The following is a 115343-nucleotide window of genomic DNA, read 5'->3' as shown; positions in this document are numbered from 1 at the left end:
TGTACTCGTCGCCATCATTCTTGACCGCTTGTGTAAAGCACCAAACCAGAAGGAGGCTTAATCATGGACGCTATTACTATTCAAAATCTTGATGTGGTTTTTGGTCAGCAGCAGTCACAAGCGTTAGCACTACTAGACCAAGGCAAGTCTCGACAAGAAATCATCGACGACACTGGCCAAGTGGTTGGGGTTGATAATGTTTCGCTGAACGTGAAACAGGGTGAGATCTGTGTTTTGATGGGGCTTTCAGGCTCGGGTAAATCAAGTTTGCTGCGAACAGTTAACGGGTTGAACGAAATTTCTCGTGGCTCTCTGAAAATTAAAGACGGCGACGACATGGTTGAGCTCTCTAACTGTGACGAACAGAAGTTGCGCCACCTTCGTACTCACCGCGTATCCATGGTGTTTCAGAAGTTTGCATTGATGCCATGGTTAACGGTATTGGATAACGTTGCGTTTGGTCTAGAAATGCAAGGCATTGGCAAAGCAGAGCGCCGTAAAAAAGCGCGTGAACAGCTCGAAATGGTCGGTTTGTCTGAGTGGGAAACGAAATTCCCGCACGAGCTTTCTGGTGGTATGCAGCAGCGTGTTGGCCTAGCGCGAGCGTTTGCGATGGACACTGATATCTTGTTAATGGATGAGCCGTTTTCAGCGCTTGACCCATTGATTCGTGCTCAGCTTCAAGATGAATTGATTCTGCTTCAAGAAAAGCTAAACAAAACCATTCTTTTTGTGAGTCACGACTTGGATGAAGCGCTTAAAATCGGTAACAACATCGCCATTATGGAATCAGGAAAGTTGATTCAACACGGCAAGCCAGAACAGATCATTCTTGCTCCAGAAAACGATTATGTGGCTGACTTTGTTGCCCACACTAATCCATTGAACGTACTTAAGGGACGCTCTTTGATGCGTGACGACTTAGTTCGTGAAGATGAGCGTGTTCTGATTTGCCCTGACAAAGATATTTGGGTGACCCAAGAGAGCAAAGGCTTAAGCTTAGCGGATACAGATAAGTCGTTGGTTCAATGGAAGAGCGATTCTTCGAACCTTGATGAGGTAAACGAAAATTCTCTGGTTCAGGTTAGCCCGGAAATCAGTATGCGAGAAGCGATTGAGCTTAAGCAGCGCAGCAATCAGCCTCTGCTTATGGTGGAGGACAACCAGTTAGTTGGTGTGTTAAGCGACAACGAGCTTTACGATGCATTGCTTGGTAACTTTAAGTCTGAGCAAGTGGCATAAAGTTAGAGTAGAGTTGAAGCCTAGCTAAAAAAGAGCCGCACATTAGTGCGGCTCTTTTGGTTTTAAACAATGAGTTAAGTAGTTAAGCTAAGGAAACGGTCGACTATAGAGTCGTAATTACGTCATCCAATGCAAGGCGTGCTTTTGGAAGACCATGATTATAATCTTCCCCATCTTTATGGTAGCCAATCGCCAGTGCAACTTCACAAATATGGCCCTCGAGCTCTTCTTTAAACTCTTCTCCAATCAGAGCCGGATCGACACCTTCCATCGGTGTTGAGTCAATGCCTAGTCGTGCCAATGTGTGTAGTAGGTTGCCTAGTGCCAAATAGACTTGTGCTTTTGTCCAGTTTCCGTTGAAGCCATTTTCGTCCGTATTTGCATCGGCAAAAGCGTAGGCGCCCATAAAGTTGTTGTACATTTCCGCCGGTAGGTGGCCAGACGTTACTTCGGCATCCACACGTTTCGCGAACTTCTCTTTGGTGAAGTTTGGATCGTACGCAAACAGAATCGTATGTGACGCGGCTTTCGCGTGTGGCTGGTTAAATTGGTGCATATTTGCAAATGTATCGTGGAAGCGTTGCTTGGCCTCATCACTTTCAATCACGATGAATTTCCACGGTTGCGAATTAATTGAAGACGCTGAAAGACGGAGTGCTTCTTTGATGATTGCCATATCTTCTTGAGAAACGCGTTTGGTTTCGTCGTATTTTTTAGCAGTGTAGCGGCTGTTTAGATCAGTAATGATTTGATGAGACACGTTTGTATCCTTTTTATTTTTGTGACAAATGAGGATGCGCTTAGCATCGACAACCATGCGTACCTCGAATATGGATTCATAATACGGGATATTTTTTCATTGATAAGAGGGCGTTTATTTGAATCACTTTTTACTTTTTATTGAAAATTGGTGTGCTTCATAGGGTTAGGCATCATCATTTAGATGCTTTTGATGATTATTAAATTACACTCATATTAAGAGAGTAATGGAGAACAACATGAACGTGATTCAAGTTTTCAACGATAGTTATGAACGTTGTATCGCGAACCAAGGCTTTTTCGACTTGTTTTACAAGAATTTATGGTCAAAAAGTACAAGCTTCAGACAAAAGTTTGATGGTGTCGACATGCACCAACAGGTGCGAATGCTTAGAGGATCTATCGTGTTTTTTATGATGGCCGATACCTCTAACGAGGCGCACAAGATGGTGGAGAAATATGGTAAGAAGCATGCGAGTTCCGATATTGGCATTGAACCACAGGATATTGATGTTTGGTTTGAAAGCCTTATCGAAACGGTTCAAGAGTGTGATTTTGAATACGACGATGATGTCGAAACAGCGTGGAGAGCTTGTTTTAACACAGGTTTGTCGGTAATGAAGCGGGAGTGCTCCAAACACTAAAAGAGAAACTAAATGCTCTTCGAAAACAAGCAAGTTAAAGCAAGGAAGTAACGTGTAAACAGCTTACTTCCTTGAGTATGGCTTTTATTTGTCTTGTGTCTCTTTATTCTTTTTTACCGCTTCGGCGATATCACTGACGGCTTCGACAAGATTGATCGGCATTGGGAAGATAATAGTCGATGTTTTGTCTGTCGTGATTTCCGTGAGGGTTTGCATGTAACGCAATTGCAGCGCATTCGGCGCTTCGTTGAGCATTTGAGCTGCCTCTTTTAATTTATTAGAAGCTTCTAGCTCACCGGTAGCGTGAATGATTTTCGCACGACGGTTACGTTCTGCCTCAGCCTGACGCGCTAGCGCTCTGACCATGCTGTCATTTAAATCAACATGTTTGACTTCAACCGTGGCAATCTTGATGCCCCAGTCATCAGTCTGTTGATCGAGGATGGATTGTAAATCCTTATTGAGACGCTCGCGCTCTGATAGTAATTCATCCAGTTCATGTTGACCTAATACTGATCGCAGCGTGGTTTGCGCTAACTGGCTGGTGGCATCGCTGTAACTTTCGATGTTGTTAATTGCCATTTGAGGATCGACTACGCGGAAATAAACAACCGCATTGACGCGCACAGACACGTTATCTTTGGTTATCAAGTCTTGTGTAGGCACATCCAAAACGACAGTACGTAAATCCACCCGTACCATTTGTTGGATAAATGGGATAAGAATGATTAAGCCAGGGCCTTTTACTTCTTGAAAGCGACCAAGAAAGAATACAACCCCACGTTCATACTCTCTCAAAACCTTAAACATTTGGGTCGCAAGTGCGAACAACAGCACCACGATCACCGCAACAGTATAGAGCATCATAAAGCGCCTCCTATTTATTTTGGCGGTCATCAGGCATCACGGTTAAGGTCAGCCCTTTCACATTCACAATGGTGACATGATCACCTTGTTTAAGTTGTTGATGGTCTTTGGTTTTGGCTCGCCATAGCGCACCGTCAAGTTGAACGCGTCCTTCGCCATCGATAAAGTCATCGCTCACGACAGCGATTTTCCCAGGGTAAGTTTCTAAACCTGTTGTCACACGTCGTCGGCGTATTTTGAGCAGCAGGCCGACCGTCAACACGATCAGCGCGACAGAAAAGATGGAAATACCGAAAATTAAAGGAAGGGCGATCTGAAATCCTGGCAACTCACTGTCCATGAGGAAGATGGAACCGAGCACAAAGGCGACAACGCCACCTAAGCCCAAAATGCCAAAGCTCGGACTGAATGCTTCCGCGATCATCAGTGCAATTCCGAGTAACAGCAGACCAAGCCCAGCGTAGTTCACAGGCATCATTTGTAAGGCGTACATGGCGAGGAGCAAACAAATACCACCCAACACGCCGGGTAAGCCAATGCCTGGGTTGTAAAACTCAAGAAGCAAACCGTAGATACCAATGAGCATCAGGATGTAGGCGACGTTTGGGTTTGTGATAACGGCTAGCATTTCTGCTCGCCAATCGGGTGTTCTTTCAATCCATACGGGATTTTCCAGTGACAATGTCACATCGCGATTATTAACTTTAACAGTTTGTCCATCAATGGCTTTGACTAAATCCTCTGGTGAGTTGGCTATATAATCAATAACGTTTAATTCCAATGCCTCAGTGGCGTCCAAACTCGCTGCTTCGCTCACTGCTTTCTCTGCCCACTCTGCATTTCGGCCATGAAGCTTTGCTAAGCCTTTAATATAGGCTCTAGCATCATTAATCACCTTTTTCTCCATCGCGGTTTTCGCAGGAACTTTCTCTGAACTTTCGTTGGTTCCTTCTGACGTTTCTTCCGCGTTTTGATCTTTGCCATCATCCGATGAAGGGGGCTGAGGGGCACCACCTAACGCGACGGGCGTTGCCGCGCCAAGGTTAGTGGCTTCAGCCATGGCAGCAACGTGGCTTGCGAGTAAAATGTATGTCCCTGCGCTAGCCGCTCTAGATCCTGACGGGCCAACCCAAGTCGCAACTGGAGTGGAGGAGGTGGTAATCGCGTGAATAATATCTCTCATTGCGCTGTCTAAGCCACCAGGAGTGTCCATCTCTAAGATCACTAAACTGACACCGTTGAGTTGTGCCTCTTCTATCTCACGAGACAAATAGTCGCTGGTAGCAGGACCTATAGCGCCTTTGACGGGAACAATCCAGACAGTATTGGCCAGTGCTTGACTAGCAAACAATAGTAAAGGTAAGACCCATATCCATAGTCGTTTCATGCAGTCCTCCTTGTGCGGTCACAGGGACTTTTTGAAAACCTAATTCAAGTATATACGCAGTAATACTAGTGCAAATAAGTAATTGATCACTCGAATTAGTCATATCAGCATTTATCATGGCACATCTGGGGCTACGGGCCTTGATATGAATATCGGTAGCCACTAACCGTGGGGCGTCTGGTGTGAAGAGGCTCAACAAAAAGGCAAAGTGACGGGAAGCACTTTGCCTTCCTAATGTGTTTTAGAGGATAGAGACTAACTGTTTACGTGGCGAGAAAATTGAACAAGTGCTTGCTCGGCAGGCATCGGTTTGTGGAAGTAAAACCCTTGCAACTCATCAATATTCCAAACTTTAAGCTTGCGTACTTGGCTCGCGGTTTCAACACCTTCGGCGACAATAGTTAACCCTAGTTCTTGAGACATGTTAGCAATGTTTCTTACCAGTGTTTTTGCTCTGTCATTGGTTTCAATCTCGTCGATATAAGATTTATCCAGCTTCACAATATCCAATGGAAAATTACATACGCTACTGAATGATGCGTATCCAGTACCAAAATCATCCAAAGCGAGTCCAACACCAAGTCGCTTGATGTCTTGAATGCTTTGGATTGATTCTATTTCTCCGCCCATCAACATACTTTCGGTAATTTCAAGCACAAGCTGGCCCGCAGAGAGGTTGTATTGAGCCATCACTTTTTTTAGGTAGGGCATCAGTCCGGAATGATAAAAGTGCTGCGCACTTAAGTTCACATGCACGCTTAACATCGACAGACCTTGCGCATGACGAACTCCGTTGAGCCGACTGATAAATTCGCACGATTGTTTGAGAATGGACTCTCCCAATTCGACGATAAGTTTTCCTTGTTCTGCCATCGGAATAAATACTTCTGGTGAAATCATCCCTAATGTTGGATGTTGCCAACGAGCAAGTGCTTCAAAGCTAATGACTTCAGTGGTTTTAGCATCCACGATAGGCTGGAAAAAAGGTTTAATCGCATCTTGTCTAATGGCATTTTCTAAATCGCGATTGATCACCATAGACGTTTCCGCTTGCTCTGATAGTTCTTCATCAATGACTAATACTTCGTGAGAGTGACGACCCTTAGCGGATTGCGATGAGAAACGTGCTGCAAGCAGCAAATGCTCGACAGATTGGTGAGTAATGTTTAGGTCCATCATCACCGCTTTACTGTCTAATGACATCATGATCCCAGAGAGCTGGACCTTATGTGACAAATGATTCAGTAATCGATTGGTAGCATCTATCGCTTTTTGGTGGTGCTCGATATCTGGAATCAAAACGATAAATTCATGCTCACTAATTCGGCCTATTTGGAATGCCCCTAATTGCTCGCGTATTGCGGATGCGATGTATTGAATCACTTCATCAAAAATGAGGTGACCGTATACCCCTGCAATTTGCTTGAGAGTTTTACTGTTAATGTACACAAACGAAAAATGGTTTGGCCGTGTCTCTACGAGCTCGTGCAGTGCATTGAGAATGACAGGACGATTACAGAAACCGGATACCGGATCAAAGTCGGTGAGTTTTTGGATCATTTCTGCTTGCTGTTTTGTCTCTCTCATATCCTGAAGCAACAACATCAGCGCACTTTGACCATGATGTTGAATGAGCGTGGCTTCTATCAAACAGTCGATTTCTTCTGTATTGCTATCGAGCACTTGCGCTTCGAATTGTGTTTTACCGTTTTTCAGCTCTCTGAACATGGCGTCAACTCGACATTCATCGTCCTCCGATGGGCACAAGGTGTCTAGAGGACGATCTATCAATTGCGATTTGCTGTAGCTCAACAGATCTAACGCTCTTTGGTTTACATCGACAATTTTACGATCAATAACAATTAGCATGCCTAGTGAGGAGCTATGGTACAGAGCACCAAACTTTTCCATCGAGTCTTTCAATTGCAGTTGGGTTAACGATGTATTTTCAGAGAGCTTTTGTACCAGTTTTGTCGCTAACTCTAATTCGTCTACTTTTACAGAATGCAGCCCTTCAAGTTGGTATTGAGAGGCGATTTCGCTTATTCCTTCAGCAAAATGATTAAAGCGAGTGGCGACCTTATTTTTAAACGTGATGTAGGTGCCGGTAGCGATGATTGATGCTACAACGCCAACCGTTGCAAACAGATACATAAATAGCGTATTACCTTTCGCATAATGCTCTCGCTGTGTTTTCGTTTTTAGCCATGCGATCGGTTCACCAGATAAATCAGAGAGTGAGGCCCATTTTGTTATTGACCGCGAGGTCTTCTCTATATCCCGCATCTCACTACTGTCTGATCCACTTACCATCTGCGTCTCTAATGAGTTTTCCGCAGTTAAAATGGATTTAAAGTCTCCAGGAAAGCGCAAAGATAGGTTTCTTCCCCAAAGCATCCATCCGTTAGAAGGGCGGTCGCCTTCACTATTTCTAACTGGGCTGAGGCTAAGACCCCAAATAGTATCGTTGATTTTAAACAACCCTGAGATGCTCTCTCTATGGATATCAAGCTTGTGATTCATGGACTTGATGTAATCTTGAAGAGTAGGTTGATTCGCCATTTTAGCGGTGAGTTCTGAAGAAGTGTCGGGGTTATCCTCACGAGTTAAGGAGAGCAGGGTTTGCCCATTAGTCGTGATAAACGCCATCATATCGAGGTTTAACGCATCAATGCTCTCTGTGTAAAGGTTTCGCTCGGTATATTTCGCAATATCACGGTCAACAAACAGATCGTACGTTTCGTCCCAGTACGCCCAGTCGTATGAGGCGCTTTCTTGCTGGCTCACCATCATGTCTATGACAGCGAGTGCTTGCTGATTCGCATGGTTAATTTCCATGTCTTCGAGCTCATCTAAGCTATACAGGAAAAAATAACGGCTAATAAAAAGGAAGCTGATGACCATGCCCAGCAGTCCTAATGAAAAGTATAAGGCGGTTTTATAGCGAAGATTCAAGTTAAACAAGCGAAGTGTTTTCATTAAAAAATAGTTATAGATGTTAATTCACTGAAAGTGTACGACATGTTCTAACAGAAATTGTTGATATAGATTCAAATTATAGAGATAAAATGAAGGATTTGCTGAGCTGATATGGTAAGTGAAACGTTTGCTCTAATTACTAGATTTTAGTGTTTGCAATTAAAATGCTCAATAACGTACCGCGCATTCAAATTACGGTTTAATCGTGCAGCTAGTAAAGGTATAAATCTTTTTATAAAACAGTCTATTAGTGTAACTAGTGCTTTTCTTCTGTATCTAAACTTCTTTTGTAATAGTAAACTGCGAAAAAATGATGGGTAATTATGATGTTTATTGTTCAACGCTTGGTCAAACTGGCCATTATCTGTGCCATTTTCTTTACTATCTTCGATCTCATCTCCTATGGTGAGATTACTTGGGTTCAAAGGTTGCTGGCTTCTATAAGCTAAATCTAGAATTCAATATGCACGCATAACTCCACGAAGCAAGTCAATTCTTCGTTACTCGCCTTCGTCATTTGCTCCTTATGTGAGCTTTAAATAAAAGTCCCTCCACGTGCAGCTCTGGTAACCGTTTTCCATTAATGGAAAAAACCTAAAAATGCAACTAACTTTATACTAATGGCAAGTGTAAGGTATGCAGTTGATGAGGCAATTCAGCATAATCACATTAGTTGTTGTGGCACTCATTTTGAGCCAAGCAACAATCGCAAGAAATGCTAAGGTGCTAGGTGATATTTCGTTAGTTCAGCCGATAGAAGGTGACCCTGTCGTAGATATTAAGCTGGCGAGAATTGGCTGGCATCTCTTTCGTGATCCTCAGCTATCTTCAAACGGTAGCGTCAGTTGTGCGACGTGCCACAACTTGCAAACCAATGGCGCTGAAAATACACCAGTTTCTACAGGGGTGAAAGGTGATGGAACTCGAAACTCCATCACAGTGTTTAATGCAGCGTTAAATTATCGTTTTTTATGGGATGGTACCGAAAACACCTTAATGGCTCAGATTGATGGGCCAATCCACAATCCAATAGAAATGGACTCAAACTGGCAAACAATAGAGCAGTACGTGAAAGGAAGCGAACGTTATCAAGCACTATTTAGTCGTGATGGTGAGCTACCGATTAATATTAACAATATTAAGTCCGCCATTGTGGAGTTTGTCGAAGGGCTCCAAACTCCAGGTGCACCATTCGATGCCTACTTACTGGGTTACACCCATGTCCTCAGTGAGCAGCAAATTAGGGGGTGGAAAACATTTCAGTCTTCAGGTTGCGTACAGTGTCATCAGGGCAAAAATATTGGCGGAGCGATGATACAAAGGTTCGCCTATTTCAAAGATAAGCCAGTAGTAGAGGATTCGGGACGTCACCTGATTACGACGGAAAGTGAAGAACAATTCTATTTTAGAGTCGCCAGTTTACGTAATGTCGCCCTAACAAGTCCTTATTTTCATAACGGACGAGTTGACCAGTTATCCGAGGCGATACAGATTATGGCGAAAACGCAGCTCGGTATTACGATGAGCGATGAAAGTGTCGCTGATATTGAAGCGTTCTTACAGTCCTTGACAGCACCCAGACCCGTGATTTTAGAGGTGTTGGAAAATGAGTAAATTCAAACTGGTTAATCTCTGCTTTTTTATTGCCATGCTGACGTGTTGTGTATTGGCGTATATGTCACATGTGAATTCAAAAAGTGCACAAGAATTCCACGCGGAGTTGACGGATATTGGGCACAAGTTGATTGAAGAGCGCGATGTTATCGTGAATCGATATGCGGTTGAAGATAGGAAGAATTATGAACTGACGACATCTTTAGTAGATATAGAAGTCGCAGCTGAGAACTTGCTAAATTCATCAAGGGAGTCAGTTTGGTTCCCTGTGACGCCCAATCATAAAAAAGTTGAGGATACGCTCAATCTATTCAAAAACCGTGTGCTTGATACAACGCTGAAGCTCGATATGTTGATTGGCGTTCAGGTAGAGAATCAATACGCGTTATTAATGCTATTCAACTTATATCAGCAAGATATTTCTACCGATACCGGAAAGACGTTGAGTGGGCATCACTATTTTGAGTTTCTCAACCAACTGCTTTTGACACAAAACGTAGTTGAGAGTGAAAGTGAAGCCAATTTCTTAGATCGGCTTCAAGCGAGCGATAAAAGGATAGAACTACTCACGAATGAACTGCTTGATCATGGATACTTTGTTTTTATCGAGGATGCGGAGCATCGGCTACTCAATATTGCCCAAAGTGAAGCGCGTTTCACTTGGTTGTTTGTTTTTATTGCCGTGATGTTGTTAGTCAGTGCATTTTTGTATCAGTCGCAATATCGAATGTACAACTTGAAACAATTGAACCTCGAAATCGAGGAGGCTCGAAATAAAGCCGAGCGAGCAGCAAAAGCCAAATCAAGTTTTCTCGCCGCAATGAGTCACGAATTAAGAACGCCGATGAATGGTGTATTAGGCCTTTCTCAAATGATTGCAGAGGAAACCAAAGAGCCGACGACTAAAGAGTACGTGAAAGTCATTCTTGATTCTGGCCAACACTTGATGACGATTCTTAACGATATTTTGGATTTCTCTAAAGTTGAAGAAAACAAACTGGAATTTGAGCAGGCTAAGTTCAATTTAGACCAAGTCATTTCTCCTGTGTGTAGCGCAATAAAACCGCTCATCGATGAAAAAAATATCGAATTGATCGTGGAAAATGAAGTGCCTGGATACATTGAATTTACCGGAGACTGCGCACGTTTACGACAGATTTTGTTTAATCTTGCTGGCAACGCGGTGAAGTTTACCAGTGAAGGGCATGTGTTAATCAGAACGGAACTTGATAAGGTAAATCAGTGCTTGGTGATGATTGTGAGCGATACTGGTATTGGTATTGCGCTAGACAAGCAAGAACATGTTTTCAATTCGTTTGAGCAAGCCGATTCTTCAACTACCCGAAAATTTGGAGGCACAGGGCTTGGTTTGGCAATAGTTAAAAAATTAACTGGCTTGATGGATGGCAAGATTACATTGAAAAGTGTGGAGGGCGTCGGAAGTCAATTCATCGTCGAACTGCCCATTCCTTGGGTTGAATGCGAACTTCCAAAGGCACAAGAGCCACCAAAAACGCGCAAGAAAACACACAATTTGCAGATATTGCTTGCTGAAGATAACCGAGTGAACGCCATTGTGGCGAAAGGGTTTTGCGAAAAGTTGGGACATGAAGTGGATGTTGCTGAAAACGGATTGGTGGCGGTTAAAAAGGCGAGAGATAACGAATATGACCTGATTTTGATGGACAATCACATGCCTGAGATGAATGGTGTTGAAGCGACGCGTGTGATTCGACAAGAGTTAGGTATCAAAACATTACTCTTTGCGTATACGGCAGATGTATTTCGTGAGGCGCATGATAGCTTTATTGAAGCCGGAGCGGATCATGTGCTTACAAAACCGCTACAGCAAGAGAGCTTTTCGGACGCTCTTAAACAGTTTGCTGCGAGGCTCGAACCAAAAGAGAATTTACCATTAACGAATGACAACAACGTTCTCCAGTTGCAGCGCAAGCCAATAGAGAAGCTACGGCTGACAGAAGAAGAGTTATCCAGTTCAGAGATGCTCATTTCTTTGCAAGAAGCGCCGGAAGCGATAGATGAGCTACTAAAAAGTATTATTGTCGATTTTGAATCATCGGTTGATGAACTTATTGATTATTTTATGGCTGAAGATTTCGCGTCTCTAGAAGACACGTTGCATAAAACAAAAGGTATGGCATTGAACCTTGGTTTGCCGATTTTAGCTGGACAAACGGAGGCGCTAGAAAACACGCTCAAAGCGAAGCAAACTCCTGAAATTGAGCGGTTACAGATGCTAATCAACCGATTACAAGTTAACATCCATCAGGCTAATCGACTTCTGGATGACATACAGAAAAAAAACGTCGATCCTCAACAAATTTTGTAACCTCTCTGAGTTCATGCGTTCCTTACCTTGTTTCGTTATGGTTTACTATGACGTGAATGGATGTGTTGATTCGTCAATGAGAAAATCAGGGAGTTAGAATGAGTAAGCATTCCGCTTTAATCGAATGGCATCGCGAAGCTGACGAAGTATTCAGTGATAACCAGTATAGTCGGGCGCACATTTGGAAGTTTGATGGCGGGTTGCAAGTCCCTGCGTCACCATCTCCACACGTAGTGCCGTTGCCATTATCTGTAGAAGAAAACGTTGATCCGGAAGAAGCATTTGTTGCGGCACTTTCCAGTTGTCACATGCTTGTTTTTCTTTCTATTGCGGCGAAACGACGTTACGTTGTGGATCGCTACCTAGATGAAGCAGTAGGGGAGCTGAAAAAAGGTGAAAATGGAAAAGAATGGGTGTCTAAGGTAACACTAAACCCTAAGATAACATTTGCTGGTGATAATCAACCGACACGATCTCAATTAGAAAAAATGCACCACATGGCTCATGAGAATTGTTTTATCGCCCATTCGGTTAAAACTGAAGTGACGACGCTTATTGCGGATTAAATGAAACTCTGTGTCAAAGCGCAGTGTATCACCGAATAGTGTTAAGCCAGCAGTCCGGCTGCTGGCTATTGTGAACTAAACGATGCCTTGCTCGATCATCGCATCAGCGACTCTTCTAAAGCCGGCAATGTTTGCGCCTAAAACTAAATTACCAGGCTGACCAAACTCTCGACTGGTTTCGTTTGCGTTAATAAAGATGTTTTTCATGATGGCCTGCAACTGGCTATCGACTTGCTCAAAGGTCCAGTTTTGCATGCTGGCATTTTGTGCCATTTCAAGCTGGCTGGTTGCAACGCCGCCTGCATTGGCTGCTTTCGCTGGCCCATAAGCCATTTCGGAATCCACGATGATATTGGCCGCATCACGAGTGGTTGGCATGTTTGCGCCTTCACTAATCAAAACACACCCATTATCGATAAGAGCAAGAGCATCGTTTGACGTTAGTTCATTTTGGGTCGCGCAAGGGAATGCGGCGTCAGCTTGATATCGCCATACAGCATGCCCTTCATTAGGATAGTCACCCAACGGCGTATACTCTGCTTCAGGGTAAGTGTCTAAATACTCTTCTAAACTTGCTCTTTTCACTTCTTTAAGTTGCTTGAGGAGCTGCAGATCAATACCGTGCTCATGATAAATCGTGCCTCTAGAATCGCTGCATGTTACTGGGGTTGCTCCCATGTGGTATAGCTTTTCAATTGCATAGATAGCGACGTTACCTGCGCCAGAAACGAGGCAAGTTTTGCCTTTGAGTGAATCATTACGGTCATTGAGCATGCATTCCGCAAAATATACGGTTCCATATCCCGTTGCTTCTTTCCTAACAAGTGAGCCCCCCCAAAGAAGGCTCTTGCCTGTAAGTACCCCTTCGTAGCGGCCCGTCAATCGCTTATATTGACCAAACATATAACCAATTTCACGCGCACCGACGCCGATATCGCCAGCAGGAACATCGGTAACAGGACCAATGTGGCGGTATAACTCGTTCATAAATGATTGGCAAAATCGCATGATTTCACCGTCAGATTTTCCTTTAGGATCGAAATTTGAACCGCCTTTTCCGCCACCAATTGGAAGGCCAGTAAGCGCGTTTTTAAAAATCTGTTCAAAGCCGAGGAACTTTATGATGCTCGCGTTCACTGAATGATGGAACCTCAGTCCGCCTTTGTATGGACCTAACGCGGAGTTAAACTCGACGCGGTAGCCTTTGTTTACTTGCACATTCCCTGCGTCATCGACCCAAGGAACTCGAAACATGATTTGACGTTCTGGTTCTACGATTCTTTGGATAATCGCTTGTTCTTTATATTTATTATTGCTTTCTATGACTGGAGCGAGAGAAGTTAATACTTCTTCTACGGCTTGGTAAAACTCTTTTTGAGCCGGGCTACTGTGTTGCAACGCAACAATAGTATCGTGTATGTGTGACATAGATCTCTTCCTTGATGTGAATAAGCAATCAGTTTATATGAATTTATTCCCATTAAATAGTGATTTTGACCAATTCTCAATGGCTATAATGGTCTTTCCTGCGGATGAGAACGCTCAATTTCCAACTTCTGGTCGTATTGATGAGGAAGATTAAGTGAGTGACATGATTGGATGGTTGAGTGATCGGTTTCACATATAGCGAGCAGAAGCCAAATTAGTCGATATTGTTGTGCTGTCACGCAAACTGTTTTTGTTAACTCGATGTTAACATTTGAGCGTGTTGACTCGAAAAAGATAAAAATATGCATGAGCTTAAGACTCTGGACTCGTTTATGCAGCAAGACGGTCTACCAGTGTTTGGCCATCTTGATGGGATTCCCACATCTTTACAGTTAGATAAGTTTACCTACCTTGATGAGATGGATAAGCCAGCGTCTAAGTGGCGCCGTTACTGTGATTATAAGCAGTTTCAGTTCGTTAATTTGGTCACACCTAACTACGTGATTGGGGTTGCGATTGCGGATATTAGGTATTTAGCATCTGGTTTTTGCTATCTGTTTGACATTCAAAATAATGAGTTAGTGGAGCAGCAGTGGTTAAAGCCTTTTAATATTGATTATCAAACTCAGCCTTCCAGTTGGTCTAGTCATGCCCATCTTGCTGACAAAAGTATTCAGTTTTCTATTCAGAATGGTATTTGGCACGTCCACTTTGTGACAAAGTCTGTCAATGCTGATCTCTACTTACGTCCAGAAAGTATGAGTTTGCCATTAATGTTATGTACGCCAACCGGTTATGCGGGTTGGACTTATACGCAGAAGCACAATGCGTTAACGGTAGATGGCAATTTATTCATATTAGGAAAGGAACAAGATCTCTCAGAAGTGGCTGCTGGTTACGACTTTTCCGCTGGGTACATGCGACGGGAGACAAGCTGGCGGTGGGCGAGTATTAATTGCTTTGAAAGCGGCAGACGATTGGGGCTGAACTTAGCTGCAGGCGTCAATGAAACGGGCTACTGTGAAAATGTATTCTGGATTAATGGTGAACGGCATTTTTTACAGTCTGTTCAGTTTCAATTTTCACGAAATGATGAAGGACAAAGATGGCATATCACGTCGGAAGATAAACGGATTGACCTAGTGTTCACGCCTTTAAACCGACGTTCAGAAAAGAAGAACTTTTGGTTTCTCAAAAGCAATTTTCGTCAATATATCGGCTATTTCTCTGGCTACATCGTTGATGGGAATGGTATCAAACATCAGTTAGAAGAAGTCATAGGTCTTACTGAAGATCACTATGCAAAATGGTAGAAACACAATGGATTGGACACAGTTGATGGAACGCCCTGAATTACTTCTGATGATTTTGGCGCCAGTTTTCTTTTTATGTATGGTTGCAGAGTACTGGTTTGGACAACGAAGGGGACGTTTACCTGAAAGCGCGATGTATTATATTCCGGAAGTTGTATGTAATTTTGTGCTTGCGGGCTTACACCAAGCGACAGACATACTCACAGGTTTAATGATTGCTCAGTTATATTTGTGGTGGTTTGATTGGCGATTGTTTGATATCGAAATGAGCGTTTCAGCGTTTTTGTTACTTGTCGTCCTGCAAGATTTTTTCTATTACTGGTTTCATCGAGCTAGCCACCGTATTCGTTGGATGTGGGCTGCGCACGTGGTCCATCACAGCTCGGAGAGAATGAATTTCAGCACCGCGTTTCGTCAAAGCTTGATGTATCCGTTAGCGGGAATGTGGATTTTCTGGTTGCCTTTGGTGATTATTGGCTTTGATCCTAAGTGGGTCGTCTTCGTTGTGCTGTTTAATCTGGGCTTACAGTTTTTTGTTCATACTCAATCAATTCGCTCGCTTGGACCGCTAGAGTGGGTATTTAACACGCCATCTCATCATCGTGTTCATCATGGTATAAACCGTCAGTACATCGACAAAAATTACGCGGGAGTGTTGATTATCTGGGATCGGATGTTTGGAACGTTTGAACCAGAAGTGGAAACCGTTAGGTATGGAATTTCTAAACCGGTAAACAGCTTTAATCCCATTCGTGTGACGTTTGCAGAATGGAAAGATATGTTTTATGACGTAACACGACCAAATTTAACGTGGAAACAACGTTGGCGCTGTCTATTTGCTCCGCCATCGGATTCTTTTGAGTAGATTGAGATAAAAGAGATTGGAGCGGGCAGCGGGAATCGAACCCGCATCATCAGCTTGGAAGGCTGAGGTAATAGCCATTATACGATGCCCGCGCATCGATAGGACTCAGCTAATATGCCACACTGAACGAAAAAGAAAAGTCTTTTCTCATCAATTGTTTGTCAGGTGCCTAAAAAAGTAGCGTCTTGGTGTTAAAGTGTCCATTGTCTCTGTTTTTCAGGAGGGTCAGCGATTCCTCTTCTAAAATCGATGGCTGCTAATTAGGGGCAAACACACTGTCTACTAGCGTTTAGGCATTGATGATATTCAAGATTGTCAGTGTAAAGGTTAATCACGTTTATTGAACAGTCACGTTTCATGGTCAAGACTAGATATTGAAATGATTACTTTTTACTGCTGAAGCGTATGTATAGCACTAGCGTAATTCCGCTGAAACAGTCAGCTTAACCAAAGGAGATTTAACATGTGGAAAGGTTTGATATTAGGGGCGGTGATGATGCTCGTATCTGCTTGTACAACAGTAACGACGGATGTTGATAAGCAAGCCGATTTTTCAGCTTACAGAACGTTTGATTTCGGTGCCCAAGCAGAAGCCCCTACGAGTATTGATGGTCGACGTATTGAACAAGGATTGGCTGAACAGCTTGAAGACAAGGGCCTAATTAAAGTGAATAGTGGAGGGGACCTATACGTTCATCATGATATCGTCGAAGAGTCCGAGCTTGTCTCTTCTGGGTCTTCGGTGAGTTTCGGTTATGGTTGGAATAGCTTTGGCGTGATCACTTCAAGCCCGGAACGATACAAAGAGCGTAAGTATGGCAAACTGGTGGTAGAGCTTGTTGATGCAAAGGCTAATCAGGTTGTGTGGAAAGGTGTTTCAAGCAGGAAACTGTCTGAGTCTATGAGCTCTGAGAAAAGAGAGTCTCTGATTGAAGAAGAAATTGCGAAAATGTTTGAAAACTACCCTTACGGTGAAAAATAATTAGTATTCTTAACGATTAAGAATACTAATTGCCAATCGTTACGCACAGAGTTAAAAGAACTTATTATTTTGGTTTTGGTTACCTTTGTGCGTAAGACTCTGATTGCTTTACTCGGACTACTTTTCTGCTTGTTGGCTCCGAGCATGAGTCTGGCGCACTCATACCCAAATTTTCTTTCCTTTCATAACCAGAATATTGCTGTTGACGCTAAGTCGAAGTACTTTTCAGAACCCCCTGTCTCTCCAATACAACAAGACTATCCGAGTTTAAACAGCCGGAATATATTGAGGGTTAGCCATTCTAAGGAAACGAGCTCGAACGACGATGTAGAGCTCGAATGCTTTGAAACGCTTGCTGTAGTATGGTGGACACATCGTTCGGCATTTCACTCGATGGGGCTGCTAAAACGCATCGGCAATGAGGCTTTAGGTCGTTGTGTTGAAAGTATTTTTACTCATTCTAAATACAGAATCGGTGCGAGGAAAGAATCGAATCTCATATACCGCTTTATACATGCTCGCTAACACATTCCATGTTTTTACAATTTTTGGTTAGTTATGCTTAGGAGCGGTTTATGTTTGATTCGATAATTCAGGTCTTGAGTGCCTTTTGGCATCAAGATTTTACGGCGTTAATGGCGCCAGGCGGTGCAGGATTGGTTTATTTTGTTGTTGCTGCGCTTATCTTTTTGGAAAGTGGTTTTATTCCTGCTGCGCCATTCCCATGCGACAGTGTCGTCGTATTATCCGGTACGCTGGCGGCGGTTGGTGTCCTTGATCCAATAATGATCATGTTGGTGATAGCTGTTAGTGCGGGATTGGGAAGTTGGGCGGCTTACTTACAAGGCAAGTGGCTAAATCGCTTACCTAAGGTCCAAGGCTGGGTGAGCGCGGTTCCTCAAAAGCGTTTGGAACAGGTCGACGTATTACTCAGTAAACATGGATTGATCGCGCTTTTTTGTGCGCGGTTTATTCCGGTTGTTCGTTCCCTATTGCCATTAATGATGGGGTTGCGAGTGAAAGGTATTAGTAAATTCCATTACTTTGCGTGGCTGAGTGCGATTTTATGGACGCTGATATTATGCGGTTTTGGTTTATTACTTCCCTTGTTACCAGAGAATATAAGCAAAACGATCACAATGCTATTAATGGCGGCCCCAATAATTACTCTTGTGATTGGGGTGCTTAGTTTCTTGTTTGTTAAAGCACGTCGAGCGTTCTGTAAATCCAAGGATGTGTCAGAGTTTTCTCAGTAAGTTTACTTTGATTTGCACTTTTAAGCTTGTATACAGATTAGACATCTAATCGGCTGGTTTTTATCAGTAAAAAGAAAGGCGCAATGTATGCGCCTTTCTTTTTTAGTGTCGTTAGGGTTTCGAATTTAATAGCCAATGCTATATAGGTACTCGCCAACCTCTTTACACTGAGATTTGTAGATAGTTTCTACTTCGGATTCATTCTTATCTGCTGCTTTAAATTCAAGCTCAGCAGAAGATAACTGACTGAAACTGTAGTTTCTTTCAGACATTAGGTAGTGCCTGAACATCGCTCTGTGTTCAGGAACCGCAATACGTGCATTAGAAACATTGGCACACTCTAGCAGAGTCTCATTGCTCATTTCTTCTGGTTTTGCTTCCGTGTTAGCGAAGGCAGAGCTCGTTGCAAATAGTAATGCTAGTGCGATAGTCGTAGCGAATTTTGTCATTATATGGACCTCAAATTGGTTCTAGTAACAATGAGCGTATTGGTCCTCATCGTTACATTTCCGTGTTCTCTGTATGTCATAAAAAGTTAAACAACAGGGAAGGCGTTGCGACCATGAGTAAAGACGTACATTAAATTGGCTTCTTTTCTTCCTGAAAGTCGATAGAGAGAGCGTTTACTCATCAGCCCGCCATAACCATCAAGAGGTAAGCGAGATGCTTGTTTTGCCAGTTCCAATAGTGGTGGGGAAGAGAAAGCAACAAGTAAAAAATAATCAGGAGTAAAATCTGATGATAAAACACCATCAGTGGCGGATGTTCGGCGGCAGGAAACCAGTGCTAACAACTCGCGCTTTATGTGCAGATAATAACCTTCTGAACCCCAAGAACTTGGAGAGGCAAATGTATGGAATTCGCTGTGTGCTAGTTCAAAATCGTCTTGTTGCGCGAGTTTAAGCAAGCGTTCAGAGGTGTAATGTTTAGTGTGGTGATACGTATACACATATGAGGCAACGATGAACCCTGAAAATAGGGACAATGAAAGCATCAATAATATACGGTGTAGATAACGCAAGAAGTAACCCTAAACATATAACGTCATAGACTATCACTATGACTACGGAATCTAGTGACACTATGATAACAATGAAAATCGGTGTCTGACCAACTCAGCGTATACTAACGAGATGGAAGAGGGATGAACAGAGTTTTCTGATGTTATTTGGGTATAAGCTAATACCTAAATAATTTTAGCGTTGAAGCAAGCGAAAACTGGAGAAACAGGTAAAGAGAGTCATGAGACAAGGAAGCTTGAGCCAATCCGATTATTTGTTAGGGAAGAAATAGAGCATTCTTCCCCACATAATTTGCACCGTGTTATGCGCTTGCATAAATAACACTGCCGCCTTTTATGGTGTCAATGATCTCACGAGACAACTTCTTTGGCAGTGCAGGGCAACCCCAACTGCGCCCAAGGTAACCATTCTTCTTGATAAAAGAAGGGTTAGCATAGTCGGCACCGTGAACAACGATATAACGCTCGCGAGCTTTATCGTTCAACCCTGAGCTCAAACCATCAAGTCGAAGTGAATAGCCATTTGAGCCGTAGTAGGTGGTGTCAGTCAAAAACGTGCCCAGTGATGTTTTACGCGAGTTCACCACATTTGAAAACTGCGTCGCTGTTTTCTTTCCACTGTTCACACCGTGAGAAACATAAGTATTGTAGATAAGCTTCTTTTTATCTAAATCAACCACATAAAAGCGTTTTTCAGTCGATGGTTTACTATAGTCGATGATGGTTAGTACTGATTTCTTTCTATCGGGTGTTTTTTTGTACGCGATGTAAGCGTCACGAAACAATTTAAAGTCTACTACGCCATCTAACTTTGCTTGTTTGAACACTTGTTCAATTTGATTCTGTGGTATGTGACTTTTGACTTCGTTATCTGCTTGTTTTGCAAAGGCAAAAGGAGAGGCAGACAGAAATGTCCATATAAATAATAAAATTAACTTTTTCATCTTGGCTAAATAAAACTCTATGGTGTTACAAATTTACCGATTGCTTCATGCATTCGTTAAAACAACATGCACATCAATATAATTCTATTCCCAATGTTTCTTATTGTACGCTTAGGTACTTAATATTGGGTTAACGATAAGTTTTTAAGTTAAAAACTAACTGTTTGAAACTCAAATAAATTATGAAGTTAATCGATTGTTTCGATAAACTTCGGCATAAATAATATCTGATATGCGTAATTAATAAAACTGTGTTTAAGGATATTTGTGAGATGGCGAATTTATAAAAACGACGTTTTATTTTTTCTAGATTAGAAACTCTTTTTATTTCAATGTGTTTGTCTTTTGTGCGTCTATTCAGCCTGCGTTTAGATTTGTGATTTGACTCGTAACAAATCGTAACGTCAACTCGTTATGTGTGTTAGTGCATTTTAAGTGAGTGGGTAAACAACAAGATGGATAAGAAAGGTAGAGAAATACCGAGAAGAAGGGCATTTCCTGTTCACAAGTGATAAAGCTAAGTCTAAGTGGAGCCGACAAATGGGCTTCTACACGAATCATCTAAGCCGGTGATTAGCAGTACAAAAGTAAGTTTTGTCAGCTTTTACTTATTTCCTCATGTTTTCAATTAAATACATAAAAGTCTGAACTAAACTTACCAGAAATTAATTCTATCGTTTTGATTAAATATTTAAATAACTGAGAGCTTTCATCGAAAAATAATAATGCCAAAAATTAACGTACGAACTTGTATCAATTTTTATCTTGTTGAATCTAAGAGTGATTTTTTATGTTGGACCTTATGTTTGATTCATAGAGAAAAATCCCCTTTCTTAACTGAGTATCGAGTTTTTAATTTTGATCTTTAAACCTATTTTGTCATACCTGATAATGCAGTGACATTAACATACCAAGCATAATTGATATATTTAGCTAAGTAGGCGAAAATCTTGAGGGTGGAGAGTTCCCATTAAGAGAAGCTATTCAACCTGTTTAAGGATGGTTATGACAGCATTTAACAAAGTGTTTATTGTCACACCCAATGCGCATGATTTTGCAATCTTGCAAGAATCTGCATTGGAAATGTCCCTTCAAGTAACCACAAACGAACCTATCCAGCTGTATGGAGAATCTGTTAAAGACAGTTGGAGAAGTATTGATATTGAATGGTTAGATGTTGAAGGTGAAAACACATTACCTAGGCCTGATGTTGCTGCTTGGGGAGCGGTTACTTTCGCTGTGCCAGCTGCCATTGCTGATAAGCTTGGTGCGTTAAGCGAGAATGTCGAATTCTTGCCATTGAGTCTAAAAGGACAGCCTTGGCGAGCATTAAATATTATTACTCAAATCGATGCTATTGATAGCTCTGCTACCAAGTATAACCTTCGTAATGGGAAACCGAGTCGTACTAGGCCGTTTAAGAAACTCGTTTTGAATAGAGAAGCCATTAATGAAGCTGGCTTATTCAGAGTAAAAGGTGCGGGACTCAGAACGTTTTGCACGGACAAAAAAGGTGGATTGTACGATAGAGTCAAAGAACTAAATTTGACTGGATTGGATTTCAAAGAGGTGCTTGTTTAAGAGTAGATAAACGGTAATTTTATGCAACTGTATTATATCTATAGGTGTGTGATAGTAAGAGCTAGATTTTTTGTTCTCTCTATGAATCACACGTGACCAAGTACAGCAGCCACACACATGGCTTCTGTACTTAATCTTTAATAAGATGTCCCTTGAACAGTAATTGAACCAACTATGGAACCATCGAAGCGGCTATCGTCATTTGCGGATTGCCACCACAAATTCAGTTGTTCCTTACTCATTGGCTTACCAAATAAATAGCCTTGCATATAGTCACAGCGGTAGGACGATAACCATTCATGCATCACATTGTGCTCAATACCTTCTGCGGTGACCGTTTTATTTTGAGCGTGGCATAGATCGATGATGGGTTTGATCACATGACCGTTGTTGGTTTTCATCAATGTAACGAGGAACTCTCGGTCAAACTTGATCTTTTGAACTGGATATTGAACAAGTTGAGTCAGCGATGTATAGCCAGAGCCAAAGTCATCAATGGCGAGACGATAGCCACGCTTCGACAGCTCATCAAGTAATGCTGTACCTTGTTGTTCTGCGGCAAAGGTTTCTGTTATTTCTAATTCAATACATTCTGGTTTCACACCGTTTTTGCTTGCTTGGTCATGAATATAATTCGCCATTTCGATGGAGTTAAGCTCTGCTGAAGAGAGGTTGATCGAAAGGACAATGTCTTTGCCAAAAATATTTCTTAATTGGTGATATTCCGCTGTAGCGTTGGCGAAAACCCAGCGATCAATTTTATCAAATAAGCCCGCCTGTTCCGCGATTGGGATAAACTCTTTCGGAGGCACGGGACCAATGCCTTCCGCTTCCCAGCGCAATAATACCTCTAGTCCTTCAATCTCGTTGTCCCGATTATTCATATAGGGTTGAAAAACGAGATGGAACTCTTCTTCCACGTTGCTTTTTCTGAGCGCTCGCTCAAGCTGACTGCGTCTTTGAGACTCAACATTGAGAGCTGCTGAGTAATAAGCGTACTGGTTTTTCCCGGCTCGTTTGGCTTGATACATTGCCGCATCGGCACTGGAGAGTAATTTCGCGACGTCTGTACCGTCTTGAGGGTACTGAGCGATACCTACGCTTGCAGTCACGGGGAATGAATTGCTCCAAGATGGACTGAGATTGCTAATCGGTTTTAGCAACTCTGAGGCCAGCAAGTCGGGTAGGCGTTGTGCATCCTGATTTGAACTCAATAAAATAGCAAATTCGTCACCAGACAATCTTGCTGCAAAACAGGGACTATCGTAGTCGTGCGAGAATTTTTGACAGACATTTTTGATGTGTGATGAAAACACCTTTAATAAGTTGTCTCCCAGTTCATGCCCGTATTTGTCATTAACGTACTTGAAGTTATCGAGATCGACATAAATGACCCACAAATGCTGCGAAGGGGAGATGAGTTCACGAGTTGCAAGTTCATGGAAACGATGGCGATTAGCGAGTTGCGTTAGGTGATCCGTTTCAGCCAGGCGTTTTGTCTTCTTATATATGACGTTGAGCTCTTCATACATATCAAAAAAGCGTGAGGATAAGCGTCCTATTTCATCGTTTGTTTCTAGCTTTTCAATGTTGCCGCGTTGATTTGTTTCCAGCTCTTGTAGCTGTTTATCGAGGCGAGAAACGGGGTGTAATACATAACGATACAAAACCAAAACAATTAAGGTGATGGTGCAAAACGCCGCCACACCAAAGGAAAGGGCCAGTTCTAGCCACACTTTATCGACTTTATTCCACATCAAATATTCAGCGGGGGAGAGTACCGCATAAAAGTGTGGCAATAGTTCAATCGTCTGAGCGAGAGGAATATCGAGATAAATAGGCTTATCGGCAAAAGTTATCACGCTATGCGTGTCGAACTCGATTTCGTGCTTGATCTCATTGAAGGCTTCGAGCGATACCGATACCACCACGAAAAAGACATTTTGCGGATCAAAACTTAGAGGTTGTGTCCCTGTTCGTTTGTCGATGAGTTCGTATTGCAGAAGAATACTTTGCCCGCTGGAATTGTAAATAAAGCCAGTATGGTTAAACGCTTCTCTCGTACTAAAGCTTCGCGAGATGTAATCCAATACCTTAGGGTCGACTACACCTGAAGATTCGTAGTATTTATTTTCTGTGTAATAAAGAAGGTTTTGTTTCCCGTCAAGAATCGCCATGCTTGCATCGCCTGTATAGCCATGGCTTAACACATCTGCGGTTTCATCGAGTCGGTTAAATAACACGCGTTCACGATACGGATTGCTATGATTCACCAAGTAGTCTTGCAATACATCACTTTTGCTTAATGTGTATGCATAACTATTGAGGAATATGTTGGCTTGTCGGAACTGCCCTGCGAGCTTTTCCATTTGCAATTGGATATAGCTGTCTTCTCGCTTGATGAGCGTTACTTTTTGAATGCTGTAAATAATATAACTTGATACCAGCGCGCTTAATAAGATCACTGGCGCGACAAGCAAGATGACTCGATTGCTTAACTTCATTATGGCTTTTAGTTTCCGTTTGTGTCCCTACAAACGTCGCATACCATATAAGGTACTGAACGGATGATGTGTTTTGCAAATTGTAACCAGATTGTAAGGTGAGCGTTCTCCAAAATCAGACAGCCATCCAAGAACTGTGACGATGTGTAAGGTTTCCATCTCATTAACTAGAGTGTTTCTCAGTAATGGGACGTATCTCTTTTTCAACTGTCTTTAAAAAACCTCACTTCAAGTGTAGATTAAGCCAGCCATCGAAACGTTTCGATGGTAAAGTGTGACTCATGTACCTTTTTACTATTCGATGACCCGTTAATTACGGATCATTCTCACATCTTATCGATCTCACTCTGGTCAAATTACCACAACGAATTATTATTTCATCGAAACGTTTCGATGAGTTTTCTGTTAATAACGAAAACACTTTAAAACAGGCGCTCATGGTTGTATGAACGTGTAACCGAAAGGTCGATGAGATGAAAAAAAGTACCCTAATTAACTCAGATATTTCTTACTTGGTGGCGACGCTAGGCCACACCGATGAGATCACGATATGTGACGCTGGCCTGCCAATCCCTGAGCATGTACAGCGAATTGATTTGGCGCTAACGCATGGCGTACCAAGTTTTCTTGATACTGTTCGCGTGATTCTATCTGAGTCGCAAATCGAAGGGGTCATTATTGCGGAAGAGTTTTCTGATGTAAGCCCAGTTTTGCATCAAGCATTGCTTAACGAACTGAGCAAAGAGAGCGAAGAAACGGGTAAATCTATCGAGATCAGCTACGTGTCACATGAAGCATTTAAAGCACGCACGGCACAAAGCCGCGCTGTCGTTCGAACTGGCGAATGCTCGCCATACGCGAACGTTATCTTTCAAGCGGGCGTGGTTTTTTAAGCCAGAGATATTGAGGACAGATTATGACTCAAGCCATTCTACAACTGAGCGACATTGAGAAAGCGTTCCCGGGCGTGAAAGCACTGGACAAAGCGAGCCTGAATGTTTACCCAGGCCGTGTCATGGCGCTCATGGGAGAAAATGGAGCAGGCAAGTCAACATTGATGAAGGTGCTGACGGGCATCTATCACATGGATGCGGGTAGCATCCAATATCAAGGCCAACCTGCCGCGTTTAAAGGTCCGCGTGACTCACAGGAAGCGGGCATCAGTATTATTCACCAAGAATTGAACTTGATCCCTGAACTGACGATTGCTGAAAACATCTATCTAGGTCGTGAATTTACCGGCACGATGGGGCGTATTCAGTGGGGCAAGATGTATGAAGAAGCAGACAAGTTGCTTCAACGCCTTAACGTAAAACACTCATCGAAAACGTTGCTTGGTGATTTGAGCCTAGGTGAACAGCAAATGGTGGAGATCGCGAAAGCGCTTTCGTTTGAATCGAAAGTCATCATTATGGATGAGCCAACTGACGCGCTGACTGATACCGAGACGGAGTCACTATTTAAAGTGATCAACGAGCTTCGAGAGCAGGGCTGCGGCATTGTTTACATCTCACACCGTCTTAAAGAAATCTTTGAAATCTGTGACGACATTACCGTGCTTCGTGACGGTAAATTTATCGGTGAATGCAAAGTAGCAGACACTGATGAAGACGGCCTGATCGAAATGATGGTTGGTCGTAAGTTAGAAGAGCAATACCCACGTATTGATGTGCGACATGGCGAAACTTGCCTTGAAGTGATTGGCCTGACTGGCTCTGGCGTTCACGATGTGAGCTTCACGCTGAAACGCGGTGAGATATTGGGTATTTCTGGTTTGATGGGGGCAGGCCGCACCGAACTGATGAAAGTGATTTACGGCGCATTGCCAAGTGAGCATGGTGTTATCAACCTCGATAACAAAACCATTAACCCGGTTAGCCCACAAGATGGCTTAGCAAATGGCATCGCTTATATCTCTGAAGATCGCAAAGGCGATGGCTTGGTGTTAGGTCTCTCGGTTAAGGAGAATATGTCACTTTGTTCTCTCAATCAGTTGACTAAAGGCTTCCAAATCCAACATAGCGATGAAGTGATTGCCGTGGAAGATTTTATCAAGCTATTTAATATCAAAACCCCTACGCGCGACCAAATTATTGGTAACTTATCCGGCGGTAACCAGCAAAAAGTGGCGATCGCGAAAGGGTTAATGACCAAACCTAAAGTTCTGATTCTCGATGAGCCAACGCGTGGCGTCGATGTCGGTGCGAAAAAAGAAATTTATCAACTCATCAACAAGTTCAAAGCCGAAGGCATGAGCATCATCTTGGTGTCTTCCGAGATGCCAGAAGTGCTCGGTATGAGTGACCGCATTCTGGTTATGCATGAAGGTCGTATTACTGGCGAATTCGATGCGAAAGACGCCGATCAAGAAAAATTACTCGCCTGTGCCGTAGGCAAAAAGATCAATGAGGAAGCAGCATGAGTACTAATACCATGAGCAAACCAACCGAAGCTAGCAACAAGAAGTTGTTCACAAAAGAGTGGTTGATTGAGCAAAAATCACTGATAGCACTGATTTTTTTGATTGTTGTTGTGTCATTTTTGAACCCGAACTTCTTTACGGTCGACAACATTCTCAACATTCTTCGTCAAACCTCAGTGAATGCCATTATCGCGGTAGGTATGACACTGGTTATTTTAACCGCAGGCATCGACTTGAGTGTTGGTTCCGTACTGGCGTTATGTGGTGCCTTTGCGGCAAGCATGATTGCGCTTGAAGTCCCGGTGCTGGTGGCGGTTCCGACCGCTTTAGTCGCAGGTGCAGCGTTAGGTGCAATTAGCGGCATCATCATTGCGAAGGGCAAAGTACAGGCCTTTATCGCTACGCTGGTTACCATGACGTTACTACGCGGTGTGACTATGGTGTACACCGAAGGTCGTCCAATCTCGACAGGTTTTACTGACACAGCTGATGCGTTTGCATGGTTTGGTACCGGCTACGCGCTAGGTATTCCAGTACCTGTTTGGTTGATGGTAGTTGTATTCGCTGCGGCTTGGTACCTACTTAACCACACTCGCTTTGGTCGCTACGTTTATGCACTAGGTGGCAACGAATCAGCGACTCGTCTATCTGGTATCAATGTAGACCGAGTGAAGATTGGTGTGTACGCCATCTGCGGTATGCTGGCAGCGCTTGCAGGAATCATCGTAACTTCTCGTCTGTCTTCCGCTCAGCCAACTGCGGGTATGGGTTACGAGTTAGATGCGATTGCTGCGGTTGTACTTGGCGGTACCAGCTTGATGGGCGGTAAAGGCCGCATCATGGGTACGCTAATTGGTGCGCTGATCATCGGTTTCTTAAACAACGCTCTTAACCTACTAGACGTTTCCTCATACTACCAAATGATTGCCAAAGCAGTGGTTATCTTGCTCGCAGTACTGGTAGACAACAAAAACAAATAATCCATAACCATTAAATCCTGAATACAAACCGAGCCAGTGGGCGTGTGCTGGCTCACCCTACACAAAGGACTAGAACGATGAAAAAACTTGCAACTCTTATCTCTGCTGCACTTCTTTCTTCCACTGTATCAGTAGCGGCAAAAGCCCAAGATACGATGGCGATTGTGGTTTCGACGCTAAACAACCCGTTCTTCGTAACGATGAAAGACGGTGCGGAAGCTAAAGCGAAAGAATTGGGGTACGACTTAATTGTACTGGACTCGCAAAATGACCCGAGCAAAGAGCTGTCGAACATCGAGGATTTAAGTATTCGCGGTGTAAAAGCAATTCTTATCAACCCAACGGATTCTGATGCTGTGTCTAATGCGATTCGTATGGCGAACCGTTCTAAGATCCCTGTATTGACACTAGACCGTGGCGCAAGCCGTGGTGAAGTCGTGAGTCACATCGCGTCCGACAACGTGATCGGTGGTGAAATGGCAGGCCACTACATCATGGAAAAAGTTGGCGAAAAAGCAAAAGTAATTCAGCTTGAAGGTATTGCGGGCACATCGGCGGCGCGCGAGCGTGGTGAAGGTTTCATGAATGCCGTGAAGGGCAGCGATATGGATCTTCTTGCCAGCCAGCCAGCAGACTTTGACCGTACTAAAGGCCTAAACGTGATGGAAAACCTACTCGCGGCTAACCCTGATGTACAAGCGGTGTTCGCACAGAATGATGAAATGGCGCTGGGTGCACTTCGCGCCGTTCAAGCTTCTGGCAAAGACGTCGTTATCGTTGGTTTTGATGGCACGGAAGACGGCATTGCCGCAGTTAACCGTGGCAAGCTAGCAGCAACCATCGCACAGCAACCAGATCTTATCGGTGCTTTAGGTGTTGAAACGGCTGACAAAGTCTTGAAAGGTGAAAAAGTAGAAGAATACATTCCGGTACCACTAAAAGTAGTGACTAAATAAGTTTGACGTTCAATAAAGCGTCCTAATTTTTGCTCTCTCCTCCGTTTATATCTGTCGTTTAGGAGGAGAGGGCAAACATACCCAAGTGACTTAAAAATGCAGGGTATAGATGCCTTTAGCTTTTTATCGTGACTCCTTCGCTAAGGAGAGAAGTTAAAGTCATCTAATGTATTTTCCAAAATAGTTTTTCAAAAAAAGGGTTCATTCAGAACCGAGGATAACCGTATGAATAAGTTAGTGGTGTTAGGTAGTGTAAACGCTGACCATGTTCTTCAAGTGCCTTCTTTCCCTCGCCCTGGCGAAACGCTACATGGTCGCAACTATCAAGTTATCCCAGGTGGCAAAGGTGCCAACCAAGCTGTTGCTGCAGCTCGACTCAAGGCTGATATTGGCTTTATTGCTTGTGTAGGCGATGACTCGTTCGGCATCAATATTCGTGAAAACTTCAATATGGACGGCATCGACATCACTGGTGTGAAGATGCAACCAAACTGCCCCACTGGCATTGCGATGATTCAAGTGTCGGATAGTGGTGAAAACAGCATTTGTATTTCAGCAGAAGCGAATGCCAAATTGACAGCAGAAGCGATTGAGCCAGATTTAGATCGCATTCGCCAAGCGGATTACCTGCTGATGCAATTGGAAACGCCGATGTGCGGCATTGAGAAAGCCGCGCGAGTGGCGAAAGATGCAAAAACTAACGTCATTTTAAACCCTGCCCCTGCTCGTGAACTGTCAGACGAACTGCTTGCTTGTATTGATGTCATTACACCAAATGAAACCGAAGCTGAAGTCCTGACGGGGGTAACGGTAACGGATAATGACAGCGCGCAAGAAGCGGCGAATGTGCTTCATAGCAAAGGTATCGAAATTGTCATGATCACTCTCGGTGCGAAGGGTGTTTGGTTAAGTCAAAATGGTAGAGGTGAGCTCATCCCGGGGTTCCGTGTTGACGCGACTGATACCACCGCAGCAGGGGATACGTTTAATGGGGCATTCGTCACTGGCCTGTTAGAGGATTTACCTTTAGAATCAGCAATTAAGTTTGCACATGCGGCGGCTGCAATTTCTGTGACCCGCTTTGGCGCGCAGACGTCGATCCCAACTCGCGAAGAGGTGGACGCGTTTCTCGCTGCACAATAGGGCTTAAACGCCTCATTAATTAGGAGTAATAACATGGCGACGATGAAAGACATCGCAAAACTGGCAGGGGTTTCCACTTCAACAGTGAGCCATGTTATTAACAAGACGCGTTTTGTGAGTGAAGAGATCTCCGAACGCGTCAATAATGCCGCAAAAGAACTCAACTACTATGCGCCATCAGCTTTGGCGCGTAGCCTCAAAGTCAATCGTACCAAAACCATTGGTATGCTAGTGACAACTTCAACCAACCCATTCTTTGGCGAAGTCGTAAAAGGCGTAGAACGCAGTTGCTATCACAAAGGCTATAGTCTCATTCTATGTAACACAGAAGGTGATAATGAACGCATGCGCCAATCCATTAATACGCTTTTGCAAAAGCGTGTCGATGGTTTGATCTTGATGTGCTCCTCGCTAGAAGGGGAGCGTATCGATGTATTTGAGCGTTATCCTGATATCCCTGTCGTGGTGATGGATTGGGGGCCGATGCTGTTTACGAGCGACAAAATTCAAGATAACTCGCTTCGTGGCGGTTACCTAGCGGCGAAATACCTGATTGATTGTGGCCACACAGAAATAGGATGTATCACTGGCCCTTTGATTAAACACCAAGCACAAATGAGATACGAAGGTTACAAACGTGCGATGAACGAAGCTGGCTTGGAATTTAATGCTAACTGGATAATTGAATCGGACTTCGAATGTGAAGGCGGATATCGAGCATTTATGAAAATGGCGCAGCGAGGCACCTTACCCAGTTCGATTTTTGTTTCCAATGATATGATGGCGATGGGTGTGATTAACGCCGCAAATGAGCTCAATATTAAAGTTCCGGAACAGATTTCAATCATCGGTTACGATGACATACATATCGCGAAGTTTATGTCGCCTTCCTTAACGACCATCCACCAACCCAAATATCGACTCGGCCAAGCCGCCGTCGAAACTCTTGTCCGAAGACTGGACGACAAATCTAACGAAGCTCAAGTCGTTCAACTGGAACCAGCATTGGTTGTACGCAACAGTGTGACGAATTTCTCTTAATTAAAAACAAACGTATGGTTAACAAATTTAGTGCATATAATTTATAAAGAATGGGCTAAAAATAAATAAGCATGCAAAACAGATGTTCGAATTTATTAACTCAATATTTGAAAAGTGTGATTTTTTGCGAGTAACTCGAAAGATTTCGTGTAGATAGTGCTTAAAAAGCTTATTATTAATAAAGTCTATAATTAGATTTATAAATTATTGAGATGAATGGAAAATCTTTATGTTAGTTAAGAGATATGCACAGTATTCAGTAAAGAGGCCGTGGTTTCACCGTTTCAATATTTCACTAGTATTAACGGTGTTTGTCGTGAGTGTTTATGAGCTACTTGCGAATGAAGAGTATGTATACTTGGCTGGCGTGGTGTTTACATTTGCTTCGACTTTACTGTTCGCGTCAGCATCTACGTTCAAAAAGCGCTACCTAGGACACGAGTCCTAGTTCATTTGGAATGAATGGTTGAGATAAATAGGCGCTTTCAAGCAAATATTGAACTGAATTATGATCGAGTGCATCAAGAGGGGGACAAATGTCCTCCTTTTTGTTAGGTGTCACGCCCTAATATAGGCATATTCCCAAACAAAATAATAAAGGACATCGACATGGACCTACTTGCCTTACTCGATATAAACAACACCCTGGTTAACATTCCAATTGGCGGCGGTTACGCAATGAGTTGGATCGAAGCTTTCGGTACGGTTTTTGGATTGCTTTGCATTTGGTTTGCTAGCCAAGAAAAAACCATCAACTACTTATTCGGTTTGCTGAATGTCACTCTTTTTGCCGTTATCTTTTTCCAAATTCAGTTATACGGATTATTACTTCTTCAACTGTTTTTCTTCTGTGCGAACATTTACGGTTGGTATGCGTGGACTCGTCCAAACGCGGAAGGTGAAACGCTGGAAGTACGCTGGTTAAACAAACACAAACTCATCGCCACTGCTTCTATTAGCGTTGTGTCTATCGCGTTGTTAACCATCTACATCGACCCTTTTTTCTTTGCATTAGCAAACATTGCTGTTGATAGCTTGAATCTCTTTGGTGCAGGTTTGGCTGATCCGGTACTTGAACCTGATGCGTTCCCGTTTTGGGATGCAACCATGACAGTACTTTCTGTTGTTGCACAAATTCTGATGACACGTAAATATGTGGAAAACTGGATTCTTTGGGTTGTGATTAACATCATCAGTGTTGGCATCTACGCGACACAGGGTGTTTATGCGATGTCTGTTCAGTATGCGATTTTGATGTTCATTGCTGCCAATGGTACGCGTGAATGGGCCCGTAGCGCCAAGCGCAATGGCGATAAAACCTTAGCTCAAGCTGCAGCTTAAGGAACGAAAAATGGCGAAACAACCTCATATTGGTGTTGATGAAACACAAGTCGCTCCTCTCGTCATTGTATGTGGTGAGCCAGACCGAGCTAATCGTATTGCCGCATTATTGGATGATGCAGAAATGATCTCGGAAAATCGCGAGTACCGTGTTTTTACTGGCAAATACAAAGACCAGCCTGTTTCAGTATGCAGCACAGGTATCGGCGCCCCATCGATGATCATCGCAGTTGAAGAGCTAAAACAGTGCGGCGTAACTCATGTGGTACGTGTCGGATCGGCAGGTGCGATGCAATCTGGGATTCAGCTTGGCGAGCTAATCATTGCCGAAGGTGCGGTAAGAGATGAAGGCGGCTCCAAAGCGTATGTGGATTCGGCTTATCCGGCGTACGCAAGCTTTTCCTTATTAAAGGAAGTTGAGCGTTACCTGTCAGTACAAGAGGCGCGTTATCATTTCGGTGTGGTACGTTCTCACGACAGTTTCTATACCGATGACGAAGATGCGATATGCCAATACTGGAACAAGAAGGGCGTCTTAGGTGCCGATATGGAAACCTCAGCTTTGTTTGCCGTTGGCCGATTACGTGGCCTTCATGTGGCTTCGATCTTAAATAACGTCGTTTTGTATCAACAAGATGTGAAAGAAGGGGTTGGCCAGTACGTTGATGAAGCGAAAGTAATGATGCAAGGTGAGAAGCTTGCTGCAATGACGGCGCTAGAAGCGTTGATTGCTCAGAGATAGTCCGTACTAACTTCAGTAACTCTTATAAATCAATGAATGTAAAGCGACAGGCCACTGTCGCTTTTTTATTTGGTGTTACGGGGTACAATCCACCTGAGATAGTTATCAGTAACTTTTCTGAGAGAGCAGAGAATGAAAATCAGCCCGTATCCAACTGGCCGCTTCAAAACATACCTTGAAAAAAAGAGCGTTGCCTTTCGTGAGATGATCTATCAGTGTCAAATTAGTACGCGTTACTTTGATGCTGGGGAAGAAATTCTCCGTCAAGGTGAGCAACTTCAGTATTTATATGTTGTGCCGGTAGGTCGAGTGTCAATGAGTATATTGGCCGCGAATGGGCGACGCTTTCAATTAGGAGAGGCAAACTGCGACTACCATATCTATGGTGAAATGGAGTACTTCACTCAGACTCCTTGCCAATGGAATGTGATTGCAGATGAGCACATGCAGGTTGATGTCATCTGCATCCAAAAACTAACTGAAGCGCTACAAAAGCATCCAGAAATGATGGTGTTCTTTGCTTCAGCGTTGGCCGAAGATTATCAAGACTCTATGGATATCTATACCAATCGGTTATTGCATCCCATTACTTATAATATTGCGTATGATCTTTTCGTCCGTAATCAAACCAACACATTGCTCGGTGGCTTTGACAAAGTGAATCAAGAAGCTGAGCGATTTGGTACTTCTGGTCGTGTTTATCGACGTGCAGTTAAAGATTTGATTGAAAAGGGATTGATTGCAAAAACGGAAAACGGGTTGGAGATTATTGATGAGCCTGCACTCAAAGCATTTATCGAAGCGCATGAATGATACACCTAGATATTGCAATGAATGGTTTTTATAAGTCTTTGATATAGTTGAAGCTCGAATAAGCGTAACTAATGTAAAGTACCTTAAATTTTGTTGAATGCAGTAAAGAGTAACGTTATATTGCGAACGCGCATGATAATAGATCTCATTAAGGCTTAACAAAATGAAAAAATTCGTCGGTGCGGCTTTGCTGTCGCTATTTACTGTTTCTCCTTCTTTCGCTGCTAAGGTTGTGATTGACCATTACATGGGTCAAACCGAGCTAGAACAATCACCAGAACGCGTGGTTGTGATTGGCTTTGGACCGCTAGATGCGCTGGACAACTTTGGTATCGATCCTGTTGCAGTCTCTAACTCTTCTAATCTGCCTAGCTACCTTTCAAAATACAGCAAAGATAACTACACCTCTGCGGGTAGTTTGTTTGAACCTGACTTTGAAACCATTTACATGCAAAAACCGGATTTGATATTGGTTGGTCCGCGAGCGTCTGCGAAATATGAAGAGCTGAGTGAAATTGCTCCTACGGTCGTTTTTGCTGCGAAAGAGAATCAAGGTTACTGGGAAGGTACGCAAGCACAGTGGCGCAATATTGGTAAAATCTTCGATATCGAAGAAAAAGTAGAGCAGAAAATTGAAGCGCTAGATGCTCAATTCAAAGCAATCCGTGACTACAATCAATCAAATAACAATGATGCGTTAACGATTTTAAGCATGGGTGACAACATCAGTGCGTTTGGATCTCAATCGCGATTTGGTGTGATTTATAACGATTTCGGTTTCTTGGAAACAGTTGAAAACGTGAAGACGGGCACTCACGGAGATGTTATTTCTTATGAATTTATTCGTGAAGCTAACCCGAAAAATATACTCGTAGTTGACCGCAATTCGCTGAAAGGCACGCCAGATAACGATATTCGTAAGTCCATGGATAACGACTTAGTCAAAGCAACCGCCGCATATAAGAATCACAAAATCACTTATTTAGATGTGGACGCGTGGTATTTGTCGATGTCTGGTGTGACTGCAACAGAAAAAATGGTCAGTGAGATCAAGCAAACCGTTGAACTTTAATCCAAGATAGCAGAGGTTAACTTTGAAAAAGTTATTGCTAACCCTTGTGGTTTTAAGCACGGTTTCGTTGTTTGTTGGGGTGGCAAACATGACGCCCCAACAGTTATTTTCGGGTGATGAGAAAGCGTTAGAGCTTTTCTTTACCAGCCGTATACCACGTTTATTCGCCATACTGCTTGCTGGTGCAGGCTTAAGTATTGCAGGCCTTATTATGCAGCAAATCAGCCAGAACCGATTTGCTGCACCTTCTACAACCGGTACGATCGAATGCGCCATGCTGGGCTATGTACTGAGCGTGGTTTTCTTTGGCAACGACAATCACCTATGGCTTGTCTTCGGTATTTCGGTGTTCGGGACGCTAGCATTTATTTTCTTTATTCAACGCATTCAATTTAAGAGTGTGGTCTTTGTGCCACTTGTCGGAATTATTTTCGGCAATGTCATCCAATCCATGACCACGTTTATCGCTTACAAATACGATGCACTTCAAAGTCTGAATGCTTGGACAGTAGCGAATTTTGCCAACATCTTACGTGGTGACTTTGAGCTACTGTACATCGCGGTACCAATGGCTATTCTAAGCTATCTTTTTGCCGCACGGATTTCAGCTGTGGGTATCGGAAAAGATTTCGCGGTTAACTTGGGGTTAAATTATCAGCAGGTTGTCACGATTGGCGTGCTGTTGGTGTCAATCATGTCAGCAAGTGTCGTGATGATTGTGGGACAGCTGCCATTCCTTGGTCTGATTGTGCCGAACCTCGTTAGTCACTTTTATGGTGATAACCTCAAAAAGAACATTCCGCTTACGGCCATGTATGGGGCGACTTTAGTGCTGTGTTGCGACTTGGTGAGTCGTTTGATTATCTTCCCTCATGAAATGCCAATCTCTATCGTGATCAGCATATTGGGTGGCGTGGTATTCATCGCGATGTTGTTGCGAGGTAAGCAACATGCGTGATTCAACGAAAATCCTACTGCTAGGTGGCATTGCGGTACTTTTTGCATGTTTGTTTATTGGTATTGGGCTAACGGCTGACAACTACCAGTATTTTTTATCTCGTAGAGTTCCTAAAGTATTGGCGATAGTGTTAGCGGGTGTGGCTATTGCTCAGTCTTCACTTGTATTTCAAACCATTACGCACAACCGAATTTTAACGCCAAGTATCATGGGGTTTGATGCGCTGTATGTGTTGACGCAAATTTTGATCGTGCTGATTTTTGGTGGTTTGAGTACTTTAGTTCTTAACTTGTATGTCAATTTCGCGATTGCCGTAATTGTAATGGTGTCGTTTTCGTTATTGTTGTTTGGTTTTTACTTTTCTAAAGGAAGCAAGAACTTGATTACGTTGCTATTGGTCGGCTTGATCTTTGGTCAGCTATTTTCCAATGCGGCGTCATTTTTCTCTTTGCTGATGGACCCAAATACGTTTGCAATCGTTCAATCGAAACTTTACGCCAGCTTTAATAATGTAAAAGTGAATTTGGTTTACTTTAGTGCACCAGCTTTGATGTTTGCATGTTGGTTGCTATTTAGTATGCATCGCACTTTAGACGTGTTTTGGCTCGACCAAGACAATGCGAAAAGTTTGGGCGTCGACGTACCTAAGGTGACGCGAAATGTATTCATTATCTCGGCGGTTCTGATAGCTATTTCTACGGCTCTAGTGGGACCAATTATGTTCTTTGGTTTGCTGGTGACCAACTTAAGCCGAGAAATGTTCCGAAGTTACCAACACAAAACGCTACTGGTTGGTTGTTCGTTTCTCTCCATCAGCTCGTTACTGGCTGGGCAATGGATTATCGAGAACGTGTTCAGTTTTGAGACGACGTTGAGTGTCGTTATTAACTTTATTGGTGGTGCGTATTTCTTATATCTACTACTGAAAAACAAAGTTGTATAAATATGATAGTGATAGACAAATTAACGAAGGCCTTCGGTTCAAATAAAGTGGTTGATGAGGCCAATACTCAGTTTGAAAAGGGCAAGGTAACATCGATTATTGGCCCGAATGGCGCGGGAAAGAGCACGCTGTTATCTATGGCTTCGCGCTTAACGGAGCGGGATGGTGGTAGTGTTATCATTGATTGCAAGGAAATTGCGGAATGGGACACTAAAGAGTTAGCGAAAAAGCTGGCGGTACTTCGTCAAGCCAACTCGATTACCATGCGATTTACCGTGAAAGAGTTGGTCTCTTTTGGCCGTTTCCCATACTCCAAAGGAAATCTGACCAAAGAAGATCATGTGGTGATTGAACAAGCGATCGACTATCTAGATTTACAAGGTATCCAAGACAAATATTTGGATGAATTAAGTGGTGGTCAGCGACAGCTTGCGTTTATTGCCATGGTGATTGCACAAGATACAGACTACGTTTTTCTTGATGAACCACTTAACAATCTAGATATCAAACACTCTCTTCAGATCATGAAAGTCGTGCAGCGGTTAGCTCATGACATGAACAAAGCCATGGTGGTGGTAATTCATGATATTAATTTCGCAGCGTGCTACTCGGATGTCATATTGGCGCTTAAGCAAGGCAAAGTTGTGGCAAGTGGTGCGGTGGAGGAGGTGATTCAGGCGTCTACGCTAGAGGATATCTACGAAACGCCGTTTAATATTATCGAATTAAACGGCAAGCGCATGTGTACTTACCATTAATCCAACCTCAGGGCTTAATGAAAGCGATTCCTCAATGAGGATAGATAGGCGAGTTTACTTGGTGAGCTCGTCTATGATTGGGCATCGGCTTTCAGCGTCTCCCGGACAAGAAGAAACCCAACCTTCAAGTTGCGTTTTGATCTCCATGAGGTGCGCGATTTTTTCTTCAACCTCTCTCAGCTTATCCATGGTTCTTGCTTTTACTTCGCTGCTTTTTCGGTTGGGATTATGGGCAAGCTGCACAAACTCTTTGCATTCTTGCAGTGAAAAGCCAGCGTTTTTTGCGCGTGATACTAAGTTAAGCTCTTGAATATGATTATCTGAATATTCGCGATAGCCAGAGTCGCTGCGCGCTGGTGGAGATATGATCCCTTTGTCTTCATACAATCGAATCGACTTAGATGAAAGCCCAGTAAGCTTTGCGACAGCACCAATATTCATGTTCAACCTCCATAACGTTTAAGGCGAGTATATACCGATGTTGTGGATAAGACACTCCTAAATAACAGTCAGTTACCTGGGACCTCTTTACTCTTTTATCACTTCATGCGGTGGTACACCAAATACCTTTTTGAAAGCGCAGGTGAAGTTGGAAGGGTGGTGGTATCCGGCTTCATAAGCAGCTTCCGTGATCGTCACTAGGCCACGTTCCAAGTGCTGCCTCGCAATCTCAAGGCGACGAAAGCGAATATAACCATTTACGGTCATATTCAGTGATTGTTTAAATCGGCGCTGCAGGTTTGAAACGCTCATTGAAAACACGCTTGCCAACTTTTCTAAGCCTAGTTCTTGCTCAAGGTGAGTTTCTATATAGCTAACAATATCCTCTATTCGACCATCTGTGTGCCGTTCAAGGTTATTTTTATTAGCACTGAAGTGCTTGGGGATTTGCTCAGTCGCTTGATGCAAAATTTGATAGATCAAGCTTTCAACTTCCAACTTATCTTGGAATTCTTGTGGTGTTTCTCGGCTTGTCAGCGTTTCAGCCAGTTCGCACAACGCCTGGTTAAGCTCTAGAGGATGAAACGCCTGATGAGAGTTAAAAAAGGACCGATGACGACAGGTTTGGTCAAGGCGAGCCTCTAGCCACTGGGGCTTAACCAATATGTTGATCTTATTAATGAGGTTATCTTTGAGCAGTGAGCGACGAAAGTTTGCAGGTTTGAGTAGGTTCACCACGACACCTTTAGGGCCGTCGCCTGCGTCTAAATCAAATTGCAAATCGTCATAGCCAAACGAGAGCTTACCTTCTAAAAGAATAGTGACCAACAGTGAGGCGTGGGCAGTAGAAACAATATGTGAATCAACAAGCTCTAGGCAACGTCCACCATGAACAAAGATTTGATCATTGTACTGATATGATAGGAATTTGCCTTCTGCCAGTTGAGTTTGACAAGGTTGACCTTGAGTGACGATCCACTGTTTTTCTGTGGCTTCCAGTTTTTGGGTTAAAGCGATCTTGGCAATTCTAGTTCGTTTTGGTGTGACTTCCTGCATTTGACACTTCCTCATAACACTTGTGCGATTTCGCATAATCAAATCGCCTTTGTATTTATAAAACTCATGTTTATTATACTTGAGAATTATTATCATTAATATTTAGGAATGAAGTTATGGAAAGCCCTGCTTGTTCATCTATCAAGCTTTCAAGCCTTTGCCTTGCAGTGGGAATGGCGCTATCAAACCCTGTTTTAGCTCAAGATACCGAGTCACATTTTGAAGAAGTCGTTGTATGGGGAACAAAAGTTTCTAGCAATACTGAGTCGATGTTTGCGGACGACATGTCACTGAAGCAAGCGGATCATATGTCTGATTTACTGCGCGATATTCCCGGTGTGGATGTTGGTGGAACACACTCTGTGAATCAACGTATTACCATTCGTGGTTTGAGCGAAACCGATTTGGACATTCGTCTTGATGGTGCTTCTCAGCATGCGAGCATGTTCCATCACATTGGTAACTTGACGCTAAACCCTGACATTCTCAAATCTGCCGATATCCAGGTAGGTAATAACTCTGTGACTCAAAATGGCTTAGGCGGCTCGGTTTATTTTGAAACGAAAGACGCTCGCGATTTACTTCGTTACGATGAAACCTTTGGCGCTCGTGTTTATGGCGGTTATGCATCCAACGACAACCAACAAGGCTCGTTGACACTGTACGGGCTTTTGTCCGAAAACATTGATGCGATAGTTTATGGCCATTACGTTACGCGCGATGACTTTGAAGATGGTGACGGCAACAAAACCTATGGCGCTGCGGGTGATGTTTACAACATTCTGGCTAAGTTGGGGTATGAACTAAACGACATCCATCGTTTTGAGCTCTCTTATGACATGTACCGAGACAGTGGTGATTACAGTCCGCGTCCTGATATGTCGGGTAGTGCGAACAATGGCTTATCGAGCACGTTACTTATTCCTACGGATTATGACCGAGATACCGTTACCTTGAGTTACGAGCTGCGAGGCGAACAGCATAAAGGTAACGTCACACTTTATAATACCGAGACAGAAATTAAACGGGATGAGAGCGTTATGGCTCCTCGCTGGCCTTCGAACCGTTTATCGAAGAACACCGCTAAAAACCAAAACTTTGGTTTGAATGGTAAGTTCCAGTCGGATGTTATGTTAGGTGAGTTTGATAATCGAATCACCTATGGTTTCGACTACATGGATAAGACATCTTCAAGTTACTACGGTAGTCGTAAGTTCATGGATGAATCGGCCATTTCAACCGCATTGTTTGTAGAAGACCAGTTCTTCTTCTCTGATGCTTTCTTTGTTACCGCAGGTATGCGTTTTGATGATTACAAACGTGAAGCTGAAACGGGGACGAGTAACTATGATGATGTGACCTGGGCCCTAGCAGCAGAATGGGCAGTCACTCAGGATTGGACGTTGTTTGCGAGCGCACGCTCTCTATTCAAAGGCCCCGAGCTGATGGAAACCTTTATTGCTTACCAAGACGTTGCATTTTTAGAGGATGGACTAAAGCCAGAAACGGGGTTGAACACACAGGGTGGTGTCCGTTTTGATAAAACCTTTGATAAGCATTTCTTTGGAGCGAATATTACGGCATTCCAAACGGAAATTGATGATTACATTGCAGACCAGTACCAAAACGCGACTCAAACTTACCTGATTTACAACTTAGGTGATGTCGAGATTAAAGGCTTTGAGGCAAGTGCTTCTTATGGCTACGACAAGTTTAACAGCAAACTTTCTTACTCTAAGTCGGACACCAAAAACAAGAATACTGGTGGCCCTGTTGCTGGGGGGAATGGGCGTAGCATTGATATGGGTGATAGTATTGCTCTAACTTTGGATTACCAGTCAGACGCTTTAGAAACGATCTTCGGGTGGAACTCAATGTTTGTTCTAGAAGAAGACAACGTCTTTGATGGTCAGCCAAAGAAAGCAAGTTATGATGTACATAATCTATATGCTCAATGGGTGCCGTCTGATATTGATGGACTGTCGGTGACCTTTGGTATTGATAATGTATTTGACGAGTTGTACAGCTCTCATGCGTCTCGTTCGGGTACTGCACGTGGCTTCACGCTTGATGACTACGAGCCGGGTCGCAACTTCAAACTTTCTGCTGCTTATCAATTCTAATAGGGCTCCCGAGAGGGGGCGCTTCAAAACACGAGTAAATTCATGATTAAAGGAAGCACCCGAATAGATAGCGAACACGCTGACAAATACTTAGTGACGCTTTGTCGGCATTTTGGACGAAAGGTTCCTGCTACTTGGAATGAAAACAGCGGTTTGGTGACATTTCCGACGGGAAAAGCGGAGTTTGCTCTTGGTGAGTCTAGCTTGACCATTATTTGTGAGGCGGATTCCGAAGAGAAACTGGGCAAAGTGAAGGCGATCATCTCATCGCATGTAGACATGTTCTCTCGTAGAGAAACATTAGCACTTAACTGGGTTCGCTAGAGCTATTGATGAATGTGCAGAAAATGAGAGCGCATTAAAAGCAAAAAGCCCGCGATCTTATCATTCGCGGGCTTTTATTGTTCGAATGCTATTGCTTTTTAGGCTCTAGATTCTAGGCTTTTTTTTTCCTGTTGCATTTTTGCTAGGAAGTAGATATTAACGCAAGCAATAAAGCCGTTAGTTAATACTACAGGCCAAGAATCAATCATTAGTCCGTAAGCAGTAAATAGCGCACAACCAATAAAGTTAAGGATACGAAGCTTAACAATATCTTTCATAGTTAGCGAAATTGCGACCATGATTGAAGCTGCATAACCTAAAATCTCAACCATATTCATGTCCATTTTTTGACCCTCTTAAAATCTGCCGAATTTTGTCGGTACCAATTCTTCTCATCTTGAGATTAATGAGGAAGCTCCATGCCTCGAATGGTCTTTTTTTGTTGTATGGACGCACTATATCAATGGAAAAACCGTGATAAAAGCCTCAAATCAAGGTTAAGAGAAGGTTAGCGATTACGCAAACGTTTAGGACGGGAATTACTGATAATTTTACTTATTGTGTTGATTGATAATAACGATGGTATTAATAGCTCTCACATCATTGAAAGTGGGGGAATATTTACATATGATTGAAAATGATAATTATTTTCAAGTGTGATGTTTATGTATTTTCTTATTAGCTTGCTCGTATTTTTTTTACTGTATATCAGGACAAAGCCGAATTCGTGGTGCTCGGGAATTCATATTTTGAGCCACATTTTCATGGTTATATTTTGTCCAACGATTTATGTCATTCAATATTTAATCGTCACGTTTTTCTCGTCACCAATATTGATTAAGTTGTCATCACGTTCAGGTGTATACAACATTCTTATTGCTTTTCTTCCATTATTGATTGCAACCGGTAGTTTGGCGTTTAGCTGAGCGTTTTCATCTATCTTCTTTTTTAAAACGACTACACTTATACGGAATAAGGTATCAATTTCATATAATTAATCGATATTGCGGTGTTAGGACATGTGTCACATTTCTGTGACTACTAGTAAGTTTTACTTACTTTGCTCATTAGTGCGCCATTTATCGATTGTTTAATGAGTTGATACTTAGTCTAATCGTCTAAAGGTGTGCAGTATGCCGCACTAAATCATTTAAAAACTATCTAAAAAGGTTAATGGGAAACGTAGGCCATTAGCGGAGGTCAGATGAGTACGCAAACCGTGCCGCAGAACGCGATTGTAAATGCTGTCAAAGGTGAAGTCTTGGTTTTAGGTCTGGATGGAAAAGTCAGGTCTATAAAAGCGGGGGATGAGTTAATATCTGGCGAAGTGATCATTACTGAAAATAACGCTTCTCTTGATGTACAGATACATAATGAGCTGTATCTGGTTGATGCTAATTGTGTCGCGTGCCTTCCAGAACCTTCTTTTGAACAACCAGAAACCTTGCTGCAATCTCCAGTTAATGGCCAGGTTACTTTCGATCCAACAGCTATCGAAGGTGCTAACTTTGATGCTAATGATGTCGCGGCCATCCAACAGGCCATTTTAGATGGTGCTGACCCGACTGCTATTTTGGAAGCAACGGCTGCTGGTGCTGGCGCTGAAGGCTCAGCCAATGCTGGCTATGTGACCGTTGAATATAATAATCCGGAAGTACTTGCCTCCACCTTTTTTGAGACGTCAGCGACTCGTAGCGGTGTAGAAGAACGCTATGAAGCTGATGATTTGGATGTCACTATTTTTGCCGATGGCGGACAATCACTGCAATCTAGCGTAACAGAAGGCTCAATTTCTCTATCAAGCTATCCGCAAACCATTTCTTCTAGTGTGCTGGTTGAAGCAGGGGATCTCGCACTTGATACCGCTTCATTTGTACCTGAAACGTCCTCATTAGAGTCTCTGTTAACCGAGCTAAATAGTGATATTACCTCTGCTGGTCAGCCAGTGGCGTTCGTTTATGACGAAGCGCAAAATGCCATTATCGGCACTCAAGAAGGTAACGAAGTGCTTCGTATAGAGATCGAAGCGACATCTTTAGGCCGTGATTTAGAGTTAGAGGTCGTTACCACGATTAGCCAGGGCATTGACCATGTCGCTTCTGTTGCTGATGGTCAAGTTTCCATCTCCGGTGATCAAATCAATATCGCTTTTGACATTACAGGCGCAGATATTGGTGGTAACAGTATTCAAGCACCTATCGATTTCACGACAACCGTTATTGATGGCGATGATCCGGCGCCGCAAAACGTTACTTTCGAAAACGTTGAATCTTCTTCTACTCCGATTACTGGCACTTTTGTTGATATTGGTAGTGATCAATTGGCAACGGTCACATTTAATCAAGAAGGACTTAGTCAATTTGATGGCCTATTGAGTGATAATCAGGCGACAGAGGCGGTACTATCTGAAGACGGCAGCACTATCACCTTGTCCGTTGCGGGCTCTAATGAAACCGTTTTAACTATCAGTCTTAACACTGATGGTACCTACCAATTTGAGCAATTTAAGCCGTTAGAACAAACAAACGGTGAAGATACGATTGAGCTCTCTTTGCCAACCACAATCGTCGATTTCGACCAAGATACGGCAAGCAACACCTTTACGTTAAACATCCTTGATGGCGATAATCCAGTGATTGAAACCGTGACGGGATTGTCTTTAGACGAAGCGGGTGTTGACCAAGGTTCACAGGAAGGCGCGGTAGTAACAAGTGGCACTGGGTCGATCACGACAGCGGTCGGTAGTGACATCATTGATCACTATGAGTTGGAACCTACAGAGTTTAATGTTGGTGGAGAACTCCAATCTCAAGGGCAGGTTGTTCAACTGGAACTAGCGTCAGAGAGCAACGGCGTGCGCACTTACGAAGGCTTCATCGAGCTGGATGGCGTGCGTATCACAGTATTTGATGTGGCGATTGATGCGCCTGCATTGGGCGAATACCAATTCAACTTGTATGAACAACTTGACCATACGGGTGCTAACGATGACTCGCTTACTTTCTCACTGCCGGTTTACGCAGTAGATGCGGATGGCGACCGCTCCTCGATTACTGAAGGTTCGAACACACCAGAAGCGGCGCAAATTGTCATTCAAGTTCAAGATGACGTTCCTTCGATTGATGGTGTTGATGCGCTGGCTGTCGATGAAGATGATTTAAGTTCGGTAGGCTCTGACCAATCACAGCCAACATTAGTTGAAGGCCAGTTCACGACAACTCAGGGCTCAGACCGAGTTGTAAGTTATCAATTAGAGAGCGGAACTGATCCACTCAATGGGTTGGAATCACAGGGTCGATCTATCTCTCTGACGGAAACAGCCAACTCAGATGGCAGCTTTACCTATTCTGCAACGGCAGAAGGGGACGCTATCTTCACCTTACAAGTGAACCCTGATGGTTCTTATTCATTTACTCTTGAAGGTCCAATCGATCATGCTGTGGGCAGCGATAGCTTAACTCTAGACTTCACTATTGTCGCAACGGACTTTGACGGTGACACCAGTTCACTTGTTCTACCAGTGACCATTGCTGATGATGTGCCAACCATTAACGACGTTGTTGCTCTTGCCGTCGATGAAGATGATTTAAGTTCGGTAGGCTCTGACCAATCACAGCCAACGTTAGTTGAAGGTCAGTTCACGACGACTCAGGGTTCTGATGGCGTCGTGCAGTATCAGCTGGATGTAAACGCTGATCCTTTAAATGGCCTGCAATCTCAAGGTCAAACCGTCTCCATTGCCGAAACGCAAAATGCAGACGGCAGTTACACCTACAGCGCAACGGCAAATGGCAGTGCAGTTTTCACATTAATTTTGAATACTGATGGCTCGTACAGTTTTGAGCTGCAAGGTCCAATCGACCATGCGGCAAATAGCGACAGCTTAACCCTTGATTTTAGCGTTATTGCTACCGATTTCGATGGTGACACAAGCCAAATCGTACTGCCTGTTACCATCGTGGATGATAAACCGACCATTACCGATGTCGGTGCGATTACCGTTGATGAAGATGACTTAGGCACGATTGGTTCGGATCAAACTGACCCGATTTCAATCGATGGCAACTTCACCACCACACAAGGTTCTGACCGAGTAGTGAGCTATCAGCTTGACGCGTCTGCAACACCAGTGGCTGGACTCACATCGCAAGGCGTGGCAGTCACGCTAACTGAAACCGCAAACGGCGATGGCAGCTTTACTTACGAGGCGACAGCGGGGACTGAAGCGGTCTTTACGCTGACAGTGAATACCGATGGCTCTTATAACTTCACGCTTGAAGGGCCAATCGACCACGCGGTAGATAGCGATGAGTTAACGCTGAACTTCCCAATCATCGCAACAGACTTTGATGGTGACACCACAAACGCGACTATCCCTGTCACCATCGTGGACGATAAGCCAGTTATTACTGATGTGGATGCAATTACGGTTGATGAAGATGATCTAGCATCAATCGGTTCAGACCAAAGTAATCCAACTTCTATTGATGGCAGCTTCATAACCACGCAAGGCTCAGACCGTGTGGTGAGCTACCAACTCGATGCTTCATCAACACCGGTTGACGGTTTAACATCTCAAGGTGTGGCGGTAACGCTAACAGAAACCGCAAATGGTGATGGTAGTTTCACTTATGAAGCGACAGCGGGTTCTGAAGCGATCTTTACGCTGACTGTGAATACTGATGGTACTTACAACTTCACGCTAGAAGGGCCAATTGATCACGCTGTGGATAGTGACGAGCTGACACTCAACTTCCCAATTATCACAACCGACTTTGATGGCGACACCGTTACTGAAACCATTCCAGTCACGATTGTTGATGATGTACCGACCATTACAGCGGTGGATGCGTTGAGTGTCGATGAAGATGACCTTGGCGGTGTGGGCTCGGACCCAGGCGGCGATCTGTTCGTTGAAGGCGCGTTTACGACCACTCAAGGCTCTGACCGAGTGGTGAGCTATCAATTGGATTCAACAGCCGATCCTGTTGCGGGCCTGACGTCTCAAGGTGAGGCGATTACCTTGGTGGAAACCGTGAATGGTGACGGCAGCTTTACCTATGTCGCGACCGCAGATGGTAATCTTGTTTTTACCCTAAACGTCGCAACGGATGGTACGTACAACTTTACGCTTCAAGGACCAATCGACCATGCGGCCAACAGTGACAGCCTAACGATTGATTTCCCGATTATTGCCACCGATTTTGATGGTGATACGGTCACGGCAATTATTCCAGTCACGATCACGGATGATGCACCAATCATCGATAATGTCGTGCCTCTGGCTGTCGACGAAGATGATCTCTCAGGTATTGGCTCAGACCAAAGCGACGCTGTTTATGTAGAAGGTGCGTTCACGACCACTCAAGGGTCAGACCGTGTGGTGAGCTACCAACTTGATTCAACGGCTGATCCTGTCGCAGGTTTAACTTCTCAAGGTGAGCCTGTTACTTTGGTAGAGACTGCGAATGCCGATGGCAGCTTTACTTACGTTGCTACCGCGGATGGCAATCCGGTCTTCACCATGAATGTGAATGCTGATGGCACATACAACTTCCGTCTGGAAGGGCCGGTCGACCATGCGTTAAACAGCGATGAGTTAGTACTGAACTTCCCAATCATTGCGACGGATTTTGATGGTGATACGACGACCGCGACCATTCCAGTCACCATTACTGATGACGTTCCAAGCATCGACAACGTTGTTCCACTGACAGTAGACGAAGATGATCTCGCCACAATAGGCTCAGACCATAACGATGATGCGTTTATGTCTGGTTCGTTTAGTACGACAGAAGGCTCGGACAGCGTTGTTAAATACCAGCTTGATGCAACCGCGGATCCAGTAGCAGGGTTGACCTCTCATAGTGAGCCTGTCGTGCTTGCTGAGACGGCAAACGGTGATGGTAGCTTTACTTACACTGCCACAGCAGATGGCAATGCCGTATTTGAATTAGTGCTGAAGCCAGATGGCAGCTACACCTTTACTCTGCAAGGTCCACTAGACCATGCGATGAATAGCGACAGCCTACAAATCGATTTCCCGATTATCGCAACAGACTTTGATGGCGACACTTCAACTAAAATACTGCCTGTCACTATTGTTGATGATCAGCCAAGCATTACTAATGTTGATGCGATCAGCGTGGATGAAGATGACTTGGCGACGATTGGCTCTGATCAAAACGAGTCCGTGTCGATTGATGGTCACTTTGTCACGACGGGCTCTGATCATGTTGTGCGTTATCAGTTAGACGCGTCCTCTAACCCTGTTGATGGCTTAACCTCACACGGGGTAGTGGTGACAATGACGGAAAGCGCGAATACGGATGGCAGTTTTACCTATACCGCTACCGCAGGATCAGAAGCCGTATTTACCTTGACGGTGAACAGCGACGGCAGTTACAACTTCACGCTTGAAGGTCCAATTGACCATGCAACAGGGAGTGATGAGCTGACGCTGAACTTCCCAATCATCGCGACAGATTTTGATGGTGATACCACCACAGAAACGATCCCAGTCACCATCGTCGATGACAAGCCGACTATTACTGATGTCGATGCGATTACCGTTGATGAAGATGATTTAGCCACGATTGGCTCGGATCAAAACGATCCAATATCAATCGATGGCAACTTCACCACAACGCAAGGCTCTGACCGAGTGGTAAGCTATCAGCTCGACGCTTCTGCAACACCAGTGGATGGTCTGACATCACAAGGCGTGGCGGTCACGCTGACTGAAACCGCAAATGGCGACGGCAGCTTTACCTACAAAGCAACGGCAGGCACAGAAGCAGTCTTTACGCTGACGGTGAATACCGATGGTAGTTACAACTTCACGCTTGAAGGCCCAATCGATCATGCTGTTAATAGTGATGAGTTAACGCTCAACTTCCCAATCATCGCAACAGACTTTGATGGCGACACGTCTGCTGAGACAATTCCTGTCAAGATCGTTGATGACAAGCCGACACTTGGTGGCATCGAAGCAACCAGTGTGCAAACGGTTGACGAGGACGATATCCCAACAGTCGGATCTGATGGTACGCAGTCGAACAGCATTGCCGGTAACTTCATCGCGACTGATGGCTCTGATGGCATTGTGGAGTACGGCGTTTCTGACCTAACGACGCCAGTACAAGGCCTGACCTCTGGTGGTCAATCACTGGTTATGGTTGAAGTATCAAACGCAGGTGGCGTTTCAGTTTACGAAGCTCGTATTGATGGCACGACGACACCAGTATTCCGTGTGACCCTCGATGCCTCTGATGACAGCTACACGTTCGATTTGCTTGCTCCTCTCGATCATCCAAATGCTGATGACCAAAATGAACTGGTCATCAATTTACCGATAAACGCGACGGACTTTGATGGAGACGTGTCGAACAACATCACCTTACCAATTACGGTTGTGGATGATGTTCCGACCATTGATGGTTTACTAGCAGGCAGCGAACAAACCGTTGATGAAGATGACCTACCAGCAGGTACGGATGCTGCAAGTGCAGAAGATACTGTTATTTCAGGTACTTTTGATATAACCGAAGGTGCTGACCAAGTTGCTTCTATTCAGCTTAGTGACCTGACCACGCCTGTTGCGTCACTGACTTCAGATGGTGACGCTATCACCTTAGTTCTGTCTTCTAGCGCAAACGGCGTGAACGTATACCAAGGTGTCTCTGGCAATCCTGCTGAAGTGGTGTTCGAACTGACGTTGGATGCAACGAACAATTCCTACGAGTTCGATTTACAGAAGCCGCTTGATCACCCAGATGGTAATCATCAAAACGAGATCATTATTAACCTCCCTGTGACCGCGACAGATAATGATGGTGATACTTCTCCAGCCTTCACATTGCCAATTACCGTTGTGGACGATGTTCCAGTTGTTACCAATATTGAAAGTCTACGTGTCGACGAAGATGACTTACCTCTTGGTTCTGATAGCACTAAAGAGCCGTTAACGGTATCAGGTGAATTCGAAGTCACTAGCGCAGATGGTATTGATTCTTTCGAATTAGATCTGAGCTCAAATCCTATCCCGAATCTGAAATCGGGTGGAGAAGTGGTAACACTTTCTCAAGACGTTGGTGCTTCAACTGCTGACGCGCTTGTTTACGTGGGACAAACTCCGGGTGGAGTGACTGTCTTCACGTTGACACTTCATCAAGATGGTAAATACGACTTTGAGTTATCTGGTCAGTTAGATCAAGCGGTTAACTCTGATGAGATTTTGTTGAATCTACCTGTGAAGATTACAGATGGCGACAACGATACCATCACTGCGACCTTGCCAGTGACTGTCGTAGATGACAAGCCAACCATTGATGCTATTAGCTCTGGTAGTACCTTGTCTGTGGATGAGGATGATATTCCAAGCCAAGGTTCAGACGATACGCCAGAATCCAATATCATTGGCGGCAACTTTGACGTTACGGATGGTGCTGATTCTATCGTTAGCTTCCAGTTGGATAGCTTGACGTCACCTGTATCAGGACTTACCTCAGGCGGTCAGCCGCTTGAATTGGTTGAGTTTTCAAATTCAAACGGTGTGATTGAGTACCGAGCTTATGTACAAGGTACGACGGATACCGTCTTTAAACTGACGCTAAATGGTTCAGTAGACAGTTATGAATTTGAACTGTTGGGTGCACTTGATCATCCTGCGGGTAACGATGAAAACTCGTTAGTCATCAACTTCCCAGTCAATGCGACCGATTTTGACGGCGATGTGTCCAATAACATCACCTTGCCGATCACTGTGGTGGACGATGTTCCAGCGATTGTGAAAGTGACAGACTCTAGCCAACAAACCGTTGATGAAGATGATCTTGCTGGTGGCTCAGACACGACAAGTGGCGATTCAACGGTATTAACTGGTGGATTTGAAGTCGTTGATGGCGCGGATGAGATAGTCAGCTACCAAGTTTCTGACCTCAATGCGGTTGTGTCTGGCTTAACTTCAAACGGCAACAGCATCGAGTTGAATGTGGTGAGCTCGGTTGGTGGTGTAACCAGTTACCAAGCGGTCATTGCTGGCACCTCAACTAAGATCTTCACGCTGTCTCTTGATGCGAATAACGACAGTTACCAATTTGAACTATTGGGACCCATCGACCATGACGCTATTCAAGGTGAAAACAACCTTGTCATTGATATCCCAATTACAGTCACAGATTTTGATGGTGACACGTCATCATCACTGAATCTTCCAATTACCGTGGTTGATGACATTCCCGAAATTAAATCAGCAGATGCTTTGGCTGTTGATGAGGATGACCTCACCAATGGCTCTCAGGCAACCAACAAAGACAGCCTTGAAGCAACGGGTAATTTCGATACGGTGGAAGGGGCAGATACCGTTGTCTCTTACCAGTTGGATCTTACTTCTAACCCGATACCAGGAGTCACTTCAGGTGGTCTTGCGGTGACGTTAGTTCAAACCGCGGTAAGCAACAACAACTTTACTTATCAAGGTCAAACACCTGATGGTAACTCAGTGTTCACGCTAGTTTTGAACGCTGACGGCTCTTACAAGTTTACACTTGAGGGGGCGCTCGACCACACAACCCAAGGCGAAGATACACTCATACTCGATCTTCCTGTATTTGCGACCGATGTCGATGGCGATACGGCAGGTATTAACTTACCAGTGACGATTACCGATGATGTTCCAACCTTGTACGATGCATCTATTTCGCGTGTTGAGGGACAAGGCAGCCGCACGGTTCATTTATTCCAAGATGCTGTAGAAGGTGATGACGATCTTGGTGCTGACGGCGCACAAATAACTTCATTTTCGGCTGATGGTTCAGGCATTTACTTTAAGCAAAACGGTGTTGATTCCGATTCTGTCGATTTGAACGGCAGCGACCAAGTCGTATTTGTTCACAAGGTTCTTGACGGAGTGGATACTGAAATCGGTCGTTTGGTTGTTCGAACTGATGGCAGTGTGTCATTCCGTCCTAATGACGATCTTGACCATACCGAAACCGACTCGATTGATTTCACCATCAACGTTGTTGCAACCGATGGTGATGGCGATATCGCAGATGCCGATGTGGATATCTCGATAAGAGACCGCAATGCGCAAATTGACACGTCTACCGTTACTGCGTTCGAGGACCAAGGGCGTGATGGTGTCGTTGTGGGCGTTGACTCTGCAAATACTCAGGACAACTTGTCGACGCTGGATGTCAACCCGGCGAAAGTCGACTTGGTTATCAATTTACATGATATCGACCGTAACGAGAGCTTAGGTGACATCACTATTCGAGATGCTGATACTCACAACGGTACGTTCTACTACCGAGACGGTAGTGGCAACTACATTGAATTAACATCTGTGGGCAATACGGTTGTTCTCGACGCATCAAATGTCGAGCAGTCATTCAATGGTGAGCTTGTCTCGTTAGATAACTTGTACTTCGTACCAGATCGTCATACCTCAACCGATGCTTCTGGTATCGATCCTCGTATCCGTGTGGAAATTCTTAACAATGGTACGCCAGATCATACGATTAATGGTCGTTTAGACATTGAAGTTGCTGCCGTTGCAGATATTGCAACGTGGACGGCAAACAGTGAATTTAACTACTCGGTTGATGAAGACGGAAACAACGTCTCACTTAATATCACGGCTGAAACTCAAGATACTAGTAACCCTGAAGGCATTGTGTACGAACTCGTCTTTACACAAGGGGAAGATAACGCAGAGTTAGTATATTCGGATGGTAGTGCGATTCCACAAACTGGTGGTGTTTATCTCGTAGATGCCAGCCGAATTGGTGACGTTCAAATTGACCCAATCGATAATTTCTCGGGCGAAATCAAGATTGATGTAACCGCGATTACAACAGAAAACAATAATCCGTTATCAGGGAAGGAAACGGCACGTTCAGAGACAGAAACTATCATCATTGATGTTAACCCAATCGCGGACCCAGGTAGTTTTACAGTCAACCGAATCAATGTCTTTGAGGATAATGCTCGAACTCAAGACACCGTCAATCCTGTCACGGATCATGATCCACTTCAGTTAAGTGAAGTGATTACCATGAAGCCGTCTGCGGATTTAGATGGTTCTGAAGCACTGTTTGTGCGTATTTCTGACTTCTCAATTGATGGCGTTACGTTAGTGTGGCTTGATTCAGCAAACCCAAGTCAAATCGTGGAAGTGACCGATTCAAGCGGCAATGTACTCTATTACGAAGTGCCAGAATCTGAGTTAGCCAACGTCGAAGTGCTTCCTCCGTTGCACAGCAATGATGACTTTACTTTCAACGTTGAAGGTATCGTCAAAGACACGGCATCGTTATCTAATGGGGTTGCCGAAGATATTTTGTCACTAGGCAGCAAAACAGTGATCGTCGGTGTGAAAGGCGTAGCTGACATACCATTTATTGAGCTGAATGATAAATCAGGGATCTGGCATGAGTTTAATGACGGCAATGTAAGAGGTATTGAGACTAATATCGATGAGAATGGTCAAGTAGAGTTGGGCTTTAGTGTCATCTCTGGCGAGTTACCAGATAACCCGAATGACCACTCAGAGTCGGTTACGGTTCTGCTGTCCAATATTCCTGCAGGTGTTGAGGTATTTGATAGCGATGGTGCATCCGTCGATCTGACTTTTGTCGGCTATGACGCGCAAAATCAGCCAATCTATGAAGCCAATATCACCACGGCGAATATTAATTCTGGAATTGTTATTAAACCGGAAGCGTCATCGACGGAGAACATTCATATTACAGCGACGACGATCGTCACAGAGAATGATGGTCACAGTCGAACCTCATCGGGTGAGATCCGAATTATTGTCGCTCCTGTCATTGATGCGCAAGATAACTACACGGTTCAATCAGAAGGTGATGAAGATACACGCTTTAATATTGATTGGAAGCCAACGTTGGCTCAAAGCCCTGATACAGACGAGTTCTTTAGTGAGGTGACGATTTCTGGATTTCCTCCAGGCAGCACGGTTTATGTCGATGGCGTAGCACAAACATTGGTTTCTGGAACATTAACACTTTCGCCACTAGCGAACGAGTCGGAGCAAGACTTTTCTGCTCGAATCTCTCAAAGCGGGTATGTCCAGGTGCAATTAGAGCAAGACTCTAGTACTGACTTTGATTTGAATACTACGGTGACGGTGAAAGAGATTGACCACGAATATGTCGATGCTTCTAATCCAGGGCAGGGAATTGCAGAAAAAACCATCAATGGCATGGTGCATGTCCAAGTCAATCCAATCGTTGAGCCAGAAAATACAACAGGATCGCTAGACGCCCAGACACGTTTGCTTGTTACTGAAAGCACTGGCGTTGTCACTGACATCGTGAAGTCAGACGGTCAAGGGAACATTGATTTTACGATCAATACTTCAACGGGTGGGGAGTCTGGTGCGAATATCATCAAATACCAAGAGTTTGACGCCTCTTCAGATGAAGTGGTGACTCAGCTTGTTGTTCAGTTCCACAATGTCGACCCTGAGATTCTCAATCAATTGGTCATTGTTGGTGCATTGAACGAAGGCGGCGGTCGATGGACAGTCATTGACGAAGAAAACTTCTCGATTAAAGCGCCTTCGGGTCTTGATTTAACGCCAAACGACGACAGCGATGATGGTGACAACGGCGGTCTATCTCAAATTGGGTTAACCATCTATGCCGAGGTCAACGATTTAGGTGAAGATGCCGTTGAAAAAGACGCAACAGTAGTAAGAGAGACTGACGTGACACTTGAGTTTCCGACGGTTCTCACGCCGCAAACAAGTGTTGCAGCTGAAATTCAGGTGGCTGATGACGTCCAAATTGAAGCATCGGAAGATAATGCGATCGACCTTGGCACTCAATTGACGTCGAAAGTCGATGCGATTAATGCGGATGGTGTGGAAGATGTTTTGACTGTTGTTATTGATCCATCTGCACCCGGTATTCCTCCAGGCTTGGTGATAACAGGCACTGATATCGATTTTGTCAATGGTAAATACGTTTTCCAAGCAGATATTGATGCTAGTGGCAATATCACAGGTTTGGACGGTTTAACGATGCACTTGGCTGAAGATTACGCTGGTGATTTCGAATTGCCTGTGAGGTTTGTCACCAAAGACACAGAGTCTGGCGACGAAAAAGAAAACAACGTGCGAATTCCAGTCCAGGTTTTACCGATTGCAGATGTTCCGAGTTCGGCGGGTGATCAGCCATTAGATGGTGATGTTACACCAAATGTGACAGTGGATATCACAGGTACTCTCGGTTTAGACGCTAACAAACAACCAGTTAATGACCTCAATAACGATGTACCAACGGCGGATGGTGTGGGTTATGAAGATGGTTTAATCCAACTTAATCTAAATGTCGATTTTGCTGACCGTTATAACAATATCCAAGGTGGTCAGGAAACGCTAACGAACATCAAGTTAGCACTCGATGACGCAACACTGGGGGAGTTTGTTGACGCAAATGGCAATAGCTTAGGGACAAGTATTGAGTTTAATGAAGCTGAGATTTTAGCGGGTGCGCTTGATAATGTTCTGTTTAAGCCGAAAGAAAATTATCCCGTAGGTGGGGGACAAAACACCGTCAAGATTAATATCGAAGGAGAGATCACGGACGAGGCTGTATTTGATCAGTCTATCCTAAATAACCCTGGCGATAATATCGATATAAGAACTTTTACTGATGACGTGACATTCGAAGTTACGCCAGTGGTGGACGATATTACGATTACAGGTGCCGATCCTACGAAGCCAATTACCGTGGTTGGTGACGAAGATACTTTAATTTCGTTGAATCAATCAGGCTCTGGGGTTTCGATCAGCTTAAACGATAATGATGGCTCTGAAAGTTTCGTTTCACTCAAGTTAACAGGGATCCCTGATGATTTTGTCGTGCAATCCAATTCCTCTGATTATGTTGTTAAGAACAACGGCGGAGGAGAATGGAGTATTCAGCTAAAAGACCTTACTCAGACATCCGTTGATTTGAGTGACATCCAAATCAAACCGCCGAAAAACTTCAGTGGCGAGGCAGAGATTGGCATTACCGTGTTCATCCAAGAAGAATTGTTACAAGTACCAACAGAGCGAACTAATAACTTTACGCTGGTTGTGAATCCTATTGGCGATGATGTCGATGTGAATCCTGATACTTCAGCTGCGGGGAATGAGGGAGAAGATATTGTTATCAACGTCAATGCGCTGGTGGTTGATAACAAAGAGTCCATCGGAGATGGCGCAACCTACCAGGAAAATGATCCAGAGACGCTGAGAGTTGAGATTTCAAATGTCCCTGATGGGGCGAGTGTTTCATTACCTGATGGAACGGTGTTTACTGACCAAGGAAATGGCGTCTTCGTATTAGAAATCGATGCTCAAGATTTGGATCAAGTGGTCTTTAATTCTGGTGATCGCAACGATAACTCATGGGGTGGGTCACTGCATTTCAAAGTGCAAGCGGTTGATACCGGGCTCGATGGTCGCCAAAGTTTAGGTTCAGCCGAGGAGTTTGACGTAGCTGTTGATGTTGAAGCGGTGAATGATCGACCGGAGTTCGCGAATGTCATTGACGTTGAAACACCAGAAGACAACGCTATCCTGCTGGATACATTTGGTATTTCGGATGTGGATGCGGTACTTGATGATCCTACCGCAGAGTATGTCTTGAATATTGCTGTCGATAGCGGTTACTTGGCGCTCAATCCATCGATTATTGCCAATTACGGATTGACGGTTTCTGGAGACGGCACGGGTTCAATTGAACTGAAAGGAACCGTATCTGACCTTAACGCCGCTATCGCTGATGGTTTAGTGGAGTTTAACCCAGCGCTTAACTTCTTTGGTAACGTCAATGTCGACATCTCTGTCGATGACCAAGGCAACGAAGGGATTGTGATTAGCGGTGTCGATGAAACACTCAATTCAAATAGCAGCCAATTTGTAATTGAAGTCACAGAGGTGAATGATGCGCCAACAACATCGGAAGTGACGCTGACAAGTATTGATGAAGACAGCGGTGCTGTTATTGTTACCGCAGCGGACTTGCTGGTTAATGCGGTTGATATTGAATCGGACAATTTAACCGTTAGCAATGTTACGCTTGTCGACCCTGCAGCAGGGACGCTTACTCAACTGAGCTCAACGGAGTGGAGCTTTGAACCTGCTCCTGATTTTTACGGGGATGTAAGCTTTAATTACGATATTACGGATGATGGCATGACCAATGGCGTCTCGGATCCGAAGACCGTCAGTGGCTCAGCCGTGATGACAGTGCAGGCGATTAACGATGCTCCGGAGATTGATGGCTCAATGGTCACAAATACGATTATGGAGTCATCGGATCAAAAAATCTCAGGTTTCGAAATTACCGATGTTGATTTTGCAGGTATTCATGAGAATGAAATCATGACGGTGTCACTCAGCATCGATGAGGGTGATATAAGTGTCGTTGTCCCGGCGGGGAGTGGCATTACTCAAGGCGTTGGTTTAGCAGGTGAAACTGTACTGATGGGGACTTTGTCTCAGCTTAATAGTCTTTTCGCTTCGACGGATCCGGATGTCGGTGTATTTATTGATGCCAGTGACGTGAACAGCAATTCTATTGCGCTTACCGTTACCGCTGATGACAACGGTATCTTCTATGACAACTTAACGGGTACCTCACTACAAACATCAGAAACGTTTGATATTAACGTAACGCCGGTCGCTGACGTACCAAACTTGGCCATTGATCAGAACTTTAGTTACATTCAAAGAATTAGTGCGAGTCAAAGTGCAAGCCGTCAAGGCATCGCGCTGGTGGGTATTATGGCGGCGTTGACCGATGTCGATGAAGTACTGGCCTTAGAGCTCACTGGCGTGCCAAGAGGAGCCACGATCACGAGTGAAGCTACAACATCGAATATCAGCTTTGATGGTACAACATGGACTGTTCCAGAAGATGAAATTGATACGCTACATATCAATAATGCGATCCCGGGAGATTACGATATTACATTGACTGCGGTTTCTACAGCATCAAATGGTGACCAAGCGTATTCAACGCCATTGGATATTAATCTAAACGTTACACTAAATAGTCAAGATATAGATCAGTCTGCTGAAAGTGAAGACAGCTATCTTATTGGTAGTGATGCAGGCATTACTTTAGCAGCAGGTACGGGAGATGATTATATCCTAGGAGGAGATGGAGATGACGTGCTTATCGGCGGACTAGGCTCTGATATTCTGACTGGTGGTGCGGGTAGCGATATCTTTAAATGGACAGAAGACACGGTGGATAATGGTGCGATTGACACCATCACTGACTTTAGCGTCAATGAGGACACCATTGACCTCAAAGACGTGATCGCTGATTTGAATGACCCAACGGCGGGTATTGATGATTTACTTGCGCACATTCAAGCCGATTACGACGCATCAACAGAAAATGTTTCTCTGAACATTACGACGGATGCAAATGTCCAGCAAACCATTGTGGTGGAAAACTTAGGTACATCGATAGACTTCAACGGTCTTAGCTCCAATGAGATTGTAGAGTCATTGCTGAATCACGGTGTTATTGATAACGGATAAATTTGGATTCAACATAAAACGGGCGGCTTTAACAAGGCGTCCGTTTTTATTGGGAGTTATTGGTTTTTATCGAGACTTATTGAATCGAAATAGCACAACATTAGGTAGCAAAAGAGGGCTTGTTACGGATTTGTAGTGACAGGTCGGAACTAAGAAGTTTTAGACGTGAATATCGAGTAAGCTGCCAATGACTTCATTGTTTTTCTCAATGACGGACGCACCCACTCGGTTGTAACCTGCAGCTTGCGTAAGGTTGATGAGTGATTCAACTTTTTGAGAGGGGAGGCTAGGAGTTGAAGCGGTTATTGCGACATCTGCCACTTTAGCCAAATCGATGTTGTGAGAAGCGATCTCTTCTTTCACTTTACCTAAATTATCATTAATGCCATGCGCGGCTTTTTCAGCCATCTGCTGTGACATCTGAACAATTTGGTGCCCAGATTGAATTCCTGATACAGGCATATCACCACTCCCAATACTATGCTAATGAGAGCATAGGTGGAGTTTATAAAACGTTCAAGTGTTTTATATCAATGATTTGATTAAGCAAACAGTTTAGAAAGCATTTCTCGCTCTTCAACAGAAAGTACTGGGTTTTGCGTTTTGTTTAACTTTACGCTTATCTCACCCTGTAATGATTTCAACTGACTCGCCGTTAAATCGCTGAGCTTTTGTTTAAGTTCATTAAATTGTTGTGCGTTCATCTCAATACCCTCGTTGTAATTCGGTTTATCCTTCATTTCCCGAAATTCTTCGTCCTTTGGATACAACATATTTATTCAACCTAGATAGATTAGAATTTGATCGATTGCTTTTTGTCCGAATATTGTCAAGGTGCGTTAAGTGATACGTCAGATTTTTCCTATGAAGGTACATAATTACCCACTTTGGGGTAGATAGAAAAGTAGAAAGAAAAAAGGAAGCGACAATCCGCTTCCCTTTTCTATCCGTGTGTTACTAGTTAACCCTCACTGCAAACTTACTGGCGAGTGAATGTAGCTCTGGGAGCATGCGATAGATAAGGTGAAGTTGCTGCAATACCATGCGAGCGGAACTATCATCTTCATCTCGCCACTCATTTAAGCGTTGCTCAAGTCCGGCGTCGTCAATATTAGATAAATCGCACTCTTCGCAATGCTGGTGAAGCTGTTTATGGAGAACGTCTAAATGCTGATGAATACAGCGGTGCGCATCTAAAACGAGCTTATGAATTGACTCATCTTCAATGCGAGTTCGGTGCGCACCAAGAGCAGAAATATAGTTCAGCATTGCGTGATTTAACGTTAAGAAGCGGAAGCTCTCATCAACGGCAGCACGATATTTACCAGGTTCCGCAAGCATTGTACTTATGGCAGAAGAAAGTGAGGCATCACTGTTATGGGCCTGACGACGAGCAATGCGATAGCTCAAGTTGTCCTTTTTACCAATTCGATACTGACCAATGATCTGATCGAGATACTGTTTGTTAGCATCTATCGCATCCGACATGACTTTGTGCAGCCTTCTCGATTGCCAATCTGGCAAAATAACCAGTACGGCTCCTACAGCAAGCACACACCCGATGAGGGTATCGGCCAGTCGAGGAAGCACAACCGCGTAACCTTCACCTAACTGGTTGAATAAGAAGAGGACCAGTAGTGTGATAAAACCAGTTGCATATCCGTAATTGTTCATCCGAAAGGCGAAAAACATCACGCCAGAAATAACGATGAATACTAACTGGCTTTCTTGAGAAGGGAAGAAAGTCAGTAATGGTACGCCAATTAACAAACCGGCTAATGTGCCTATGACTCGCGCTGTCAGCTTTTGACGCGTTGCACTGTAGTTTGGCTGACACACGAAGAGAGTGGTTAAGAGTATCCAGTAACCTCGGTCGATGTTGAATACTTGAATGATTCCATAACCAATCGTCAAGGCAATCGACATACGCAATGCGTGTCGAAACAGCATCGAATCTTTGTGTAAATTCGCGGATATACGCTGCCACATGGCTTTTAATGTGTGCGGGTTAGTATCGGCGAGCGTATCTTCCTCTAGGCCCTCAACATCTGGGTTGTTAATGTTATTCAGTTGCTTTTCTACCGTCGCTAAGTTATTGAATAAATATGTTAACTGCATTAGCAGACGTTTCCAGTGTCCTTGCTTTTGTTCTTCTAAGTAAGCAAGTGAATTTTGCACTTCAGCTAAGGCCAAGATGGACTGATCGGTATGTGAGTATTCATTCCCTAGCTGAATCGCTAATGCAATATCACGACACGCTTGGGCTTGAGATTCCAAAAGATATTTAAAGCGAAACAGCACATCAGAACGTTCAAATTCAGTTGCTAAATCTTGATAGCGGTAATGGCTAGAGCTGACTCGTTCGTGGATGTCTTGAGCGATGAAGTAGATATTTAAGAATCGGTCACTAGGGCCATCAATGTGGCCGCGTTTCGAGCGGTTTAGTAATGTGGCTTTGCAAGCGTTTAGCGCCATCACCGTCGCTGCGTTGCACTTTGCGGCTTCAATCCGAAGTGGCTGTGGCGTTAGGTTGGTGACAGGGTGAAAAAGCTTGGCTTTCGCATCGAGATAATTTGCCATTTGGAAGAACACATTGGCTAAGCTTTGTTGCACAGGCTGAAGAGGCCAAAATATCTGCCAAATCATCGACATGAAGTAATACCAAGCCGCACCAGTTAAAAGCAGCAGTGGCTGAAACCAAATGTTGGTACTCTCATGTGCGCCAAGCATGGTGTAAATGGCGATCAGCAAAGAGCCAAAAGCAATGCTCGCATATTTAGGACCTATCGCCCCAAGAATGATAAAACCAAAGGTTGAGATAAATAACCCTAATGCAAATGCCCAAGGGGTGTCGAACAAGATTTCAATTGAGAAAGCGGCGAGCGCAAAACAGAGAAAGGTCAGAATCAGCGCTTTGATGCGCCCAGTGAAGCTGTCATCACTCTCTGCCAAAGCAGCAGCAATAACGCCCAATATTAGCGGCGTGATCAGCGTATTTTGCTCGAAGTACCAAGTCGGGATAACCACACCCAGTAAGGTGATTAGGATAAGAACGCTGTAATTTATGGTCTTGTTTGCCCAATAGAGCCGAAATTTAGAAGTTGCTTGCACAATGCGCCTTATGTTTCCGATGAAGAACGGGGGAATACTACCAAAACCACTATAGCGCGTTTATGATTTACTTTAAGAAAAATTCGTTGTTGCTGATAAAATCAACAGGGATGTCATTGACTTATACTAAAGCAGCCATGCAATGTGTCTATAATTGTAAAGTCAGCTTCAAATAGAATGAGCTTTAGGTTACTAAATCGACAGTAATGTGAATTTTATTAAAGAATAAAAGAAGATGCTTACTTAGGTGCTCGCCATTGCTACAATTTGGCGCCTTAAAATGATATAAATCGACAACTTCTAAATTAAAAGGCGCACGTTTCATGCAGCTCACTGCCACTAGCAAAGCACAGTTTTTTATTCAAAATGAGTACCATCACGTCGAAATAAAAGAGAACAGTGTTTTATTAAGCTCAATAGGCAGTGAAGAACATATTCCTTTTACGATCTGGAATGGCAAAGTTAGCGTAAAGCGTGGGTTGTTATGGAGCTCTTTGCAGTTTTTTGCTCATGAGCACGAAGGCAAACAACAAAGCTGGCTAGTACAAGGGCTACCGTGGCCACAATGCCGTAAGTTTGCTCTTGAAGCTGTTCGTCAGTATCAAGAATGGCACAATACTCAGTGCCGAAAACTGGCTGAGTATCTACCTAAGTGGGAAGAAGAGCTCTACAAACTTAAGCATCTTCCTGCCTATCTATCACACTCTCAAGTGGTCTCCTGGGTGGAAAGTCTTAACCAAGAGTTAAGCGAAATGAAAACCACTCTAGAAGAAGCCAAAATGCGGATGCCGAATCGCATGGCGGAAATCGAACCTTGGCTTATTGATACGTCTGCGACGCTTGGTGAGCGTAATCGTGATTGGCTTGAGGAAGAACGTCCGAATTGGGAAGTGCTGTTTAATCGCATAGAATCTTCGCCTTTAAACTTATCCCAGCAATATGCGGTGTTGCTCAACGATGATCACAACTTAGTCCTTGCTGGCGCTGGCTCTGGCAAAACCAGTGTTTTAACGGCTCGAGTTGCATACTTGTTGCAAAGCCACCAGGCTCAAGCAGAAGAGTTGCTTATGCTGGCTTTCGGTCGTGATGCCGCGACTGAAATGAAAGAGCGTTTAGTGGATAAAGTAGGCATGGCCGCAGACGGTGTGCGTGTGAATACGTTCCATCAACTAGGCTTATATATACTCAATCAAGTTGAGCAACAGCCTGTTGAGATCAGTCCGTTGGCGTTAGATGACAACCAGCGAACAGCATGGTGTGTAGATTGGCTGAAAAAGCATTGGATGACGCCTACTAACTTTAAACGTTGGCAAAAACATTTAGACAAATGGCCGATTGCCTATTTAAAAGGGGACGATGAGTTAGGAAGTCACTCAGAAAACCCAAAACTGATCGCGTGGCTAGACTCTCAGTTGTCTCACTTAGCTGCGGTAGGGCTAACCAAAAAGCAAGTGCAAGAAAAGTTGGTAAATCACCAAGACTATACTCGTTTAAACAGCGAACTCGCCTTGTGTTGGCCATGTTTTACTGCGTGGCAGAAAATGCTTAAAGAAAGCAATCAAGTGGATTTCCCTACCATGATCAGTCGTGCGACAGATTATGTAAATAAAGGGAAATTTGTATCCCCATGGCGCTTCATTATGGTCGATGAGTACCAAGATATCTCTCCAGACCGTTTAGCTCTGATTGAAGCACTGTGCGAATCTACACCGAAACAAGCGGGTGCGACGTTGTTTGCGGTTGGTGATGACTGGCAGGCCATCTATCAGTTTGCTGGTGCGGACGTCGATCTTATCACTGGGTTTAAAGAGCGCTTTGCTCACTCTACCGTTCATCATCTAGATACGACTTATCGTTTCAACAATCAGATTGGTGATGTGGCAAACACTTTTGTTCAGCAAAACCCATCGCAATTGCCGAAAACACTAAATAGCCACAAGCAACGTAAGCAGAAGAGTGTGCATACCGCACCGAGCAACCAAGTTGAAAAGATCTTGGATCAATTGAATCAACAAGCCAAGCAAACCAAGTCAGTCTTATTGTTAGGACGTAATCATTATCATAAGCCCGACTTGTATGACGATTGGTTGCGACGTTTTCCTAATCTCGATATTCGTTTTATGACTTGCCATGCGAGTAAAGGGCGAGAGGCTGATTTTGTCATTATTCTTTCTGTGGATGAGGGGCAATTCCCTGCGAAGAAGAAGCAAATTCACATTGATGGCGCATTGACCGAGTCTAAAGACAAATTCCCTCACGCAGAAGAGCGCAGGCTGTTTTACGTGGCGATTACGCGTGCGAAAGAGAAAGTTTGGATTACGCACACTGGCGCTGGGTCCGCATTTGTTCAAGAGCTCGTCAATGGTGATTATCCGATCATCACTTCGCGTTGAAGGCTGAGTTCTGAATTTTAGAAATAATAAAGGCGATACTCAGTATCGCCTTTACGTTATTCGGTTGGCATCAAAGCTTACATGCGTTCAGCAAGATACGCTTCGTAATCCGGTACTTCAATATCCACTTCTTGCTCAAGAAGAGGGGAGTTAAACAAGAACTTAGCGGTGGCTCGGTTCGTTGCCACAGGAATATTCCAAACGCTAGCAATACGAAGAAGCGCTTTAACGTCTGGGTCGTGAGGTACGGCGTTTAGCGGATCCCAGAAGAAAACGAGAACGTCGATCTTACCTTCTGAAATGAGCGCGCCAAGTTGTTGGTCACCGCCCATTGGGCCACTGATCATGCTCTTAATCGCCAGTCCAGTTTCTTTGCTCAACATGTGTCCGGTTGTGCCTGTCGCGTAAAGAAAGTGACTCTGCAGTTTTTCTTTGTTTTCTTTTACCCAGCGAAGTAGCTCAGGTTTGCAGTTGTCATGGGCAACCAAAGCCACATGTTTGTGGGTTGGCATGGTACGAATGGTTTTTTGCATCAAGATGTTTCCGTTTGTATGATTTTAAAATTGTTGTTATTCAATAGAACACGTTTTTTGTCTTTCAATCAACAGCCTTAACACGGAATGTCGGCCTATATTCTGACGGAGATAACGATTCTTCGATCGTATCGTCATGAAGTGTCTTCGGAGTCAGTGGTTTGATCGTTGGGGAGGCATGTTTATCATACTCTTTGCCCCTTAAGTAATGCGCTGCTTGCATGACGGAAAGCCTGCCTTGCTGTACCATTTTATCTGTTGGTGCGAAGAGCACTTTGTTACGCAATAGTCCTCGGTAAACACCATGACTTAAGTACACCGAAACCAAACCGATCTCCTCAGCTTTGCCTGCGCTACGCAGTTCACTGATAGCGGCTTCAATCGCAACCGCGCTGCCAACAATATAATCTATATTCCCCATATCAATCACACGTTGAACTAGGTTACGCTGTAACTCTTTGTCGTTGTCTGCCCAAAACGAGTCAACGATGTTGATATCACTTCCTTGGATCGCTTCATAAAATCCGGCAGTCACGGGCTTCGTGCCTCCACGAGTACGCGGCCCCAAAAGTAAGGCAATGTTTGTTTTTCCTGATCCCTTTGGATGGCGAGCAGCGAGATATTTTCCTGCTTCGTATCCCATCCAGTGCCAGTCAACACCGACCGTACCTTTTAACAGCTCATTTTGCTCTTCATCCAGATCGAGTTGGTTCACAGTAGCAAAGACAGGAATGTTTCCGACCCAATTCTTAAGCGAATGTTCATAGGCTTGTGGGTCCACGGTCCCAAGGACAATCGCATCTGCTCCCCATTGGCTGCACAGTGCGAGTTGTTGCTCTTGACGCGTTTTGTTTGGGTAGCCACCCGCTTCAAGGACTCTCAGCTCGACGCCTTCTTTTTTCGCTTCGGACACCATTCCATAGTTTACTGATAACCAGTATGAATCCTTTAGGTGAGGGTAAATGGCACATACTTTTTCTGCTGCAACCACTGGTAAAGAAGCGACAAGGGCTAATGTGACTGCAGAATGTTTGAAAATTGTGCGAAATGCGTGTTGATTTTTAACCATGAAATGAAGTTCGTTGGCATAGATTAAGTAAACACTGCAAAATATAACGTAATATGTCGCTGAACACGAACATTAAGGTCATGAAAATATGTTGCTAGCAACCGCAAGCATCGGTCGTAAACTCTTGTTGTCTTTCATTGCGATGGCAATGCTGGTTATGTTATCGGCACTTATTGGTGTGTCTGGATTTTCTTTAGTTGCCAAGACGGAAAGAAATGTCGTGGATTCTGCAATTCCCGCCATGATTGAAGCGAGGCAAGTCTCTGAGTTGAGTACTCGCATCATTTCGTCTGTACAACTGTTATCAAACGCAAGAAACGAGCAGGAAAGAAAAGAGTCTGGGCGTGTGCTTTTCGAACAGCTCGAATCATTGCTTACTCATATCAAAGAGCTGGGGAGTGAGTCGTTTGATTCTCAATTGCTAGAAGATCTCGAGAATAACGTCCAGAACGTTATCGACAACTTGGCAGAACTTGGTGTTTCGGTTGAAAGAAAGCTGTGGCTGGCAAAAGAGATTGATACTCGTGTCGAAGAGATGCGCTTACTGAGTGAAGAGTTGGAACAGCTAACTCGCACGCAAGTTCAGAACACGAGCACCATTGCCGTTGCTAACGTCACACATATCTATGACTTATTAGAATCGAATAAAAAATCGCAAGTTTATCAGGCACTAGATGCGCTGGTGGAAGTGGATCTAGATCTGACAGAGCGATTGCATGAGCTGCACTTATTGGCTTTTAAAATGCTGAATCAAATTGAAGAGGCTCGCACATTAACCAATATTGAGCGAATCCAGCAGGTGCAAAGTGATTTTGAAAGTAATCTCAAAATCATGAAGCGCCGTGTTCTTGCCGTAGAAGATCCCACTCGCTCTAAACAAATGAGCCAACTACTAACAGAGCTCGGTAAGCGTCAGGTCGTGTTCACTATTTTGATGCAGCAGTATGAGAATAACGAACAATCTCAACAACTGATGCAAAAGACACTGGAATTGTTTTCGGAGCTGAATGGTACCGTAAACAAATTGGTTGATGATTCAAACAAAACAACAACCGTCGCTGTGGATGAATTGACGAGCACGCTGAAATTCGCTCAGTGGTCTCTAACGGTGATTTCAATTGTTGGTTTGATTGTGTTGGTGCTGATTTTATGGCGTGTTGTATACCTTTCTGTGGTTAAGCGATTGGCAGAGTACTCTGCTGCGCTGCTTTCTGTGGCGCAGGGTAACTTAGCCGTCGAGCTGGAGGTAAAAGGCAAAGATGAGCTAGCGCATATGGGGCAAGCTATCATCACGGCTCGAAATACAGCGCAAGCGCTAAAAGTGGTCGCAGAGGGAGAAGCTCAAGCCAAGCGAGAGCTCGAAGAGCACAAAGAGCATTTGGAAGAGCTCGTTGAGCAACGCACTTCGCAGTTAAAACAAGCTAACCGCCGTTTGAATGAAGAGGTTTTGAATCACGCGAAAGCTCGTAAGCAAGCAGAGCAAGCGAGTCGAGCTAAATCAGCATTCTTGGCGACCATGAGCCATGAGATCAGAACGCCGATGAATGGGGTGCTCGGAACGGCACGTCTGTTGATTGACTCCGGCCTCAATCCTATTCAAAAGCGTTATGCGGAAATCATCAACCGAAGTGGTAAAACGTTGCTCGCGATTCTGAATGATGTGCTGGACTACTCCAAGATTGAAGCAGGGCATTTAGAGATTCGCCACATGGGCTTCGATTTACACCAAATGGTTGAAGACACTTTCCAGTTAATGAACAGCCGAGCTCAAGAGAAGAAGCTGTTGTTTTCCTATCATATTGAAAGTGATGTAAGTCGCTATTGGAAAGGGGATGTCACCAGAATCAGTCAGGTGCTGAACAACCTTGTCGGAAACGCGATTAAATTTACTGACGAAGGTGAAATTGATATCTACGTTAGCCTCAACCCAGAGGATGAGTCGCAAGTCCTATTTGAAGTATCAGACACCGGGATAGGTATTGCCAAAAAAGATCAGAAAACGTTGTTTGATGCCTTCACGCAAGCCGAAGGTGGGATGAGTCAAACTGGAGGAACGGGGCTTGGCTTGGCCATCAGTAAACGAATCATTGAAGCGATGGGCGGTATTTTAGAAGTCGATTCTGAAGAAGGAGATGGCAGTCGATTCTGGTTTTCCATTCCATTAGAGGAAAGTGAGCCTGTTGAAACCGGTGCAGTGGCAACCGCGCGCTGCAAAGTGAAAGCGAAAGTCTTGTTGGTAGAAGACAATGAAGTAAACCGAGTGGTTGCGGAAGGCTTTTTAGAAAGCATGGGCCACCAGGTCGTGATGGCAGAAAACGGCTCACAGGCAGAGCAACTGATCAGCACGCAGGATTTTGATATCGCTTTAGTCGACATCAACTTGCCAGACTGTGATGGAACCGAGTTAATCCAACGTTTGAAACAAATTGAATGTAACAAACCAGCCAATAAAGCCCTTGCTGCTACGCCTATGATCGCAGTGTCTGCACACGTTTTTGCCGAAGAAGTTGAGCGCTATTTAGCTGCAGGTTTTGACGGGTATTTACCTAAACCATTGGCAAAAGAAGCCCTAGCGGCATTGATTCAGGATGCGCTGGATGGAAAACCGTTGTTGTTGCCACAAAATGCCGACTGTACCCCGTTTGATCAAACTTCGCCTCAAGAACAAGCGATACAATCAAAGGTTATTCAAGTCCCTAAAACAGAGGAATCAGATGTGGTCATCATTAACCCGAGCGTGATTGAGTCCGATATGAAAATCTTGGGCAGAGAGAAGATGTTGCACATCATTAATCTGTTTAGAACGACCAGTGCCGATGTACTAAGCAAGCTGCAAGCGTCTGCTGGTGGTAATGACAGTAAAGAAGTGAAGAACCTTGCTCACAAACTAAAAGGCAGCGCAGGGAGTTTAGGGCTTACGGCATTAATGAACTCTTGCCAAGCAATTGAAGCTGCGCCTCAACCTTTAGATACCTACATGGCGACTAAAGATCAATTGGTGTCTCAAGTGTCTGAATCAATTCAAGCTCTTGATGAGTTGATGGCGAAGTAAATCAATTGCATCCCAAAAACAAAAACCTCCGGCAAGCCGGAGGTTTTTTCTATTCGGTCATGTCATCTTCCCACTCGAATCGAGTGTCTAGGGCATAAGGGTCGTCATCAAAAGGATGCTCCACTTTGCCACGCAAGTATTCGAGTTGATGCTCAAGCATGTTGACCGTTTCGTAGTCTCCCTCAGAACAAGCAACGTAAATCTGTTGTTCAAGAGCGGCAATGTTATCTCGGATACCCATGAGAACCCCCTTAAATCATCATCGATTCTCAAAACGATTATAGTCAAGTAATCCAAATTCGATCGGTTGTTTTGTACGGTACCAATTGTGCAGACGATCGCTAAACGGCCAGAATTTTTCTGAGCTTCTGCGAATCGCAAAATTATCCAACAACTTAACGTAATCGGATTCATTTTGGATGGCACTAAATTGATCGACAAATTCTTTTACTTGATTTTCGTTGATCGAGAAAAATGCCGCTGGGTAGCTTCCCACAATGCCACGTACGATGGTCATATCATCGTTAGCAAAGTCGCGGTTGCTTTCTTCATCAAACAAGCTAGAAATATTCGTGTGCGCATTATTGTGAAGTAGGGTGAATAACTCATCTTTTCCAGGCTGGCTTCTCACCATAAGCATGGTGATTTGCGGAATGGTTTTCAGGCCTTCTCCACGAACTTGGCCAATACGTTGGAGCTGTTTTTCACTTTGAGCAGAAAGCTCAGTATCTTTAACCTCGTAGCGCGGAAGAAGAACATCTGAAACTCGTTCTCTAAGCAACTCGACTAACTCTGTTTTTGGATCGTCAGTTTTGTACTCGACGCTGGTTGGTTGGTTAAATGGCTTCACGTTACGTTGTAAAAAGTCACTTAACTGTGGACTTTGATCTTTATACCAGCTTGATTGCAGTTCATGACGCATATCGGTTGGTAGCAACGAGATAAAGTTACTTTCGCCTTCCAGACGCAAAAAGTCCATGAACATTCGTGTCATGAGTTGGTGGCCGAAGTTGCCGTACACATCAAACCCAGCAACGAGCAAATAGTGGATGCGTTCTAGTAACGCGTAGTCAAGAATCCATACCGTTTTCGGCTGCTCGCCAACTAACCCTTGTACGACTGACGCGCTGTCAAAGTGGCGGAAAATCGTTAATGCCGCATTGTGGTTGGTGCCATTACCGTCCCAAATTACGTCGGTGGATAGGTTTTCGCCTTCCTTAAACCAGTTATTGGTAAATTCAGACTTGGCTTCTAGGTAGCGAGCTTGCTGACGCGCGTATTTAACCCAGTTGGTAACAGGCAGCGTGTTGCTTTCCTGCTCTGCTGGCAGTCTTAGGTTATCAGCCTGAGAGCGGTAAAACTCATTTACTTCAGGGATATCTGCTTTATCTGGATCTAGAAAGAATATCCAAAAGCGATCATTGATAACATTCAGTGCAAGTTGGCCACGACAAACAGGCCCTTTAATGTAAGCCATGATCGTGTTTTGCGCATTGTCCAACATAAACTTGAAGCGTGATTTAACCGGAAGATCGATAAATGATGTCATCGGGTTTGCAGCAACTTCAGGTTCATAACTCGGTAGTTGATTAACCGTGTAATCAGCATCGATAAACCATGTGTTCCAGTTTTCAATACGTTGCTTGTTTAACGCGAACGGCATGTGTGTTTTATCTACAATCGTCCCTTGTTCTGGAATAATTCGATAAAACACGCGCTCAACCCCGGGATCATCGTATGGGCGACGTGTTGAAATACGTTTTACTGGTTGCCCCGGTGGAGTAGAAGAACGAACTAACGTAAAGAATCGAGGGTCTTCAGTGAGTTCTGAAAAGTAGAGGTGAGACAAAAACAAATGCTCGTAAATATAGCGCGCCATCAGTTGATTTTTTAGATCAGCGCGATTGAGCAAAGTTTCATACTTGTCGATTTGAGCTTGCTCTTGCTCACTAATTGGTTGGTGAACGTTCATTATCGCGCCGTTTTCCAGCCAAGTCATCAGTGTGTGGTATTCACTGTTTGATAGGTTTGGCATACCAAAAGGCATTCCCCAGGTTGGGTTATCTTTTTCGTACTGTTCGTACTCTTCAATTGTTGGACAGGTTTGTTCTCGATCTATCGAAAAATCAAAACCTTCTAACTGGACTTGGTCAGGCAGCGGGTGGCGTTCTTTTTGTTGTAGCAAACGTGCAATGAGGCCTGCATCAATGTTGGCCGCCATGCTCTGATCACGTTCGTTAAGTACCGGATGAAAACCCGCATCGCGCCACTCTTGGGTTGTTTCTGCATCTTCGAATAAGCGTGTTGGCGCGGCGGCAGTAAGTCGTGTTCCTTCATATACCAGTGCTTTGCTCGCGCCACGGTCAATACCCTCAACGGAAGAAAGCTTAAGCTGACATGGTGCATCGTAGCACGCATGACAGACGACACAGCGGTTATCCATAATGGGTTTGACTTCGCTTTGGAAGAAGTTTGCTTGAGGTGTAGCTACGTCCGCCGTACGTTCACGAACGAGCTGTGGACCAAACAGTTGGTCATAGTTAAGGCCCGCATAGGTTGCACAGCCAGCAAACAATGTAGCAATGCAAAGTATAAAAATTAAGCGCAAATTCATTGAGTTATTTTACGTGATTAGAATTTGCATTAATTAAAGCAAAATAAGCGGTCAATTACCAAAAGTTGGAGCAATTCGCCGCGATTTCTTTACTTTTTCGCATGCTTAAATACATAACCTTGTCGATGAACGGTCTGAATTCGATCCGCGTTAATCCCTTCGCTAACCAGTCGTTTTCTTATTCTACTAATGTGCATATCGAGTGCGCGGTCATGCTCTGAGAACGTGCGCTTCAGTACCGTTTCATAAAGGAAAGGTTTGCTAAGCACTTGATCTTGATAATGAGTCAGAGTACGGAGCAGCTCGAATTGAACGCTTGTAAGCTGAACTAACTTTTTGTCTGGCGGACGATTTATCATCACAGTATGGCTGTGCTTATCCAGTACGAGCTCATATTCATTATTGAGACCGTTATCGGAAGCTGCCGTCTTAGGAGCAGACGAAAGGGTAGACTCAAACATATTGGCATTTTAATTATTAATGATAGTAAAAACCATTATCATTAATGTTGGCGTGAAATCAATGCTGTATTTTATTTGTAATGCAATATGTCGGAGTCATATCAAAATTCTGATATGGAAGAAATAACTCTACGACGGAAAGAGCACCAATTTAAATCGCCAAATCAATAAGTACTACCACAATTTCTAAAGCAAATAATCAGCTACTTTGGGGACTAGAGCAGCTTTTAATGTATCTAAAGTTCTTATTTCTAAGATTCGCTTATCCACTATTTCTAGACTATACATTCTGTTGCAGGAAGCTCTTTTCTAATACACACAGAGGTTTATATGACAGCGAAATATGGCGTAAAACGTCGATTAGCGATTCTTGCCGCCGCCTTAATTGGCGCGACAAGTAGCAGTATCGCGGCAGAGAAACCTAACATTCTCGTCATTTGGGGTGATGATATTGGCCAGTCCAATCTCAGTGCGTACACCTTTGGCTTGATGGGATACAAAACACCAAACATCGACAGCATCGCGAAAGAGGGCATGATGTTCACGGATTACTACGGTGAACAATCGTGTACTGCGGGTCGCTCCACCTTTATTACTGGCCAGACTGTGCTCAGAACGGGTCTAAGTAAAGTGGGACTTCCTGGTGCCGATTTGGGCTTGCAACCTGAAGATGTGACGATTGCAGAGCTTCTAAAGCCCATGGGTTATATGACAGGTCAGTTTGGTAAAAACCATTTGGGAGACAAAGACGAACATCTCCCTACTAACCACGGCTTCGATGAGTTTTTTGGTAACCTTTACCACCTGAACGCTGAGGAAGAACCGGAGAACGTCGATTACCCTAAAGATCCTGAGTTCCGTAAGAAGTTTGGCCCACGCGGTGTGATTCGCTCTTACGCTGACGGCAAAATTGAAGATACAGGGCCTCTGACTCGTAAGCGTATGGAAACTGTCGATCAAGAGACGTTAGATGCGGCACTCGACTTCATGGATCGTGCTGTAAAAGCGAAAAAACCATTTTTTGTTTGGTGGAATTCGACTCGTATGCATTATCGAACTCATGTAAGTGAAAAGAACTCAGGGGTAACAGGCATCAGTACTTACGCTGATGGGATGGTGGAGCACGATAACCACGTTGGTCAACTACTGAAAAAAGTGGATGATTTAGGCATTAAAGACGACACCATCGTCTTCTACTCAACCGATAATGGCCCACACATGAACTCGTGGCCCGATGCGGGTACAACGCCATTCCGTGGCGAGAAAAATACCAACTGGGAAGGTGCGTACCGTGTTCCTGCAATGGTACGTTGGCCGGGCAAAATTAAAGCGGGTTCTGTCTCGAATGACATCATGCACCACATGGACTGGATGCCGACTTTGGTAGCTGCCGCTGGTGATGACAACATCAAAGAGAAGCTGCTAAAGGGTTATAGTGCTGGTGGCGAAAAATTCAAAGTTCATCTCGACGGCTATAACTTCCTGCCATACCTCACTGGTAATGAAGAGAAAGCACCGCGTGAAGAGATATTTTACTTTACTGACGATGGTGATTTGAGTTCGATCCGATACAACAATTGGAAAATCGTCTTTTTGGAGCAGCGTGCAAAAGGCACATTACTCGTTTGGGCTGAACCTTTTACACCATTAAGGGTACCAAAAATCTTTAATTTGCGCATGGACCCTTATGAAGTTGCGGATGTTACCTCCAACACGTATTACGATTGGATGATGGATAGGGCATACATGTTAGTGCCAGCACAAGCGTACGTGAGTAAGTTCCTAGAAACCTTCAAAGAGTTCCCGCCAAGGCAAAAAGCAGCAAGCTTCTCGCTCGATCAGGTGATGGAGAAATTAAAAGAGAACCCAAATAAGTAGGCTAGTGCTACGTAAGCAATACGATGCAACCATATAGAAAAGAGGCTCATATGAGCCTCTTTTTTCCGTCTAATAAAAGCTTTCAGAGCAACGAATGGCAAAGAAAATGCGAATCAACAAGGCCTACAAGGAAACTGGCTCGTAGTGGGCTGCCGTTAAGTTCGCTTTAATTTTTTCACGTAGCGCAATATGAGCAGGGTTGTTCATCTCTCGCTTATGGTAAACAAACTTGTAAGGGATAGCGCATATAGAAATAGGGCATTGCAGAACTTGAAGCTTAAGGGCTTTACTCCATTTGTTTGCAAAAGATTGAGACACTAAGCCTAAACAATCGCGTTGCGCGACGTACAACGCCATACCAGCAAGCGAAGATGTGATCAAATCGACTTTTCTCTCTTGAATAGTTTCTTGGGATAGCTGTTCAAAACCGCTCATGTTGTTCCATTTCCCTGAAAACAAACAGTGAGTTTCCTCATAAAACTGCTCTTTTGAGAGCGAGCCTTGCACGCGGGGATGATTCTCACGACAGATAATCACCGCCTCTTCTTCGTAGGCATCTTCAATAATAAACGCCGCATCTTTTGTGATAACAGTATCAATGACAAGATCGACTTTTTGTTGTCTTAGAAGCTCAAATAATAAGAACTTTTCGGGTGGTGATTCATAAAAAATAGTGTTCTTTATCGGGTCCATAATGTGCAATAAAATTTCGGAACAACACACTTCAAAATGATTCTTATCGGATATCGCATTGTCAATGATATTAACCGCTTGCTGGAATTGCGGTAGCAGTTGATAGGCGGTGGATGTTAGTGCGATACCTCGCCCTTTTTTGACAAATAATTGCTTATCGACCACTTGTTCTAAACGCTTTATTGCAGCGCTCACAGCAGGTTGCGTAAGCCCCAATTGTTCCGCGGCTTTTGTATAAGATTGGAACTCCGCGACAACAAGAAAAGTTTGGATCAAATTCAAGTCCATAACGTCACTCATAAATTTAATTTATAGGTTAACTAATTCTGACTGCATTTATCGCCTGAAATTAGTGCTTTATCTTATATCAACAATGGTATTGAAAAGCGAATACCATTTTTACGCACTAGCGAACTCTTGGAGATAATATGAAAAATGCGACCAAAACGAGCAGTAAAAAACTCGTACTTAACGCATGTACGTTAGCATTAGGCGCTGCATCTGCAGTTGCACACGCAGCGGACAAACCCAACATTCTTGTCATCTTTGGTGATGATGTTGGTTACTGGAACCTTAGTACCTACAACCAAGGCATGATGGCGTACAACACGCCGAACATCGATAGCATTGCTAAAGAAGGTGCGAAGTTCACTAACTTCTACGCACAGCAAAGTTCGACAGCAGGCCGTTCTGCATTCATTACTGGTCAAATGCCAAAACGTACTGGTCTATCAAAAGTGGGCTTACCAGGCGCTCCGCAAGGTATCTCGGAAAAAGATCCAACGATTGCAACCGTGCTTAAGCAAATGGGTTACGCAACCGGACAATTTGGTAAGAACCATTTAGGCGACCGAGACGAACACCTTCCAACCAACCACGGTTTTGATGAGTTTTTCGGCAACCTATATCACTTGAACGCGGAAGAAGAGCCAGAGAACGTGGATTATCCTAAAGATCCAGAGTTCAAGAAGAAATTTGGCCCTCGTGGCGTAATCCACTCTTACGCTGACGGCAAAATTGAAGATACCGGTCCACTTACGCGTAAGCGTATGGAAAATGTTGACGGTGAATTCCTCGATGCCGCGGAAACCTTCATAGAAAAGCAAGTAAAAGCGGATAAGCCGTTCTTTACTTGGTTCAACACCACTCGCATGCACAACTTCACGCATGTTCCTGAAGAATACCAAGGTAAAACAGGTGCTGGTTTCTACGCGGATGGTGTCAAGCAGCACGATGATCAAATCGGTCAGCTACTTAATAAGATCAAAGAGTTGGGTGTAGATGACAATACAATCATTGTTTACACCACTGACAACGGTCCTATGGTTGATTTGTGGCCTGATGCAGGGATGACACCATTCCGCTCAGAGAAAAACACTGGTTGGGAAGGCAGTTTCCGTGTGCCGATGTTGATTAAATGGCCAGGAAACATCGAAGCAGGTAAAACGTTCAACGGCATGATGTCATTAGAGGATTTCTTCCCGACATTGGTTGCTGCTGCGGGTGACACCAAAGTTAAAGATGAATTACTAAAAGGTAAGAAAGTTGGTGATATGGACTATAAAGTTCACCTAGATGGTTACAACCAACTGCCATATCTAACGGGTAAGTCAGACAAATCTGCTCGTAACGAATTCGTTTACTGGAGCGATGACGGCGATCTTGTGGCATTACGTCAAGGAAAGTACAAGTTCCACTTTATGATTCAAGAGAATGAAACGGGCATGGATGTATGGCGTAAGCCTTTCACTAAACTTCGTGTTCCATTGATCTTCGACTTGAGTATCGATCCATTCGAACGTGGTGACCAAGGTATGGGTTACTCTCGTTGGATGTACGAGCGTTCATTCCTAATGATGTCAGCGGTAGAGAAAGTGAAAGAGGTAATGGGTACGTTTAAAGAGTTCCCACCTCGCATGGAAGCAGGTTCATTCGTACCTAAGTCTTCTAAGTAATAAAGAACATCGATAATCCATAGCGCTCTTCGGAGCGCTATATACCCAAATAGCTTCCCGTTTACTGCACTACGCTTGCGAGGTTATTTGGGTATATTAAATAGTGAGAAACGTATGAGTAAGATTTCCCCTCGCCATTCTACTACTATGCCTATTGTGCCTCTTAAAACGGCGTCTAAAGCAACGGTTCCGGGTGCGTACGACCGTCGATTCCATGTGATGGCAAAGCCAGGCGGAGCAAAATGCAATATCGATTGTCAGTACTGCTTTTATCTGCATAAAGAAAATCTACTGCACCAAGAAAAGCAGCCCAAAATGGACGACGCAACATTGGAAGCGTTCGTGAAAAGCTACATCGAAAGTCAGGATGGCGAAGAAATTGTATTCTCATGGCAGGGCGGGGAGCCAACGCTACTTGGGCTGGACTATTTCCGCAATGTCGTAGCTCTGCAAAAGAAACATCAGCCGCAAGGCGTTCGCATTGAAAACGACCTTCAGACCAACGGCATTTTGCTAAACGATGAGTGGTGTGCGTTTTTAAAAGAGCACAACTTCCTAGTTGGCTTGTCGATTGATGGGCCACGAGAGTTGCACGACAAATATCGCAAAACCCGCAGCGGTAAGCCGACGTTTGATCTGGTGATGAAAGCGGTAGATAAGCTCCAAGCGCATGGCGTGAAATTCAACGCGTTGGTGACGGTGAATCGTCACAATGCGAAATACCCGCTCGAAGTGTATCGATTTTTAACCCAAGAATTGGGTGTGACTTACATTCAGTTTGCACCGGTGGTAGAAGCGAACGACTTCCAAACAACCGCACCGCAGTTTTGGAACGAACAGATGATCCCAACCAAAGGCAGTGATCTGGCGAAACCGGGTCACCCAATGTCTGTTGTGACGGATTGGTCGGTCGATCCTGAAGATTGGGGACGCTTTTTAATGGCGACCTTTGAAGAGTGGGTGAATAACGATCTTGGCCGTGTACTGGTTAACCTGTTTGAAACCGCGGTAGCGCAAGTAATGGGGAAACCGTCTCAGCTTTGCGTGACGGCTGAGTTTTGTGGCAAAGGCTTGGCGATTGAGCACAATGGCGATGTGTTCAGTTGCGACCACTATGTGTACCCAGAATACAAAATCGCCAACATTCATGAACACTCATTGAATGACATGGCCTTCTCTACACGACAATACACCTTTGGCATGGCAAAACGCGAATCTTTGCCGACGTATTGTAAGCAGTGTCCCTACTTGCCTTATTGCTGGGGCGAGTGTCCGAAAAACCGTCTGATCAAAACGCCGAATGGCGAGGCTGGACTAAACTATCTGTGTTCGGGAATCAAAATGTTCTTTGATTACGCGTTACCGATGTTGGTTGGTCTTGCACAACTTCTCCAATCTGAAGAAGCGCAAAGATAACATAGTGAATATAACCTTAAGTTATTTCATTTGTTCTTATACTTAACTATTGAAAAGACGGCTTAAACCACTGAAAAGGTACCCTATGAACCACGCACAACAAGCGATAAAAGAACTCATCGAACAAACAGAAAAAAGCGTCATTGGACAAAGCCACGTGGTTCGAGCTTTAGTCATCGGGTTATTAACGAACGGGCACATTCTTCTAGAAGGTTTGCCGGGAACGGCAAAAACACGTTCTGTAAAATCGTTGGCCAACTTGTTAAACACCAGTTTTGGTCGAATCCAGTTTACGCCAGACCTTTTGCCATCGGACGTGACGGGAACCGAGGTTTATCAAGAGTTGGATGGCAAGCCGCAACTTCATTTTCAACCAGGGCCAATTTTTAACAGCATAGTGCTTGCCGATGAGGTCAACCGTGCGCCAGCCAAAGTACAAGCCGCACTGCTTGAAGCCATGGCCGAAGGCACGATCACGGTAGGCGATAAAACTCACGTATTGCCAGACTTATTTATGGTGCTTGCAACGCAAAACCCAGTAGAGCAAGAGGGCACGTACCCGCTGCCAGAAGCGCAAATGGACCGTTTTATCATGAAGGTTACTGTCGACTATCCAGAAGATGAAGCCGAACGTGACATCATTCGTTTGGTGCGCAGTGAAGAATTAGGTGCGGAAACCAGCAGCGAAATTATTACGCCAAAACACATCGAACCTGACGTGGTGCTAGAAGCACGTCGTCAACTACCTGATGTTGTTGTGTCAGATCTAGTGGAAAACTACATCGTCGCGTTAGTGATGGCGACTCGTAAGCCAGAGCGTTATGCCGATTCAAACTTAGCAAAATGGATTGAGATTGGCTCTAGTCCCCGTGCCTCCATCGCACTAGACAAATGCGCTCGTGCGTATGCGTGGATGCAAGGACGTGACCATGTCACTCCTGACGATGTGCGAGCCATGGTTCCGTCTGTACTGGGCCACCGTTTTTCTTTGACCTACGATGCACTAGCAGACGGAGTCGATCACCAACGCGTCGTGCAAGAGCTGCTAGATTGTGTAGAAATTGGATAAGCGGGAGGCATTATGGCTAAGCCAACTCTTGCGCCAAAATCACAGGGGATGGATCCCCGTTTGTACTGCGATTACGCTCGCTTAGTACGTCTGCAAGCACAGGCAGAATCATTCAGTTTACTTCCTCATCTAAAAGCGGGTAGCGTACTCTCAGGCCGCCACAATTCGCTGTTTCGCGGTCGTGGATTGAACTTCGAAGAACTGCGCCATTATCAATTGGGTGACGACATTCGTAATCTGGATTGGAAAGTTACGATGCGCACAGGCAAACCGCATGTGCGTAGCTACACCGAAGAAAAAGATCGCAACGTGATCGTGTGTGTCGATCAGCGTAGCGCAATGTTTTTTGCTTCGACGCAAGTAATGAAATCGGTTGTCGCGGCAGAAATCGCGGCCATGTGCGGGTGGCGTGTGCTAAAAGATGGCGACCGAGTTGGTTTTGTCATCGCATCCCAACAGGCGTTGTTTCACAGCAAGGCGCAGCGTTCGCAAAACGATCTTCTGGCTCAACTTAAGCGCCTCGCTAAAGCCAATCAATCGCTCAATGTGGACTCCCGCAATTCCGAAAAAGTGACGTTCAGTCAATGGATTGAGCTCATTAAACGCATGAAGCTCAAACAATCCACATTGATTTTTATCAGCGACTGGAGCGACTGCGAGGAGCACCACCTTGATCACCTTAAACAGCTACAACAGCACAACGATGTTCTCGCAGTGATGGTCAGTGACCCATTAGAACAAGCGCTACCAGACGATTTGGCAAAATCGAAATGGGTGGTTGGTGATGGGCAGTATCAACTCAATTTAGACAGCAAAGCAAAGGTAGAAGCCGCGAGCGCAAAGCTTGAGGCTCGAACTAGCTTACAGCGACAATCACTATCTCAACTTATGGCGATGAAACACCTTCCGCACATCGAACTCGATACGACAGGCGAGCACATTAAACAATTTCAAAAACTGGTAGGAGGGCGTTAAATGAGTGATCTTCCTACGCCTCCGAGTACTTACATACTCAGAGAGCTACATGATGTGGCCGTGCCACCAAGCGTGAGTTGGTATCCGCAAACTATTGGCTGGAAGATTTTAGCGGCGGTTGCGCTCATTGCATTGGTGTATGTCGCGTATCGTTTGGCTCAACAGTGGTGGTGTAACCGTTACCGACAAGAAGCTCTGTTGGCGATTTCGCAAATCAAACCGAGCGACAAAGGCATGCCTAAAGCATTGTTCTCTGTGCTTAAAATTGTGTTGATTCATGTTGATAGCCGTAACGCGAAATTGTTTGATACCGCCTTTTTGCGCAAGCTCGATGCGCTATATCTGCAAACCGGAGATTCTCAAGCAAACTCGCAAGTGGTCTTTAACGATGAGCTTTCAAAGCGTTGGCTACAAAGTATTGTTGACCCAAGCGTTATGCTAACCAACGAAGAGCGAGTAACGCTTATTGCTCGTGCGAAAAACTGGGTGAGTGAACACCGTTGCGATGCTCAAAAAGGCACAACAAAGAAATCACCACTATTGAAACGCAAAGCAAATCAGGGAGGTCAACATGAATGATCTTCTTGTATCGCTAACTGGTTTGTCTGGTTTTGAATTTGCTCACCCAATGTGGTTTCTGATTTTGCCGTTGCCATTGGTGGTGTACTACTTGGTGCCTGCATATCGCACTAAGCAAATGGCGATCAAAGTGCCGTTTTTTAGTCAGTTGGTGGAAGCGATTGGCGAGACGCCGTCGGAAGGTGCAAGCCAGTTAACCCCAAGCTGGTGGCAACGAGCAACGTTAATTCTCTCATGGCTTTTGGTGGTGTGTGCGATGGCAAAACCCACCGTGTTAGGCGAGCCTCAAGTTCGCGAGAGTTTAGGGCGCGATGTGATGGTGGTGGTGGATCTTTCGGGTTCCATGGCTGAGCCTGATTTCACGTCTCGTACAGGTGAAAAAATTTCTCGCCTTGATGCGGCAAAAGAAGTGCTGACGGAGTTTGTTCAGTCTCGTAAAGGTGACCGATTAGGCTTGGTTCTTTTTGGTGATGCCGCTTTTGTGCAAACGCCATTTACCGCAGACCAAAAAGTGTGGCTCGAACTGCTTAACCAAACCGATGTGGCGATGGCAGGGCAGAGTACCCATCTTGGTGATGCGATTGGCTTAGCGATTAAAGTTTTTGAGCAAAGCGATAAGTCGCGTGGTGCTTTAGAACAAGATCAAAACCGTGAAAAAGTCGCGATTGTATTAACCGATGGTAATGACACGGGCAGCTTTGTCGAACCGATTGATGCGGCGAAAGTTGCGAAAGCCAAAGGCGTGCGAGTGCACGTGATTGCGATGGGTGATCCGGAAACGATAGGTGAAACCGCGTTGGATATGGACACGATTCATCGCATTGCGAAAGAATCCGGCGGTGAAGCGTTTGAAGCTCTCAACCGTGATGAACTGTCGGCTGCCTACGACGAGATTGGCAAACTGGAACCTCAACTTTACGAAAGCACCACATACCGCCCAAAACAAAGCCTTCACCATTACTTGATGGCGTTAGTGGTCATCATGCATTTACTCGCGTTCAGTGTCGCGACACTCAAAAGAAGGGCTGCAACACGATCATCATTAGGAGAGAGCGATGTTTGATTCTCTTAGTTGGACGCAATTCTTTACGCAGTTTCATTTTATCCGACCGCTGTGGTTAATGGCTTTGATCCCCATGTTTTTCTTGGTGTGGTTGCGCTGGCGAGAAGAAAGCAAACCAAGCTGGAAGGATATTCTGCCCGAACATTTACGCAATGCTTTGACGATAGGCGAGCGAGGTTGGCGTAAGCAACTGCCGCTTAAGCTCTTGATGCTGATTGTGCTAATCGCCATTGTGATTTGTGCAGGCCCAACGTGGCAACGTGAATCTTCCCCCTTTGGTGAAGATAAAGCCTCTCTGCTTGTCGTGCTTGATAACAGCGACTCGATGCTGCAAAAAGATCTCCCACCAAGCCGCCTTGAGCGTTCCAAACAGAAAATACGCGATTTGTTAGTTGCGCGAAAAGGCGGAAAAACGGGTTTAGTCGTGTTTGCGGGCAGTGCTCATGTGGCGATGCCTGTGACTCAAGACAGCAAAGTATTTGACCCATTCTTGGCGGCCATTACGCCAGAAATCATGCCTGTGCAAGGTAAGCTTGCTGAAAAAGCCTTGCCGTTAATTGATCAACAATTGCAAGGTCAACCAGGCTCCACCGTTTTGTTGGTGAGCGACGGCGTGAACCCGGCTACGATTAAGCAATACCAAGCGTATTTTGCAGGCAAACCTTATCAACTGTTAATTCTTGCTGCGGGGAATACAGACATCGTGAGCAACAACCCGATGGATTTGGATTCTCTGCAAAAACTGGCCAGCCAGACTAATGGTCGATTGGTGGAAGTGACGGTCGATAACAGTGATATCGAACAACTGAATCGATACGTTGAGCGCAATATGCAGCTTAATGGCGAATCTTCAATGCCTTGGAAAGACATGGGTTATCAACTGCTGTTCCCAATCGCGTTGATCATGATGCTGTGGTTTAGAAAAGGGTGGTTAGTGCAGTGGTGCGTGATTGCAATGGTGAGCGGTACACTGTTGATGCCGACCAGTGCAATGGCGGAGAACATTTCTGTTAAAGCCGAGCAGCCACAAGTTGTGCAAAAAGTGACGACCTTCGACAAGGTTGCGCAATGGTGGTGGGATTTGTGGCTGACGCCAGACCAACAAGGGCAGCGTTTGTTCAACCAACAAGCGTATTTAGAAGCAGCGAAACACTTTGTCGATCCATTACGCAAAGGCACGGCGTACTACTACGCTAGCGAGTTTGAGCTCGCGCACAGTGCGTTTTTGGAAATGCAAAACGACCCGTCTGAAGAGGTTCGAGATTACGGTCTTTACAATGCGGCGAGCGCATTGGCGCGTCAGCGTGAATATTTGGCTGCTCGTGACTTGTTAAAATCCCTAGCCAGTAAGCCAACGTTGAGCGAGTCGTTAAGACCTGATGTTGAGCACAACTTGAAAGTGATTGCTGGCATCGTCGATGAGATAAATCAGATGAGTGAGAGTCAAGCAGGAACAGAGCAAGAGGCGTCAACCGAGCTAGGCGACAACCCTCAAACCGCAGAAGGAGCGGATGAACAAACGTCAGCAGAGTTGATGATTAAAGAGACGTTAAGCGCAGAAGACATCTTAGGTAGCCAAGAATTAGCCGACAAGTGGCTAAAGCGAGTCGAAGCGGATCCGAAGTATTTCTTACGCGCTAAATTTCAAATTCAATTACGCTCGCCAACAACGGGTAACTCAACTACGACAACGGAACACAATACAGAGGAGGCTGATCAATGATGATGAATGCCCATCGCGTGACCTCTTTTGCACTTCCTGCAAGGATAGTGGCATGGTTAGTGGTTTGTTTGAGTCTGTTCGTAAGTCGTCACGTTTTCGCTCAGGATATTTACGATCTTCAACGCAATCATGGTGTTGAGTTGCAAGCGTGGGTCGGTCAACAACCAACGGCTGGGGAAAAGCGTAAAACGCCAAGTTTTAGTGTCAACGAGCAAGTCATTTTAACCATCGAAGTGGCAACGCCGCGCTGGTTTACGGGTGGGACGCGAATTGGCAGTATTGAAATGCCCAATGTTATCGCCAAACAGCGTAATCAGTTAGCCACTAACTTCACGGAGCACAAGGGCGGACAAACTTGGTCGCGTCAACGCTGGGAAGTGACTTTGTATCCACAAGCATCTGGTGATTTTGTGATTCCACCTGTCGTAGTGGGCGTTCAGGTGTCAGCACCGGACGGCGAGAAGGTGTCAGGTACCCTTTACACGCAGCCGATTAAGTTCAAAACTGTCTTGCCATCGGGATTGTTGAGCGGTGACACGCCTTGGTTTTCTGCAACGCACGTAGACGTAAAACAAGAGTGGGAAACCTCCACTGAGTCACTCAAAGTTGGGGATGCAATCACGCGTAAAATCACCATTTCAGCTCAAGATTCGCTATCTGTGTTGCTACCAGACTTGTTGAAAGGAGAATCAACAACCCGTTACCAAGCGTATCCTCAACCGCACCGTCTTACAGATACGCAAACACGTGGTGATTACCAGTCAACACGCACAGAAGAGAGCGTGTACGTGATTCAACAAGGTGGTGAATTAACCCTGCCAGATTATGAGTTCCGTTGGTGGAACAGTAAGACTCAGCAAGTGGAAACGGTGGTGTTAGAGGGCAAAACATTTGCCGCGAAGCACACGTTGAAATCCTTCATCAAAACGTATTTTGCATGGATTGTTTCCACGCTTGTATTGTTGGGTTTTGTGACTGTTTCATTGGTAGCCATTAAACGTTACTACCGCAACAGACCGACACCAGCATGGTTGACGTTCCACCGTTTGTTAAAGGCTAAACGTTGGTCTGAAGCAAGGACCGTATTGTACAAACAATTGCGTTTAAATACGGCAGAGCTGGAAATGACCAAAGCCGATACGAGTAAATCGTGGCAAAAAAGTGCGTCGCGAATGCAAAATGGCGAAAATAGCGCTCATTTAATGAAGTCGATGTGGCGCAAGATCCAGACCAAACAACAACGCTTTAAATTCCGTATACCGCGAGCGTTACCAGAACTGGACAAAGTCATTGGAAGAGATGGCAATGAATAAAACGGGGCGCTAATATAGCGCCTCGTTTTTATTAGAGAATAGAGTTCAAATGAGCCAAGAGTTTATGCGCCGCGCATTGGAATTGTCCAAAAATGCGCTTCCTGAATGTCGACCCAACCCGCCGGTTGGCTGCGTGTTAGTGAAAGACAATCAAATCGTTTCAGAAGGTCATACTCAAGCTATTGGTGGCAACCACGCGGAAGTAGAAGCGCTGAATGCATATCAAGGCTCGTTAGAAGCGGTGACGGCATACGTTACGCTCGAACCGTGTTCGTTTGTAGGTCGCACGCCAGCTTGCGCGGTGACATTAGTAAAATCCGGTATTGGCAAAGTCGTCGTAGCCATGTTGGATCCAGATCCGCGCAACAGTGGTCGAGGTATCGAGATTCTAAAACAAGCCGGTATTGAGGTAGAAATTGGTTTATGCGGCGAGGAAGTCAGCGAGTTTCTTACCCCATATTTAGGCAAATCTTAATGTAAGTATTGGCTTTGCACGTTAGCTACTCACTTACGCGGTGAGTGGAGTACGTCAAAATTGAGTTAAAACTCATTAAAACAGGTCGTACCGCCCATTTCTTGTACTTGGCTACGTTAACTATCATGCTGTTAGATTAAAATAGAAAAAGTGATTTTCGAAAAATTTAATAGCATGAAACCGACCGATCTTAATCTCATCCCCATCTTTATTGCCATTTATGAAGAGGGGAACTTATCTAAAGCGGCAGCACGTCTCAGTATCACGCAGCCCGCAGTCAGCAAAGCGTTGGCACGCCTTCGTGATATTTATGACGAACCTTTATTTCATCGCTGTACCAAGGGGGTAGAACCTACCTCTTTTGCTATGGATATTTACCCTGCGCTGCTTACTTCGGTGCAAAACTTTACTTCAACTCTGGCGGCTTCTAGCGAATTTGACCCTAAAGTGTCGAATCGAGTGTTTTCCATTGCTTGTGTCTCTGTTGCAAGTTTTGAGTTGCTCCCTCAAGTCATGAAACAGATCCGTGAGTTGGCACCACATATTGCTTTAGAGGTTCATCCACTCTTTACAGAAGATTATGAAAGCGATCTACGTTTGCAACGTTACGACTTGATCATTGATATCGCGCCAAGAGCACGAACGGTTTTAAAAGTTGAAACTGTGCTTACTGAGCGCTTGGTGGTGGTGTGTAGCGAGGAGCACCCACGCTTAAAGGGCGAGATTACGGCTGAACAATTTTTTGAAGAAGAACATGTGGTGGTTTCGCAGTGGCAGAGTCGTAAGAGCTTGTTAAACGCCGATGATATTGTCGACTTGGACAAAAGAAAGATAAAGTATCGAGCTTCTGGCGTGTTGGAAATGCTACCTGTTATCTGCGGTAGTGAATATATTGGTTTAATGCCCGAGTCGATGATCAACTTGTTCAACCACACCTATCATGTTAAATCTTTATCTATGCCATTTGATGAACAAACCTATGAGCTCTGCACAATATGGCATCCTAGTCGGACAAACGACAGTGCCCATCAATGGTTGCGATCACAGATTAAACAAGCAGGGAAAGTCATCAACCAATAGGAAGTGCAATGAAGAAGACAATACGTGCCATCCTTAACGGCAAAAAAGCTGGGAACCCAGAGTTAAGAGATGCAATCATGAAAATGAGAGACAAGGGCGTCGATGTGCAAGTGCGAGTGACTTGGGAATCTCAAGACATGCCGCGCTTGGTGAAAGAAGCGGTTGATGAAGGGATTGAACGTATTGTTGTCGCTGGTGGCGATGGGACCGTCAATGAGGCGGCTTCTGCGATTATCCAAATTGAAGAAGAAAAACGCCCTGAGTTAGCCATTATCCCTCTTGGTACCGCAAATGATTTTGCCACCGCGATTCAAGTGCCAGCTTCTATCAAGGCGTCTTTATCTCTTGCCGTAGAAGGGCAGTCTGCTTTGGTCGATTGTATCAAGGCTAACGATCGCTACTTTATTAACGTGGCAACAGCAGGGTTTGGCGCAGAAGTTACGGCAGAAACGCCTGTTGAACTTAAAAACTTTCTTGGTGGCGGCGCTTATACACTAACCGGTGTTGTAAAAGCGCTCGGCTTTAAACCTTATGACGGAACAATAACAATTGAAGGCGGGGCTTATCAGGGAGAAATGTTGCTTGGCGCTTTCTGCAATGGTCGCTTAGCTGGAGGTGGGCAAGAGTTAGCATCGAAAGCGATGATTAATGATGGCTTGATGGATCTAACATTGGTGCGTCCATTTTTGCCTCATGAGCTGCCGAAAGTTATCGAAGAGATCAATAATCCTAGCGAGAAAGGTGAGTTTGTAAAACACACAAGAGCAAGCTGGTTGGAGATAGACTTCCCAAATCCACTACCGCTCAATTTAGATGGCGAACCATATCATTCGAGAACAATACGGTTTGATGTTCAGTCTAAGAGTATACGATTAGTCTTGCCGGAAGATTGTCCTTGCTTGGTCAGCTAAACGAGTAGTTTCACGGCCCATAAACAACACAGCCTCCAATATGTGGCTGTGTTGTTTGTGTTGAGGTGTCAGGCGAATTAAAGCTTTTGAATGGTCTCTACGTCGATCTGCTTGGTTGTCCACTCTGAGTCAACTTCGCCTCGAATCGTCACTTTATCGTTTGGACCAACGTCTAGCCCCATCCAATCTTCATTGTCGATTTCCACTTCGATTTCACCAGTCTCATCTTTGAACAAGTAAGTCTCGTTACCAAGAGATTGAACAATGTGCCCGGTTAACATGACTGCGCTGTCGTCGGTTGCGTTGTGCGCCTCTTTCACCGAATTAATTACGCCTATTTCTGGACCATTAAACGCGGCGAAAGCTGAGCTTGAAAGTAGGGCAAACATGGATGCTAAAATCATTTTTTTCATTATCGTCTCCTTAAATTAGAAGTAGTAAGTTGTGCCTACGTTAAAGGATGCAGTGTTCGCGTATCGGTCTAGTTGATATTTTGCGTTTGCACCTATGGTGAGCTGCGGGAAAATTCTGTATTCCGCACCCACTGAGAACATTGCGCCTAGCTCGTTGTTTTTCTCTGTGTTGTGGAAAAGCGTGTTGTTCATTTCTACATCATCATTCGCGACAAGCTCATATTCTTGATGTTTAGAAACCTTGGCGTTGTATTCCGTGTACGTTAGACCCGCTTTGAATTTTGTTGTCCATTTGTCATTTAATGCATAACTAAACACTGGAGACAGCGACACTTGCTTGGCTTTGATTGACGCATCCCAATCCATTTCATGATGGTAATCTTTGCCATCAATTTGTTTGATACCAAGGTTCTTTGAACGATTATCATCAAGGTCAAATTGGCTGTAGCCCAACTCTAGCGCCCAGTTGTCATTGAACGCGTAACCGACAAAACCTGAGAAAATACCGTCTTCAAGCTCAGGGTTGAGTGTTACGTTGTCAGTTGAAAAGTGAGGTTCCAAATCATGGTCAGTGGTGCCTAGTCCATATTCCAGACCTACATAAGGAGCCGCAGATACCGAAACTGAGCAGGTAACAAGTAACGCAAGAAGTGTTTTGTTCATTTTATTTTGCCTCTTCAAATCAACTTAGTGAGTAGAAGCGCATTTTGTGTGAAGAAGCGTGAAGCGATCGTGAAGAAACGAAAAAATTTTTAGAAAAAAGAGCAAGGGGCGATAACCGAGGGGCGGTTTGAGTGAACAAACACCAAGCTCTTTATATAGAGTAAGTTAAGTTGCTGCGACGTAACACACCGCAAACGGGACATTAAGGCGAGTAAACTCTTTGATCCAACGCCATTGGTTATCCTGGAGTTTATCGCCAGGGCCTTTCACTTCAATCCACTCGAACTCATTTTCTTTAAAAGCAATGAGATCCGGCATCCCATTACGGTAAAGCTTAAGGTCGCTCAATTGTATTTTGAACAGCGCCATCAGCATATTGGTTGGGATAGTGTTGAGCGCTGTTTCGAGTAGCTCTTTACTTATTAAATTCCAATGTACAAATGGATTACTGATGCCAAACTTCTCATCGTATTTTGTCAATAACATCTGGGTGTTGCCCGCTTCTAGTTCGGCAAAAGCGGTGTCTATCAAAACTTGGCGCTTGGTAACAAAATCCGAGTGATATAAATCTAAAGGACGGTGTTGATAAGCGTTAATGAATGACCCTTCAATAGGAGCAAAAATCGCATCCCAGAATGTGAGCCCCAGTAGCGAGTTGAGCAACGCATTTTCAGCGTAAAACACATTCCAGCCTAAGGACTCAAAATACGCTTTGCTGGCAAGCTCGACTCGTTGTTGAGATAAATCCAGTTCAATATGGTATTCGGAGCAGAGTGGCTTTGCCATTCTTGGTACTTTCGTGCCTTGTTTTCGCTTCAACCGTTGCTCAAGTTTTTGTGCGACTTCGAGCTCAGACACATCAATTGGCGACTGCAGCATTTCTGTGACAATGTCACTAAATAAATCATCATGGTTCAGTTTGTCATAGATACGTGCACGTCGTTCTCGGCTCGGAGCGAGCTGAGTTTGGCTAAATAGAGATAGGGCGGTCTCTAGCTCATTAATACGCTCATAGTCTCGCGCAATGTCATTCAACATGTGTTCGCGTTTACGATCTACGTAATGGTGACTAACTGGATGAGGCATTGCCTCAATTAATAAGTCGAGGTTCGCTTTGTCTTTTCGATCAAATTGCCAGTACAGGTTGGCCAGTTGGCTCAGTTCAATTAAGCGGTCTATTTGCTCACGTGAATCAAAGAAACGGCGCACTTTACTCAATTGGTATTGCTCGAACTGATGTAGACCTAAGTCATCAAGCACAAACTGACTTAAGTCTTGATGAGTGTTGGCAAAAAACAGGGTGAGTAATACGTCGATCATGTGAGCGGAATTGAGTTTGATGAGCGTAAACTCAAGCTGCTCAAAACGATCAAATTCCGTGTTGCTTAAACGCTCTACAAGGGCATCTTTCTTTAATGACTTCGGTAGCTCTGGGTAAAGTGCAGAGATCTCCGGTTTCGTCAGTAAGTTAGACGCTAACTCTTGATGAGAGAGTGTTGGGGAAAGGGCCACAAACTCATGTTGACTCAATTCTGCCAGTGCTTCATTGATAGAAGGTATTTCTTGATAACTCAGCTTATCACTTCGAAACCAACACCCTTTTCGGCTGTATAAACGCACCAACAGGCATTGGGCGTGTTTGCTCAAGGAATCAAACGAGCAAAGCCAAGCGTGTTCATCCTCGGCCAGTAAATCGCTGTACCAGGTTACTGCGTGGTGAGTCAGCTTAAAGAAGTTTTCTAGATAGTAGTCTGGTGCAAGTTCGATAGGGCTTTCCATAAACGACCTGTAACAAAAAAGGCTTAACCCATAGGTTAAGCCTTTTCGCTATCAAATCAATTCGCAATTATGCGTTTTTTAGCTGCGCTACTTTCGCTTCAGACAGTGGCTTAGTGATGAACGCAAGTACGATACATACTGCCATCATTGCTGATGAAATAGTGTAAGCCAAGGTGTAGCCTTCGCCGTTCGTCATAGAGAAGCCAACAACTGCTGCGCCGATTGCACCACCGATACCCCATGCCGTGTAAAGCACACCGTAGTTGGTACCGTAGTTTTTCAAACCGTAGAACTCGGCCGTTAGCGTAGGGAATACCGCTAGAAGTGTACCGTAACCGACCGCTGCGATCGCAGTACCAATGATCAGAGTGAACTCAGAGTTGAACGTTGCGAACAGCACCATGTTTACGCCTTGTAGGACGAACGCAAGTAGAAGCGTACGAACACCGCCGATTTTATCTGCAAGCATACCCGCAGCAACACGACCGCCAGAGTTGAATACAGCAAGAATGGACGCTAGGTAAACCGCGTTTGGCAAGTTTGCTTGAACGCTTGCGATTGTCGTGATGTTACCGATGATCATTAGACCAACAGAAGCTGCGAACGCGTACATGATCCATAGAGAGTAGAACTGTGGCGTTTTCAGCATTGCTTTCCAAGTTAGGTCATCTGATTTTTTAACCGCTTTAGGTGCTTGGCCTTCTCTTATTTTTGGCTCAGCAGGTGTGTAGTCTGCTGGTGGGTTATTGATGGTTGCTGCAAGAGGAACTGCAATTGCCAGGATACCAACACCAAGAACCATAAAGCTCGTTTGAATGCCCATGCTGTCGATCAATGATGATGTTACTGGTGCTAGGTAGATAGCCGCTAGACCAAAACCAGCCGCAATGATGCCGTTAACCATGCCTTTCTTCGAAGCGTGGAACCATTTCATTGCAGAAGGTGATAGGCATGCGTAGCCAAAACCGATACCTGCACCTGTGATCACACCGAAGGTAATGTTCAGCATGAGTGGAGTGTCAACAAAGCCAGACGCGATCATGCCTAGACCTGTAAGAACAGTACCTAGGATAAGGATCATACGTGGACCCATACGGTCTTGAAGAATACCTGCAACAAGAAGACAGATAGAGAAAGTGATGGTTGCAGTTGCATAAGGTGCAGAAGCTTCTGCAGCACTCCAGCCTGATTCAGTTACCAGTGCCTTGTTGAATACACTCCAAGCATACAGGATGCCAAGACAAAGGTTGATACAGAACCCTGCTAACAGGATGCGCATAGCTTTATCAATCTTGCTCATTTTCATTCTCAGTTTTTCCTCTTGTTGGCAATGCCGCAAAGAGGGTTGGTTTAAAGATGTTTTTTCTCAAAATTAGTTTGCGTTTTTCAACGATTAACGCAATGAGCGCGGATTATAACCAATAAATATGTGATTGGAATCTCTTTTTACCGTTACTGATAAAATAATTTGAAACATTAAAAGCGGATGTGAATTCATGGTTTTGTATGTGGTTAGCGTGTTATCAAAAAGTGATGATTTATGTTATTGGGAATGAGGAACTAGTCAAAATAGAGAATTCAGTGCGCAGTTGGGTGCACAGCTCACATTTCATATAAAAAATTTCAAAATGTTACCGTGTTAACTCCCTGTAACAAAAATGACTGAAATATCGTCTTGTCGCCGTAAGTATTGGATGTAAAGGGTTTCTTAAATTTAAATTGTTAACCTTTTGTAATAACTAGGGCTGATTAGGTTTTTTGTGCATTAAGTGAACAAAAAAGTCACTTGTAATTGCAGATTATAGGAGCAGAATATAGCGAAAAATGAGATTTCATTTATGAAGGGATGCTTTTTTAGACTTGTTGTGAGGTGACTTATGAAACTGTTCCTATTACTCATGGCTTCGGTATCTGCTGGTGTCGCATCTGCAGACCACATCCATTCATTTATGTTGGGTCTATCTATTGCTTCTCTAGCGGTAGGGAGCTGTTATTTCTTTGCATTCCGTAGCTCGCGCTTTCCGCAGCTTGCCTTATTCTTACTAATTTGCGGCATGCTTTCTAAGTTGACGATAACGGTTGTTGGTGTGATGTGGGGAATGTCGGCTGAATTAATTACATCTCCAATCGTCTTCGCACTTTCGTATTTATTCTTCTCCCTCGCCGTGACCTACTTATGGTTTAGTTATCGAGAGAGTATTACTAAGATCCCTGATCGATTTAAGTCAGCGTAAATCGTCAAATAAGAACACATAATGAAAAAACGCCAGCACTTTTGCTGGCGTTTTTGTTTAAAGCTAAGTCAGTTAGCTTGTTGTGTTTGGCTCGGTAGGGTTTGTCCAGTATTGACTGATACTGTTAGTGGCGGCTCTGGAACTTCTAAGAAGCAGGCGATTACTCTATAGAGTTCTCCTTCCGCAACGGTAACCTTTCCATCCGATTCAATCGCTAATCGACACGCTTTTACGAACAAGCGACGACTTTTCGGTTTGAGCTGCAGTAGGAGCTCTAAAGCGGCGCGATTTAGGCCCCAGTTCTTATTTGCGGGTTGTAACTCTGCATCATTAAAGCCCAAACAGGTTAGGGCGCTGCTAAATGCACGTTGAGCGTCTTCCGGTTGAGAGTGACTAACCCAAGCCAATTCGCGCAGTAGCCAAAACACACTCTCTTTTAATTGCTTTAAAGATTGGAACTGTTTTGTACATCCATACGATTCGAGTAGTTGCTTCTCCAATAAGTTGATGACACACCATTCTGCGAGTGAGTAGTGGTCATCAGTTTGAGAGAGTTCACGTAGCACCTGGCACAGTCTGTTTTTCTGACCCTCACTTAGCGATTTCAAGGCAGGAATGGAGAGTTCGAGTAATGGAAAGCGTAGATGAAGAGGCAAATCATAATCCAGCCATGGTAATAATTGTGCTTGAGACACATTTGGGATATGACTTTTTATCATCTCTCGCTGGAGTTCACTGCCATCAAATATCAAGGCAAAAGCAATAAAGCGCGCACTGTATGGTTCACGAGCGATGTCGACAAGTTCGGAAGGAAGTTGGTTAAGTAGTTGTTGACCTACTTCGCTGAGTTCTGCGGTGGTTGGTTTCTCAGGTTGTGTCGACGTCCCTGATGAGAATCCACTAACGTTATCATTCTCAAAGCTTGTCGTTGGACGATGCGAACTTTGAGAAAAACTTCCATCCCAACCAGGTTCAATTCGGCGAATCCGTTCTTCTAGTGGAGGGTGAGTAGCAAATAGGCCAGAAAAGCCGGAGAGTTTGCTTTGACCAAACATCATATGGCTCATCTCATCGCTTGCTTTTGTATTCAATGAAGAACCCGCCATATGGCTACCAATTTTCTTGAGTGCACCAGCAATGCCTTGATCGTTTCGAGTAAATTGAACGGCACTGGCATCAGCGAGAAATTCACGTTGACGAGAGATTGCAGCTTTGATCATCGAGCCAAACAAGGTGCCAATCCAGCCCAGAACCAAACAGATAATCGCAATCAGCATGATAACCGCAAAGCCTTTATCGGAATCGGAAGAACTTCTTGATACGCGGCTCGTATGATGAGTGTTATCTAAGACCAAGTGTCCAAAATGTGCAATGCAAGTGATGCCAAACAGTACGCCGATAAGACGTGTATTTAAACGCATATCTCCGTTTAAGATATGGCTGAATTCATGAGCAATGACACCTTGTAGTTCATCTCGCGTGAAGCTATCCAGTGCGCCTTGTGTGACGCCGATGACGGCATCATCAATGCTCATGCCTGCTGCGAAAGCATTGATACCGCGCTCTTCCTGCATCACATAGACGGGAGGAACCGGAATACCAGATGCAATTGCCATCTCTTCCACAACGTTGAGCAGTTGTCTATGTTTTGCATCTAAGGTGTTTGAGGAAATCAGCTTGCCGCCTATGCTCTCAGCAACACCTCGGCCTCCATTGGAGGTGAGGGCGGATAAGCGAACCGTTGAACTTATCGCAACAACCAGCAATACGCCAGCAAAGCACAACAAGACGTAGGTAAGTGCGGTTTCTTGATCAAAGTGTTCGCCTGTTACTCCGTAATAGATACCAATCGATAATACGCTTACCAAACCAGTGATGGTGACAACTGCTAAGGAAAACAGGAACACCAAAAGCCCAGTGCGTTGACGCGCGGTATCTTGATGGTCAAAGAAATCCATTAGAACTCAACCTTCGGGGCCGCTTGTATTTCAGCACTGTCAGAAAACTCTAACAGTTTGCCATCTTGGAATCCGAATGCGTTGGAAAACAACACTGGCGGGAACGTTTGTTTGTATGTGTTGTAGCTGGTTACCGCATCATTAAATGCTTGGCGAGCAAACGCAACTTTGTTCTCAGTGCTGGTTAATTCTTCTTGAAGCTGACTCATGGTTTCATTCGCTTTAAGCTCAGGGTAGGCTTCCACTACAACATTAAGTTTGCCCAACGCACTTTGCAGCATGCCTTCTGCTTGGTTTAGTTGGCTAATTGCCGCATCACTACCAGGTGCGTCACTGGCTGCTTTCAGGCCAGCAATTGCTTGATTACGAGCTTGGATGACACGTTCAAATGTTTCTTTTTCGTGTTCCATATAGCCTTTTGCAGTATTAACTAAGTTCGGAATCAAATCGTATCGACGTTTTAATTGAACCTCTATTTGAGCGAAGCTGTTTTTGAAACGGTTTTGTAGAGTAACGAGCTTGTTGTAGATACTGACGGCGTACACCACAACGAGCAGGACAATAACGATAAAGACAATAAATGCAGTCATAATAAATCCCATTTTTTAATGTATTCAGTTCTTATATAAACTGTTGAGATATTACGCAAATGCTTCTGAAGAAGCGATGTAATAACCGAGAAATATGTCACGAGTTGAGTAACAATTAAAATGCATTTACAAAGCAATACAGAAAGAATAATGGCACTGGAGAGATGAAAAAAAAGGGCCCAGCTAGAAGCTGGGCCTTGTCGATAAGCGATATTGGCGATGCCGTTAGGCACTCATTGGAACAAGTACCATAGTACCAATAATAACTGTGATAAGACCGGCAAGAACCGGAACAGATGTTCGTTTTACAACCTCAAACGGGCTGATGTTCGCCATACCGGATGTCGCAACGATTACGCCAGACACTGGTGAGATAGTACGACCTAGGTTTGATGCTTGAAGCATCGGGATAATTAGGAACGCTGGGTTTAGTCCCATTTTCGCAGCCAAAGATGGTGCCAACTCTACAAATGCATAGAAAGGCGCGTTACCAGACCCCGTTGCAATTGCTGCTGCAACTGTCAATGCAGTAAGGATAAGCATTAAAGCAACACCGCCTGCACCTGCATTGTCTGCAAGGTGAAGTAGGTTATCGATAGCGCCGATAGACATTAGACCTTGCGCAAAAACCCCCGCTGCAACCAAAAGCATCACAACGCCTTTGAACGCGTCAGCCATGCCAGCGTAACAAGAATCTAAATCTTCCAGTGATTTCTTACCATCAAACTTATTTACAACGTAATGGATCAGAGCGCCAAGGAAAATCGAACCGACCACAATAGTGTAAATGTCTAGGCTAAGTCCTGGAATGGTACGACCGTTGAATAGGAACACGCCGATGATAGGTAGAAATGGCAGTGCCGCATAAAACGCTGGTGCATCGGCTTTGATCTCTGATACGTCAATTTTTTCCATTGGCGTATTTTCTTTCTTATCTAAGTATTTGTTCCAGAAGAAAGCCGCGGCAGCCATCACGATGATTGCGCAAATAGAAACAGGCAACACTGTTTGTACCGCAAATACATCAAGCGCCAAGCCAGATTTTTCGGCGGCGATCACCACATCACCAGAGGTTGGAGAAAGAATGATTGCCGCAGGAGAGGCACAAACTGCAACCGCTGCTGGACGAGAGATCCCCATCGCGACCATCATTGGGAATAATGTCGCCATTAATAGTACGCCAAGGCCGGTTGCAGAACTTACTGCAAGAGACATCAAACACGCCACAATGTAAGCCGCTACCAAAAGGACATAAGGAGACTTGATAACAGAAAGCGGTTTAGAGAACTGTTTCACTACAACGTTATTCGCGCCGATGTGAGTCATATAGGAAGCGAAGCCACATAGCAACATGATTTGCATACCAAGGCCGCCGCCGCGGTATTGTAGCATGTATTTCACGTATTCTAGCGCGTCTGTCACCATGTTACCGGTTGAGGTGATTTTTGAGGGCAGCACGTCATGCCCCAATACGCCAGTCATAAGAAGTAAAGCAATACCAGCCGTCAGTAACACGCCCGCTGCTTTATAGCCTTTGACGATAAAGTAACCCACAGCAATGGTGACAACTAAGCCAATTAAGAGCTCTAACATAGGGATCTCCGAATGTTATGAAAAAAAGAAAGAAACTGTTTCAGTTTATGACAAGGAATTTACAGAATTCTTAACTGTGGCACGAGACAAATATGGGGCTTGCATGATCTGAGACAAATAATAATTTAATAATTAATTTCGTTAGATTGTATTGTTGGAATTTGGTTTTCTAAGTGTTATGTGCTGGTTTGAAGCTGTTTGCAGGAAGGAAAATATGACCAGAAATTTGAATAAATAGTGAGGGAATTGATTCAAAATGAGAAAAAGAAACAACTCAGTGAGTTGGAAGAGGGTAATAATCCTTGCAACAAAAAAGCTTCGCCGAAGCGAAGCTAAATCGTAAGGATGGGTTAAGTTAAGCGTATCGGCGCACCATGAGGTTCCAACTGCGTTGTTGCCGCTCGAACTCCGCTTTGATTTGCTGATACTTTATCTTGGTCACAGAGCACTCGTATTTTTTTACTACACTGGCTGTTTTTGCACCGAGTACTTCCTTGCGCATTTCATAATATTCCTGCATGTGATGAACTAGCGCATCAAACTCGTGTTGTAACTGATCAAGAATCGTTTGCGTATTCGGTTTTGCTCCCAGTTTTTCTTTTGCTTTCTTCAAGAGTTGAGTTGCGCGAGCTTTTTCAATTCTAAATGTAGGCGTTGTGCGCAACTTAGATGTGAGTCCAAGCCAAGAACAAGACTTAATCAACCACTTGGTCGGGTCGTAATGCCACCAATACACACCATTACGATAGTCATTCTCGAAGATATGATGGAAATTGTGGTAGCCCTCACCAAATGTAAAAAAGGCTAACACGCCGTTGTCGCGAGCGGTGTTTTTGTCCGTGAAAGTCTGTTTTCCCCAAACATGCGCAAGTGAGTTAATGAAAAAGGTCGTGTGGTGGCTCATAAAGAGTCGAGCGGCACCAACTACTAATAACATACCCCAAATATCGCCGTAGATAACACCAAGAGCGACCGGAAAGCCAATATTGGTGAGTAGAGCAAGTGGAACATAGTACTTATGTTGCCACATGACGATTTTGTCACGCTTTAAATCGCGGCAGTTGGTGTATTCGTTTTCCTGCGATTTGTTGTAGTCGCGTAACATCCAACCAATATGAGAATACCAAAAGCCACGTTTCGCTGAGTAAGGATCTTTGTCGTTATTGTCGACATGCTTGTGGTGTACACGATGATCAGAAGACCAGTGTAATGCACTATTTTGCAAAGAAAATGCTCCTCCAATCGCAAAAATAGCACGTAAAATTGGATGAGCTTCGTATGTTTTGTGGCTCCAGAGTCGGTGATAGCCTGCTGTAATAGAAAGATTCGTAAAACTGAATGCCATCACTCCCCAAACTAGATGCTCCCAACCCAGTCCAAAATGATATGCATACCAAGGCATTACAATAAAAGTCAGAACAAAACTGGAAGAAAATATCAATGTATTCAACCAGATAATGGGTGGTTTGTTTTGAGTCACAGGTGTATTCCTAACTTTGAGCTAACAACTGTTCGCCAGAATATCAGCGTACACGTGTAAGTCAAATTAAAGTTAGACAAATGTGACTGTTCCTTTGGATGTACATTAAGGAACTTGATGGGATATTTTGCTTTTAATTGAATAATGAGTAGTATTAAAAAATGAGCTCTGGCTTAAGGTGTATAAAATCTGCCAAGAAACAAGTGTTATAAAGGTGGAATATGCCGAGACTCTATAAAGAAGTAAAAAATGTAAGAAAATAGGAATACGTAATGGATTTACGATTAGCGGAATATAAGGACTACGAGCGCATTGCGCATCTTCATGCGGATAGTTGGAAGCGTCATTACCGTGGCATTCTTAGTGATAACTATCTTGATAAAGAGGCGATTGACGACAAACTACTGATCTGGCAAACCCGTCTGACCAACCCACCATTCAACCAGCACATTGTCTTGGCGGAAGAGGGTGGTTTGTTGCTCGGCTTCGTTTGTGTGTTTGGCAACCATGACTTCGAGCGTGGAACCTTTATTGACGCACTGCATGTTGATGACAGCTACCGTGGTCGTGGTATTGGCAAGCAGCTATTACTTGCAGTCGCAGAATGGCAGCAACAGTACTTTAAAGACAATGGTCTTTATCTAGAAGTCGTATCGCAAAACATTTCTGCAATTGAATTCTACCGCCATATTGGAGGTCAAGAATGTCAAGAGCGAACTTGGCGTGCGCCAGGTGGTACAGAAGTATTGGAGAAGGTATTCCGTTGGAAGAATGCTCAGTCATTAGTCAGTGGGATAGAAGAAAACGTTATTTACTCCTAGTCTGACTTTTTAGCTTAGCAATAAGAGCAGCATCAACGCTGCTCTTTTTTGTGCCTGTACCTAAAGTATTGTGTTTCAGTGGGCGACTTAAAAGCAAAGCCCCATGGCTTTTAGCTCTGACTCGCATTGCTGAGCATTTTCAAATTGAATGGCAGACATGCCTACCGCTCGGGCCCCTTCGACGTTGTATGGCATATCATCAAGAAATACCGTTTCCTCAGCCTGAAGCTGATATGTTGAAAGTAGGGCTTGGTAGATCTCAGCTTGTGGCTTTAGTAACTGCACTTCAGAAGAGATGATTGCACCGTCAAACAGCGGCCAGAATTCATAGGTAGCACGAAGATGCTCAACAATTTCGTTGACGTTGTCTGTGAGCGCATAAACGCTATATCCTGCACTTTTTATTCTTTTTAGCAGTTCGACACTGCCGTAAAGTAATATTTGTGTATGTTTGACGTAGTAAAAAAAGCGGTCCATTTCTTCCGCTGTCACTTTGTGCTCACGTTGATAGCACAGTTTGGCTTCCTCTTCGGAAATGATTCCTTTGTTCAAGTCTTTCCAGATTTGTGATGAAAACAGCAACTGGGCCGTTTTTTCCGCTTCTACTGAGTGACCAAATGTTAAGCGAACAATCTCTACCGGAGACCAGCGTACTAATACATTTCCCACATCAAAAATTACGTTTTTTATTTGTAAAGGTTCCATAACACACCCCAAGCCAATTGTTCTTCACCGCGTTACATCCACAGTGAGTGCTGTCGTTAAATCTTTGGAAGTTCGAGCCAAAGGCGCTGTTTAAATGTCTCGAACGTATATGAGATTAACATCCCTTAGGATACAACGCGATTATCGCAAAATTACACTAAACTATATGCAACTTCATTTATTTGGTTGTAAATCAAGTGTCGCTATCTTAAAAGATTGAAATTAAAGACAAGCGTCGCGAAATATTTGCGCCATTTCGCGCTGCTTATAAGCGTTAAGTAATATATAATTACTTAATAATAAAACGATAAGAATGAATGCAAATCACACTATTGGGACGTCAGGCGGAGTAGGCAAAATAGATAATATGGACTCGATACGTAAGGTTTATCAATATGCAGAACCCAACCTGACTCTCGTTGGTTGGATGGGGTTTCTTGGCTTTCCGCTGTACTACTTTGTTTGGGATTTTGTTTTCCCACAGGCTTATGAAAACTTGCCGCTCAGACTGTTTTGTTCACTATTGTTCTTTGGCATCATTTTTAGAAACCGCTTGTCGTCAACGTGGCGAAAATATATCCATATTTACTACCAAGTGACGATAACGATCTGCTTACCGTTTTTCTTTTTCTATATGTTATTGATGAATGACTGGTCCAATGTTTGGGTCATGTCCTTTATGTCCGCGATTTTCTTGCACATTCTATTGGTTCATGTCACAAGAGTTATGTTCGCTCAAACTTTTTCCGGAATAGGTTTAGCGACGTTCTTTGCTTGGGTGGCGAAAGGGTTTCATCTCGATTTAACAATGGACTGGACGCATGTGCCAATCTTTCTCTTTATTTATGTATTTGGCAATTTATTCTACTTTCGGAACCAAGTAGAGCACGAAGCGAAAGTGTCGTTGGCCAAGTCATTCGGGGCCGGAATTGCGCATGAAATGCGTAACCCTTTAAGTGGCCTTTGCACGTCAATCGATGTTATCCAATCAGTCTTACCCAGTAAAAAAGAAGCCGAGAAAGACCAATATCTGATGAGCGGAGAGGATGTCACCCTGCTGCGCGAAGTTAGTGAGGATGCGATGAACATCATCCAGTCGGGCAACGAGACGATAGATTTACTTTTGACATCGATAGACGAAAACCGTGTCTCGCGATCCAGTTTCCAAAAGCATTCTGCTCACTCAGTGGTTGAAAAAGCGATTGAAAGCTTTAGTTATAAGCGTGCGACGGATCGCTTTGCTATATCCCTAGATGCGAGAAGTGAGTTTGATTTTCTTGGTAGCGATACCTTACTCAAATACGTTATGTATAACCTTTTCAAGAACGCCTTCCATCATCGCACATCTGAAGATTTCCACATACATGTCTCCATGACGAGTACGGAGCACTCAAACCAAATCGTTGTAACCGATAATGGTGCAGGCATTGCTCCTGATGTCCTACGTAATATATTTCAGGACTTTTACACAACAGGTAAGTCAGGCAGCTATGGTTTGGGTTTGCCATTTTGTAAAAAAGTGATGCGTTCTTTTGGAGGTAACATTGAATGCCAGTCTCAGCTAGGTGAGTGGTCTCAGTTCACGTTAACTTTCCCGCCGATCACATCTGATATCGTGACTGAAATTAAAAACGATTTGACCAAACTCAAAACCATCCTAACGGTGACTAATCAAGATATTCTTGTGTCGAAAGTGACGGACATTAGCCGTTTTATGGGTTTTGAATCAACGATCTTAGATGTTAATCAAGTGCTCAAAAAGAAAGAGTATGAGTTCGAATTTGACCTGATTTTTATCGATCTTGAGAGCTTGGATGCAAGAGCAAACCAATTAGATAGATTAGAATCTCTTCTGTCTTTCACGGAAGCTCGTATCGTTTATCTTTTTGAGCATCACCCGACACAGAGAGCACGCAAAGCGGCATATGAGCCTATTTGGGTCGAGACTCAAGCCTGGTTATTGAATACTAAGCCAACCATTGACCGTCTCTTGTATGATTCAAGCTATGTGTCGACACCAACGGCCTCAGTGGCTTTGGATACGTCAAATAAACGGACAATTATGGTCGTGGATGATAACGAATCTTTGCGAAAGTTTACCGCGATGTTACTCGAAAAGCAGGGCTTTGAAGTTATTCAGAAAGAAGACGGGCAGCAAGCACTGGATACATTAGAGCAAGAGAACGTTGACCTCATTCTTATGGATATCGAGATGCCCATCATGGATGGTGTAGAAGCTTCAAGGCGAATTCGAAGCTCGGATAAAAACTATGCGTCGGTACCTATTATTGCGCATACTGGGGATAGCTCACCTGTTACGCTGGACAAAATAGGCTCTTCTGGCATGTCTGACTTTATCGTGAAACCAGCGGATAAAAATCGCTTATTCGACAAAATCGCAAACTGGATTTAATCACTCGCAACTGTGTTATCTCGAGACGAGTTGATCATAACGCGAATACGGATAAAGAGCTCAGCAAACGGCTGAGCTCTTTATTTTTACCTACACTCTAGCTTATACAAACTCTAGATCGGGATGAACAAACGCTTCTTGGCAGGCGGAAAGAACGTGATCGACTTCGGCGGCAGTCATGTCCGCATTGACAGAAAAACGAATGATGTTCTTGTTTCTTCCTGTTGCAGGGCGACAGAAAACTGCGCCAAAGACATTCCTTTCTTCTAAAAAGTCGCGAACTCGCTCAGTGTTTCTTTCGTTGCCACATTCTAGCGCGATAATTTGCGACTCACTGCGAATAGTAAACCCAATACGTTTTAAACCAACGGCTAGAGACTTCGCTCTTTTAAACAAAATCTCCCGCTTGTCATCGGCTTTTTTTATGACGTCCAGTGTTTTTTCTAACCGAATGATCTCTTGCGGTAACACGGTAGAACTGAAAATGGCAGGATACGCGACAAATGGAAGCGTCTTCGCCAGCTTTTCTGCCCCTAAAATCGCGCCAGCACGATAAGCAAATGTCTTTGCAAGACTTACGGTTACAAAATCCACCATATGAGTCAACTCCAGCTCTTGCAGTAGCCCCGCACCTTGCGGACCGTGCGTACCTAACGAGTGCGATTCATCCACAACTAAGCCACAGTCAAACTCTTGTGCTATTTCGTAGATATCACGTAGAGGAGCAATGGTTCCGATAGTGCTGTAAACCGAATCCACAACAATAATTCCCGAACCATGGCGTGAAATCTGTTTTCGCAAGTGGTTGGTGTTGTTATGCATGAACGGATGAATTTGTGCTCCTGCGATACGTGCACCTTCCCATAAAGACATATGCGCAAAGAAGTCGATATACACAGGTATGTTCGGTGCACAAATAGTTTGTAATAAACCGACATTCGCAGCCCATCCCGATTGAGAAAGCAGACAGCTAGGCATGCCGACAAAACTGGCTAGTTGAGTTTCAAATGCAGGTTTCGACTCATCATCTTGCAAGAAAATCGCGGACATCACGACGTTGTCATCGTGTTGAGAAATCGCATCACGATGCGCGTTTTGAATCTCCTTGTTATGGGACAGTGCCAGGTAATCATTGCTTTGCATAACAACGGCATTACATGGTGGACGTTTACCAAGAACAAGGTGTTTCTTGTTCTCGTTCGGTTCAATTAGATCTTGAATATGAAAATCTAGGCGTTCCTCAATAAAGGAAGGAAGTGGTTTGCTTTGTATAGTTTCACTCATAATAAATCTCTTCTTCATATGGAAAAACGCCAGCGCTGACACTTATTCATATTGCGGATTTTGGGGAGAGTGTCACTAACCAGGTTGCATAAGTTTGCAGACCCTTGCAAACTCGACATTTGAGGGTTGGATGGTGGCTGTAACTCTATAGGGGCCCGGGGTCTAAACTAGTTTGTGCTTAAAGTTTATACGGCGATTTTGCGGTATTTTTTCGTGCTTCATGTCTGGATTTTGTATGAGGAATATAAAGTTTGAAAAGTGAAAAAATGGGCGCATTAGATAACAAAAAAGGCGCGAAAATCGCGCCTTAAAATATGATTGGGAAAAGATAATATCAGTTTATCGCTTATTGCGTAGATAGCGCTTGCGGCGCTCTTCTTTACGCTTCGCTTTTTCTTCTTCTTTACGAGCGGTTTCAATCTCGACTTCAATCAGCTCTTGAGTGATCATTTCTGGGCGCTCTAGTGTAATTTGGCCTAGTGTGCCTTGGCGAAGTTCGTGCAACAAAATCTCTGATACTTTGTGCAAGTCCACACGTCCACCTGCGCGTAGTGCGCCACGGCGACGACCAATCTCTTCCATGATCTCGATATCTGATTCAGGAAGCTCTTCGATTTGGTAACGTTCTTTAAGCTTGTCCGCATAGTGGGCTGCTAGGTACTCAATGGTGTAAAACGCAACCTCGTCGTATTCCATCGCAGTATCTTTTACAGCGCCAGTAGCAGCTAAACGGAAGCCACTGTGTGGGTTTTCCACTTTTGGCCACAGAATCCCTGGTGTATCGGATAAAACGATGCCATTTTGCAGGTTGATGCGCTGTTGACGACGTGTTACCGCTGGCTGGTTACCTGTCACCGCGATCGTTCGACCAGCTAGAGTATTGATGATTGTCGATTTCCCAACGTTTGGGATGCCCATGATCATGGTACGAATGTTTTTACCGATCTCTTCACGGTGTGGGGCAAGTTTACGGCAAAGCTCCATGATTCGATGCACTTCTTGCGGTTCTGACGTCGTGATTGCCATTGCTTTTACGTGTTGCTCTTGCTCCAAGTGCTCAATCCATAATTGAGTTAACTCAGGATCGGCCAAATCACGCTTGTTCAAGACTTTAACGACCGGCTTGTCACCACGGATTTGAGAAATCAAAGGGTTTTCACTACTGAAAGGAATACGAGCATCCAGTACTTCGATGATCACATCCACTTGTGGGATTGCTTCTTCGATCTCTTTACGTGCTTTGTGCATGTGGCCAGGAAACCACTGGATTGAGTTATTAACCATTTGAAAAATATACCTTTAGTTTTTATGGCTAAGCTGGTGTGGCATCAAGTGGGGTACCAAATGTATTTTATTCTTCACTTGTAGCTACAACAGCACTGATGTGACCATCTTAACATTTTATTTTGGGTACTAAAATGTTGATAACTACTAAGCCAACCTTTCTAGTTCTATTGCTAACAACGAAAAATGATGCGTAAATGCACTATTGAAGTTCAGAGTAATTGGTGTTGTGAGCGTAAAAAATAGGCATGTTTATATCATGATGAAAACTTAAATGCATCAAGTGTAATTATTTCACAGTTGTAGAACGAATTATTCCGAATACCTATAAAGTTATATGTACTCTATCGTTATCATGTATCCATATTAACGAAGGGAACTCCTAATATCGATTCAATTTGAAGTGACTATTAATTTCTTAATTTTTGATGTTTTAGGTGGGTTAGCTTGATGTTGTTTATAAATGACCATCATAAATAACATTTTTATATCTTATATTATAAATTCCTATAGGAATGCTTTTTGGGCAAGGTAATCATACTGTAAATATATTTATTATAAAGGATTAATAAAGTAGTAAGTTACCTTAAATACTAGTGTAAGCCGATTTAAAAAATATCGAAGAGAAAATAGAGCTCTAAACTTAACGCCTAAAAAATTTCGCCGAGTACTGATAAAAAAAAGTCTGTTACTGATAACGCCCTTTTTCTGAGAGTTTTAACATGAGCTAAAAACGAGGCCATAATAACAAACTGTATTTTGTTAACCGTGGCGTCAGAACCTCTCTCGGAAAAGTTTGGAGTTGTTATGGAAAAAATGCAGTGGGAGAAAGTGCTCGGTGACACAGTAGGTCAGCCAGTCTCTTTCGACGAATTCTCATTAACAGCGGTAATGTTTGAAGAGCCTAAAATGATAGTCAATCTCGAACTTCGCGTAAATGAACTTGTTATTTATGCCTTGGTTGGAGAACTGATAGAAGAAAGGCAAATGCGGGGGCTTCTTGAAGGAAACTGTCTCTGGAATTCAACCAATGGTGCAACGCTCTCATTGCTCGATGAGAAGCGTGTTTTGCTCGCTATGTCTGTGAGCCACCAAGACCAACTGCGTTTTTCTGAACTTCTTTCCGGGTTTGTCGATGCTGCTAGCTACTGGCAGCAAAAGTTATTAGAGGCGGAGCCAGCGACAGTTGATGCGCAGGATATGAGTGGCTTCTCTTCTCCTCGCAGTTCTTTATTTGTTTAGGAGTGATGCCATGACTTCAGTGAATACGTCTTTCGTTGATCGTTCTCTTGATACTAAACCTGTACAGGAAGTGGAAGTTACTAACAACACCAGTCCGTTGGCGCTAAATGTAGCGAGCAATCCACAGCTAAGTGGCAAAGCTAGCTTATCATCTGCGCACCGCGTTGAAGCCTTGTTTAGCCAAAATCAACGGGAAATCTTCACTAATTTTCCCCAGTCTGTCCAAACGGCTTTATTGGAAACGCCTTATCTAAAAGAAAAGAGCGATACCTTATCAAACCGAGAGTTTGGGAAGGTGCTTGCTGCGGCAGGGCACTTAGAAACGTATCTAGGTTCTTCTTCTAGCAATCTACAACTGTTTGCCAACGCGGCGCTTGGTAACGTATTTAAAACTGGCGATAGTTCGCTATTACTTAAAGCGCTGGGTCGTCTTCCTGTATCTGAAAGTGTCAATATTGCCCGTGATGCGGTGTCCATACTAAAGAGCGCCAAGACCGCAGAAAATTACAGTAATGCCTATCAAGCGCTGGCAAAGATATGCGAAAACTTGGAAAAGGGGTCTCCAGAGCACACTCGAATTGCCGGACTAGCAGAACAGTTACGCAGCGGAGGGCTAGAGCAGCTACGTGATCAATTCAAACAGCAATTAACCGAGCAGTTCAGTGGGTTAATTAAAGGCGGCACGGAGTCAGCCGTATCGACCTCTTTTGAGATAGGTCCTGCGCTTGGTCTGTTTAATCTTGAGGCCGCATCGGTAACCGTTGAGCTCAAATACGACTTCAAAGTGTTTGGTGGTGATGACACAAAAATTCGCGCGAAGCATAACTTCTCTCTTGGTGTTAATGCCTCAGCGGGTGGAGGCGAAGTACCTGTAGACGTTCATGTTGGTGGTAATTTGGGGCTGGGCGCAGCACAAAGCTTCCCGAATCTTAAGTCGTTTGTGGATTATCATGCCAATGATATGATCGCGATGCTTGCAGGAAGTGGTGTTAAGAAATTGACCAATTTAGGCGGTATCCATCAAGCTCGTAAAGCTGACCGATTACTTGAAAGTGTTGTCGCAAACAACCACAAACTACAGCAAGACTTACGTCAGCAAGGGATCTTAGGACAAGGCGACAAAATAGAAGTAAAAGGCAGAAAGTACGATGCTCCGGTGAAAGCAGAAACCTTTGCTGGAAGTCTTTCTGGCGGTGCTGGTGTAGGGATAAAAGATCTTTCTAAAATCAGCGGTGGTGGCTCTGCGTCGATAACCGAGACTTACTTCACTAAGCATACCGATTTGCTCCAACAACTGCGTCAGCAACCTGTCCGACTTATGGCTCGTAATCCGGACTATTTTACTGTTTCAGTACCGTTTGAAGGATATGCAAAAGACGCTGAATTTCTTGGCAGTCGCCAGACTCTAAGCGGTTCACAAGGTTTAGAGTGGATGAAAGAAACGGCGTTGGAGGTCAGTGACCTTGCCCAAAAGGTAAAAGCAGATCCAACGGCTCAAAACCCCAAAACCGGCGAACTCAATGCTGATGTCTTGAAAGCAAAGCGTGCTGAGATCAAAGATGTCATTACCACTTTGTACAAAGAGTACGAGAGCTATTCAATCCTCGTTAACCAGAAGGATTCGAGTAAAAGCCGCGATGCGGATAAGCAAATGGGCGTTATTAAGCATGGTATGGAAAGTGACCGCGGTGCTGTTGGTCGAGGAGAGTATTTACGCGCGGTGATCTGTAGTCATGTCGCGTTAACCCAAGCTTACTTGGCGAGCTTCTCTGAGGGAGAGGTGCCTTATCTTAATAAAGACGAAGCAGGTTTTTGCCAATTCCTTACCGAGATCGACCGTGCTTATAGTAACCCTCAGATGAACCTTGACCAAAAGCGAGACATTGAAAAACAGCTAACGCTAGTGTCGGGGGCGCAAAGCACCAACGTACAACTGAGTGGTAATGTATCTGTGCAAGTTCCGGGTGTGAGCAAAGACATTGGAATGGTCGTCAAATACAACAATATTGTAGGTGACATCAACCCCGATAATGATGGTGAATACCTTAATATCGCCTTCACTGCCAATGTCCCGCTAGGTGAGCCGTCATCAAAAGAGGGAGCACAAGGTGAGAAGAAAACCTTTGCTCGTGCGGTTTTAGGGGAGGCGCTTAGTCAGTTTCTTTCGAGAAACTCCATCGAAGCTCAGTTGCCAAGTGACGCGACTTTAGGGCTGGAAGGTGCACTTGGACTCGGTGCTCAACTTGAGTTAAACATGGTGAAAGGGGAAGACAATAAATTCCATATTCAATACATTCGCGCGACGGAATCCAGCTCACTAGGTGGCAAAGGTTCCGTGACTGCAGGTGCTGTTAAGTTTGGTGGTGGTGTGAGTGTTTCTTCTAATACGCATTTATCTGAGTGGTTAGGTGATGACACGTTAACCTACTTACAAACCAAGTTTAACGGCTGGTCAGTGGGGCAAGAGCCACAGCTTTGGCAACGTTATTGCGATAATCACCAAAAAGGTTTGGAGAAGGTATTCAATAAACTGATTGAGCCTTCTAGCAATGCGGCAAAAGAGCTCACCAAGATGGCTGAAGACTCGAAGGATATGAAAACACTCAAATCCGATCTGCTCACTAAAATTGGCGAATGGGCTGAAAATAAGTCCGAGGCAACATTCAATAACGCATTAGACAGTTTCAATAAGGTGCTTGCTGGGCAACATCACGCCTATAAAGATGAAGCCGTATCCCGCCTATACTCAAAAAAGCGCTAATCTAATTTATTGCATAAAAATTAAAAGGGCCCTACCGATAGAGACAAGAGGGTCCTACTTTGGCAAAGTTTTCTAGTTCTTTATTTTTAATTAAGAAGTACATAACCAGTTTGGTCTTTATATAAGGCACACTCTAGAAGGAGAGTGGTTTCATTATTCTTACTACCTGTTCGGATAGTTGTAAGGTAAATGGGAGAGTATTAGAGCTACTTTTAGAATATGATTAGGCAAGCTTTAAAGTCTAAATATCAACAATTTTACAGAGCTTGATTTAAAGCATCAGCTCTAAATTTTCCTAGCTATCTTTAGCTACTCATAAACACGTTTTTTAGTCATTATATCTAGTATTAAGCTTTTATTTATCAGTTGGTTACATTGTTCAGACGTTTTAAGTTCAGTGTTTATGCAAGGTTTGATACCTGTGCGACCTCTATATTGAAAGTTTTGGGCTCTTTGCCTATCCTACATACGAGAGCTTTCCGGAGTCGGAAGCGCACGGTTTTGAATCGAGAGAGTTTAATGGGGACGGTCTAAAGTAATAGTAACCTTGAGTCAACGAGTGGCTTGTTTTTAACATCTTATGATGTTCGATGTACTCAGCGCCCTCGAAGATCAATCCGTGTAAACAGAAAGGGGCTAAAAAGTACTCTAGAGCTTGTATAGACTCTTGGCCGGCGTGTTTTAGAAAGCTTTTGTCAATCTTGATACGATCCCAAAGTATTTTGCCAAGAGACATGTTAGCCAACTTGTTGTTACGGTGATAGTCATCCAGCCAAATTTCGATATTGTTCGCTTGTAACATTGATAAATTTTCGCGTATTTCTTTTGATTCGGTATAACAATCAAGCTCGCTTATCTCAAGAGCAAACTTAGCACCATTGAAGCTTAAAAGCTCACGGACAAAGTCCTCATCAGCTAAGCAAGAAAGTTTAATATTAAAAGAGTGTAGTTGGTGAGGGTATTTTGCAAGAGAAAATCGAATTTGTTGTAAAGCGAGAGTTTGAATGAACGTGTTGTCTATAATGGAAAAGAATACATCGTTGTTTATGTTGCTTTTATCAAAAGTGCTTATCTTAGACAAAGTTTCGTAATATTTAATTTCTTGGCTTCTAGGACAGAGGATGGGTTGTACTAACGTTTTTATATCAAAGTCAGTCAATTTGAAGCTAGGTAGGTAAGGCATATTCCTTTTCATATTATCCACTTTATCAGTTAATTATTACTACGTTTGACTCACACTTAAACATCGTTTCATATTCTATATCTAAAGTTATCATGTCAGGAAATTAAGAATTATAATGCCTCTATAAATAATATTTAATGTTCATTAAGCACCATCGCTAAAACAGGTGCTTAATGAACAATGAGAGTAATTTATTTCGCAACAACAGACAGTTCTACGTCGTAATCTTCACGACCACTGATGCTGAAATAGTATTGGCCCATTTTGATTGAACCGTCTTCATTTTTGGGGATTGAAATCGTTTCATTACTGCCATGGGTGTAGTTCGACCATTCATACTCAAAGTAGTGGCAGACTTTGTCGTAACAAGCGTATAGATCGGCATCACCAGTGCCGGAGATAGACACTTCCAGTTGATTATAACTTTCCGAAACATCGACAAAGAAGAGCGTTTCAGAGAACTTTTTACCGCTTACTTGGATGCTGGTATTGAGTTCGATTTTCTTAGGCTTCTCTTTCGGTTTTGGCTGAGAAATATCCGAATCGTCAATGTCTTTCGTCACCTCATCCAGCCACGAATGAAACTCGGTATTGTAAGCAGGCCCTAATCGTTCAAGCAGTTTTACCCACTCTTTGTATTGGCCGGTACGCGAGTAACCTAACAGTTCAGTAACGTCTTCAGGGTGTTTCTCTATCATGAAGCGTACAGCTAAGTAGCCCCAGCGATACACACGGTTTAAACCGTCGCTGTAGTTCGTACTGAACACGTCTGCCAATGTGTGCGTCTTTTCTTTGCCAAGTACTAGAGCAGCATTGTAGCCCTCTTTGTAATACATGTATTCAGCAAAACCTTCCAACCACCACACGATACTGCCTTCGCGCATTGTGTCATGGAAGTCACCGTATTGGTTGAATCGACCATCTAAATAATGCACATATTCGTGCTCTAAGTTTAGAATCGAAAAGTCGTCGCCCCATCCGTTTTGATAAGCGACGAATCGAGGTACATTTCCTTGTTTTGATGGGTCTCGCTCAAGGAACTGTCCGCCGTTGTTGGTTGTGTTATCAAAAAGGAAGCTGGAGTAGGTCGAGTAGTCACTTTTGGTTTTAAAAACAATAACATCGACACTATCGCTATAATCGTCAGCGACAGGCTGATATCCGGTGTTAACAGTTTGGTGAAAGTCATCTTCTTTGAAGTTTAATGTTTCGCAGCTTGTTATTGCTTGAGCTTCTGTCATCTCTTGAGCAAGAATTCGCGCGGGTCCGCGACAATCATAACTGAATGTCATTATTCGCTGTTTTAATACGGATTTTGAGTTACTCAGCCCTAGCTGCTCAAGATAGTCTGATGCATAAGCGTCAACCATTTCGGCGATGCCAACCCAAATTCTGTCTGACTTACCGCCTAGCGGGTAGCGCTTTAGCAAAGAATCTAAAGTGTCGACAACGACTTTTTTTGTCTCTGCATCTTCCGTTTTTACCAGCCTAGCGAGCTCTCGCGCGGCATTGCCAAGTAATTGTTCAGAATCCGTACCTATCGCCCATTCGTTGTTGGTAATAAAACCACTCAAACGATGGATATAACTTGAGTCAGATTCAATCACATCGTAAAACGCTTTGGTTTGTGAGTGCCCAGCCATAGCGACAAAGATATTGTTGATGGCTTTACGGTAGTAATAGCTGTCGCTTTTGTCTGCTGAAAAGCTATCAAGAATCGCGAAAACATCGGGTGCGGCGATGGCGAGTTGTCGAATACTATCAACAACAATCAACATGGATGCGAGCGCTTCTTGCTGTTCGCAACCTTCAGTTAGAGCGTATGGCGAGCGCAAAAATTGTTGAATGGTATTGGCAATATCTGCGCTTAATTCGGATGAGAAAGGTTGCAACTTTTTAGCAAAGGTATCGTGTCGGTTTTTGTAAGCTGCCTTAATGAACTCACCTAAATAGTATATTTGCTGAGCTTGCTCTTTTGTTCCTTTATAAGCTTCAATTGCCTTTTTTAATCCGCCAGTAATTCGACTCACGCTCATGGTACTGAAGACGACGTCTGCTTGCTCTAACGATGGAGAAAACCACGTTCTCATGCACTCGTAGTCACTGTTTGCGACTCTTGATTCGATATTGACTCGGTCAACCGTAAAATCTTCAACAGTACATTTTCCTTTGTGTGGGAAAAGCTCGGTATCGTCATCTACCACGGTGTCATCGTCAGTGGTATCGTCGTCTTTCGTGGAATCATCATCGACGGTACTGTCATCATCTGTATCTGTATCTGTATCTGTATCGTCATCTACAGTTGAATCTACGTCAGCGTTGTCATCGTTTTTGTCGCCAGAATCTACGCCAGCGACGGGAACAGTCTTGACTCCACCGGAAGAATCATCACCACCACATCCAGTTAAAACACCAAGCATGGATAATAGAAGACATGCAGTTTTAATATTTTTCATAGAATTAGTATTGTATTTGAAATGGGCGTCAAATATATATTTTTACTGATGCATAGTTAAATAATAGAATTTAATGGTTAGATAAAAATGTATTATGCTCAACACGCCAATTTTTATGTGATATTGAACAAATAACTATTATTTATAAATTCAGTAGAAATGTTAATTGGGAAGGGAAAATTGATTTTGATATACATAACGCTTGATTTTTATTTTAGTCGACGGGTATATGAAAAAAATATATTTTCCAATCATCAGCACTTTGATGGTTTCCTTTGCTCATGCCAATACGCTGCCTGCGCCAACTTGGCATCAATTTCAGTTAAATGATGGCTCAAAGAAAGAATTAAAACTTTATGGCGATCAAGAATCTTTCTGGTATCAAGATAGAGAAGGCATTATTTATGTCTACGATGAAGAGACAGGGTGGTTTTATGGTAATCATGAAATTGTTGATGGGCGTTTTGTCGTCACTTCTCTTGGGGTTGAAGCCAAATTAGAAATGCCACAAGCAGTCAGAGAGCTGTTAAAAGAACGCGTCACCCCGACGTCTTCTTTATCGCCTTCTGAGTACGTTTATCCAATGAATGAGCCATATCTTGAGCAAACTCCCATTCGAGCACTAAACACAACAAATGAGCCCACGCACCAACCTTTGCTCGTTGTTCAGGTGAGCTTTAACAACCAAGACTTTGTGAATGACTTCACCAACGTGATTTTTGGGGATAATCAGCAAAGTGTAAAAGACTACTTCAGTAAGAATAGCTACGGACGTTACATCGTAGAGCCTGCGAAAGAAACGGAAGGTACGGCGAACGATGGTGTTATCGACCTTACGTTGGATATCGCTCACCCGAACTGCCACTCAAAAAATGATGCGACTTGTGACAGTAAGTTAAATGAAGCCTTTAAAGCCGCTTACGACAAGTTAGACCGTTATGTGGATTTGTCTACTTACGATTTGAATAACGACGACAAAATCACACCTGACGAATTGTCTGTGATGTTTGTATTTGCGGGGTATGATAAATCTGCCGGTTCGGTAAATACGCCGTACATTTGGCCTCATCGTCATAGTCATAATGCGATTGAGATCGATGGAAAGACCATTCGAGATTACTGCTTGTTTGCTGACTTCCAAGGTGACCATCAATCTACGATGGGCGTGATTGCCCATGAACTTGGACACTTGATGCTTGGTCTACCTGATTTGTATTCCTACAAACATTCCGGCTCTGTTGGCCAGTGGGGATTAATGGGTGGCGGAAGCTGGGCAAGTAAACAAGGTGATACGTATGCAGGGGAAACGCCGGTCAATATGTTGGCATGGAGTAAGGAAGCTGCTGGTTTCATCAAGCCGAAAGTGATTGAAGCGTCTGGTTCTAGCACAATCGAGACTCGTCAAGGCGAGGGTGTGGTGTATCTCGATCCGTATTTGAAACAGCAAGGTCCAAGAGCTTACTTCGAAAACAGAAGAAAAACGGAATACGACCGTGCGTTGTCAGGTGAAGGTCTTTTGATCACGGCCGTAAGTATCGACAACCGTTTCAATGACACAGGGCCAATGCAAGTTCAGGTATTCCAAGCGGACGGTCTGGATGAACTACAAACTCGTGGCTGGTCAGATCAAGGTGATGTGTTCCCGGGCTCAAGCAATGTGGTAACTATTTCGGATGATACAACTCCTTCTTTAAAACTCATCACCGGTGGCCGGGAAACCAATATCTCGATTAATGATATCGCCAGTACAGATCAAAGCGGCACGTTACGAGCGTCTATTCCTTCATCGACGAATAAATCGGCTTGGATAACGTCACTTTCAAGAACGTACGTGTATGAAGACAGCCGCAACAATACGATCGGGTTTGGGTTAGAAAACAACGACGGTTACCAATCTTTGGTTGGTTTCTACTTATTTGCTAAGCCAATCCTACCAAACTCCGAGATGCGTTATCGCATGTTTAAATATGACCTGACTACAAACCGTTGGGGGAATGCGTCTATTAACGTTGACACTCAAGTTGAAGTGTCATCGGGGGTGATTCCTACGTTTGGTGGTCGAGTTATGTTTGCATCGCCATTTGATATCGATGAAGGTGAGCAGTTGTTGGTCATTGAGCTAGAAAACGCTAAGCCAGAGTACAGCTATTCATTCTTGGACGCTTATTTGTCTAACGGAGAGAAAAAGAAGCAGTTCTATGGAAATACCAGTTCGTACAAGACGAGCGGATTAAGCGAAGGGCGTGGCCGTAACTATCCTTTTGCTGCTTTGTTAGAAAAACCTCAGGCGAAGCCTAGTATTACGGTTGAAACGGATTCCGTCACCGTATTAAGCGGTGAAAGTATTACGATTGATGTACTGGCGAATGACCACTCATCGGATGCGAATAGTACATTGAAGCTAGATAAGATCACATCAAAGCCTTCGATTGGTAGCGCTGAAATCTCAGGACAAAAAATCCACTATTCTGTTCCTGTTTCGGACATTCCAGAACAACGAGCAGTAATGAAGTATCAAGTGTCTGACGATTTTGGGACGACAGCAGAAGGTGAGGTAGTCATCACGATCAATTCTCCAGTAATCACCGCGAATAGTCTTCAATACAAAGCGCTAGAAGATACACCACTGGAACTTAACTTACGTCAGCAACAAGGACTAGAGAAAGGGGACACCATCGTCATTAAAAAGCCGCCGATGCACGGCAAGATTGATGGGAATACCTACCAAAGCAAGGAAAACTACTTTGGTAATGACCAGTTTGAGTTTTCTATTGTGAAAGAAAACGGACGTGAATCTAATACAGCTATGGCTGTAATTACAGTCGAAGCGGTTAATGATGAGCCGATCTTTTCTATCGAAGCGAGTCGTAAAGAAGGCCTATCAAATGAAAAAGTCACACTATCTGTACTTGGCTTAAAAGACGTTGATTCAACCAATCATTCATTCAAATGGCGTCAAGTTTCTGGGACTAAAGCCCAGTTTGCCACCACGGACACGATTAGTGTAGAAGTGACGTTACCAAAAGTGAGTGAGAAAAGTGAAAAGCTGACGTTTGAAGTGACGGTAAACGACAATGATGGTGCAATTATTACTAAGAACGTTGCTATGGTTGTTAAGCAAGAAGTTGTTGTGGAAAATGATCCTGTCAAGAGTGAAGAAGGTGGCTCTATGAGGCTGTGGGTTATTCTGTGTATGATCCTGATTAGCCTAAGAACAAAGGTTAATAATTTGTATAGATTCGTAATAAGAAATGATATTTGGTAGAAAAATATTATAATTCATCGCCTTGTATTCGCAGGATGAATGAAGATTGAAGGAAACCAATAAGAAAAACCTCCGTGTCGTAGCGCTTGCTCCGACAGGGAGGTATTTTGCATCAATAATAAGCTCATTAGAGATCTTGGAAACAGCAGCTGAATTTGCAGAGTTCCAAGGTTTCATGACACACGTCGTTACGCCAAACAATCGGCCGTTAATTGGTCGAGGGGGGATCAGCGTTCAGCCCACCGCACAATGGCAATCATTTGATTTTACAAACATATTAATCATTGGCTCAATTGGCGATCCTTTAGAGTCGTTAGATAAGATCGATCCTGCATTGTTCGATTGGATCAGAGAGTTACACCTAAAAGGCAGCAAAATAGTTGCAATTGACACTGGTATTTTTGTCGTCGCGAAAGCCGGTCTTTTGCAGCAAAACAAAGCTGTAATGCATTCTTACTTCGCCCACCTCTTTGGCGAACTGTTCCCTGAGATAATGCTCATGACTGAGCAGAAAGCACTCATTGACGGAAACGTCTATCTTTCGTCTGGACCTTACTCTCACTCAAGTGTGATGCTGGAAATAGTAGAAGAGTATTTTGGAAAGCACACTCGAAACCTTGGTAACCAGTTTTTAAGTACAATAGAGAGCAGTGGAAACTCTCATTCATACTGTGATGTTTTCCGTTACATGCAACACAGAGATGAGCTGATTCTAAAAATCCAAAAATGGATTCTCACCACGGATCTAGACATCGTTTCTATCAGTGATTTAGCGAATGAAGCTTGCTTATCAGAACGGCAGTTAAAACGCCGATTTAAAGAGGCGACATCCATCAGTCCGTTAAAGTTTATTCAGTTAGGGCGT

General features: G+C 44.0%; 83 protein-coding genes and 1 tRNA gene (2 of these 84 only partly in view). 49 read left to right on the top strand and 35 right to left on the bottom strand.

Annotated features, from left to right (window positions below; genetic code table 11):
- A protein-coding gene (gene choW, locus F7Y48_RS10400; RefSeq protein WP_005392552.1) for a choline ABC transporter permease subunit crosses the window boundary here: on the top strand, positions 1–61 show its 3' end. 782 nt of this gene lie to the left of the window's left edge; 61 of the gene's 843 nt are visible here — the last part of the coding sequence; its start codon lies off the left edge, out of view; its stop codon occupies positions 59–61.
- A 2-nt stretch (positions 62–63) separates the two neighbouring features.
- A complete protein-coding gene (gene choV, locus F7Y48_RS10395; RefSeq protein WP_316683867.1) occupies positions 64–1242 on the top strand; it encodes a choline ABC transporter ATP-binding protein in 1179 nt (392 codons plus the stop codon).
- Between the two features lie 103 nt (positions 1243–1345).
- Here choV and F7Y48_RS10390 read toward each other — a convergent pair whose 3' ends face one another.
- Entirely contained in the window at positions 1346–2002 is a 657-nt protein-coding gene (locus tag F7Y48_RS10390; protein ID WP_316683865.1) for an NAD(P)H-dependent oxidoreductase, read from the bottom strand.
- A gap of 238 nt (positions 2003–2240) precedes the next feature.
- On the opposite strand from F7Y48_RS10390, the gene F7Y48_RS10385 reads away from it, so the two are divergent.
- The gene (locus tag F7Y48_RS10385; RefSeq protein ID WP_005392547.1) at positions 2241–2645 is read left to right on the top strand and encodes a globin; all 405 of its coding nucleotides are present in this window, start codon (positions 2241–2243) and stop codon (positions 2643–2645) included.
- A gap of 84 nt (positions 2646–2729) precedes the next feature.
- Here the strand turns inward: F7Y48_RS10385 and F7Y48_RS10380 are convergent, their stop codons facing one another.
- The 3 genes from F7Y48_RS10380 to F7Y48_RS10370 form a co-directional block, all read right to left on the bottom strand.
- The gene (locus F7Y48_RS10380) at positions 2730–3512 is read right to left on the bottom strand and encodes a slipin family protein (RefSeq protein WP_005373196.1); all 783 of its coding nucleotides are present in this window, start codon (positions 3510–3512) and stop codon (positions 2730–2732) included.
- Between the two features lie 10 nt (positions 3513–3522).
- Positions 3523–4899 (bottom strand): NfeD family protein, encoded by a 1377-nt coding sequence (locus F7Y48_RS10375; RefSeq protein ID WP_182018623.1) that lies wholly within the window; start codon positions 4897–4899, stop codon positions 3523–3525.
- Between the two features lie 255 nt (positions 4900–5154).
- Complete coding sequence (locus F7Y48_RS10370) at positions 5155–7878, bottom strand: EAL domain-containing protein (RefSeq protein ID WP_395205736.1); 2724 nt, start codon at positions 7876–7878, stop codon at positions 5155–5157.
- Between the two features lie 645 nt (positions 7879–8523).
- Between F7Y48_RS10370 and F7Y48_RS10365 the strand changes: the two genes are divergently transcribed.
- From F7Y48_RS10365 to F7Y48_RS10355, 3 genes are all read left to right on the top strand, one after another.
- The gene (locus F7Y48_RS10365) at positions 8524–9492 is read left to right on the top strand and encodes a cytochrome-c peroxidase (protein ID WP_006741023.1); all 969 of its coding nucleotides are present in this window, start codon (positions 8524–8526) and stop codon (positions 9490–9492) included.
- On the top strand, positions 9485–11842 hold the full coding sequence (locus F7Y48_RS10360; protein WP_316683856.1) for an ATP-binding protein: 2358 nt from the start codon (positions 9485–9487) through the stop codon (positions 11840–11842). The genes F7Y48_RS10365 and F7Y48_RS10360 overlap by 8 nt, the downstream gene beginning before the upstream one ends.
- Before the next feature lie 98 nt (positions 11843–11940).
- Complete coding sequence (locus F7Y48_RS10355) at positions 11941–12408, top strand: OsmC family protein (RefSeq protein WP_316683853.1); 468 nt, start codon at positions 11941–11943, stop codon at positions 12406–12408.
- A gap of 75 nt (positions 12409–12483) precedes the next feature.
- On the opposite strand, the gene gdhA is transcribed toward F7Y48_RS10355, so the two are convergent.
- Complete coding sequence (gene gdhA, locus F7Y48_RS10350; protein WP_048624940.1) at positions 12484–13836, bottom strand: NADP-specific glutamate dehydrogenase; 1353 nt, start codon at positions 13834–13836, stop codon at positions 12484–12486.
- A gap of 302 nt (positions 13837–14138) precedes the next feature.
- Between gdhA and F7Y48_RS10345 the strand changes: the two genes are divergently transcribed.
- On the top strand, positions 14139–15149 hold the full coding sequence (locus F7Y48_RS10345; RefSeq protein WP_139060670.1) for a DUF2804 domain-containing protein: 1011 nt from the start codon (positions 14139–14141) through the stop codon (positions 15147–15149).
- A 7-nt stretch (positions 15150–15156) separates the two neighbouring features.
- The gene (locus tag F7Y48_RS10340) at positions 15157–16014 is read left to right on the top strand and encodes a sterol desaturase family protein (protein ID WP_193621624.1); all 858 of its coding nucleotides are present in this window, start codon (positions 15157–15159) and stop codon (positions 16012–16014) included.
- 17 nt (positions 16015–16031) lie between these two features.
- Here F7Y48_RS10340 and F7Y48_RS10335 read toward each other — a convergent pair.
- A tRNA-Gly gene (locus tag F7Y48_RS10335) sits at positions 16032–16106 on the bottom strand.
- A gap of 371 nt (positions 16107–16477) precedes the next feature.
- Here F7Y48_RS10335 and F7Y48_RS10330 point away from each other — a divergent pair.
- A complete protein-coding gene (locus F7Y48_RS10330) occupies positions 16478–16996 on the top strand; it encodes a DUF4136 domain-containing protein (protein ID WP_005397138.1) in 519 nt (172 codons plus the stop codon).
- A 575-nt stretch (positions 16997–17571) separates the two neighbouring features.
- Positions 17572–18252 (top strand): DedA family protein, encoded by a 681-nt coding sequence (locus F7Y48_RS10325; protein ID WP_053807828.1) that lies wholly within the window; start codon positions 17572–17574, stop codon positions 18250–18252.
- A gap of 125 nt (positions 18253–18377) precedes the next feature.
- On the opposite strand, the gene F7Y48_RS10320 is transcribed toward F7Y48_RS10325, so the two are convergent.
- The 3 genes from F7Y48_RS10320 to F7Y48_RS10310 form a co-directional block, all read right to left on the bottom strand.
- The gene (locus F7Y48_RS10320) at positions 18378–18701 is read right to left on the bottom strand and encodes a hypothetical protein (RefSeq protein WP_085344717.1); all 324 of its coding nucleotides are present in this window, start codon (positions 18699–18701) and stop codon (positions 18378–18380) included.
- An 86-nt stretch (positions 18702–18787) separates the two neighbouring features.
- Entirely contained in the window at positions 18788–19246 is a 459-nt protein-coding gene (locus F7Y48_RS10315) for a hypothetical protein (RefSeq protein ID WP_152814253.1), read from the bottom strand.
- A 329-nt stretch (positions 19247–19575) separates the two neighbouring features.
- Entirely contained in the window at positions 19576–20217 is a 642-nt protein-coding gene (locus F7Y48_RS10310; protein WP_005397144.1) for a murein L,D-transpeptidase catalytic domain family protein, read from the bottom strand.
- Between the two features lie 1005 nt (positions 20218–21222).
- Here F7Y48_RS10310 and F7Y48_RS10305 point away from each other — a divergent pair.
- The gene (locus F7Y48_RS10305; RefSeq protein WP_074190569.1) at positions 21223–21798 is read left to right on the top strand and encodes an imm11 family protein; all 576 of its coding nucleotides are present in this window, start codon (positions 21223–21225) and stop codon (positions 21796–21798) included.
- 137 nt (positions 21799–21935) lie between these two features.
- Here F7Y48_RS10305 and F7Y48_RS10300 read toward each other — a convergent pair whose 3' ends face one another.
- Positions 21936–24302, bottom strand: coding sequence for an EAL domain-containing protein (locus F7Y48_RS10300; protein WP_134645588.1), 2367 nt, complete (start codon positions 24300–24302; stop codon positions 21936–21938).
- A 473-nt stretch (positions 24303–24775) separates the two neighbouring features.
- Between F7Y48_RS10300 and rbsD the strand changes: the two genes are divergently transcribed.
- The 14 genes from rbsD (at position 24776) to vctC (ending at position 37471) form a co-directional block, all read left to right on the top strand.
- Positions 24776–25195 carry a D-ribose pyranase gene (gene rbsD, locus F7Y48_RS10295; RefSeq protein ID WP_005397153.1) on the top strand — a complete coding sequence of 140 codons (420 nt, stop codon included), beginning with the start codon at positions 24776–24778 and terminating at the stop codon, positions 25193–25195.
- Positions 25196–25218: 23 nt separating this feature from the next.
- Complete coding sequence (gene rbsA / locus F7Y48_RS10290; RefSeq protein WP_104972464.1) at positions 25219–26724, top strand: ribose ABC transporter ATP-binding protein RbsA; 1506 nt, start codon at positions 25219–25221, stop codon at positions 26722–26724.
- Complete coding sequence (gene rbsC / locus F7Y48_RS10285) at positions 26721–27704, top strand: ribose ABC transporter permease (RefSeq protein WP_006741011.1); 984 nt, start codon at positions 26721–26723, stop codon at positions 27702–27704. Before rbsA ends, rbsC begins: the two co-directional genes overlap by 4 nt.
- A gap of 77 nt (positions 27705–27781) precedes the next feature.
- On the top strand, positions 27782–28660 hold the full coding sequence (rbsB, locus tag F7Y48_RS10280) for a ribose ABC transporter substrate-binding protein RbsB (RefSeq protein ID WP_316683839.1): 879 nt from the start codon (positions 27782–27784) through the stop codon (positions 28658–28660).
- Positions 28661–28885: 225 nt separating this feature from the next.
- On the top strand, positions 28886–29803 hold the full coding sequence (gene rbsK / locus F7Y48_RS10275) for a ribokinase (protein WP_005397162.1): 918 nt from the start codon (positions 28886–28888) through the stop codon (positions 29801–29803).
- Between the two features lie 33 nt (positions 29804–29836).
- Positions 29837–30844 carry a substrate-binding domain-containing protein gene (locus F7Y48_RS10270; RefSeq protein WP_316683836.1) on the top strand — a complete coding sequence of 336 codons (1008 nt, stop codon included), beginning with the start codon at positions 29837–29839 and terminating at the stop codon, positions 30842–30844.
- A 229-nt stretch (positions 30845–31073) separates the two neighbouring features.
- A complete protein-coding gene (locus tag F7Y48_RS10265; protein ID WP_005499106.1) occupies positions 31074–31292 on the top strand; it encodes a hypothetical protein in 219 nt (72 codons plus the stop codon).
- A 161-nt stretch (positions 31293–31453) separates the two neighbouring features.
- On the top strand, positions 31454–32185 hold the full coding sequence (pnuC, locus tag F7Y48_RS10260) for a nicotinamide riboside transporter PnuC (RefSeq protein ID WP_258508473.1): 732 nt from the start codon (positions 31454–31456) through the stop codon (positions 32183–32185).
- Positions 32186–32195: 10 nt separating this feature from the next.
- On the top strand, positions 32196–32927 hold the full coding sequence (locus F7Y48_RS10255; RefSeq protein WP_046875984.1) for a nucleoside phosphorylase: 732 nt from the start codon (positions 32196–32198) through the stop codon (positions 32925–32927).
- A gap of 132 nt (positions 32928–33059) precedes the next feature.
- Positions 33060–33740 carry a Crp/Fnr family transcriptional regulator gene (locus F7Y48_RS10250; RefSeq protein WP_005397172.1) on the top strand — a complete coding sequence of 227 codons (681 nt, stop codon included), beginning with the start codon at positions 33060–33062 and terminating at the stop codon, positions 33738–33740.
- Positions 33741–33903: 163 nt separating this feature from the next.
- Positions 33904–34812, top strand: coding sequence for a siderophore ABC transporter substrate-binding protein (locus tag F7Y48_RS10245; RefSeq protein ID WP_253644584.1), 909 nt, complete (start codon positions 33904–33906; stop codon positions 34810–34812).
- A gap of 22 nt (positions 34813–34834) precedes the next feature.
- Positions 34835–35770: an iron chelate uptake ABC transporter permease subunit VctD gene (gene vctD, locus F7Y48_RS10240; protein WP_041853077.1), complete on the top strand. Its 936-nt coding sequence runs from the start codon at positions 34835–34837 to the stop codon at positions 35768–35770.
- Positions 35763–36713 (top strand): iron chelate uptake ABC transporter permease subunit VctG, encoded by a 951-nt coding sequence (vctG, locus tag F7Y48_RS10235; RefSeq protein WP_005397178.1) that lies wholly within the window; start codon positions 35763–35765, stop codon positions 36711–36713. The genes vctD and vctG overlap by 8 nt, the downstream gene beginning before the upstream one ends.
- A 2-nt stretch (positions 36714–36715) precedes the next feature.
- The gene (gene vctC / locus F7Y48_RS10230) at positions 36716–37471 is read left to right on the top strand and encodes an iron chelate ABC transporter ATP-binding protein VctC (protein WP_253644583.1); all 756 of its coding nucleotides are present in this window, start codon (positions 36716–36718) and stop codon (positions 37469–37471) included.
- 54 nt (positions 37472–37525) lie between these two features.
- Here the strand turns inward: vctC and cueR are convergent, their stop codons facing one another.
- Positions 37526–37912, bottom strand: coding sequence for a Cu(I)-responsive transcriptional regulator (gene cueR, locus F7Y48_RS10225; protein ID WP_012842332.1), 387 nt, complete (start codon positions 37910–37912; stop codon positions 37526–37528).
- An 87-nt stretch (positions 37913–37999) separates the two neighbouring features.
- On the bottom strand, positions 38000–38968 hold the full coding sequence (locus tag F7Y48_RS10220) for a helix-turn-helix domain-containing protein (protein WP_258508466.1): 969 nt from the start codon (positions 38966–38968) through the stop codon (positions 38000–38002).
- Between the two features lie 116 nt (positions 38969–39084).
- Between F7Y48_RS10220 and F7Y48_RS10215 the strand changes: the two genes are divergently transcribed.
- Entirely contained in the window at positions 39085–41091 is a 2007-nt protein-coding gene (locus F7Y48_RS10215) for a TonB-dependent siderophore receptor (RefSeq protein ID WP_258508464.1), read from the top strand.
- 42 nt (positions 41092–41133) lie between these two features.
- Positions 41134–41415: a DUF2218 domain-containing protein gene (locus F7Y48_RS10210; RefSeq protein ID WP_316683808.1), complete on the top strand. Its 282-nt coding sequence runs from the start codon at positions 41134–41136 to the stop codon at positions 41413–41415.
- 98 nt (positions 41416–41513) lie between these two features.
- Here the strand turns inward: F7Y48_RS10210 and F7Y48_RS10205 are convergent, their stop codons facing one another.
- Entirely contained in the window at positions 41514–41759 is a 246-nt protein-coding gene (locus F7Y48_RS10205; RefSeq protein WP_005397186.1) for a YgjV family protein, read from the bottom strand.
- Between the two features lie 860 nt (positions 41760–42619).
- Here F7Y48_RS10205 and F7Y48_RS10200 point away from each other — a divergent pair.
- Complete coding sequence (locus F7Y48_RS10200) at positions 42620–57991, top strand: retention module-containing protein (RefSeq protein ID WP_316683805.1); 15372 nt, start codon at positions 42620–42622, stop codon at positions 57989–57991.
- Between the two features lie 159 nt (positions 57992–58150).
- Here F7Y48_RS10200 and F7Y48_RS10195 read toward each other — a convergent pair whose 3' ends face one another.
- From F7Y48_RS10195 to yccS, 3 genes are all read right to left on the bottom strand, one after another.
- Complete coding sequence (locus F7Y48_RS10195) at positions 58151–58453, bottom strand: hypothetical protein (protein ID WP_005396673.1); 303 nt, start codon at positions 58451–58453, stop codon at positions 58151–58153.
- Between the two features lie 80 nt (positions 58454–58533).
- Positions 58534–58764 carry a hypothetical protein gene (locus tag F7Y48_RS10190; protein ID WP_041853076.1) on the bottom strand — a complete coding sequence of 77 codons (231 nt, stop codon included), beginning with the start codon at positions 58762–58764 and terminating at the stop codon, positions 58534–58536.
- A 184-nt stretch (positions 58765–58948) separates the two neighbouring features.
- Positions 58949–61102, bottom strand: coding sequence for a YccS family putative transporter (gene yccS / locus F7Y48_RS10185; RefSeq protein ID WP_005396670.1), 2154 nt, complete (start codon positions 61100–61102; stop codon positions 58949–58951).
- Positions 61103–61425: 323 nt separating this feature from the next.
- On the opposite strand from yccS, the gene helD reads away from it, so the two are divergent.
- On the top strand, positions 61426–63495 hold the full coding sequence (helD, locus tag F7Y48_RS10180; protein WP_150916766.1) for a DNA helicase IV: 2070 nt from the start codon (positions 61426–61428) through the stop codon (positions 63493–63495).
- Between the two features lie 77 nt (positions 63496–63572).
- Here the strand turns inward: helD and F7Y48_RS10175 are convergent, their stop codons facing one another.
- A complete protein-coding gene (locus tag F7Y48_RS10175) occupies positions 63573–64028 on the bottom strand; it encodes a methylglyoxal synthase (protein WP_005376571.1) in 456 nt (151 codons plus the stop codon).
- 64 nt (positions 64029–64092) lie between these two features.
- A complete protein-coding gene (gene torT, locus F7Y48_RS10170; RefSeq protein WP_258508648.1) occupies positions 64093–65142 on the bottom strand; it encodes a TMAO reductase system periplasmic protein TorT in 1050 nt (349 codons plus the stop codon).
- A gap of 43 nt (positions 65143–65185) precedes the next feature.
- On the opposite strand from torT, the gene torS reads away from it, so the two are divergent.
- The gene (torS, locus tag F7Y48_RS10165) at positions 65186–68149 is read left to right on the top strand and encodes a TMAO reductase system sensor histidine kinase/response regulator TorS (protein WP_258508457.1); all 2964 of its coding nucleotides are present in this window, start codon (positions 65186–65188) and stop codon (positions 68147–68149) included.
- 49 nt (positions 68150–68198) lie between these two features.
- On the opposite strand, the gene F7Y48_RS10160 is transcribed toward torS, so the two are convergent.
- From F7Y48_RS10160 to F7Y48_RS10150, 3 genes are all read right to left on the bottom strand, one after another.
- Positions 68199–68390: a hypothetical protein gene (locus F7Y48_RS10160; RefSeq protein WP_005376565.1), complete on the bottom strand. Its 192-nt coding sequence runs from the start codon at positions 68388–68390 to the stop codon at positions 68199–68201.
- An 18-nt stretch (positions 68391–68408) separates the two neighbouring features.
- On the bottom strand, positions 68409–70763 hold the full coding sequence (locus F7Y48_RS10155) for a fatty acid cis/trans isomerase (RefSeq protein ID WP_258508453.1): 2355 nt from the start codon (positions 70761–70763) through the stop codon (positions 68409–68411).
- An 89-nt stretch (positions 70764–70852) separates the two neighbouring features.
- Positions 70853–71224 carry a winged helix-turn-helix domain-containing protein gene (locus F7Y48_RS10150; RefSeq protein ID WP_227483998.1) on the bottom strand — a complete coding sequence of 124 codons (372 nt, stop codon included), beginning with the start codon at positions 71222–71224 and terminating at the stop codon, positions 70853–70855.
- A 330-nt stretch (positions 71225–71554) separates the two neighbouring features.
- Between F7Y48_RS10150 and F7Y48_RS10145 the strand changes: the two genes are divergently transcribed.
- Positions 71555–73102, top strand: a complete 1548-nt coding sequence (locus F7Y48_RS10145; RefSeq protein WP_085344631.1) for an arylsulfatase — start codon at positions 71555–71557, stop codon at positions 73100–73102.
- Between the two features lie 123 nt (positions 73103–73225).
- Here F7Y48_RS10145 and F7Y48_RS10140 read toward each other — a convergent pair whose 3' ends face one another.
- Positions 73226–74083, bottom strand: a complete 858-nt coding sequence (locus F7Y48_RS10140) for a LysR family transcriptional regulator (protein WP_005396661.1) — start codon at positions 74081–74083, stop codon at positions 73226–73228.
- 140 nt (positions 74084–74223) lie between these two features.
- On the opposite strand from F7Y48_RS10140, the gene F7Y48_RS10135 reads away from it, so the two are divergent.
- From F7Y48_RS10135 to yegS, 11 genes are all read left to right on the top strand, one after another.
- The gene (locus F7Y48_RS10135) at positions 74224–75750 is read left to right on the top strand and encodes an arylsulfatase (RefSeq protein ID WP_316683798.1); all 1527 of its coding nucleotides are present in this window, start codon (positions 74224–74226) and stop codon (positions 75748–75750) included.
- 114 nt (positions 75751–75864) lie between these two features.
- On the top strand, positions 75865–77166 hold the full coding sequence (locus F7Y48_RS10130; RefSeq protein ID WP_316683796.1) for an anaerobic sulfatase maturase: 1302 nt from the start codon (positions 75865–75867) through the stop codon (positions 77164–77166).
- A gap of 85 nt (positions 77167–77251) precedes the next feature.
- Positions 77252–78235, top strand: a complete 984-nt coding sequence (locus F7Y48_RS10125; protein WP_316683794.1) for a MoxR family ATPase — start codon at positions 77252–77254, stop codon at positions 78233–78235.
- Positions 78236–78247: 12 nt separating this feature from the next.
- Complete coding sequence (locus F7Y48_RS10120; protein WP_015313118.1) at positions 78248–79210, top strand: DUF58 domain-containing protein; 963 nt, start codon at positions 78248–78250, stop codon at positions 79208–79210.
- The gene (locus F7Y48_RS10115) at positions 79211–79789 is read left to right on the top strand and encodes a DUF4381 domain-containing protein (protein ID WP_316683787.1); all 579 of its coding nucleotides are present in this window, start codon (positions 79211–79213) and stop codon (positions 79787–79789) included. It begins immediately after the preceding gene.
- Positions 79782–80852: a vWA domain-containing protein gene (locus F7Y48_RS10110; RefSeq protein ID WP_005398156.1), complete on the top strand. Its 1071-nt coding sequence runs from the start codon at positions 79782–79784 to the stop codon at positions 80850–80852. Before F7Y48_RS10115 ends, F7Y48_RS10110 begins: the two co-directional genes overlap by 8 nt.
- Positions 80845–82575 (top strand): vWA domain-containing protein, encoded by a 1731-nt coding sequence (locus F7Y48_RS10105; protein WP_316683751.1) that lies wholly within the window; start codon positions 80845–80847, stop codon positions 82573–82575. The genes F7Y48_RS10110 and F7Y48_RS10105 overlap by 8 nt, the downstream gene beginning before the upstream one ends.
- Positions 82572–83888, top strand: coding sequence for a BatD family protein (locus tag F7Y48_RS10100; RefSeq protein WP_316683749.1), 1317 nt, complete (start codon positions 82572–82574; stop codon positions 83886–83888). Before F7Y48_RS10105 ends, F7Y48_RS10100 begins: the two co-directional genes overlap by 4 nt.
- Positions 83889–83937: 49 nt before the next feature.
- Entirely contained in the window at positions 83938–84363 is a 426-nt protein-coding gene (locus F7Y48_RS10095; RefSeq protein ID WP_301658061.1) for a bifunctional diaminohydroxyphosphoribosylaminopyrimidine deaminase/5-amino-6-(5-phosphoribosylamino)uracil reductase RibD, read from the top strand.
- 174 nt (positions 84364–84537) lie between these two features.
- Positions 84538–85443: a LysR family transcriptional regulator gene (locus F7Y48_RS10090; RefSeq protein ID WP_316683748.1), complete on the top strand. Its 906-nt coding sequence runs from the start codon at positions 84538–84540 to the stop codon at positions 85441–85443.
- An 8-nt stretch (positions 85444–85451) separates the two neighbouring features.
- Complete coding sequence (gene yegS / locus F7Y48_RS10085; protein ID WP_139061039.1) at positions 85452–86354, top strand: lipid kinase YegS; 903 nt, start codon at positions 85452–85454, stop codon at positions 86352–86354.
- A gap of 77 nt (positions 86355–86431) precedes the next feature.
- Here the strand turns inward: yegS and F7Y48_RS10080 are convergent, their stop codons facing one another.
- From F7Y48_RS10080 to F7Y48_RS10065, 4 genes are all read right to left on the bottom strand, one after another.
- A complete protein-coding gene (locus tag F7Y48_RS10080) occupies positions 86432–86767 on the bottom strand; it encodes a NirD/YgiW/YdeI family stress tolerance protein (protein WP_139061038.1) in 336 nt (111 codons plus the stop codon).
- Positions 86768–86782: 15 nt separating this feature from the next.
- The gene (locus F7Y48_RS10075; RefSeq protein WP_301576546.1) at positions 86783–87430 is read right to left on the bottom strand and encodes an AcfA family outer membrane beta-barrel protein; all 648 of its coding nucleotides are present in this window, start codon (positions 87428–87430) and stop codon (positions 86783–86785) included.
- Between the two features lie 165 nt (positions 87431–87595).
- Complete coding sequence (locus F7Y48_RS10070) at positions 87596–89209, bottom strand: VRR-NUC domain-containing protein (RefSeq protein WP_258508434.1); 1614 nt, start codon at positions 89207–89209, stop codon at positions 87596–87598.
- Between the two features lie 67 nt (positions 89210–89276).
- Positions 89277–90509 (bottom strand): OFA family MFS transporter, encoded by a 1233-nt coding sequence (locus F7Y48_RS10065; RefSeq protein WP_316684293.1) that lies wholly within the window; start codon positions 90507–90509, stop codon positions 89277–89279.
- Between the two features lie 577 nt (positions 90510–91086).
- Here F7Y48_RS10065 and F7Y48_RS10060 point away from each other — a divergent pair.
- Positions 91087–91443, top strand: coding sequence for a hypothetical protein (locus F7Y48_RS10060; RefSeq protein ID WP_005398137.1), 357 nt, complete (start codon positions 91087–91089; stop codon positions 91441–91443).
- Between the two features lie 68 nt (positions 91444–91511).
- Here F7Y48_RS10060 and F7Y48_RS10055 read toward each other — a convergent pair whose 3' ends face one another.
- The 4 genes from F7Y48_RS10055 to F7Y48_RS10040 all read right to left on the bottom strand — a co-directional run bounded on the left by F7Y48_RS10055 (position 91512) and on the right by F7Y48_RS10040 (position 97064).
- On the bottom strand, positions 91512–93401 hold the full coding sequence (locus tag F7Y48_RS10055) for a M48 family metallopeptidase (RefSeq protein ID WP_182036134.1): 1890 nt from the start codon (positions 93399–93401) through the stop codon (positions 91512–91514).
- A complete protein-coding gene (locus F7Y48_RS10050) occupies positions 93401–93991 on the bottom strand; it encodes a LemA family protein (protein ID WP_006742324.1) in 591 nt (196 codons plus the stop codon). The genes F7Y48_RS10055 and F7Y48_RS10050 overlap by 1 nt, the downstream gene beginning before the upstream one ends.
- Positions 93992–94216: 225 nt before the next feature.
- On the bottom strand, positions 94217–95584 hold the full coding sequence (dcuC, locus tag F7Y48_RS10045) for an anaerobic C4-dicarboxylate transporter DcuC (protein WP_005398199.1): 1368 nt from the start codon (positions 95582–95584) through the stop codon (positions 94217–94219).
- Between the two features lie 355 nt (positions 95585–95939).
- On the bottom strand, positions 95940–97064 hold the full coding sequence (locus F7Y48_RS10040; protein ID WP_268844644.1) for an acyl-CoA desaturase: 1125 nt from the start codon (positions 97062–97064) through the stop codon (positions 95940–95942).
- 272 nt (positions 97065–97336) lie between these two features.
- Here F7Y48_RS10040 and F7Y48_RS10035 point away from each other — a divergent pair, with 272 nt between their 5' ends.
- Positions 97337–97885, top strand: a complete 549-nt coding sequence (locus F7Y48_RS10035) for a GNAT family N-acetyltransferase (RefSeq protein WP_316683742.1) — start codon at positions 97337–97339, stop codon at positions 97883–97885.
- 87 nt (positions 97886–97972) lie between these two features.
- Here the strand turns inward: F7Y48_RS10035 and F7Y48_RS10030 are convergent, their stop codons facing one another.
- Positions 97973–98590: an HAD family phosphatase gene (locus F7Y48_RS10030; protein WP_316683741.1), complete on the bottom strand. Its 618-nt coding sequence runs from the start codon at positions 98588–98590 to the stop codon at positions 97973–97975.
- 367 nt (positions 98591–98957) lie between these two features.
- Between F7Y48_RS10030 and F7Y48_RS10025 the strand changes: the two genes are divergently transcribed.
- Positions 98958–101003: a response regulator gene (locus F7Y48_RS10025; protein ID WP_316683739.1), complete on the top strand. Its 2046-nt coding sequence runs from the start codon at positions 98958–98960 to the stop codon at positions 101001–101003.
- Positions 101004–101105: 102 nt separating this feature from the next.
- Here the strand turns inward: F7Y48_RS10025 and cqsA are convergent, their stop codons facing one another.
- Both cqsA and ylqF read right to left on the bottom strand, forming a co-directional pair.
- The gene (cqsA, locus tag F7Y48_RS10020) at positions 101106–102287 is read right to left on the bottom strand and encodes an alpha-hydroxyketone-type quorum-sensing autoinducer synthase (RefSeq protein ID WP_301659027.1); all 1182 of its coding nucleotides are present in this window, start codon (positions 102285–102287) and stop codon (positions 101106–101108) included.
- A 339-nt stretch (positions 102288–102626) separates the two neighbouring features.
- The gene (gene ylqF / locus F7Y48_RS10015) at positions 102627–103571 is read right to left on the bottom strand and encodes a ribosome biogenesis GTPase YlqF (protein ID WP_005376521.1); all 945 of its coding nucleotides are present in this window, start codon (positions 103569–103571) and stop codon (positions 102627–102629) included.
- Between the two features lie 807 nt (positions 103572–104378).
- Here ylqF and F7Y48_RS10010 point away from each other — a divergent pair.
- The gene (locus F7Y48_RS10010) at positions 104379–104813 is read left to right on the top strand and encodes a type III secretion system chaperone (RefSeq protein WP_258508428.1); all 435 of its coding nucleotides are present in this window, start codon (positions 104379–104381) and stop codon (positions 104811–104813) included.
- A 10-nt stretch (positions 104814–104823) separates the two neighbouring features.
- Entirely contained in the window at positions 104824–107574 is a 2751-nt protein-coding gene (locus tag F7Y48_RS10005; RefSeq protein WP_316683738.1) for a hypothetical protein, read from the top strand.
- 457 nt (positions 107575–108031) lie between these two features.
- Here F7Y48_RS10005 and F7Y48_RS10000 read toward each other — a convergent pair whose 3' ends face one another.
- A complete protein-coding gene (locus F7Y48_RS10000) occupies positions 108032–108769 on the bottom strand; it encodes an EAL domain-containing protein (RefSeq protein WP_046876013.1) in 738 nt (245 codons plus the stop codon).
- A gap of 179 nt (positions 108770–108948) precedes the next feature.
- A complete protein-coding gene (locus F7Y48_RS09995) occupies positions 108949–111177 on the bottom strand; it encodes a M9 family metallopeptidase (protein WP_316684290.1) in 2229 nt (742 codons plus the stop codon).
- A 265-nt stretch (positions 111178–111442) separates the two neighbouring features.
- Here F7Y48_RS09995 and F7Y48_RS09990 point away from each other — a divergent pair, with 265 nt between their 5' ends.
- Positions 111443–114478 carry a M6 family metalloprotease domain-containing protein gene (locus tag F7Y48_RS09990; protein ID WP_316683737.1) on the top strand — a complete coding sequence of 1012 codons (3036 nt, stop codon included), beginning with the start codon at positions 111443–111445 and terminating at the stop codon, positions 114476–114478.
- A 46-nt stretch (positions 114479–114524) separates the two neighbouring features.
- On the top strand, positions 114525–115343 hold the 5' portion of the coding sequence (locus tag F7Y48_RS09985) for a GlxA family transcriptional regulator (protein WP_253658115.1). The gene runs 162 nt beyond the window's last position; only the first 819 of its 981 coding nucleotides appear in the window; its start codon is at positions 114525–114527; its stop codon lies off the right edge, out of view.

Source organism: Vibrio sp. 2-1-2a (assembly GCF_032648565.1).
GTDB classification, from domain to species: domain Bacteria; phylum Pseudomonadota; class Gammaproteobacteria; order Enterobacterales; family Vibrionaceae; genus Vibrio; species Vibrio diabolicus.
Note: the sequence above shows the minus strand (reverse complement) of the source record. Positions and strands in the feature narration are given on the sequence as shown.

Bases quoted from the DNA above. Each gene is read 5' to 3' on its own strand.
- F7Y48_RS10365 (WP_006741023.1), top strand. From the start codon at position 8,524: ATGAGGCAATTCAGCATAATCACATTAGTTGTTGTGGCACTCATTTTG.
- F7Y48_RS10075 (WP_301576546.1), bottom strand. From the start codon at position 87,430: ATGAACAAAACACTTCTTGCGTTACTTGTTACCTGCTCAGTTTCGGTA.
- F7Y48_RS10000 (WP_046876013.1), bottom strand. From the start codon at position 108,769: ATGAAAAGGAATATGCCTTACCTACCTAGCTTCAAATTGACTGACTTT.
- F7Y48_RS10190 (WP_041853076.1), bottom strand. From the start codon at position 58,764: ATGTTGTATCCAAAGGACGAAGAATTTCGGGAAATGAAGGATAAACCG.
- gdhA (WP_048624940.1), bottom strand. From the start codon at position 13,836: ATGTCACACATACACGATACTATTGTTGCGTTGCAACACAGTAGCCCG.
- F7Y48_RS10215 (WP_258508464.1), top strand. From the start codon at position 39,085: ATGGAAAGCCCTGCTTGTTCATCTATCAAGCTTTCAAGCCTTTGCCTT.
- F7Y48_RS10310 (WP_005397144.1), bottom strand. From the start codon at position 20,217: ATGAAAAAGTTAATTTTATTATTTATATGGACATTTCTGTCTGCCTCT.
- F7Y48_RS10250 (WP_005397172.1), top strand. From the start codon at position 33,060: ATGAAAATCAGCCCGTATCCAACTGGCCGCTTCAAAACATACCTTGAA.
- F7Y48_RS10135 (WP_316683798.1), top strand. From the start codon at position 74,224: ATGAAAAATGCGACCAAAACGAGCAGTAAAAAACTCGTACTTAACGCA.
- F7Y48_RS10255 (WP_046875984.1), top strand. From the start codon at position 32,196: ATGGCGAAACAACCTCATATTGGTGTTGATGAAACACAAGTCGCTCCT.
- F7Y48_RS10070 (WP_258508434.1), bottom strand. From the start codon at position 89,209: ATGGAAAGCCCTATCGAACTTGCACCAGACTACTATCTAGAAAACTTC.
- F7Y48_RS10155 (WP_258508453.1), bottom strand. From the start codon at position 70,763: ATGAATTTGCGCTTAATTTTTATACTTTGCATTGCTACATTGTTTGCT.
- F7Y48_RS10360 (WP_316683856.1), top strand. From the start codon at position 9,485: ATGAGTAAATTCAAACTGGTTAATCTCTGCTTTTTTATTGCCATGCTG.
- dcuC (WP_005398199.1), bottom strand. From the start codon at position 95,584: ATGTTAGAGCTCTTAATTGGCTTAGTTGTCACCATTGCTGTGGGTTAC.
- F7Y48_RS10345 (WP_139060670.1), top strand. From the start codon at position 14,139: ATGCATGAGCTTAAGACTCTGGACTCGTTTATGCAGCAAGACGGTCTA.
- F7Y48_RS10385 (WP_005392547.1), top strand. From the start codon at position 2,241: ATGAACGTGATTCAAGTTTTCAACGATAGTTATGAACGTTGTATCGCG.
- F7Y48_RS10265 (WP_005499106.1), top strand. From the start codon at position 31,074: ATGTTAGTTAAGAGATATGCACAGTATTCAGTAAAGAGGCCGTGGTTT.
- F7Y48_RS10380 (WP_005373196.1), bottom strand. From the start codon at position 3,512: ATGATGCTCTATACTGTTGCGGTGATCGTGGTGCTGTTGTTCGCACTT.
- F7Y48_RS10145 (WP_085344631.1), top strand. From the start codon at position 71,555: ATGACAGCGAAATATGGCGTAAAACGTCGATTAGCGATTCTTGCCGCC.
- F7Y48_RS10065 (WP_316684293.1), bottom strand. From the start codon at position 90,509: ATGAGCAAGATTGATAAAGCTATGCGCATCCTGTTAGCAGGGTTCTGT.
- yegS (WP_139061039.1), top strand. From the start codon at position 85,452: ATGAAGAAGACAATACGTGCCATCCTTAACGGCAAAAAAGCTGGGAAC.
- F7Y48_RS10245 (WP_253644584.1), top strand. From the start codon at position 33,904: ATGAAAAAATTCGTCGGTGCGGCTTTGCTGTCGCTATTTACTGTTTCT.
- F7Y48_RS10325 (WP_053807828.1), top strand. From the start codon at position 17,572: ATGTTTGATTCGATAATTCAGGTCTTGAGTGCCTTTTGGCATCAAGAT.
- F7Y48_RS10050 (WP_006742324.1), bottom strand. From the start codon at position 93,991: ATGACTGCATTTATTGTCTTTATCGTTATTGTCCTGCTCGTTGTGGTG.
- rbsA (WP_104972464.1), top strand. From the start codon at position 25,219: ATGACTCAAGCCATTCTACAACTGAGCGACATTGAGAAAGCGTTCCCG.
- F7Y48_RS10330 (WP_005397138.1), top strand. From the start codon at position 16,478: ATGTGGAAAGGTTTGATATTAGGGGCGGTGATGATGCTCGTATCTGCT.
- F7Y48_RS10340 (WP_193621624.1), top strand. From the start codon at position 15,157: ATGGATTGGACACAGTTGATGGAACGCCCTGAATTACTTCTGATGATT.
- F7Y48_RS10010 (WP_258508428.1), top strand. From the start codon at position 104,379: ATGGAAAAAATGCAGTGGGAGAAAGTGCTCGGTGACACAGTAGGTCAG.
- helD (WP_150916766.1), top strand. From the start codon at position 61,426: ATGCAGCTCACTGCCACTAGCAAAGCACAGTTTTTTATTCAAAATGAG.
- F7Y48_RS10205 (WP_005397186.1), bottom strand. From the start codon at position 41,759: ATGGACATGAATATGGTTGAGATTTTAGGTTATGCAGCTTCAATCATG.
- F7Y48_RS10060 (WP_005398137.1), top strand. From the start codon at position 91,087: ATGAAACTGTTCCTATTACTCATGGCTTCGGTATCTGCTGGTGTCGCA.
- F7Y48_RS10090 (WP_316683748.1), top strand. From the start codon at position 84,538: ATGAAACCGACCGATCTTAATCTCATCCCCATCTTTATTGCCATTTAT.
- rbsK (WP_005397162.1), top strand. From the start codon at position 28,886: ATGAATAAGTTAGTGGTGTTAGGTAGTGTAAACGCTGACCATGTTCTT.
- choV (WP_316683867.1), top strand. From the start codon at position 64: ATGGACGCTATTACTATTCAAAATCTTGATGTGGTTTTTGGTCAGCAG.
- F7Y48_RS10130 (WP_316683796.1), top strand. From the start codon at position 75,865: ATGAGTAAGATTTCCCCTCGCCATTCTACTACTATGCCTATTGTGCCT.
- F7Y48_RS10355 (WP_316683853.1), top strand. From the start codon at position 11,941: ATGAGTAAGCATTCCGCTTTAATCGAATGGCATCGCGAAGCTGACGAA.
- F7Y48_RS10055 (WP_182036134.1), bottom strand. From the start codon at position 93,401: ATGGATTTCTTTGACCATCAAGATACCGCGCGTCAACGCACTGGGCTT.
- F7Y48_RS10315 (WP_152814253.1), bottom strand. From the start codon at position 19,246: ATGCTTTCATTGTCCCTATTTTCAGGGTTCATCGTTGCCTCATATGTG.
- rbsB (WP_316683839.1), top strand. From the start codon at position 27,782: ATGAAAAAACTTGCAACTCTTATCTCTGCTGCACTTCTTTCTTCCACT.
- F7Y48_RS10105 (WP_316683751.1), top strand. From the start codon at position 80,845: ATGTTTGATTCTCTTAGTTGGACGCAATTCTTTACGCAGTTTCATTTT.
- F7Y48_RS10305 (WP_074190569.1), top strand. From the start codon at position 21,223: ATGACAGCATTTAACAAAGTGTTTATTGTCACACCCAATGCGCATGAT.
- F7Y48_RS10030 (WP_316683741.1), bottom strand. From the start codon at position 98,590: ATGGAACCTTTACAAATAAAAAACGTAATTTTTGATGTGGGAAATGTA.
- F7Y48_RS10375 (WP_182018623.1), bottom strand. From the start codon at position 4,899: ATGAAACGACTATGGATATGGGTCTTACCTTTACTATTGTTTGCTAGT.
- F7Y48_RS10175 (WP_005376571.1), bottom strand. From the start codon at position 64,028: ATGCAAAAAACCATTCGTACCATGCCAACCCACAAACATGTGGCTTTG.
- F7Y48_RS10150 (WP_227483998.1), bottom strand. From the start codon at position 71,224: ATGTTTGAGTCTACCCTTTCGTCTGCTCCTAAGACGGCAGCTTCCGAT.
- F7Y48_RS10200 (WP_316683805.1), top strand. From the start codon at position 42,620: ATGAGTACGCAAACCGTGCCGCAGAACGCGATTGTAAATGCTGTCAAA.
- F7Y48_RS09990 (WP_316683737.1), top strand. From the start codon at position 111,443: ATGAAAAAAATATATTTTCCAATCATCAGCACTTTGATGGTTTCCTTT.
- F7Y48_RS09995 (WP_316684290.1), bottom strand. From the start codon at position 111,177: ATGCTTGGTGTTTTAACTGGATGTGGTGGTGATGATTCTTCCGGTGGA.
- F7Y48_RS10025 (WP_316683739.1), top strand. From the start codon at position 98,958: ATGGACTCGATACGTAAGGTTTATCAATATGCAGAACCCAACCTGACT.
- F7Y48_RS10195 (WP_005396673.1), bottom strand. From the start codon at position 58,453: ATGCCTGTATCAGGAATTCAATCTGGGCACCAAATTGTTCAGATGTCA.
- F7Y48_RS10210 (WP_316683808.1), top strand. From the start codon at position 41,134: ATGATTAAAGGAAGCACCCGAATAGATAGCGAACACGCTGACAAATAC.
- rbsC (WP_006741011.1), top strand. From the start codon at position 26,721: ATGAGTACTAATACCATGAGCAAACCAACCGAAGCTAGCAACAAGAAG.
- F7Y48_RS10125 (WP_316683794.1), top strand. From the start codon at position 77,252: ATGAACCACGCACAACAAGCGATAAAAGAACTCATCGAACAAACAGAA.
- cueR (WP_012842332.1), bottom strand. From the start codon at position 37,912: ATGAATATTGGTGCTGTCGCAAAGCTTACTGGGCTTTCATCTAAGTCG.
- F7Y48_RS10320 (WP_085344717.1), bottom strand. From the start codon at position 18,701: ATGACAAAATTCGCTACGACTATCGCACTAGCATTACTATTTGCAACG.
- F7Y48_RS10005 (WP_316683738.1), top strand. From the start codon at position 104,824: ATGACTTCAGTGAATACGTCTTTCGTTGATCGTTCTCTTGATACTAAA.
- F7Y48_RS10080 (WP_139061038.1), bottom strand. From the start codon at position 86,767: ATGAAAAAAATGATTTTAGCATCCATGTTTGCCCTACTTTCAAGCTCA.
- F7Y48_RS10115 (WP_316683787.1), top strand. From the start codon at position 79,211: ATGAGTGATCTTCCTACGCCTCCGAGTACTTACATACTCAGAGAGCTA.
- F7Y48_RS10300 (WP_134645588.1), bottom strand. From the start codon at position 24,302: ATGAAGTTAAGCAATCGAGTCATCTTGCTTGTCGCGCCAGTGATCTTA.
- F7Y48_RS10160 (WP_005376565.1), bottom strand. From the start codon at position 68,390: ATGGGTATCCGAGATAACATTGCCGCTCTTGAACAACAGATTTACGTT.
- F7Y48_RS10110 (WP_005398156.1), top strand. From the start codon at position 79,782: ATGAATGATCTTCTTGTATCGCTAACTGGTTTGTCTGGTTTTGAATTT.
- F7Y48_RS10370 (WP_395205736.1), bottom strand. From the start codon at position 7,878: ATGAAAACACTTCGCTTGTTTAACTTGAATCTTCGCTATAAAACCGCC.
- rbsD (WP_005397153.1), top strand. From the start codon at position 24,776: ATGAAAAAAAGTACCCTAATTAACTCAGATATTTCTTACTTGGTGGCG.
- F7Y48_RS10220 (WP_258508466.1), bottom strand. From the start codon at position 38,968: ATGCAGGAAGTCACACCAAAACGAACTAGAATTGCCAAGATCGCTTTA.
- F7Y48_RS10120 (WP_015313118.1), top strand. From the start codon at position 78,248: ATGGCTAAGCCAACTCTTGCGCCAAAATCACAGGGGATGGATCCCCGT.
- F7Y48_RS10100 (WP_316683749.1), top strand. From the start codon at position 82,572: ATGATGATGAATGCCCATCGCGTGACCTCTTTTGCACTTCCTGCAAGG.
- ylqF (WP_005376521.1), bottom strand. From the start codon at position 103,571: ATGGTTAATAACTCAATCCAGTGGTTTCCTGGCCACATGCACAAAGCA.
- torS (WP_258508457.1), top strand. From the start codon at position 65,186: ATGTTGCTAGCAACCGCAAGCATCGGTCGTAAACTCTTGTTGTCTTTC.
- pnuC (WP_258508473.1), top strand. From the start codon at position 31,454: ATGGACCTACTTGCCTTACTCGATATAAACAACACCCTGGTTAACATT.
- vctG (WP_005397178.1), top strand. From the start codon at position 35,763: ATGCGTGATTCAACGAAAATCCTACTGCTAGGTGGCATTGCGGTACTT.
- F7Y48_RS10035 (WP_316683742.1), top strand. From the start codon at position 97,337: ATGGATTTACGATTAGCGGAATATAAGGACTACGAGCGCATTGCGCAT.
- F7Y48_RS10140 (WP_005396661.1), bottom strand. From the start codon at position 74,083: ATGGACTTGAATTTGATCCAAACTTTTCTTGTTGTCGCGGAGTTCCAA.
- cqsA (WP_301659027.1), bottom strand. From the start codon at position 102,287: ATGAGTGAAACTATACAAAGCAAACCACTTCCTTCCTTTATTGAGGAA.
- F7Y48_RS10095 (WP_301658061.1), top strand. From the start codon at position 83,938: ATGAGCCAAGAGTTTATGCGCCGCGCATTGGAATTGTCCAAAAATGCG.
- vctC (WP_253644583.1), top strand. From the start codon at position 36,716: ATGATAGTGATAGACAAATTAACGAAGGCCTTCGGTTCAAATAAAGTG.
- F7Y48_RS10270 (WP_316683836.1), top strand. From the start codon at position 29,837: ATGGCGACGATGAAAGACATCGCAAAACTGGCAGGGGTTTCCACTTCA.